Below are 115343 nucleotides of genomic sequence, written 5' to 3'. Positions count from 1 at the left end.
CGCAATTGCTTGATGTGGTGCTCGTTTCTGCTTGAAGTGCGATTCGTCTCCGTTCCATACGGTGAAAACCACTAGAAAAATACTCGTCAATGAGTACACTGAGGAAACCGTGCGCTGAGTCTGCACGGTTTTTCATTTATTTAGATTAAGAAGTCAAAGGAATCATTTCATGAGCAAACCCATTGTATTAAGTGGTGTTCAACCGTCAGGTGAACTAAGTATCGGTAACTACTTGGGTGCTCTACGTCAATGGCAGCAGATGCAAGACGACTATGATTGCCAATATTGTGTGGTAGACCTTCATGCGATTACGGTTCGTCAAGATCCGAAAGCACTGCATGAAGCGACCCTCGACGCATTGGCCATTTGTCTCGCAGTTGGTGTTGATCCGAAGAAGAGCACGCTATTTGTTCAGTCACATGTACCAGAACATGCTCAACTTGGTTGGCTTCTTAACTGTTATACCCAAATGGGTGAATTGAGCCGTATGACTCAGTTCAAAGACAAATCAGCCCGTTACGCGAACGATGTTAACGTTGGTTTGTTTGGTTACCCAGTGTTGATGGCGGCAGACATCCTCCTTTACGGTGCACATCAAGTACCAGTGGGCAGCGATCAGAAGCAGCACCTGGAGTTGGCACGCGATATCGCGACACGTTTCAACAACATCTATTCACCTGAAAACCCAATTTTCACCATTCCTGAGCCGTACATTCCAACGGTGAACGCGCGCGTTATGAGCCTACAGGATGCGACGAAAAAGATGTCGAAATCGGATGATAACCGTAAGAACGTGATCACTCTGCTTGAAGACCCGAAATCGATCATCAAAAAGATCAACAAAGCGCAAACTGATACCGAAACGCCGCCACGCATTGCCCATGATTGGGACAATAAAGCGGGCATTTCCAACCTGATGGGACTGTACTCTGCGGCGACGGGCATGAGCTTTGAAGAGATTGAAGCCAAGTACCAAGGCGTAGAAATGTATGGTCCATTCAAGAAGGATGTCGGTGAAGCATTGGTGGCGATGCTCGCGCCGATTCAAGCGGAATATCACCGTATTCGTGAAGATCGTGGTTACATGAATGAGGTGATGCGCCAAGGGGCAGACAAAGCATCTGCACGCGCAGCGGAAACGCTAAAGAAAGTATACGAAGTGGTTGGTTTTGTTGGTCGCCCTTAATTCGGATATATTTTTTGACTATTTTAAGGTCGCCGTTAGGCGGCCTTTTTTGTTATTGCTAATTTAATAATCACTAATATAAGTAGTGTTTCATATCATGTTTTATCATTTGCAATTGAGTTGTAGCTCTAATTTATTCAATGTTGTTTTGTATTATTTTTTTTGATCCTTTTATTTGTTGAAACTATAAATTACCCCGTATTAATAGTTTTGTAAGTGTGAGTCATTTCGCATTTAACTTGCATCTTGCTTTTCTTTTTTCATCAAATAGAGACATTACTCTAGTTTATTAATGTAATGGTTAAACCCTAACCGTTGTCGCCTTCAGATAAGGTGGCTGGCTTTGTGCGCCCTAAATTTGACCAATATCTATTTCGTTGGCCAATCACTGAAATAACAGAGCCCTGTTTAACCGATACAAACAAATTCCCAAATTGGATATCGAGATACAAGGAAATAGCAATGTTGAAACGAAATGCAGTGGCAATGGCGATCTCCTCGCTATTGTTGGCCTCCGCAGCGCAAGCCGCCACCATTTACGAAAATGAGAATGGAGACTATCTCAAGCTGTATGGTGAAGTGGGTGTGGGTGGCCATATTGGTGCGAACTTTGAGTATGGTGAATTTTACACTGACGAGAAAAGCTACATTGATGACTCGTTCGCAACTATGGGCGTGCGTGGCAAAAATGGTCGAATGCACTACCGCTTAGAGTTGGATTACGAACGTGAAAACTGGCAGTACGGATCGGGTGATCTAGTTCTAAGCATCGATAAATTGTTCCTCGGCTACGACCTGCTGGACAGCAAGGCTTTCAACCAATACCTCGAACTAGGGTTAACCGATACCGCCTTTGACGACTACGACAAATGGGGTGACTTCACGTTTGATACCACGGTAGAAACCGGTGAAGCGGGTGACCAAGATATGACCGTTAAATACGAAGGTCGTTTCTTCTCCGACATCAAAGTGGGCGCCTCTTATACCTACGGTGGTAAATCGTCGTCGGGCTCTGAGCTAGGCGATATCGTCAACGGTTACTTGGGTTACTTTGGTGAGCGTTTCTCTGCAGTGGTTGGCCTAGAAGGGCGTGGTGGCTCCGATGGTAAGTCTAAATATGGTGAGCAAAGACTGCTTGGTGCGGGAGCTCGACTCGCGGTGACTAAAGACTTCCACTTGGGGATCAACTTATTTAAAGAAGAAGAACACATCGGTGCTTGTGCTCAGAAGAAACCAAATGAGTACGGTGTGCCAGAGTGCGTCCTTTACAACGACTATAAGCTTCAAATAAATGAGGGATACTTAGCCTCGGCCAAGTATGTTTTCAATCCTCAGTGGGAACTTACCGCGTCATACAACTACGAAGAATATGAACAATGGGCAATAAACAACGAGGCAAATGGTGCTGAAGCGTCCGATTGGGGTAATGAGCGTATTTGGACGACGCTAGGGGTGAATTACAAACCGACTTCTTCAAGCGTTATTGCATTTGAAGTCAATAGTGGTGAAGCCGCGCAACAAGCTTATGCCTACGCGCGCGTTTATTTCTAATTGGACCGAGAGGATAAAACAATGAACAAAAAAATGACTCTACTTGCTGGTGCAATTAGTACCGTGCTCAGCGGCATCGCGACTGCTGACATTGGAGATATGAGCAAAGTATTTATTACCGAGTATGTTGAAGGTTCTGCACAGAATAAAGCTATTGAAATCAGTAACACTGGTACATCTGCCGTCACCTTTGAAGGTAACAGTGGTGATTTAGCGCTGTACTTTGGTCGTTATAAAAACATGATTCATAATAAGGACAAAGTCAATGTCCTGCAAAATGTCACCATTGCACCAGGGAAAAGTATCGTCGTTATAAATGGTGAGGCTGGGACAGAGATCCGCCAATACATTGAAAGATTGGCTGGAGAAGGTGCGGTTGTGGCCGCTGGCACGTATGACCAAGTAAAATTCAACGCCTTAACGTTTAACGGGGATGATGCGGTCTGGCTAGGGACTTCTTCAGCTCAAAGTGATGTGCACGATATCTTCGGTATCTACAGTGATTCTGATGCTGCTGATGATCCATGGGCAAACATGACCCTGAGACGTAAACCAGGTTCAGGACCTAAAAATACTTATGACGTCAATGATTGGGAAGCGTTCGCTCAGGATGATTTTGGGGGATTAGGCGATCCATCTGCGGTGAACAATGATCCAATTGCTCCACCTGCCAATACGCCATGTACTGACGCAACGGAATTAACAGAGCAAACTATTGGTGCAGTACAAGGCAAAGGTAAGTTCTCTCCGCTTATTACTGAAGGGTACGAGTCAACAGAATCGTATAAAGTGACAGGTATTGTTTCTGCGGTAACTAGCTACCCTGCGAAGGGTTTCTACCTATACGATAACGATGGCAATGACCTAACATCGGACGGCATCTTTGTACCAACCACTCAAGCCACTGAGAGCATGGTGGGTCAAAAAGTGTGTGTGGTCGCTAAAGTGAAAGAAAACTATGGTTTAACCCAACTTGTTGCCGTTGATGATAAGTGGGAAGTGGTTGATGCAACACCAGTTGAAGTCGTACCTGTTGAACTAAAGCGTCATGCTGACGATACAACATTTGAATCTACGCTAGAACGCTACGAAGGTATGTTGGTCAAAACTTCAGCGGATATGGGCAAGACAGCTCAAGAGTTGGCTGCTATTGAAGCTCTTGTGGATAAAGTGACGGTTAAGCGTTCCGATGGTGAAGATGAGGCTATATACCAAGCGCGTTTAGCCGAGGCTAAAGAGGCGCGTCGTGATGAGTTGACCGCAGTAAAATATGATTTACGAGTGTCACGTAGCTTTAGCTTCGATTTTGATGCTTTCCGCAATAACATGGTTCTTGCCTACAAACGTCCTAATCCTCAGCCAAACCAAGATCATGCTGCTGGGTCGATAGCTTCATTAGCGCAAGCTGCTGAAAACGATGATTTCCGTGTGATTCTTGAATCTGACGGGAAAGCGCCAAATGGCGAGATTCCTTATTATCCTGAGTTTAAACAAGATCCTCAGAAAAACTACGTCCGTATTGATGATAGCGTAGTGGGTTTGACCGGTGTGGTTGGTTATTCATATGGTAATTTTAATATCATCGTTCCCAAAGCGCTGGAGTCCTCGCAGAAGATTACATTTATCCACAATACTGATCGTACCGATGCTCCAAAACTCAACGAATCATATGGTGTTCACGGTTTTACTATTAAAGTCGCGACTCAGAACGTACTGAACTACTTTAACTCACCGTATGGTGGTTCCGACAACAACTTCGGTGATAGTCGTGGTGCAGAATCTCAAGAGGAGTTTGAACGCCAACAAGCTAAAATCGTTGAAGCGATTTATGGCTTAGATGCGGACATCTTGGGTGTCATGGAAATTGAGAACAATGGTTTTGGTGACTTTAGCGCAATCAATGAGTTACTTGCTGCCGTTAATGAAAAATACGACGACGAAGATTACGGAGATCGTCATAGAAAGAACTCAATCCATAATCGCTATGTGTTTGTTGGGTTTGATAAGAACGGTGACGCGGTTCTAGATGAGCAAGATACGGTTGGTTCGGACGCGATCACTTCGGGTGTTATCTATCGTCCTTCAAAGGTCTCGATTGTCAGCGGCGAAGTTATTCCGATGCCAGAGCAGCATGCACCGACGATCGTTGATGACAGTGGTGCGCCAATTTTAGATAAAAAAGGTGAAATTCGCGAAAACGGAGACAATTATCAACGTCATACCGTCGTAGCGACTTTTAAAGTGAATCACACTGGCAAGACGTTGTCTGTTGCTGTGAACCACTTTAAGTCTAAAGGCTCAACGTGTTACGAAGATTGGAAAGGTTGGGAAACGTGGAAGAATTTCGACCCTGTTCAGGATGATGTGCGCAATGATGATTTCCAAGGCTCGTGTGAAAACTTCCGTGTCGCAGCTGCGTACCACTTAGGTTCAGAGTTAGAGGACATTGCTGGCGATAAAGTCGTGTTAGGTGACATGAACTCATACGCAAATGAAGATCCGATGCTCGTACTCACAAGCAACCCTACAGGCAAAGCTATCTATGCATCAGAACATACCTACGTAGGGAAAACACCATTTGAAAAAAATGGTCAGCGTATTGAAAAGACGTTTGGCTACTTAAACGCGGTTGATCTAAAAACGGAAAAAGGTAAAACCTCATGGAGCTATTCGTTTAATGATGAAGTCGGCTCGCTGGATCACATGTTGATTTCTCCTTCTCTCAAGCATCGTTTAGTCGATGCGACAGATTGGCACATTAATGCACCAGAATCGTCTTTGTATGACTACAACCACAAATACAAAGGAGGTGATACCAATGAACCTAATCCGTTCTATGCTGCAACACCTTTCCGCTCTTCTGATCATGATTCTGCCATTATCAGCTTAGGCTACAAATATGGTGAAGCTGGTGAAAATCCAGTTTCTATCACCATGAAAAGTGGCCGAACCGATATTGCTTTCCCAGTGTCAGAAAAAGCAATCATGGGTGATACTGCGGAAATCTCAATCTCTCCTCGCCCTACAGGGGTCACTCTGCCAAAAGTGACGCTTAAGGCAAATGGTGCTCAAACGGTGATGTTTGATGTGGCTGGTTTGGAGGCTGGTGAATACACCATGACTATGCGTGTGCTTCGCTCAGCAGCAACTCGCGCTGCGGCAGATGAAACGGTGGTAGAAAGCAAATCGATGACCGTTACTGTGGCGAAGCGTGATTCAAGCAACGTCAAACCGGTTGTCCCTGCCTATGATGGTTCTGGTGGTGCATTCGGCTTCGGTGCGCTGCTATCACTGTTCGGTTTTGGCTTCTTACGCCGTCGCCGTTCGCTATAAGCATAAAGTGTAAACCCTTAAGGCCAGCAATTTGCTGGCCTTATTTTTGTTCTATCGGTCAAAAGGCTTGCCTTTCGCGACTGGTGCTGCAAAATACCGCCCTTATCTGTCCGTTCATCTTTGAGTGAGTTGTTGTTTGCCAATGCTATTGATCATCGATAATTACGATTCGTTTACTTACAACCTTTACCAGTACTTTTGTGAACTGGGCGCACAGGTGCAAGTGGTACGTAATGATGAGATTGATCTGGCGGGTATCGTACAACTAAACCCCACACACCTGGTGATCTCTCCTGGGCCTTGTACGCCAAACGAAGCGGGGATTTCGCTGGCTGCGATAGAGCACTTTGCCGGTAAACTGCCGATATTGGGGGTGTGCTTAGGTCATCAAGCGATCGCGCAAGTATTTGGCGCGAAAGTGGTGCGAGCCAGACAAGTGATGCACGGAAAAACCTCGCCCATTACGCACAATGGCCGAAGCGTCTTCAAAGGGTTAAACAATCCACTGACTGTGACGCGTTACCACTCACTGGTGGTGGAAAATGGCTCGCTACCAGAGTGTTTTGAGCTCACCGCATGGACAACCCATGCCGATGGCAGCATGGACGAAATCATGGGTTATCAGCACAAAACACTGGCGATTGATGCGGTGCAATTCCACCCTGAGTCGATCAAAACTGAGCAAGGGCACCAACTACTGGCGAACTTTTTAGCGCGCTAAGCCTGATCTCGATCACTTTTTTTAACATTTTCTTCATCTTTTTTTGCTTTTGCGATGAGTGAAAAACTATTCGCACCGTTCTGCATTCTGTTTTCATTTTTCTTACTACATCAGTAAGCTTCTGCGCTTTTTAAAAAAGTACTTCAATAATTTACCAACTTGATGCATAAATAGTCATTAATAGTGACTATCAACATTTATACCCCGAACCAAAAAGAATAATTCACTATTGAAATCGTTAATTAATTGTAAATACAATGCCGCATAAGCGTAAAAGCAAGACATTATTTGCCGAACAGTGAAAGTCGGCGTAATTCGCTATCTGCTGCGGTATCGAGAAGGAATGTGTAATGACAGTGGAAATGAAAGTAGAGCGTGGATTGTTCGATGAGGTGATGGTGCCTTGTTACAACCCAATGGAGATGATTCCAGTTAAAGGGCAGGGTTCTCGAATTTGGGACCAAAACGGCAACGAGTATATCGACTTTGCTGGTGGTATTGCGGTGAGCTGTTTAGGCCATTGTCACCCAGTGATGGTGAATGCGCTGACAGAGCAAGCGGGTAAGCTTTGGCATTTGAGCAACGTGATGACCAATGAGCCAGCGTTGCGTTTGGCAAAAAAACTGACCGAAGTGTGCTTTGCTGAACGTGTGTTCTTTGCCAACTCAGGCGCGGAAGCCAATGAAGCGGCACTGAAACTGGCGCGCCGTTATGCTGCAGACGTTTATGGCCCAGAAAAATCAGAAATCATCGCGTTCAAACAGGGTTTCCACGGCCGTACTTTCTTCACCGTGACGGTGGGTGGTCAGGCGGCGTACTCGGATGGTTTTGGTCCGAAACCGGGCGACGTTACTCACCTTCCTTACAACGATATTGAAGCACTGCAAGCACACATTTCAGACCGTACCTGTGCGGTCATGATGGAACCGTTACAAGGCGAAGGCGGCATCATTCCACCAACAGCGGAATTCATTCAAGCCGTGCGTGAACTGTGTGACAAACACAATGCGCTGCTGGTATTTGATGAAGTGCAAACGGGCAATGGCCGTACGGGCGAGTTCTATGCTTACCAAGGTCTGGGTGTCACGCCCGATATTCTCAGCACGGCCAAATCGCTTGGTGGAGGTTTCCCGATCGGGGCTATGCTCACCACGGCGAAACTGGCTGAACACCTAAAAGTGGGTACGCATGGTTCAACCTATGGCGGTAACCCATTGGCTTGTGCCGTGGCAGAGGCTGTGGTCACAGAAGTGTCTAAACCTGAAACGCTACAAGGCGTGAAAGAACGTGAACAGTGGTTCCGTGAAGGATTAGCTAAACTGAATGAGAAGTACCAAATCTTCGCTGAAATCCGTGGTAAGGGATTATTGCTTGGTGCCGCACTGAATGAACAATGGCAAGGCCGTGCTCGTGATGTGTTGGTGGCTGCAGGCAAAGAAGGTTTATTAGTGTTGGTGGCGGGCGCAAACGTGGTGCGTTTTACCCCTTCACTGGTCATTACTAAACAAGAAATCGAAGAAGGTTTCGCGAAGCTAGACAAAGCGATCGCTTCTCTAGTCTAAGCGCTGCTTATGCCGAACATTCACCCATGGAAGCGGGTGAATGTTCGATGCCTTTCCTAGGAGCTAACGCTTAGAACCTAGGGCCTTCTATACTCTTCCTAATTGAAGCTGCAGGCATGTTGGCTGTATTTGTTACTCCCAATCGCACAGTCTATCTATGCTGATGGAGATAAAGTCATTTACTGCCTACCTGCAACGTTAATTCGTTTGGGTTTGTGCATCTGGAGGGAATATTGATGCTAGTTGTTCGCCCTATTGCAATGTCGGACTATGAATCTTTGCACACCTGTGCGGTTGAGTCAGGGCATGGATTTACTTCACTACCGGTTAACGAAGAGTTGTTAACTAATCGAATTACCCATTCTGAATACAGTTTTGCCAAAACCAATGTGACCGAGCCGGGAGACGAAGGCTATCTGATGGTCGGTTTTGACAGTGAAACGGGTGAGGTTGCGGGAACCACAGGTATCGAAGCCTCCATTGGCTGGGATGTGCCGTTTTACTCGTATCACATCAGCAAGATTGTTCACTCATCGCCGAAATTAGGTGTCAACAATGTGGTGAAACTGCTGACCTTTGGCAATAACTACACCGGCTGTAGCGAAATTTGTACCCTATTCTTGCGCGAGAAGTTTCGTGAAGGTTTGAATGGTCGCCTGATGTCTAAGTGCCGTTTTCTGATGATGGCAGAGCATCCACACCGTTTCTCTCAAACCATTTTTGCCGAAATGCGCGGCGTTTCTGACGCGCAAGGCAACTCGCCATTTTGGCAATGGCTGCAAGAGCACTTTTTCTCAATCGATTTCACTATGGCGGATTACCTCACGGGTATCGGTAAGAAAGGTTTTATTGCCGATTTAATGCCAAAGCTGCCGATCTACATCAACCTGCTCAGCCCAGAGGCGCAAGCGGTGATTGGTCAAGTGCATGACAACACAAGACCTGCGTTGAAGTTGTTGGAAAGAGAAGGGTTTACCAACCGCGGTTATGTCGACATTTTCGATGGTGGCCCAACGGTGGAATGCGATCTGCGCAATATTGAATCGGTGCGCCATTCCGTGCGTGCGAAAGTGCGGATCAGTGAACATTCGAGCTCAAAAGCGTTCTTAATTGCCAATACGTCATTTGAGGATTTTCGTGCGACTGCCGCCAAAGCAGCGTATGACCCAGCAACATCAAGCGTGATTTTATCTCCAGCCGTCGCCGAAGCGTTGAACGTTGAAGATGGTCACTACGTACGCATGTTGCCGCAGTAAACAGAAAGGAAGAGATGATGACACAGTGGATTGCAGGTGAATGGGTCGAAGGTTTAGGTGAAGAGTTTACCTCTCTCTCCCCGTATGACAATCAGGTTGTTTGGCGTGGCAAGGGAGCCACGGCGGAACAAGTGGAGATGGCGGTGAAAGCAGCGCGCCAAGCGTTTGTTGGCTGGAAAACATTGTCCGTTGCCGAACGAGAGGCGATGGTGTTGGCCTTTGCTGAGCAAGTGAAAGAGAACAGTGAAGAGATCGCCCAAGTGATCGCCAAAGAAACCGGCAAGCCGCTTTGGGAAACGCGCACTGAAGCGGCGGCCATGGCGGGTAAAATCGCGATTTCGATTCGTGCATACCACGAGCGTACCGGCGAGTCGCAAAAAGAAGCCGCAGGCAACCAGATTGTTTTGCGTCACCGCCCGCTTGGTGTGATGGCGGTCTTTGGCCCGTATAACTTCCCGGGTCATTTACCCAATGGTCACATTGTGCCTGCGATACTAGCCGGTAACACGGTGGTGTTTAAACCTTCTGAGCAAACTCCGTGGACGGGCGAGCTTGCCATGAAGCTGTGGCAAGCGGCTGGCCTGCCTCAAGGAGTGATCAATCTGGTACAAGGTGGCAAGGAAACGGGCATTGCCTTGGCGGAATCGAAAGGCATCGATGGTTTGCTGTTTACGGGAAGTGCCAACACAGGTCATTTATTGCATCGCCAGTTTGCTGGTCAGCCGGGCAAGATGCTGGCACTTGAGATGGGCGGCAACAACCCTATGGTGATCACCGATCACTATGGCGATCTTGATGCCACCGTCTACACCATTATCCAATCGGCTTTTATCAGTGCCGGGCAGCGTTGTACCTGTGCACGTCGTCTCTACATCCCATTGGGTGAGAAAGGCGATGCACTGATCACCCGCTTGGTCGAAGCGACCAAGAAGTTGCGTGTTGATCAGCCATTTGCAGAACCTGCTCCCTTCATGGGACCACAGATTTCGGTGGCTGCTGCAAACTTCATTTTGGCGGCGCAAGCTAACCTGCAATCGCTTGGTGGAGAGAGCTTGATTGAAGCCAAAGCGGGCGAGGCGGCATTTGTCACGCCGGGTATTATCGATGTCACCAACATTGCTGAGTTGCCCGACGAAGAATACTTTGGCCCATTGCTGCAAGTGGTGCGTTATCAAACACTAGAGCAAGCGGTTGAGCTCGCTAATGATACCCGCTTTGGTTTATCGGCGGGTTTGGTGTCAACCGATGATGGTGAGTGGCAATATTTCGTTGACCATATTCGTGCTGGCATCGTCAATCGCAACCGTCAGCTAACGGGCGCGAGTGGTGATGCACCGTTTGGTGGCCCCGGTGCGTCGGGCAACTTGCGCCCAAGTGCGTACTACGCCGCGGATTACTGTGCCTATCCAATGGCTTCGATGGAAGGGGAGGAGACATTACTCCCTGCAACGTTAAGCCCAGGCATCGAACTGTAAAATAATAATAAGGGCGTGTTAGTCGCCCAAGGGTGCAGTGGGATCGAGCCTGAGTCACTGTGGCCCAACTATAAGTGAGGTTTTTTACACCTCGGTCATCGCCGTCACAGGTTGATGGCGATGTCGGTTGCACTCTGGACAGCAACCGCCATCGCCATTTTTCCATTTACGCTATAACCGACAACGTGAATCTACAACAACAAGGAGGCGTTATGACGCCAGCTGTTCTCTTTCAATCGCTATGGAATGACTATATTCAACGTTTGTGTCCTTCCGCTGCAAAAGTTCATCAACTGCTAGAAGAAGATGAGCCATTGATCAACGACCACATCGCTTTGCGCACATTTAATGTTGCTCCGCTGGGCATCGAGACGCTAGCCAAGCCATTTCTAGAGCTAGGCTATGTGGCGTGTGGTGATTACCTGTTTAAGAGCAAAAAGTTGATTGCCAAGCACTTTGAGCATCCCGACCCGACCCAACCTAAAGTGTTTATCAGCGCGCTAAAAGTGGATGAATGCTCGGAGGAGTTACAAGCCATCGTCGAAAAATTGGTGGCGCAAGTCGACGCTTCACGTCTAGAGGACAGCGCATTTTTACACGGTGGTCGTTTATGGGATGTGTCGTTTGCTGATTACCAAACCCTAGCAAAAGAAAGTGAATATGCGTCTTGGCTGGCGGCTCATGGCTATGGTGCCAATCACTTTACCGTCAGTGTCAATCAGCTCAAGGCGTTGGACTCGGTCAAAGGCGTGAATGATCACTTACGCAACGCAGGTTTTGTCATTAACGAAGTGGGTGGTGAAGTCAAAGGCTCACCTGAGGTGTTGCTCGAGCAATCCTCGACCATGGCCGACAAAGTGGCGGTGCACTTTAGCGAGGGCAGTGAGATCGTACCTGGTGGTTTCTACGAATTCGCCAAGCGTTACCCGATGGACAATGGTGAGCTTTACCCAGGGTTTGTGGAAGCGTCTGCCGATAAGATTTTCGAAAGCACCAATGGTTAACAGAATCGAGAACGGGCTGCGCCCTGAAGGTTCGAGAATGCTTTGCTGCGAGAGATTTTAATACTCGGAATCTGAGAGGGTTTAGTCTCGAAGGAGGAAGTTTGCTGCTGAAGCGTAGCGTTCTTGACTTCCAATACCTGTCTCTGTGAAACAAAAAAGCCACTCATGTTGCCATGAGTGGCTTTTGAAATTGTTCATCGTTAATGGAAATTAACGAGTACCGTAAACAACGATAGTCTTGCCGTGTGCAGAAATTAGGTTCTGCTCTTCTAGCATTTTCAGAATACGACCAACTGTCTCACGAGAACAGCCAACGATTTGACCGATTTCTTGACGAGTGATCTTGATCTGCATGCCATCTGGGTGCGTCATCGCATCAGGTTGTTTAGCAAGGTTGAGTAGAGTCTGAGCAATACGACCAGTTACGTCTAGGAATGCTAAGTCACCCACTTTTTGGCTGGTCACTTGCAGACGGCTTGCCATCTGAGCTGACAGACGCATCAGAATATCAGGGTTAACCTGAATGAGCTGACGGAATTTCTTAAATGAGATTTCTGCTACTTCACAAGGAGATTTTGCGCGAACCCAAGCGGTACGCTCTTGGCCTTCTTCGAACAGGCCTAGTTCACCAATAAAGTCACCTTGATTTAGGTAAGAAAGGATCATTTCTTTACCTTCTTCATCCTTAATCAGTACCGCAACAGAACCTTTTACAATGTAGTAAAGTGTTTCTGCTTTTTCGCCCGCATGGATCAGCGTGCTTTTTGATGGGTACTTATGAATATGACAGTGTGAAAGAAACCACTCTAGTGTTGGATCGGTTTGAGGTTTACCTAGAACCATAATATCTCACTTCCTCTGCAGGGTACGCTTGCCGCTATCCATATTTTAGCGAAGCCTTAATATAGGCTTCCTAGAATAAGAGCTGTTAACTAAGGGTGCAAGCTATCTTGTGTTTCGGTTTGAAATAGTATCCTTTTTCGAAAACGATTTCTTGATTTTAATCGTGCCGAGTATCGGATTTTCTACGCAAAAATGTGCACATGATCACGGTATGAAAAGTAATCGTTCTCTTTGTCGAGTTTCTAACCAATTTTTCCCGTTTCAATCAATTGCTGTAGGATGGGTTGAACAATCAACTCCATGGCGAAACTCATTTTTCCTCCCGGTACCACGATGGTGTTGTGGCGCGACATGAACGAGCCATCAATCATCGCCAGTAGATACGGGAAGTCGACATTTTTGATCCCTCTTAGGCGAATCACCACAAAACTTTCATCCAAGCTGGGAATGCCCTTAGCGTTGAGCGGGTTGGAGGTATCGACCGTCGGGACTCGCTGAAAGTTGATGTGCGTACGAGAAAATTGCGGTGTGATGTAATTCAGATAGTCGTCCATTGAGCGTACAATCGAATCCATCACGGCCTCGCGTGAATGGCCGCGATCTCGCGTGTCACGAACGTATTTTTGAATCCACTCTAAGTTGACGATCGGCACCATGCCTATCAAGAAATCGACGTGTTGCGCGACATTCACTTCGCCATCGACCACACCACCGTGCAGTCCTTCATAAAACAGCACATCGGTATTTTCGGGCAGCTTTTGCCATGGGGTAAAAGTGCCGGGCATTTGGTTATAGGGTACCGCTTCATCAAAGGTGTGCAGATAACGGCGTACTTCGCCCGTGCCGGATTTCCCATACTGGCGGAAAAACTCCGCCAGAGCTGGAAAGTCGTTGGCTTGAGGGCCGAAATAGCTGATATGACGACCTTGTTCCTTTGCCTTGCGAATTTCGACGTCCATTTCTGGACGGGTAAAACGGTGGAAACTGTCCCCTTCAACCCATGCCGGCTTAACGCTCATCATATTGAACATTTTGCGGAAGGCTTCGGAAGTGGTGGTGGTGCCGGCTCCTGACGAACCAGTCACGGCAATAATGGGATGTTTTGCTGACATGACAGACCTTGTCGTATTCAAACTTACCTGTTGGGCGGGAATCGGCCTCCCGCGGAGCAATCGTTTGTCCCACTATAGCACGTTCACTTTGCTTGTCATGGGATAGGATTCGGTAAAGTGTGGCGCAGCTAGAATTTTTGTTTTAGCTGAATATCCACGGTTTCGTGTAACTCAGAGAAAACCACCACCGCTTCACCGCATTCCAATTGCTGCTGTACTTGTGTGATTTTTTCTTCGAGTGAGTATTCACTTTCACCGTAATCGGTGCCTTCGCGCAGCACAAACTCGCGAATCAGATTGCTCAGTGCCTCAGGGCTGATTTGTTGCCATGGAACGATCATAAATACCTCTTCATTCTATGCTCGTGAGTGGATTTTTCGGCTGACAGGGGCGCTATTATCCAGAAACCGCCATACTTTCATAGTAGGCGGGCAGCGCTTCTTCTAGCCAAAATCTCGGTTGCAGAGCCGTTCCGCTGAGAAAGCCGACATGACCACCGTGATCAAACAGTCGATAGTCGATGTTGTCTGGGAGCACAAACTTAGGGATCACTGCGTCGGTCATAAAGGGATCGTCTTTCGCGTGAATGATTTGAGTCGGAATGCGAATATCGCGCAGTTTGTTGAGCCCAGAGCACTGCTGATAATAATCGGCGGCATCTTGGAAGCCGTGCAGTGGGGCAGTGATCAAGTCATCAAAGTCGTAAAGTCGTGTTACTCGTTTAATGGCTTGATAGGAAAGATCAAGTTCGCCAGCCAGCAAATGGTGCTTGCGCAGTGCATTGCGTTTGAGTGAAGAGAGTAAGTAGCGGCGATAGATGCGCGAAAACCCTTGTTCAATACGTTGCGAACAAGCGGACAAATCCAGAGGCGCAGAGACGATGGTCGCCGCATCCAGCCGTTCGTCTCCCTGATATTTGGCAAGGTAGTTGGCCAGCATATTGCCCCCTAAGGAGATGCCCACGGCGACTTTGACTGTGTGAGGAAACACGTCGTGCAAATGCGTAAGAAACAGTCTGGCATCCTCTACTTCGCCGGAGTGGTACGCGCGCGCGAGGCGATTGGGCTTACCGCTGCAACCACGAAAATGCATCATCACCGCCAACCAACCAGCGTCAGCAAACGCTTTCATTAGACCATTGGCGTAAGGGCTGTAGAAGCAGCCTTCAAGGCCGTGAAACAACACAAACAAGGGTTTGTTTTTGGCTTGATCATTGTGTGGCGATTCGCTCCAAGCGAGATCCAAAAAATCACCGTCAGGCGTATCCAGTGTTTGCCATACGGGTTCAAACAGTGCTTTTTTGCGAATTAAGCGCGGCAATAAGGTTTGTAGGTGTGGATTTTTTATCCCAGCTGCGGCGGTAAACTGAGTCATGTGTGCTGCTCTTTGAGTTATTTGGATCAGCGAGGCATTTCACTGATCTTTGTATGCGTGATACGAGTTAATTTAGTCCTTCTGCTCAACTTTTCGTCAATCATTGAGGGTGATGTTCTTTGTAAGACTGGCTCAGGATCACACTTCAACCGAGTTTCTGCGACGGTGAGGCAACGGCGAAGGCATTGTAGAGATGCGCGGCACCGAGATGTTGGCAGTAGCGCTTTGTGAGCGGCTGTTGCTGGTTGGGTGACAGCGTTAGGGTGTTGATGCAATCAACGAGATCGGATTGTTGCTGCTTTTCCAATTGCAGTTCAAATTGCAGCGCTTCGCGATAGAGGGTATCCGGCAGATGCTGTTTAAACTGGCGGCGGAGATCGCGGTAGGTATGCAGTAGCGTTTCAGAGCGGCCCAAGCAGGCTTGTACTTGATGCCACTCTTGCTCTTGAAACGTCAGTTGTTGTTCATCGAGCCATTTGAACAGCAACAGTAAGTTGACGTTGCCGTTAAAGTTGTTCTGCAAAGCAAGGCACGCCTCTTTCACTTCTCGAATCGAATAATATTGTAGGCTGAATTGCCACAGCCTTTCGAGGGTAAGTGAAGGTTGGACGTGCTCTGAACTCATTGGCTATTGAACTCCTGTTCCATCTGTTCCAGTACTTCCTGTTCTGCCATCCACTCCATTTCAATCTCTTCGAGAGCGGATTTACTTTGTGCTTGCAGCGCCAGTACTTGAGTAAGTTTAGCTTTATTTTCGGCATCATACAGTGAGTTATCAGACAATTGCTGCTCTGCTTCTGCCAACGCTTCGCCCAACTTATCCATTTTCGCTTCCAACTGTGTCAGTTTTTTGCGAATTGGTGCGGTTAACTTACGAAAATCGGCTTCACGACGCTTTTGCTCTTTTTTCGCTGCGGCACTGTTGCTGCTGTCTTTGGCTGGCATTTCTGCGGCCGCTTCGCGACGCTCTGCTTTTTGCTGTTCAGTGAGCCATTTGTAGTAGTCATTGAGATCCCCATCAAATGGAGCTACTTGGCGATCGTGCACTAGGTAAAGATCATCGGTGGTCGCGCGGATCAAATAGCGATCGTGCGAGACGATCACCATCGCGCCTTCAAAGGTTTGCAGTGCCAGTGTCAGCGCTTGGCGCATATCTAAGTCTAGGTGGTTGGTCGGTTCGTCGAGCAGCAGTAAGTTTGGTTTTTGCCAGACGATCAACGCTAACACCAAGCGCGCTTTTTCTCCGCCTGAAAATGGCGCCACTTTCTCCAGCGCTTTGTCACCGTGAAAACCAAAACTACCCAGATAATTACGCAGTTCTTGTTCGGTTTTATCTGGCGCGATCTGCATCATGTGTTGCAGTGGCGTTTCTTCGGGATGCAAGGTTTCCAATTGGTGCTGAGCAAAGTAACCAATTTTGACGCCTTGCGAGTAAGTCAAATCGCCACCTTGGGCTTTCAACTCTCCGGAGAGGAGCTTGATCAGCGTTGATTTACCAGCACCGTTGCGGCCGAGCAAACCAATGCGGCTGCCTGGCACCAGATTAAGACGAATTTTATCGAGGATGAGGTTGTCACCGTAACCCGCAGAAACGTCATCCATCATCATGATCGGATTTGGTAGCGCGGCAGGTTCACGAAATTCAAAGCTAAATGGGTTATCAAACTGTGCGGGGAGCACTTTTTCTAGTTTCTCCAGCGCTTTGATGCGGCTTTGCGCTTGGCGAGCTTTGGACGCCTTGTAGCGGAAACGATCGATGTAGCTTTGCATGTGCGCCATCTGCTTCTGCTGCTTCTCAAACATCGATTGTTGCAGGATCAGTTTCTGAGCGCGCTGGTTTTCAAATGACGAGTAGTTACCGGTGTACTCATTGAGTTTCTGGTTTTCAATGTGGACGATGCGATTCACGATTGGGTCGAGAAAATCACGGTCGTGCGAGATCAGCATCAAAGTACCTGGGTAGCTTTGTAGCCAACGTTCTAGCCACATGACAGCATCAAGGTCTAAGTGGTTGGTGGGTTCGTCAAGCAGCAACAGATCAGAACGACACAGCAGGGCTTGAGCAAGGTTGAGACGCATACGCCAGCCGCCCGAAAACTGGGTCAGGTTCCAATGCATCTGCTCTTGGCTAAAACCTAAACCATCTAAAAGCTCTGAAGCGCGCGCACGGATACTATAACCGCCAATGGTTTCGATTTTACCATGCAGTTCAGCGATGCGAGTCCCTTGCTCTTGAGTTTCGGCCTCAAGTAACTGACGTTCCAATTCACGATACTCGCGATCACCATCAATGACATATTCAATGGCGCTGCGTTCCAGTGCGGGCGTTTCCTGAGCAACCCAAGCCAGCTCCCAGTGTTGTGGGCAACTGAATGAGCCCGCATCAATCGACAGTTCATTTTTGATGAGGGCGAACAGGGTGGATTTACCACAACCGTTCTTACCGACTAAACCAATTTTGTCGCCTGGGTGGATGGTTGCTGATGCTTGATCAAGCAAAGGAGCGCCGCCGCGAAGCAGCTGAATGTCTGAAAAGGTAATCATGTCGTTCTGCTTAAATGAATGCTGTTTATTCGTGCACTTTCTTGCTGCGCATAGTAGGAGGAAAGAGGATAAATGTCGATCATTATGCAAATATGAGTATGATGAATAACAACTAAGTAACACTTTGTTTTCTTGGCTTGCTGGCCAATAGCTGTGATTCAGTCACAAAAACGAAGAATGGGACGGATGACAGGTGCAATGATGGAAAAAAGTGCAACCCCAAAAAAGCAGCCCAAAGTTTTGGTGATTTATGCCCACCCAGAGCCGCACACCTCTGTGGCCAATCAGGTCATGATAAAAAAAATTACCTCTCTGCCTCATGTCACGATTCGCGACCTCTATGCGATTTACCCCGATTTTTTTATTGATGTCAAAGCCGAGCACCAGTTGTTGCTCGAGCACGATGTGATCGTACTGCATCACCCGATGTTTATGTATTCTTGCCCTGCTTTATTAAAAGAGTGGATAGACCGAGTATTGGGGAAAGGGTTCGCATTTGGAAAGGGTCAAGCGCTAGCGGGGAAGTATTGGCGCAGTGTGATTACTACGGGTGGTAAAAAAGAGGCGTTTAGCACCAAAGGCTACAATAAATACCCACTCGAAGAGATTCTGCAGCCATTTGAATTAACCGCGGCGCTATGTCAAATGCACTGGATTGAACCCTTAGTGCTCTATTGGGCGAGAAACGTCTCTGATGTGGAACGCTATCAACATGCTGAGCGTTATCGTCAGTGGCTCAACGACCCACTAGGAGGCATTGATGGCTCTCACCAGTGATTTTTTGCAAACCAGTGTCGTCTTTCTCTCTGCTGCAGTAGTCGCGGTGCCACTGGCGCAGCGTTCAGGGCTTGGCTCTGTACTCGGCTATTTATTAGCAGGGGTGGCGATTGGTCCATGGGGACTTGGGCTGATTAGTGATGTCGAAGCTATTTTGCATTTCGCTGAGTTGGGCGTGGTGCTGTTGCTATTTCTGATTGGCTTGGAACTGAATCCGAAGAAACTTTGGCAGATGCGCGGTCCCATCCTAGGCTTGGGAGGTGCGCAAGTTGTCATATCAACCTTATTGATTGCATGCGTAGTCACTTGGTTTGGGGTCACTTGGAGCAGTGCCTTGGTGATTGGTATGGGGCTTGCTCTCTCGTCTACCGCCATTGCGTTGAAAGTGCTCGAAGAGCAAGGTTTAGCGCGGACCGAAACCGGTCAGTCGGGGTTTGCCATTTTGCTTTTCCAAGATATTGCCGTGATTCCGATGTTGGCCCTTTTGCCTCTGCTTGCCGGGAGTGGGGTAACTGGTGATGGATTAAGCTCGTTCGTGACGTTTGGCTCAGTTGTGGTGCTGTTGATTGGTGGTCACTTTTTATTGCGGCCATTGCTTCGCTATGTGGTACTCACTGGAGTTAGAGAACTGTTTACTGTGACCGCTTTACTGGTGGTGCTTGGTATTGCGATGCTGATGCAACAGCTCGGACTTTCAATGGCACTCGGAACGTTTTTAGCGGGAGTACTGCTGGCTGAAAGTGAGTATCGACATGAGTTAGAAATTGCGATTGAGCCGTTTAAAGGTTTACTCCTTGGGCTGTTTTTTATCGCGGTCGGTATGGCGGTGAATCTGGGTTTGTTGGTCTTGCATCCTCTAGAGGTGCTCGCTGCGGTCGTGGGTTTGGTGGTGCTTAAAGGCATGGTGTTGTACATGCTTGGCCGAGTCAGCCGACTTCGTGCCAAAGCACGTAGCCGTATGGCGGCCATTCTCAGCCAAGGCGGCGAGTTTGCCTTTGTTATTTTTACTGCGGCGAGCAAAGAAGGGTTACTTAATCAAAGTGAAGTCTCGTTCCTTTTAGTCGTGGTCAGCCTATCGATGGTGACGACCCCCTTGTTACTCAATGGACAAAAATGGTGGTATGCCCGCACGCTGAATCAAGAAAGCGATGCTTTAGCCCCAGATGTGGTGGATACCGAACCTAAGGTGATCATTGCGGGTTTTGGTCGCTTTGGCCAGATTGTCGGCCGCTTACTGTATGCCAACAAGATCAAAGTGACGGTCTTGGAGAGCGACGCTAGCCAAATTAAATTACTACGTAAGTACGGCTATAAGGTGTTTTATGGCGATGCTACACAGCTCGATTTGTTGCGCGCAGCAGGCGCTGAGAAGGCGGAAGCGTTAGTGATTTGTACTGATTCACCGGATCAAGTGATGAACATTGTTGAGTTGTGCCAACAGCACTTCCCTAAATTAAAAGTGCTCGCGCGAGCGCGTAGCCGCGTGGAAGCCTATCAATTGCTCAGCCACGGTGTGAGCACTTATTCACGAGAAACGTTTTTAGGCGCGCTTGATCTCGGGCGTCAAACCTTAGTGGAAATCGGCATGCACCCCTATCAAGCAAAGCGGGCGGAAGCGCATTTTCGCAAACTGGATAATGCTATGCTTAAAGAGCTTCTGCCACAGCACAATCAAGATAAGAAATTGGCACAGCGTGCTAAAGAAGCAAGAAAAGAGTTGGAAGAGATTTTTGCGCGGGAGATGGAAAACGATCATCAATCGCGAAATTTCTGGGATGAAAGGTAGTTGAGTCAGTGAAAAGCAAAAAACGTTTTATTGCCGGGGCAAGTTGCCCCTCCTGCCAACAGCAAGATACTTTGCTTTGGTGGTCGGAAAACAATATTGAGCTGGTGGAGTGTGTCGAGTGTGACTTCAAAGAACAGCGAAAACCGAAATCTGTAGATAAAAATAAACACGCAGATCAGGAAATGATCGGTATTTTTAAGCCGGAATAATTGAGTTTCTCAGATTGATCCCCATAATATCGGCATTGATATTTGGTTCTGGCTGATTTGTATTAGTCAGGCAAATTAACCCTCTCTGGAGTAGTTATGAAAATTGAAAAGAACGTGGTTGTTAGCCTTGCGTATCAGGTAAAACTGGAAGATGGCATTGTGGTTGACTCTTCAACAACCGATGCACCACTGGATTACCTGCACGGTCACAACAACCTAATCACTGGCCTAGAAAACGAGCTTGAAGGCAAAGTGGCGGGTGATAAATTCACAGTGACAGTTGCTCCGGAAGATGCGTACGGCGAGCACAACGATGCATTGGTTCAACGTGTACCAGCGGAAGTATTCCAAGGTGTTGACCAAATCGAAGTGGGCATGCGTTTCCTTGCTGATACAGACCAAGGTCCAATTCCTGTTGAAGTGACAGAAGTTGATGGCGATGAAGTAGTGGTGGATGGTAACCACATGCTGGCTGGCCAAACACTGACATTTGACGTAGAAGTGGTTGCTGTTCGTGAAGCAACAGCGGAAGAGATTGAGCACGGTCACATCCACCAAGGTGGCGGTTGCTGTGGTGGTCACGATCATGACCATGACCACGATCACGACCATGAAGGCGGCTGTTGTGGCGGCGAAGGTCACGGCCACAGCCACGGCGAAAAAGACGGCTGCTGCGGTGGCGGTAGCTGCGGTTCACACTAATTGAACCCATCTCTCGAATAAGTCGGGAAAGTTAAGGTAAACAAGCGCAAGCGGAGAAATCTGCTTGCGCTTTTTTCTATTCTACGCTCAGATATTGGCCAAGGATTCTTAACGAGTAGAGCCACGATGAACAAGCCTTTTTCCATTGCCATTCACGGTGGTGCCGGCACCATTTTACGCAGCCAGATGAGCAATGAGCTCAAAGAGGCCATTTTGTCCGATTTACAACACGCAGTCAGAGCGGGTTATCAGTTACTTGAGCAAGGTGCCGATGCATTGGATGCGGTGGTGGCAGCGGTCAAAGTGTTGGAAGACTCGCCGAATTTCAATGCAGGAAAAGGTTCGGTGCTGACTCACAATGAAATGGTGGAGATGGATGCCTCTGTGATGCATGGACGAGAGCTCAAAGCGGGTGCCGTTGCTGGGGTTCGCCATATCAAAAACCCCATAGAACTGGCGCGTGATGTGATGCAAAACAGTGCTCATGTCCTGCTCATTGGCGAAGGGGCAGAGAAATTTGCTTTTGAGCAAGGCCACCAGTACACCGAACAGGACTATTTCTTTACTGACCGACGCTATGAGCAACTGCTCTCGATGCGTGAAAAAGGCTTGTTTGCGTTGTCGGAAGCCAAATATCCCGATGACAAAAAACATGGCACGGTGGGAGCGGTGGCGCTGGATCAACAAGGCAATCTTGCGGCCGCCACCAGTACGGGCGGAGTGACCAATAAAAAATATGGCCGCGTTGGCGATTCTGCGCTGATTGGCTGTGGCACCGTGGCGGAAAATGGCGTGGTGGCGGTGTCGACCACTGGGGTGGGCGAGTTCTTTATTCGTAAGCGTGTGGCTGAAGATGTTGCGGCGCGAATGCGCTATCTTAACGAAGATGTGCATACGGCGTGCGAGCACATTATTCACGGAGAGCTGAAGAGCATGGGTGGCGAAGGCGGTTTAATTGCGGTTGATGCGCAGGGGGACATTCACTTTGCCATGAACAGCTCCGGTATGTATCGAGCGGCCATCAATACTCAAGGCGAGCTTTGTGTGAAAATCTACGCTGACGAATAAATAACGCAGTAACCCACCATCTACTATCCGTAACAAAATACGAAGCCCAGCAGATGTGCTGGGCTTGGTTGATTTTGAATTTAGCTTTTAAGTTTAGTAATGTGGCGGCGGCGGCTCTTTCGCTGGGTCTACCATGTTTGAGCTATCCATGTTCTTCATTTTGCCGACCACATACTTCATCTGATCTTGCATCTTAGCAATCAGCAGTTGCTGCTGCGTCAGAGCGTCGTTCAATTCTTCAATCGTCTGTTCTTGAAACGCCACCTGACACTCCAAGTCATTGATGCGGTTTTCAAGCAATGCGATGGTTTTTTCTGTCATGCTTAATTCTCCAATGGCCATGCTTGGGCGATGCCCGCAGAGGTTGCCGTAATCACTCGGCGCTGAGCATCAAAAGCGGCATCATACACTACCGCGCGAGGAGGGCGAGCATCTTTTAATGGTTCCACCTCATAACGTTCAATTTGTTTACCATTGGCGGTATTCCAAACCGCAACTCGACCTGAAGGGGTTCCGGTCACCAATAAACGGCCATCATCAGAAAAACGTGCTGTAGAGAAGATTAACTGGCGTGACCAACTTTTTAATCGGCTCATTTGTTGACCCGTTTTCAAATCCCACACAATCGCTTGGTTGCCGCCATCAGAGGTGAAGGCTAATTGGCCGTCACGTTGTAAAGCAACGCGATTGACACGTTCTTCGTGCTCAAAGGTGCGCATGACTAATCCTGTTTCGGTATCCCAAAGGTAGGCTTTGTAGTCATTTCCGCCAGTCAGTGCGAAACGGCCATTAGCGGAGATGGCGACAGAGTTGACTTTTTCTCGGTGAGCGAGGAACTCCATTCGCCGTCCGGTGACTAAGTTGACATAAATGGCTTTGCCATTGGATAGCCCAAGCAGTACCTGTTCACCATTACTGCTGATATCAACATCGCGGATCAATCCGTCTGAGATCGACCAAAGACCTTCAGACTGGCTTAAGCCGAGATCCCACACCGCAAAGTTCATTTGCGTGGCGGTCACCGCGAAGCGGCCGTTATCAGAGATACGAATGTTGGACACAACGTTGGCTTCAGGATCTTGCTCGCCGAGTTGGGCAAGCTCTTTGTTATCGACTAAGTCCCACAGAATCAAGTGGCGCTGGGTCGAGTAGAGTAACGCAAAACGGCCATCACGACTTAAGGCGAAACTGGTGGATCCTTGCGGCTCAATTTCCCAACGTTGCATATCGTGTATGGAAAAAAAACAGCCATTTAACAGAGGAATGACAATTAGCAAGAGTAAGGAATGAAGAATTCTTTGCATCACATCTAATAATCCGGTTTGTGTCCCAAGACATATAGCTAGTATATTGGTATAACAATCGACTTCACCAATCTGTTATGAGATTTGTGGACAATAACCAATGGTTTATCCATTAATTGGAGAGTTTAATGAAATCAGTTTTAAAAGTGTCACTGCTTGCAGCAACTGTAATGCTGGCAGTCGGCTGTCAGAAAGAAGAAGCAAAACCAGCAGCCGCACCCCAAGCAGAGCAAGTACAGGCAGAAACCGGTAAAGCGGTTCACTTTAAATCAGAAGATGACAAAGCAGCTTACGCAATCGGCGTGTCGTTTGCTAACTACTTAAGTGCAAGCCTAGACAAGCCAAGTGAAATTGGTATCAACCTGAACAAAGAGTTGGTGCTGAAAGGTATCGAGCATGTTTTTGCTGGTACCCCTGAGCTGAATGAAGAAGAAACGCGCGCAGCGCTAGAAGCGCTTGACATGCGTGTCGCGGAAAACATGCAGAAGAAAGCGGCAGAAAAAGCAGAAGCAGCGAAGAAAGCGGGTGATGAATACCGTGCTGAGTTTGAAAAACAAGACGGTGTGGTGAAAACTGACACTGGTCTTCTATACCAAGTGATCACGCCAGCTGAAGGTGAGAAACCAAAAGATACCGACACGGTTCAAGTACACTACAAAGGTACATTAACGGATGGCACTCAATTCGATAGCTCTTACGATCGCGGTGAGCCAGCGACTTTCCCACTGAACCGAGTTATCCCAGGTTGGACGGAAGGTGTTCAGCTGATGCCTGTAGGCTCTAAGTTCAAGTTCGTTATTCCACCTGAACTAGCGTACGGTGCGCAAGACACGCCAAGCATTCCAGCCAACTCAACACTGGTGTTCGAAGTGGAACTATTGAAGATCGAAAACGGCGACAACGCGCAGTAATTTGCAATAGTTTAGCAATCAAAAGGGCTTGAATCATTCGAGCCCTTTTTTGTTCTAAGTCACTAGTTCGTCACTTAGCTAGATGTTCTGCTCAAAATTTCTGATAAACTTACAGCAATTTGTTGATTATTCGCTCTAAGGCTATAAAAAGTGACAACGACAGAAACACTAACTGCAGAAATGTTGCTCGAAATGGAGTCCGTTCATGTGAAGCCATTTACTGAGCACGACAAAATCATTCTTCGTTCTTATGAAGCCGTGGTTGACGGGATTGCCAGTCTGATTGGGCCATTTTGTGAGATCGTTTTACACTCGCTGGAAGATTTAAATACCTCTGCGATCAAAATCGCCAACGGTGAGAACACAGGCCGTCAGGTCGGCTCCCCAATTACCGATTTGGCGCTCAAAATGTTGCGTGATATCGAAGGGTCTGAGCGTAACTTCTCACGTTCGTACTTTACTCGCGCCAAGGGCGGGGTATTGATGAAATCGATCACTGTTGCGATCCGTAACGGAGACAATCGTGTCATTGGCTTGTTGTGTATCAACGTCAATTTGGATGCACCATTCTCGCAAGTGTTGCAATCTTTCATGCCTACGCAAGAAGCAAAAGAAGCGGCGTCATCAGTCAACTTCGCGAGCGATGTTGAAGAATTAGTCGATCAGACCGTTGAGCGTACCATTGAAGAAATCAACGCCGATAAATCGGTCTCAAACAACACCAAAAACCGTCAGATCGTGATGGAGTTGTATGACAAAGGTATCTTCGACATCAAAGACGCGATTAACCGCGTGGCTGACCGTCTGAATATTTCCAAACACACGGTTTATCTCTATATTCGTCAACGTAAAACCGAGGATGACGAAAAGTGAGTAGTTTGACTTACACTCTGGTAGTGAATGGTGGTGTCTACGGAACTCAATCGGCGCGTAGTGCTTATCAGTTTGCCACCGCTTTGATAGAGAAAGGACATACCTTAGTGAGTGTCTTTTTCTATCAAGATGGTGTTACCAATGGCACTGAGCTCACCGTGCCTGCTAATGATGAATTTCATTTGACCAAAGCATGGCAACAGTTGGCAAAGCAACATAATGTAAGGCTGGAGACCTGTGTCGCTGCCGCACTGCGTCGCGGTGTTGTGAGCCAATCTGAGGCCGCGCAGCATGGCCTGTTGCAACATAATCTGGCGGAAGGGTTCGAACAAGCAGGTTTGGGCAGTTTGGCAGAAGCGATGTTAACCCAAGATAGAGTGGTGCAATTTTGAGTCAGTTAACGTATCTCTTTCGCACCGCGCCACACAGCAGCTCTTCTGGTAGAGAAGGCGTTGATGCGTTGCTAGCGGCCTCCGCGTATTGCGAAGCGATCAGCGTGGTCTTCATCGGTGATGGTGTCTATCAGTTGCTGGCAGGTCAGCAAACGGCCTCCATTCTGTGTAAAGATTATGCGCCAATGTTCAAGTTATTTGATTTGTACGATATTGAGCACGTGTACGTTTGCCAGCAATCGCTGCAGCAACGTGGCTTAACGAGTGAAGATTTGCTCATTGAGGTCGAGGTGGTTGACACTGCGCGGCTACAAGGTGTGCTTCATAACTCGGTGCAACTGCTTTCATTCTAAGGAATCTCATGCTTCATTTGATTAAGAGCTCTCACGCCTTGGAAGAGGCTCTACTCCTCTGCACTGCATCTGACGCCATCGTCTTATTGGAAGAAGCGGTTTATGCCGCCACATCTGTGCACCCATTGCGGTCACTCTTACCTAAACAGGGCGTTTATGTGCTACACGCTGATGTACTGGCAAGAGGCCTTGAATCGCGACTAAGCACCAATATTCCCATCGTGGACTACCACCAATTGGTTGATTTAACGGTGGAACATTCACCTTCACTAACGTGGTCGTAACCCATTCTTCTGTGTTTGTAGAGGAGAGGAAAACGAGTTGGACAAAAAAGATCCGTATATTTCTTGACACACTTCTCACTGCTGCATAGAATTTTGCGTCCCTAACTCGCTTGCGTGGTTGGGGATTAGATTTTTCACAAAGCTTACTTTAAGTAAATCAGGAGCTAGTTAATGGCAACTATTAACCAGTTGGTACGCAAGCCACGTGCGAAGCAAGTTGTTAAAAGCAACGTGCCAGCACTTGAAGCGTGCCCACAAAAACGTGGTGTATGTACTCGTGTTTACACAACTACACCTAAAAAACCTAACTCAGCACTTCGTAAAGTTTGTCGTGTACGTCTGACAAACGGCTTCGAAGTAACATCGTACATCGGCGGTGAAGGTCACAACCTTCAGGAGCACTCGGTTGTTCTTATCCGTGGTGGCCGTGTTAAAGACCTTCCAGGTGTTCGCTACCACACTGTACGTGGTGCACTTGACTGTGCAGGCGTGAACAACCGTAAACAAGGTCGTTCTAAGTACGGTGTGAAACGTCCTAAGTCTTAATGCCCTTCTTGTTACAAGAGAAGCGTTAAGTAAGGCCAAACACTAAAATTAAATTTTAATTTTGAAGAAACTGAAAAGTTTTGGATAACCTGAAGAATAAGACAACGGAGAATATCCATGCCACGTCGTCGCGTTATTGGTCAGCGTAAGATCCTTCCAGATCCAAAGTTCAAATCTGAACTGCTGGCAAAATTCGTTAACATCCTTATGGTTGACGGTAAAAAATCTGTTGCAGAGAAAATTGTTTACACTGCACTAGACACTATGGCTGAGAAATCTGGTAAAGATCACTTAGCTGTATTTGAAGAAGCTCTTGAAAACGTTCGCCCAGCGGTAGAGGTTAAATCTCGCCGTGTTGGTGGTTCAACTTACCAAGTTCCAGTAGAAGTACGTCCGGTTCGCCGTAACGCACTTGCTATGCGTTGGTTGGTTGAAGCTGCGCGTAAGCGTGGTGAAAAATCTATGGCTGCTCGCCTAGCTGCTGAAATGCTAGACGCGTCAGACAACAAAGGTACTGCTGTTAAGAAACGTGAAGACGTTCACCGTATGGCAGAAGCGAACAAAGCATTCGCTCATTACCGCTGGTAATACCTTCTGTGCTGCGAGGTCCTCTCGCAGCACTTTTCTACACTCTAAGGAATCCCTTAGTAAGAGGATACAATCGTGGCTCGTAAAACTCCTATTGAGCGCTACCGTAACATCGGTATCTGTGCTCACGTAGATGCAGGTAAAACAACCACAACTGAGCGTATTCTGTTCTACACTGGCCTTTCTCACAAAATCGGCGAAGTTCACGATGGTGCTGCAACCATGGACTGGATGGAGCAGGAGCAGGAGCGTGGTATCACAATCACATCTGCTGCGACTACGACCTTCTGGCGTGGTATGGAAGCACAATTCCAAGATCATCGCGTAAACATCATTGATACCCCTGGACACGTTGACTTTACTATCGAAGTAGAGCGTTCTCTTCGTGTACTAGATGGTGCTGTGGTTGTGTTCTGTGGCTCATCTGGTGTTGAACCTCAGTCTGAAACTGTATGGCGTCAAGCAGACAAATACCACGTTCCACGTATGGTATTCGTTAACAAGATGGACCGTGCAGGCGCAGACTTCCTACGCGTTGTGGACCAAATTAAAAATCGTCTTGGTGCAAATCCTGTTCCGATTCAACTGAACGTTGGTGCGGAAGAGGACTTTAAAGGTGTCATCGACCTAATCAAGATGAAAATGATCAACTGGAATGATGCCGACCAAGGCATGACCTTCACCTATGAAGAAATTCCAGCGGACATGCTTGAACTTGCCGAAGAATGGCGCAGCAACCTCGTTGAAGCGGCAGCGGAAGCAAGTGAAGAGTTGATGGATAAGTACCTTGAAGAAGGTGAGCTGACTGAAGCTGAGATCAAGCAAGCATTACGTGCGCGTACACTAAACAACGAAATCGTACTGGCTACTTGTGGTAGTGCGTTTAAAAACAAAGGTGTTCAAGCGGTATTGGATGCGGTGATCGAGTACTTACCATCACCAATCGATGTTCCTGCGATCAAGGGTATCGACGAAAATGAAAACGAAGTAGAGCGTCATGCTGATGACAACGAACCGTTTTCTGCGTTGGCATTTAAGATTGCGACTGACCCATTTGTAGGAACATTAACCTTTATTCGTGTTTATTCTGGTGTGGTAAATACAGGTGATGCTGTTTACAACTCAGTGAAACAAAAGAAAGAGCGTTTTGGACGTATCGTTCAGATGCACGCGAATAAACGTGAAGAAATTAAAGAAATTCGTGCAGGTGACATTGCAGCAGCGATTGGTCTGAAAGACGTTACGACGGGTGATACTCTTTGTAACTTAGACCATAAAGTTATCCTTGAACGAATGGAATTCCCTGAGCCAGTGATCCAAATTGCGGTTGAACCGCGTTCGAAAGCTGACCAGGAGAAAATGGGTATCGCGCTAGGTAAACTAGCGGCAGAAGACCCATCATTCCGTGTCGAAACGGATGCGGAAACTGGTCAGACGCTGATTTCAGGTATGGGTGAACTACACTTAGACATCATCGTTGATCGTATGAAACGTGAATTCAGCGTGGATTGCAATGTAGGTAAACCTCAGGTTGCTTACCGTGAAACCATCCGTGGTAAAGCGGAAGTGGAAGGCAAATTTGTTCGTCAATCAGGTGGCCGTGGTCAATATGGTCATGTGTGGATCAAACTTGAACCTTCAGAACTTGGTGCTGGTTTTGTCTTTGTTGACGAAGTAGTTGGTGGTGTAATTCCTAAGGAATACATCAGCTCGGTAGCGAAAGGTATCGAAGAGCAAATGAATAGTGGTGTGCTAGCAGGGTACCCAGTACTCGATATCAAAGCGACACTATTTGATGGCTCTTACCATGATGTTGACTCGAGCGAGATGGCGTTTAAGATCGCTGGCTCGATGGCATTCAAGAAGGGTGCTCTAGAAGCGCAACCTGTTATTCTTGAGCCTATGATGAAGGTTGAAGTTACGACTCCAGAAGACTGGATGGGTGACGTGGTGGGTGATTTAAACCGTCGCCGCGGCATCATTGAAGGTATGGATGAAGGTGTGGCTGGTCTTAAGATCATCCGTGCTCAAGTGCCACTTTCTGAGATGTTCGGTTACGCAACCGACCTGCGCTCTGCAACTCAAGGACGTGCTTCTTACTCGATGGAATTTTTCGAGTATGCGGAAGTACCTAAGAACATTGCGCAAGCAATTGTTGCAGAACGTGGCTACTAATCGGGAGTATTGATCGCTAAAAAGGTTCTTTTTTGCAGATCAATACGTCCAAATATTGCGCTGACGAGCGTTGGCGCATAAAATAACAATTTCTGGCGCACCATGATCAATCAGATCGTGGTGAATCATAACTAGGAAGGAACACGATCGTGTCTAAAGAAAAATTTGAACGTACGAAACCGCACGTAAACGTTGGTACTATCGGCCACGTTGACCACGGTAAAACAACTCTAACTGCAGCTATCTGTACTACTCTTGCTAAAGTTTACGGCGGTAAAGCTCGTGACTTCGCATCTATCGATAACGCACCAGAAGAGCGTGAGCGTGGTATCACAATCTCTACTTCTCACGTAGAGTACGACACTCCAGCTCGCCACTACGCACACGTAGACTGTCCTGGACACGCGGACTATGTTAAAAACATGATCACTGGTGCTGCACAGATGGACGGTGGTATCCTAGTTGTTGCTGCGACAGATGGTCCAATGCCACAAACTCGTGAGCACATCCTACTAGGCCGTCAGGTTGGTATCCCTTACATCATCGTATTCATGAACAAATGTGACATGGTTGATGATGAAGAGCTTCTAGAGCTAGTTGAAATGGAAGTTCGTGAACTTCTATCTGAGTACGATTTCCCAGGTGATGACCTACCAGTTATCCAAGGTTCTGCACTAGGCGCACTAAACGGCGAAGAGCAGTGGGAAGCGAAAATCGTAGAACTAGCAGAAGCGCTAGACAACTACATCCCAGAGCCAGAGCGTGCAGTAGACATGCCGTTCCTAATGCCAATCGAAGACGTATTCTCAATCCAAGGTCGTGGTACAGTAGTAACTGGCCGTATCGAGCGTGGTATTCTGAAAGTTGGTGATGAAGTAGCAATCGTAGGTATCAAAGATACTACAACTACTACATGTACTGGTGTTGAGATGTTCCGTAAGCTTCTAGACGAAGGTCGTGCGGGTGAGAACGTTGGTGCACTACTACGTGGTACTAAGCGTGATGAAGTTGAACGTGGCCAAGTACTAGCTAAGCCTGGTTCAATCACTCCACACACTAAGTTCGAGTCAGAAGTATACGTACTTTCTAAAGACGAAGGCGGCCGTCATACTCCGTTCTTCAAAGGCTACCGTCCACAGTTCTACTTCCGTACAACTGACGTAACTGGTGATATCTCTCTACCAGAAGGCGTAGAAATGGTAATGCCTGGTGACAACATCCAAATGCAAGTTGAGCTAATCTCTCCAATCGCGATGGACGAAGGTCTACGTTTCGCGATCCGTGAAGGTGGCCGTACTGTAGGTGCTGGTGTTGTTGCTAAAATCTTTGAATAAGATTTGACGAACAGCTAGTAAAAAGGGCATCATTTGATGCCCTTTTTCTACGCTCAATATAATTTTTGCTGCTTTATTGTGCAGGCTTATCTTGAGTGAAGAAGAATTGGTTGAGCAGTGACGCTTGATCAGAATAAATGCGCTGTCGCAAACCGTGTGCAGCGATATGGAGTTTGCCCTGCCACAGCGGGGTTGTTGTCGTCTATATTAAGACTTGTGACAGGTTGGTTTTATGAAAGCAAATAATGCTGAAACTCCTGATGGCTCGAATGCAGCAGATACAATGAAGTGGATAGTTACTTTTGTACTGCTTGCCGCTGCTGTTGTGGGTAATTACCTGTATGGTGATCTGTCTGTGGTGATTCGCGCTGCAGGTGTTGTTGTACTTATTGCTGCTGCGCTTGGTGTGGCTGCAACAACGACCAAAGGTAAAGAAGCGATTGTGTTTGCCAAAGAATCTCGTATGGAAGTACGCAAAGTGGTTTGGCCTACTCGCCAAGAAACGATGCAAACAACGTTGATTGTTTTGGCTGTAAGTATAGTAATGGCTCTGGTTTTGTGGGGCATTGACGGCATCATGGTTCGTCTAATTGCTTTCGCAACTGGGGTATAGAGGGTTGTAATTCATGAGTGAAGCTCCTAAAAAACGCTGGTATGTGGTTCAAGCCTTCTCTGGATTTGAAGGCCGTGTAGCTCAGTCTTTGCGTGAGCATATCAAAATGCACGGTATGGAAGAGTATTTCGGTGAAGTTCTAGTGCCGACTGAAGAAGTCGTAGAAATGCGCGCAGGTCAACGCCGTAAATCTGAGCGCAAGTTCTTCCCAGGTTACGTCCTTGTTCAAATGATTATGAATGATGAATCATGGCACCTCGTTCGCAGTGTGCCGCGTGTCATGGGCTTCATTGGTGGTACTTCTGACCGCCCTGCACCGATTTCTGATAAAGAAGCGGACGCGATTCTTAATCGCCTAGAGAAAGCAAGTGAAGCCCCTCGTCCACGTACTATGTACGAAGTGGGTGAAGTGGTTCGTGTTAACGAAGGTCCATTTGCTGACTTTAACGGTACGGTTGAAGAAGTGGATTATGAGAAGAGCCGCCTAAAAGTGTCTGTATCGATCTTTGGTCGTGCAACACCGGTCGAGCTTGAGTTTGGTCAGGTTGAAAAGCTTGATTAAAAAAGCACCTTAATTGGGCTTGTACTAGGCGCGAATTATGACTATAATTTCGCGCCTTTTTGCTTCTATTGAGCAAAAAGAATTGTTGATAACGGGGAGCTGATCTGAGATTAGCGTTTGAACCCAAGAATTAGGTATTATCATGGCTAAGAAAGTTGAAGCTTATATCAAGCTGCAAGTTGCTGCTGGTATGGCGAACCCAAGTCCACCGGTTGGTCCTGCACTAGGTCAACGTGGTGTTAACATCATGGAATTCTGTAAAGCGTTCAACGCAAAAACAGAATCAATGGAAAAAGGTCTTCCTGTTCCTGTTGTTATCACTGTATACAGCGACCGTTCTTTCACGTTCGTAACTAAGACTTCACCTGCTGCTGTTCTATTGAAGAAAGCTGCTGGTATCAAGTCTGGTTCAGGTCGTCCAAACACTGAAAAAGTGGGTACTGTAACTGACGCTCAAATCCAAGAGATCGCAGAAGCTAAAGCTGCTGATATGACTGGTGCTGACATCGAAGCGATGAAGCGTTCTATCGCAGGTACTGCTCGTTCAATGGGCCTAGTGGTAGAGGGTTAATATCATGGCAAAACTAACTAAGCGCATGCGCGTTATCCGCGAAAAAGTTGATGTAACTCGTGAATACGAAATCAACGAAGCTGTTGCTCTTCTTAAAGAATTAGCGACTGCTAAGTTTGTTGAGTCTGTTGATGTTGCTGTTAACCTAGGCATCGATGCTCGTAAATCTGACCAAAACGTACGTGGTGCAACTGTACTGCCACACGGTACTGGCCGTGACGTTCGCGTTGCAGTATTTGCACAAGGTGCAAACGCTGAAGCAGCGAAAGCAGCTGGCGCAGACATCGTTGGTATGGAAGATCTTGCTGAGCAAGTTAAGAAAGGCGAAATGAACTTTGACGTAGTTGTTGCTTCTCCAGATGCAATGCGCGTTGTAGGTCAACTAGGTACTATCCTAGGTCCTCGCGGTCTAATGCCAAACCCTAAAGTTGGTACTGTAACTCCTAACGTTGCTGAAGCGGTTAAGAACGCGAAAGCTGGTCAGGTTCGTTACCGTAACGACAAAAACGGCATCATCCACACAACTATCGGTAAAGTAGATTTCTCTGCAGAGCAAATCAAAGAGAACCTAGAAGCACTTCTAGTTGCTCTGAAGAAAGCTAAGCCATCTTCAGCTAAGGGTTCTTACCTGAAGAAAGTAAGCATCTCTACTACGATGGGTGCTGGTGTTGCTGTCGATCAGGCTAGCCTGAGCGCTCAAGCATAATCTATTTGCTTAGGCGCAAAAATTATGTATAATTTTGCGCCTAATATTTGTGGTTGGGGCTGAACTTTGGTTCTTTGAGTAACTTGTTGCTCTATGAATTAAGACCCAGTCTCCGTCCAAGACCGTAGGTGCCAGTTTTCGAACTGACTTAATTTTCCTACGTAGATGGTGCCCGAACTGACAGAAAGCTCTATGTAAATAGTTACCTTTCTTCTGGGAAAAGCACCTCAATAGCTCTCACTGTTGTGATAATAGTGAGTGGTGTAACAACAACCAGGAGTTAATCCAAGATGGCTTTAAATCTTCAAGACAAAAAAGCAATTGTTGCTGAAGTCAACGAAGCTGCCGCTGGTGCACTTTCTGCAGTTGTAGCTGATTCTCGTGGCGTATCTGTTGATGCGATGACAACTCTACGTAAGCAAGCTCGTGAAGCGGGCGTTTACATGAAAGTTGTACGTAACACACTAGCACGCCGTGCGGTTGAAGGTACTCAGTACGAGTGTCTAACTGACACTTTCACTGGTCCTTCTCTAATCGCATTCTCTAACGAGCACCCAGGTGCTGCAGCGCGTCTTTTCAAAGACTTCGCTAAAGAGAACAAAAAATTCGAGATCAAAGCTGCTGCATTCGAAGGCGCGCTAACTGACGCTGAAGTACTAGCAACGCTACCAACTTACGACGAAGCAATCGCACGTCTAATGATGTGTCTGAAAGAAGCTTCTGCAGGCAAGCTGGTTCGTACTATCGCTGCTATCCGCGACCAAAAAGAAGCTGCGTAATTCGCATTGCTTTTTACTGGTTGCTTAATAAACTTATTGTTGACTTAAAAGAGAATTGTTATGTCTATTACTAACGAGCAAATCCTAGACGCTATCGCAGAAATGTCTGTAACACAAGTTGTTGAACTGATCTCTGCAATGGAAGAAAAATTCGGTGTTACTGCTGCAGCTGCAGTTGTAGCAGGTGGCCCAGCAGCAGCTGCTGTTGAAGAGCAAACTGAATTCAACGTTATCCTAGCTTCTGCTGGTGCTAACAAAGTTGCTGTAATCAAAGCAGTACGTGGCGCAACTGGTCTTGGCCTGAAAGAAGCTAAAGCTCTAGTTGACGGCGCTCCAGCTGCACTGAAAGAAGGCGTTGAGAAAGCTGAAGCTGAAGCTCTGAAGAAAGAGCTAGAAGAAGCTGGTGCAACTGTTGAGATCAAGTAATTTATTGCTTAATCTCCTAGCCTAACGGCTAATGGCTGGTGGTTTATTGACCACCGGCCTTTTTGCGCTGTAGGGTATAGGCGAATTTTCCTGCTGTTTAAGCGCCTGATATCCATGCAAAAAACATTTCATTCATTCGCAATGAGGTGTCACTACAGTAAACAGTTATATTAGTCTCTGTCCCTTACCCCCCTTAAGTAACTAGGAGTGGGCGGACAGTTTGGGTCACTTATCAGCGAGCTGAGGAACCCCATGGTTTACTCTTATACCGAGAAAAAGCGCATCCGTAAGGACTTTGGTACTCGTCCACAAGTTTTGGACATTCCATACCTGCTATCGATCCAGCTCGATTCGTTCGATAAATTTATCGAACAGGATCCTGAAGGACAGTACGGTCTTGAGGCTGCTTTCCGTTCTGTATTCCCTATTCAGAGCTACAATGGTAATTCTGAGCTGCAATACGTTAGCTACCGTCTTGGTGAGCCAGTTTTTGATGTTAAAGAATGTCAAATCCGTGGTGTAACTTATTCAAAACCACTTCGCGTAAAACTACGCCTAGTTATTTTTGATAAAGACGCGCCTGCAGGCACTGTAAAAGACATTAAAGAACAAGAAGTCTACATGGGTGAGATTCCACTCATGACAGACAATGGTACCTTTGTGATTAATGGTACCGAGAGGGTTATCGTATCTCAGCTGCATCGAAGCCCAGGTGTGTTCTTCGACAGCGACAAAGGTAAGACTCACTCTTCTGGTAAAGTTCTGTACAACGCGCGTATCATTCCTTACCGTGGTTCATGGCTTGATTTTGAGTTTGATCCTAAGGACAACCTGTACGTACGTATCGACCGTCGTCGTAAGCTACCATCAACCATCATTCTTCGTGCACTAGGTAAGAGCACTGAAGAGATCTTGGATACTTTCTTCGAAAAAGTGAATTTCGAAGTGAAAGACCAAACGCTGATGATGGAGTTGGTACCAGATCGTCTACGTGGCGAAACGGCAACGTTTGATATCGAAGCAAATGGTACAGTCTACGTTGAGAAAGGTCGTCGTGTAACGGCACGCCATATCCGCCAACTAGAAAAAGAAGGCGTTGATCAGATCGAAGTACCAGTCGAGTACATCGTAGGCAAAGTGTCGTCTAAAGACTACGTCAACGAAGCGACCGGCGAAATCATCGTTGCTGCGAACCAAGAAATCAGCCTTGAAGCACTGGCTAAGCTTTCTCAAGCAGGTCACAAGCAGCTAGAGGTTCTGTTCACCAACGATCTAGACCATGGCCCATTCATGTCAGAAACACTGCGTATCGACAGCTCTGTTGATCGTATTTCTGCACTGGTAGAAATCTACCGCATGATGCGCCCTGGCGAGCCACCAACAAAAGAAGCCGCTGAAGCTCTATTCGAAAGCTTGTTCTTCTCTGAAGAGCGTTATGACCTATCGACTGTTGGCCGCATGAAGTTCAACAGCTCAATTGGCCGTGAAGATGCTCAAGAGCAAGGCACACTAGATGAAACTGACATCATCGAAGTGATGAAAAAGCTGATCGCTATCCGTAACGGTATTGGTGAAGTGGACGACATCGACCACCTAGGTAACCGTCGTATCCGTTCAGTTGGCGAAATGGCAGAAAACCAGTTCCGTGTTGGTCTAGTACGTGTTGAACGTGCAGTGAAAGAACGTCTAAGCCTAGGCGATCTTGACGCAGTGATGCCACAAGACCTGATCAATGCGAAGCCAATTTCTGCGGCAGTAAAAGAGTTCTTTGGCTCTTCTCAGCTGTCTCAGTTTATGGACCAAAACAACCCGCTGTCAGAAGTTACGCACAAGCGTCGTATTTCTGCATTGGGTCCTGGTGGTCTTACTCGTGAGCGTGCTGGTTTCGAAGTTCGAGACGTACACGTAACTCACTACGGCCGCCTATGTCCGATCGAAACGCCTGAAGGTCCGAACATCGGTCTGATCAACTCTCTATCAGCATTTGCACGTTGTAACGAGTACGGCTTCCTAGAGACGCCATACCGTCGTGTTGTTGATGGTGTTGTGACAGACGAAGTGGATTACCTATCAGCGATCGAAGAAGGTCAATTCGTTATCGCTCAGGCGAACGCGAAGCTGAACGAAGATGGTACTTTTGCCGATGAGCTGATCACTGCTCGTCAAAAAGGCGAATCTGGTCTGCACCCACGCGAACATGTTGATTACATGGACGTTGCAACCAACCAAGTCGTATCGATCGCAGCATCGCTAATCCCGTTCCTAGAACACGACGATGCTAACCGTGCTCTAATGGGTGCGAACATGCAACGTCAAGCGGTTCCAACTCTGAAGTCAGAGAAGCCACTTGTCGGTACAGGTATTGAGCGTAACGTAGCGGTTGACTCTGGTGTAACTGCGGTTGCTAAACGCGGCGGTATTATCCAGTCAGTTGACGCATCTCGTATCGTGGTGAAGGTTAATGAAGAAGAGTTGATCCCTGGTGAAGCGGGTATCGATATCTATAACCTAACCAAGTACACCCGTTCTAACCAAAACACCTGTATCAACCAGCGTCCATGTGTGATGCCTGGTGAGCCAGTATTACGTGGTGATGTGCTTGCTGATGGTCCTTCAACAGACCTAGGTGAACTTGCACTTGGTCAGAACATGCGTATCGCGTTCATGCCTTGGAATGGTTACAACTTCGAAGACTCGATCTTAGTATCTGAGCGCGTAGTTCAAGAAGACCGTTTCACGACTATCCACATTCAAGAACTGACTTGTGTGGCGCGTGATACTAAGTTGGGATCTGAAGAGATCACAGCGGATATTCCAAACGTAGGTGAGTCTGCTCTGTCTAAACTAGACGAGTCAGGTATCGTTTACATCGGTGCTGAAGTGAAGGGTGGTGACATCCTGGTTGGTAAAGTAACACCAAAAGGTGAAACTCAGCTAACGCCTGAAGAGAAGCTACTACGTGCGATCTTCGGTGAAAAAGCATCGGATGTTAAAGATACGTCACTACGTGTACCAAACTCTGTTTCAGGTACCATCATCGACGTTCAAGTTTTCACTCGCGATGGCGTAGAGAAAGACAAGCGTGCGCTTGAAATTGAACAGATGCAGCTGAAAGAAGCGAAGAAAGACCTGACGGAAGAGTTCCAGATTCTGGAAGGTGGTCTTCTAAACCGTGTTAAAGCGGTACTTATCGCTGGTGGTTACGCTGAAGCGAAGCTAGATACAACTGATCGTAAGAAGTGGTTAGAGCTGACTCTTGAAGACGACGCACTGCAAACTCAGCTTGAGCAACTTGCAGAGCAGTACGACGAGCTAAAAGCAGACTTCGATAAGAAGTTTGAAACTAAGCGTCGTAAGATCACTCAAGGTGATGATTTAGCACCTGGTATTCTGAAAATCGTTAAAGTTTACCTAGCGGTGAAACGCCGTATCCAGCCTGGTGACAAGATGGCAGGTCGTCACGGTAACAAGGGTGTTATCTCTAAGATCAACCCTGTTGAAGACATGCCATACGATGAAAAAGGTCAGCCTGTAGACATCGTACTGAACCCACTGGGTGTACCTTCGCGTATGAACATCGGTCAGATCCTAGAAGTACACTTGGGTCTAGCAGCGAAAGGTATTGGTGACAAGATCAACCAGATGGTGAAAGAGCAGCAAGAACTCGCGAAATTCCGCGAATTCCTGCAAAAAGTTTACGATCTAGGCGAAACTCGCCAGAAAGTAGACATCGCTTCTCTGTCTGATGAAGAAGTTCGTACTCTGATTGGCAACCTACGTGGTGGTCTACCGATTGCGACTCCAGTATTTGACGGTGCGTCTGAAGCATCAATCAAAGAGCTACTGAAACTTGGCGGTCTGCCAGAGTCAGGTCAGCTAACTCTGTTTGATGGTCGCACAGGTGATGCGTTTGAGCGTCCTGTAACCGTAGGTTACATGTACATGCTGAAACTGAACCACCTTGTAGATGACAAGATGCACGCACGTTCTACTGGCTCGTACAGTCTGGTAACTCAGCAGCCACTAGGTGGTAAAGCTCAGTTCGGTGGTCAGCGTTTCGGTGAGATGGAAGTATGGGCACTAGAAGCATACGGTGCTGCTTACACGCTACAAGAAATGCTAACGGTTAAGTCGGATGACGTTAACGGCCGTACTAAGATGTACAAAAACATCGTAGATGGTAACCACGCGATGGAACCTGGCATGCCAGAATCGTTCAACGTATTGTTGAAAGAGATCCGCTCGCTAGGTATCAACATCGAGCTAGAAGACGAACAGTAATCCGTCCGGGTTATTTGGTAGAAAGCAGCCAGTTTCACACGGCTGGCTGCTTTTAACTCCTTACAGGAGCTGATTGTGAAAGACTTATTAAACTTTCTGAAAGCACAGCATAAGACCGAAGAATTTGATGCAATCAAAATCGGTCTGTCTTCACCAGACATGATCCGTTCATGGTCTTTTGGTGAAGTTAAAAAACCTGAAACGATCAACTATCGTACGTTCAAACCTGAACGCGATGGTCTATTCTGTGCGCGTATCTTTGGCCCAGTAAAAGACTACGAGTGTCTTTGTGGTAAATACAAGCGCCTGAAGCACCGTGGTGTGATCTGTGAGAAATGTGGTGTAGAAGTTACTCAGACTAAAGTTCGTCGTGACCGTATGGGCCACATCGAACTGGCTTCTCCAGTTGCTCACATCTGGTTCCTAAAATCGCTACCGTCTCGTATCGGTCTACTGATGGATATCCCTCTACGTGATATCGAGCGTGTTCTGTACTTCGAAATGTACGTAGTCACTGAACCAGGTATGACGGATCTAGAAAAATCTCAGATGCTCACTGAAGAAGAGTACCTGGATCGTCTAGAAGAGTGGGGCGATGAGTTTACTGCGAAAATGGGTGCAGAAGCGATCAAGGACCTACTAGGTTCAATGGATCTGCATGCTGAAGTTGAGCAGATGCGCGAAGAGCTAGATACCACTAACTCTGAAACTAAGCGTAAGAAACTGACTAAGCGTTTGAAGCTGGTTGAAGCGTTTATCTCTTCAGGCAACAACCCTGAGTGGATGATCCTAACTGTACTTCCAGTTCTTCCGCCAGATCTACGTCCTCTAGTACCACTAGATGGCGGTCGCTTTGCGACTTCAGATCTGAACGACCTATACCGTCGTGTGATCAACCGTAACAACCGTTTGAAGCGTCTTCTAGAGCTAGCCGCTCCGGACATCATCGTACGTAACGAAAAACGTATGCTGCAAGAGTCTGTTGATGCGCTACTGGATAACGGTCGTCGTGGTCGTGCGATCACAGGTTCGAACAAACGTCCTCTGAAATCTCTTGCTGATATGATCAAGGGTAAACAAGGTCGTTTCCGTCAGAACCTTCTAGGTAAACGTGTAGACTACTCTGGCCGTTCTGTAATCACAGTAGGTCCATACCTTCGTCTGCACCAGTGTGGTCTTCCTAAGAAGATGGCACTTGAGCTGTTCAAACCGTTCATTTACAGCAAGCTTGAAACTCGTGGCCTAGCGACGACAATCAAAGCGGCTAAGAAGATGGTAGAGCGTGAAGAAGCGGTCGTTTGGGATATCCTAGACGAAGTAATCCGTGAACACCCAGTACTGTTGAACCGTGCACCGACACTTCACCGTCTTGGTATCCAGGCGTTCGAACCAGTACTAATCGAAGGTAAAGCGATCCAGCTACACCCACTAGTGTGTGCGGCTTACAACGCGGACTTCGATGGTGACCAAATGGCGGTTCACGTACCTCTAACCCTAGAGGCACAGCTTGAAGCTCGTACTCTGATGATGTCGACAAACAACATTCTGTCGCCAGCGTCAGGTGATCCGATCATCGTACCTTCTCAGGACGTTGTATTGGGTCTGTACTACATGACTCGTGAAATGATCAACGCGAAAGGCGAAGGCATGTACCTAGCAGGTCCTGCTGAAGCTGAAAAAGCATACCGCACTAAAACTGCGGCGCTACACGCTCGCGTAAAAGTTCGTATCACTGAGACAGTGGTCGATGAAGATGGTCACAGCACAACAGAGACCAAGATGGTGGATACCACTATCGGTCGTGCCATGTTGTGGCAAATCGTACCGAAAGGCCTACCGTTCAGCATCGTTAACCAAAAGCTAGGTAAGAAGCAGATTTCTAACTTACTTAACGAGGCATACCGTAAGCTAGGTCTGAAAGACACAGTAATCTTCGCTGACCAAATCATGTACACCGGTTTTGCTTACGCAGCACTTTCTGGTGTGTCTGTTGGTATCGACGATATGGTTGTACCGCCAGCGAAGTACACTGAAATCGCAGAAGCGGAAGAAGAAGTACGTGAAATCCAGGAACAATACCAGTCTGGTCTTGTAACTGCGGGCGAACGTTACAACAAAGTGATCGATATTTGGGCATCAACCAACGATCGCGTAGCGAAAGCGATGATGGAGAACCTTTCTTCTGAAACGGTCATCAACCGTGACGGTGAAGAAGAGCAGCAAGAGTCTTTCAACAGCATCTACATGATGGCGGACTCGGGTGCTCGTGGTTCTGCAGCTCAGATTCGTCAGCTAGCGGGTATGCGTGGTCTGATGGCGCGTCCAGATGGTTCAATCATCGAAACGCCGATCACTGCAAACTTTAAAGAAGGTCTAAACGTACTTCAGTACTTTATCTCAACGCACGGTGCTCGTAAGGGTCTTGCGGATACGGCACTGAAAACAGCGAACTCGGGTTACCTAACTCGTCGTCTAGTAGACGTTGCACAAGACGTGGTTGTAACAGAGCACGACTGTGGCACGCTAGAAGGCGTTGAAATGATGCCTCATATCGAGGGTGGTGACGTTAAAGTAGCATTGACTGAGCTTGCGCTAGGTCGTGTGGTTGCTGAAGACATCGTTAAGCCTGGTACTGAAGAAATTCTTATCCCGCGTAATACGCTATTGGATGAGAAATGGTGTCAGATCATCAATGACAACTCAGTTGACAAGATCACGGTACGTTCTGTTGTAACGTGTGACTCTGACTTTGGTTGTTGTGCGCAGTGTTACGGTCGTGACCTAGCACGTGGTCACCTAGTGAACCAAGGTGAAGCAGTCGGTGTTATCGCTGCTCAGTCTATCGGTGAACCTGGTACACAGCTAACGATGCGTACGTTCCACATCGGTGGTGCGGCATCAACAGCGGCAGCAGAAAACAGCATCCAAGTGAAGAACAACGGTTCTGTTAAGCTGAACAACGCGAAGTTCGTTATCAACAAAGATGGCAAGCTAGTTATCACTTCTCGTGCATCAGAGCTGACTATCATTGATGAATTTGGTCGTACCAAAGAGAAGCACAAACTGCCTTACGGTTCTTCACTGAACAAAGCAGATGGCGATTCAGTAACTGCTGGTGAAACAGTAGCAAACTGGGAAGCGCACACCATGCCAATCATCACTGAAGTGGCAGGTCGTGTTCAATTCGTTGATATGATCGATGGCGTAACGGTTTCTCGTCAGACAGATGATCTAACAGGTCTATCTTCAAGCGAAGTGACGGATGCAGCGGCTCGTCCAGCAGCAGGTAAAGATATGCGTCCGGCTATCAAACTTGTTGATGCAGCAGGTAAGGATGTAATGATCCCTGGTACTGATATGCCAGCGCAATACTTCCTACCAGGTAAAGCGATCGTAAACATCGAAGATGGCGCTGAGATGGGTATCGGTGACACACTTGCTCGTATTCCACAGAAATCGGGCGGTAACCGAGACATCACCGGTGGTCTACCACGCGTAGCTGACTTATTTGAAGCTCGTAAGCCGAAAGAGCCAGCTATCCTTGCAGAATACTCAGGTACTGTAAGCTTCGGTAAAGAGACCAAAGGTAAGCGTCGTCTGATTATCACTCGCGAGGGTGGTGATACATACGAAGAGATGATTCCTAAGCATCGTCAGTTGAACGTGTTCGAAGGTGAACGTGTTGAACGTGGTGACGTCATTGCTGACGGTCCAGAAGCTCCACACGATATCCTGCGTCTACGTGGTATCCACGCAGTAACACAGTACATCGCGAACGAAGTTCAGGAAGTTTACCGTCTCCAAGGCGTTAAGATTAACGATAAGCACATCGAGACTATCGTTCGTCAGATGCTACGTAAGTGTACTATTACTCATGCTGGTGACTCTGAGTTCCTACCAGGCGAGACAGTAGAATACTCACAAGTGAAGATTGCTAACCGTAATCTTGAAGCAGAAGGCAAAGAGCCAGCGCGCTTCGAACGTGAGCTACTAGGTATCACTAAAGCGTCTCTAGCGACTGAATCGTTTATCTCTGCGGCATCGTTCCAGGAAACGACTCGCGTACTAACAGAAGCTGCGGTTTCTGGTAAGCGTGATGATCTACGTGGCCTGAAAGAGAACGTAATCGTTGGTCGTCTGATCCCTGCTGGTACAGGTTTTGCGTACCACCAAGATCGTCAGGCGAAACGTGCTCAGGAGCAAGAAGGTCCATCAGCAGCGCAAGCAACTGATAACCTAGCGGCACTACTGAATGCAGGTTTCTCTTCAGACGAGTAATCGCTGATTGAAGCATAAAAAAGGCACCTTTCGAGGTGCCTTTTGTTTATCTGTATTTTTTACATCGCGTTTATTTACGAATGGCCATTCTAAATGGCTAAGTTGCCACTAAGCGCCAGGGGGAACTGATAAGCTGTCCGCAATCAACTGGATGAGGTGATCTTCTACTTCAAATCGAAGTTCGATAATTTCGCCTACACGTGATAAATCGCGTTCAAAACTTTCCAAAGGGTCCTCTTCATCAACATTGGCGTAGGCGTCTGTGAAACTTAATAAGGGTTCAGTGGTCAGCACAATCTTCGCGTACGTGTCGTTAATTTCGGTGGTTGCCTCAAAGCCGGTTGCTCGCCACTTGTCCATGACCATGTCATAAATCTTAAAGTGGCCTTCAGAAATATAGTCGACGAGATGTTGGCAGAAGTGTTGTAAATCGATGGGTGATGGGAGTTCTAAAACATTTGATTTGGTCGAACATGGCTGCAGCGCAGCAAGCTTACAAAACTCCACAATCAGCGATTGACGAGTTTCCAACCAGTGGTCAATGACATCACTTGAGCCACCCCACTGTTCCTGTGTTTGTTTGAATTTTTTTAGCATGACCATGCCCTCATGAGCTAATCACTGATCCGTGATCGTTTCCTTTGCATAGTAAAGCCAGTACCTTGGCAAAATGGCCAACTGGATACAAACTCTTGTCCTTACAAGAATTTATAGTCTGAAACGACTGAGTCTACAAATTCTGGTATGAAATTAGATTGCCAGTAAAATGAACGAACTGCAAGCGGTGAGGAATAGGAATGTTATCGAATAGTGACAGCAAGCATGACCCCAAAGCATATTGGTGTGTTGTTGCAGGGAGTGAACTTTGGCTGGTGGACGGAGAGCTGCCTTTTGGTCGTGGTAGCGAATGGAATCTCCCGGTGGAGAAAGCGCAATGCATTGGGCAGCATCAAGAGATGCCTGTCATGTGGCTCAATGAATCTGATGTGGAACAACACCTTGAAATGACATCACTCAGAGAGTGTCTCCAGTTTTCTGAAGCGCTTTTTCTGCTGATGAGCAAAGCGGTTCAATATGGCCATATGACGCAAACAATGCGTTTTTGTCCTCAGTGTGGTGGACGCAACCACCTCAATCACAACCAACTCGCGATGCAGTGTGGCGACTGTCGGACCTTGCATTATCCGCGCATTTTCCCATGCATTATTGTCGCGGTGCGTAAGCAGGATAAGATTTTACTGGCCCAGCATCCAAGGCACCGCAATGGTATGTATACCGTCATCGCCGGATTTTTGGAAGTGGGTGAAACCTTAGAGCAGTGCGTGGCGAGAGAGGTAAAAGAAGAAACGGGTATTGATGTGACCAACATTCGTTACTTTGGCAGCCAACCTTGGGCATTTCCTTCCAGTATGATGATGGCCTTTTTGGCCGATTACCATGCGGGGGAGTTGAAACCAGATTACAGCGAGCTGAGCGATGCAGATTGGTTTGGTATCGACAATTTGCCCCCCGTCGCACCAACAGGCACGATAGCTAGAGCATTAATAGAACAAACTTTGAGTGAGATCTTCTATGTAAATAATTGAAAAATAAATAAAAAAAACCCTCCGAGAGGGAGGGGGTAAGTAAGATGTCGTTATGAGATGCTGAACACAGAGTGTTCAGTTTGTAATTATAGTTTTCGCTAGCGAGAAAATTTTTAACACTGTTACATCTTGGTTGCAAATGAAGCATTGATTTAAAAGTTAATAACTTGATCCAGGGCGCAAAGCAGACCGCATTTTGCACGAAATCGGTGTTAGAATGTCGCTCTTATAAAAAGCCTAACAACTGGAATTTCGGAATGACTGAATTAAAAAATGATCGTTATCTGCGTGCTCTTCTTAAACAGCCAGTCGATTGCACACCGGTATGGATGATGCGTCAGGCAGGTCGTTACCTACCAGAATACAAAGCAACGCGTGCTCAAGCGGGCGATTTCATGTCTTTGTGTAAAAATGCAGAGCTTGCGTCTGAAGTGACTCTTCAACCACTTCGCCGCTTTCCGCTGGATGCCGCCATTCTGTTCTCTGATATCCTGACTATCCCAGATGCGATGGGATTGGGTCTGCGCTTCTCAACAGGTGAAGGCCCAATCTTCGATAACCCAATCACATGCAAAGCAGACGTCGAAAAAATCGGCGTGCCGGATCCAGAAGGTGAGCTGCAATATGTTATGAACGCTGTGCGTCAAATCCGCAAAGACTTGAACGGTGACGTACCGCTGATTGGCTTTTCTGGTAGCCCGTGGACACTCGCCACTTACATGGTTGAAGGCGGCAGCTCAAAAGCCTTCACTAAGATCAAGAAAATGATGTACGCAGAACCACACACTCTGCACCTACTTCTTGATAAGCTAGCAGACAGCGTTATCGAATACCTAAACGCACAAATTAAAGCAGGTGCGCAATCAGTGATGGTATTTGATACATGGGGTGGCGTGTTGACGCCGCGAGACTACAACCTCTTCTCATTGCAATACATGCATAAGATTGTGGATGGCCTGATTCGTGAAAACGATGGCCGCCGCGTACCCGTGACGCTCTTTACGAAGAATGGTGGCATGTGGTTAGAGCAGATTGCGGCTACGGGTTGTGATGCCGTAGGTCTTGATTGGACCATCAACATTGCAGACGCAAAAGCGCGTGTCGGTGACAAAGTGGCCCTGCAAGGCAATATGGATCCATCGATGCTCTACGCTTCTCACGATCGCATTCGTGAAGAAGTGGCCTCTATCCTAGAAGGATTTGGCCATGGTGGTACTGGACACGTGTTCAACTTGGGTCACGGTATCCATCTTGACGTTCCACCAGAAAACGCAGGTGTCTTTGTTGAGGCGGTTCACGAGCTTTCTAAGCCATACCACCAATAAAAAGCACTCTCTGTTAGCCATTAAAAACCAGCTTCGGCTGGTTTTTGTTTTTCGCTTCTACCTCAGCGGTGTACAGCGAAAGGTGCTTTTGGGTTGCCATGATCTCAATGCTTTTTAGATCTCAACCTTGCTCGGGGAGAGTAGCTGATGCACTTGTTGGCGAAGGTAGGGCACGGTTTGTTCTTCAAACCAAGGATTCTTTCTCAACCACAGTGTGTTCCTTGGTGAGGGATGAGGAATTGGCAGGTAATCGGGTAGCCAAGCTTGCCAATTTTGTACTGTTTCAGTCAGTGTTTTTGGTTTGTTCGACAGATAACGGTTTTGTGCATATTGACCAATCAACAGTGTCAGTTCGATATTGGGTAAGTGTTTCAGTAAGGCCTCATGCCACAGTGGTGCGCACTCTTTTCGTGGCGGAAGATCGCCAGATTGCCCTCGTCCGGGATAGCAAAATCCCATCGGCATGATGGCGATCTGTTTTGGGTCATAAAAAGTCTGCTTTTCAATGTCTAACCACGCTCTTAAGCGATTGCCACTGGCATCATTCCACGGAATGGAAGTGTGGTGGGCTTTGGTCCCTGGCGCTTGTCCGATGATCAAAATCTTCGCCTCTGAGTGAGCTTGAACCACAGGGTTCGCACCGAGCGGCAAGGCGGAGGCACACACTTGGCAAGCTCGTATTTGAGTTAACAGCGGCTCAAGTGGCATGCCTCAATACCCTTTGGTGAAGCTGACTTGATGGTTGAGCGGGTACCCTTCAAGCCAACGATGGTAATTTTCAGCAAACAGCGCCATCACTTTCTCAGGAAAGCTCAGCGCGGCAATATGCGGCGTGATAGTGATTTGTTTGAGCCCCCAAAATGGATGATCGGTGACGAGGGGTTCTTGTTCAAATACATCTAAGAATGCATGTTCGACCCAGTGATTTTTAATCGCCAAAAGTAGTGCCGCATTGTCAATGACGTCCCCACGTCCAACATTAAATAATAGAGCATGACGACAGTGGCTTAGGCTCGCTTGGTTCAACAAATGGTGAGTATGTTCTGTGCTAGGCAGAGTGTTGACTACGATGTGCGCTCGCTTCAAGGCCGCTGCCAGCTCATTGATGTGATAGGTTTGCTGAAAATGGCTACCGTTTGGCGGAATGCCTGTGCGATTGACGCCAATGGTGTGTAACCCCATCGCTGAGCAGGCATGCGCAAGGTGATTCCCTATGCTCCCAGTACCTAAGATGGTGATCGTTTTGCCCTCTAGGGAAGAGTAGGGATGCGGTTGCCAGAGACGTTGCTGTTGCTGCTCCGCATAGCGGGCCAAGTGGCGATAGTGTTGAATGGCGTAGCCGATGACGTATTCCGCGATCAAGGGGCCAAAAATACCACGGACATTGGTCAGCTTGTAATCCCGTCGTAACTGAGGTTGCATCAGTGCATTCACGCCAGCATAGGTAGACTGTAACCATTCGAGCTGGTGGCATTCTGAGAGCTGTGGTGCGATTTTGGGTGGGGCGGCGAGAATAATATTCGCTTCTTCTCGGTATTGCGTAATGGTCAAATTGGGTAGGGCTTGGTCATTGAGCAACTGCTGATAAGCTGCATTATCCTCGGTATCAATGAAAATCTTGTGATTTGACTGATGCATTAACTTTTTTCCCTGTGGCGAATCAAGTACACTTCCGCTGTCTTTTTCCGCAATGATTGAGTGATTATGCTACAGAATCCCCTGCAGGTTCGTTTAGAGAAACTGGAACCTTGGCAACAAATAACCTTTATGGCCTGCTTATGTGAGCGTATGTACCCAAACTACGCGCTGTTTTGCGAAAATACAGCCTTTGCAGACCCACGCGGTTATCGCAACATTTTAGACAGTGTATGGGAAATTCTCACGGTGAAAAACGCTAAGGTGAATTTTGAGCGTCAACTTGAGAAGTTGGAAGAGCTTTTTCCGAGCGCAGAAGAGTTCGAGCTCTATGCGGTTTACCCGGCGATGGATGCGTGTCAATCTCTCTCCACCTTACTGCACGGTTTGCTTGATCGTGACTACTTGTTTGACTCTATGATTAAAATCAGTCAGCAGTCGGTGCAAACCGTGGTGGATTTAGAGCAAGCTCAAGGCAGTGAAGCGATCACCAATGAAAACCAGAAAGCGAACGAAGCGGTGTGTTCTGAGTGGGATGTGCAGTGGGCAATTTTCCGTCCTTTGCGTGAAGCTCAAGAGCGCGATATCGATTTGATTAAAGACTTGAGACAAGAGCTGAGAGATGACCCAATCAGCAACATTGGCATTACGCTCTAGCGATAGAAACACAAAAGGCTCCGAACGAGCCTTTTGTTGTTTTGACACCTGTCCAATCTACGACTTAGCCTTGTCGTTGCTTACTTGATCCTCATCGTCGTCACGGCTTTCAATCATGCCGTGCTTATTTTTCCAACGCTCCCAGCGTTGGTAAGCGAGTTCTTGCATGTCCTGGCTCTTGTCGGCTTCGTCGATGATCTCTTCACCCAGCAAGTATTCGAAGATATCTTCGAGCGTGACTAAGCCCTGTACGGTGCCATACTCATCCACCACGATAGAAAGCTGCAAGCGTTTTGCCATCATCTGGTCAAAGGCTTTGGGCAAAGCGAGTGTGTTCATGATGACATGAATGGGTCGCATTACCGCCCCTAGCTGTTTTTCACCTTCCCCCGATTGCTGCAGTTTGAACAGCTCTAAGCGGTGGACAAAACCAATGATGTTGTCTTTCTGCTCGCTGTAAACCAGAGGGCGAGAGAATGGTGTCTCTTTGTGCTCAGCGAGAAACTCGTTAATCGTGGTGGTGGCATCCACTCGAAAAACTACAGGGCGAGGTGTCATCACCTGCGTTACCGGTACATCTTGAATGCCTAGTAGATTACTTAGGATCTTCGACTCACCTTCGGCAAACTCACCGCTTTCGCGTGCTAAGATCGCCATCGCTGATAGCTCATCACGCATTTTGGGCAGTTCTTGATTGCGTGCCAAGCGCTTGGTGATTTGCTCTGAGAACCAAACAAAGGGGGTCAAAGCCCACACCATCCAACGCAATGTCGTGGCTGCCGAAGGCGCTAGTTGTCGCCAGTATGTGGCACCAATGGTTTTCGGGACAATCTCCGAGAGCACAAGAATACCGAGCGTTAGGACACCAGAAAATACCCCCAACCATTCGCTGCCGAAAACCACTGCCGCTTGCGCACCCGCTGTCGCAGCACCAATGGTGTGAGCGATGGTGTTTAATGTGAGGATAGAAGCCAGCGGACGATCGATGTCTGCTTTAAGCTTCGTCAGCGGTTCAGCAGCAGGATGACCTTGCTGTCTGAGCTGCGCAATATAGCTTGGGCTGATGCTCAGTAGTACCGCCTCCAGCACAGAACAGATGAAAGAAATACCAATAGCAATCGAAATATAGAAAGTAAGCAGTAGCATAGTTGCCCTTGAAGAAGTCACGAGTTCACGTCTACACTGAGACAAAGTGCATTATCTAATGGTCGTAGACTCCTTGTAAATAGGTGCTTCGGCCGTGAAATCCAAGCTCTTTGTATGGTTATTCGGTAACAATTTGTGAGTTATTACTCAGAAAACGGTTAAAAGTAAGGCACTAAAGCGAAAGATTGACGACAAACCTTTGCCAGACATAGGCTTTATGCTTTAGAGTGAAACGAATTCGATAACCTATGAGAAGGGAAACCTAATGAACAAGACCCAATTAATCGACTTTATCGCAGAGAAAGCAGACCTATCTAAAGCACAAGCAAAAGCTGCTCTTGAAGCAACTCTTAACGGTGTGACTGATGCACTAAAAGAGGGTGACCAGGTTCAACTAATTGGTTTTGGTACATTCAAAGTAAACCACCGTGCAGCGCGTACTGGCCGTAACCCAAAAACGGGTGACGAGATCCAAATCGCTGCAGCAAACGTTCCTGCATTCGTAGCAGGTAAAGCGCTGAAAGAATCAGTAAACTAATTGCTCTGCACCGGAGATTCTCTCCGGTGCCTTTTTTAATTGCCTGACATCATGAAAAAACGACTTCTCTCCCTGACTGCCCTCCTAATCCTTGCTGGTTGTTCTTCAGCACCAAGACCAAATCTTGAACAGTTCACTCATTTCTCTGGTGGCCAGACGATGGGCGATGCGACGAGTTTTTATTGGGTCACGGATAAGCTTACTGGGCCTCACAAGGCGGCCGATTACGTTTTTTCTGGTGATTACGGTTGGTATCAGAGTGATTACCGATGGGATGAAGGCGCGTTGCGAGAGTTGATTCGAGAAGGTGAACAGCTTGATGGTAAGCTTGGTTTGGTGCCTTATCGAATCCACGTTCGTTTTAATGTTGAAGGTGATGCGGTTTATCAACAGTATCGTTTAAATGGCAAAGTGCTACCCATCCAGCAGGAGCAGCTGCAGCGTTACCGCTATGAAGCGGAAGCGTTAGTCAAAGAGACCAAGCTGCAATCTCGAGAAGGTTTGGAGTTGGTGCAAGGTTACTGGGATGGCGAAACGTTTGAAACTTGTGGCGGAGAAGAGTATACCTCACTTGAGTTCAACAAAACGCTCCCGGGTTTTGTGGTTAACCGACTTGCGAGTGTGGATAGTTACGTGGCGTTTTTAGGCAAAAAATCGACTCGTCGTTTAGAAGTCGATACCTTGCTTTTGATGGATGATGACGATAAAGATTGCATTGAGAAGCCAGTACTTATCGAAGAGTAACGTGGTTTACTGACGAAAGAAAAAGGCGCATCATGCGCCTTTTTTTGTGTTAGCCAACTAACGCCGTTGTTATTTCTGCTGCTCGCGAGCGATAGCACGGTAGCCAATATCGTTGCGATAGAACATGCCTTCCCAACGGATCTGTTTTGCTAGTTCGTACGCGCGTTGCTGCGCTTCTGATACGCTATTGCCCAGAGCGGTGGCACACAGAACACGACCACCGTTTGTGACGATATCGCCCTCTTTATTTTCAGTACCAGCGTGGAAGACCTTCTCGCCTTCAATCTCAACTTGAGGTAGGCCAGAGATCACATCACCCTTGTTGTACGCTGCTGGGTAACCACCCGCTGCAAGCACGATACCAATCGATGCGCGAGGGTCCCACTTGGACTCGACTTGATCCAGTTTCTTGTCGATGGCCGCGAGGCACAATTCCACAAGATCCGATTCCATGCGCATCATGATAGGTTGCGTCTCTGGGTCACCAAAGCGGCAGTTGTACTCGATCACTTTTGGTGTGCCATCTTTGTCAATCATCAAGCCGGCATAGAGGAAGCCCGTGTATGGGTTACCTTCGGCGGCCATACCACGCACGGTCGGAAAGATCACTTCTTGCATAACACGGTTATGGATCTCTGGTGTCACCACTGGTGCGGGTGAGTAAGCCCCCATACCGCCGGTGTTTGGACCGGTGTCTTTATCGCCGACACGTTTGTGGTCTTGGCTGGTGGCCATCGGCAATACGTTCTCACCATCCACCATCACGATGAAGCTGGCTTCTTCGCCATCCAGGAACTCTTCGATCACCACGCGGCTGCCTGCCTCGCCAAAGGCGTTGCCTGCGAGCATGTCTTTGATTGCTTCTTCCGCTTCTTCCAGCGTCATCGCGACAATCACGCCTTTACCTGCTGCAAGGCCATCTGCTTTCACCACGATTGGCGCGCCTTGTTCACGCACGTACGCCAGTGCTGGCTCGATGTCCGTAAAGTTTGCGTACGCCGCCGTCGGGATTTGGTGACGAGCAAGGAAGTCTTTGGTAAATGCTTTAGAGCCTTCAAGTTGCGCAGCCGCTTGGGTAGGGCCAAAAATTGGCAGGCCTGCTTCATAAAACGCATCAACGACACCCAGTACGAGTGGTACTTCAGGGCCAACAATGGTCAGCTCAATGGCTTTCTCTTTAGCAAACGCCACTAAACCGGCAATGTCTTCAACGGCGATGTTGACGTTTTCTAGCTTAGGCTCAAGTGCGGTACCAGCGTTACCCGGCGCGACGAAGATTGTCTCTACATTTGGGTTTTGCGCGGCTTTCCAACCTAGTGCGTGTTCACGACCACCGGAACCAATTATCAATACATTCATCTCATCATCCTCAAATCTTGCAAAAAGAGGTGCCTGATAAGGCACCTCTGATAAAAATTAGTGGCGGAAGTGGCGCATGCCCGTAAAAATCATCGCCATACCGTGTTCATCTGCGGCGGCAATCACTTCGTCATCACGCATCGAACCACCAGGCTGAATTACACATTTAATGCCAGCTTCTGCTGCTGCATCAATGCCGTCACGGAATGGGAAGAAGGCATCAGAGGCCATGACGCAACCTTCAACTTGTAGGCCTTCGTCTGCCGCTTTAATGCCAGCAATCTTCGCTGAGTAGACGCGGCTCATTTGGCCAGCGCCCACACCAATAGTCATATCGCCTTTAGAGTAAACAATCGCGTTCGATTTTACGTACTTGGCGACTTTCCAGCAGAATAACGCGTCTTTGAGTTCTTCTTCAGTTGGCTGGCGCTTAGAGACGACTTTAAGGTCATCGAGGCTGACCATGCCTTGGTCGCGATCTTGAACCAGTAGGCCGCCGTTCACGCGTTTCACATCAAAGCCTGTTGTCTTCGTTGTCCACTCGCCACACTCAAGCAGACGAACGTTTTTCTTCGCCGCTACCACTTCCATCGCTTCAGCTGATACAGAAGGGGCAATGATGACTTCAACAAATTGGCGCTCAACGATCGCTGTGGCCGTTTCCGCGTCTAGCTCTTGGTTGAAGGCGATGATGCCACCGAATGCGGATGTCGGATCGGTTTGGTAAGCGCGGTTGTACGCCTCTAGGATGTCTTTACCTAGCGCTACGCCACATGGGTTAGCGTGCTTAACAATGACACAAGCTGGCTCATTAAACTCTTTCACACACTCAAGCGCTGCGTCAGTGTCTGCGATGTTGTTGTAAGAAAGGGCTTTGCCTTGGATTTGGCGTGTGGTAGCAACCGATGCTTCTTGTGGGTTGGCTTCAACATAGAAAGCGGCTGCTTGGTGGCTGTTCTCACCGTAGCGCATGTCTTGTTTTTTGATGAACTGCTGGTTGAAAGTGCGCGGGAATTTGCTCTCTTCATCGCCTTCTTTGTTCTCTCCGTATGAAGGAACCATAGTGCCGAAGTAGTTCGCGATCATGCCGTCGTAAGCAGCGGTGTGTTCAAAGGCTGCGATAGCGAGGTCGAAACGCGTTTCTAGAGTAAGCGATGTGTCGTTGGCGTCCATTTCTGTGATGACGCGATGGTAGTCTGAAGCGTTGACAACGATAGTCACGTCTTTATGGTTTTTCGCCGCAGAACGAACCATAGTTGGGCCACCGATGTCGATGTTTTCAACCGCGTCAGCCAGTGTGCAGCCTTCTTTGGCGACAGTTTCTGCGAATGGGTAGAGGTTAACCACCACCATGTCGATCGGGTTAATGCCGTGTTTTGCCATGACCTCATCGTCTTGGCCACGACGGCCGAGCACACCACCGTGAACTTTCGGGTGAAGCGTTTTAACGCGACCGTCCATCATTTCTGGGAAACCAGTGTAGTCAGAGACTTCAGTGACTGCGATGCCTTGCTCTGCAAGTAAACGAGCAGTACCGCCAGTCGATAAGATATCGACACCGCGCTCAGCAAGAGCTTGCGCAAACTCAACAATACCGGTTTTGTCTGATACGCTGATAAGCGCACGGCGAATAGGACGAGCGTTGTTCATGCTTCCAATTTCCTCAAATTCACGGAGTTAAACTAAAGATATTTGCCAAAAATGAACTTGTTTTTACCTCTTGGGGTAAAATATTGGCCAGTTTTGGAAAAGACCTTTGTCTCGCTTTTCTGGTAAGAAGACAGTCTCCCTCATTTGATGGCGCGTATTCTAACCAATTTATTACATAAAAGCTCGCGCAATCGTTTGGCATCTCAAAAATAATTGCAAAAAACTCGAACTTTAAGAGAAAAAGTAACGAGATAGTTAATAAGGAAAGTTATGTTTCAGATAGGTGAATTGGCGAAACGTTGTGGTGTGAGCGCGGATACGCTGCGCTTTTATGAAAAAAATGCCCTGATCAAGCCAGCTGGTCGCAGTGAATCCGGCTACCGTCTTTACAATTATGAAAACCAGAAGCAGGTGGGGTTCATTCTAAAAGCCAAAGAACTCGGTTTGAGTTTGGAAGAGATCAAAGAGCTGCTGGAGATCAAACTCGAAGCAACAGAACACAGTTGCGCCGAGGTGAAAGCGATCACTTCTGCTAAGTTGGCACTCATCGATGAGAAAATTGCCGAATTAAACAAAATTCGTCGGGCACTGAAAAAAATTAACGACGCGTGCTGTGGCCATGTGGAAGACAATGCCAGTCACTGTTCCATTCTTGCTGCTTTAGAATAACAGGCGGCTTAGGCCATTAATGACCTAAGCCGATCGTAAGCTTGCTCTCTCTGATTGGCGTTACACCTTGAACGCAGCAAAGTTGACTTGCAATTGGTTACCGCTAGCCATCAACTGCTCGCTCGCCGCAGCGACTTGATTGGCTTGTGCTGCCGTCTGCTCACTGTGATCGACAATTTGCAGCAGATTGTGGTTGATGAGCTCAGTGGCGGACGTTTGCTCTCCGCTGGCACGAGCAATGTGCTGGTTGAGCTGCAGAATCACAGCAATTTGCGCATCGATATCACTTAGGGCTTGCTGTGCCAAGCTGGCTTGTTGTTGGGTTTCGGTGGATTGACGCTGTGTTTGCTCCATCGATGAACAGACATCGTTGGCGCGTTGTTGCAACTGCGCGATGATGTGTTGAATTTCATCGGTACTGCTGCTGGTGCGCGTAGCCAATGTGCGTACTTCGTCAGCGACCACCGCAAAGCCACGGCCTTGCTCACCCGCTCGTGCGGCTTCTATTGCAGCGTTGAGCGCAAGTAAATTGGTCTGCTCGGCCACACCCCGGATAACTTCCAACACTGAGCCTACTTTTTGGGTTTCTTTGGCTAGCTCTTGCACATTGAGCTCTGTTTGGGTCACGGTGTGTGACAAGGCATGCATGTAGCCAGAGGCTTTTTCAATGATGGCACTGCCTTCTTTGCCTTTCTCTGAGGCAGTCTGCGCTGCACTGGCTGCCTCTTGAGCCGAATCGGCCACTTGCATATTGCTGTCGTGCAGTTGCTTCATGGCACTGGCAACGGAATCGACCGAGTGCTGCTGGGCGGTGGCTTTTTCGAGTGCATTTCTCGCTACTTGGGTCAGCTCAGAGGCAGAGCCGGTGACATCACGTGTGACAGGGGCAATGCCTTGTACGATGAGGCGGATCTTGCTGGTGAATTGGTTAAACGCACGAGCGATTTGCGCTAACTCATCTTGGCCGTCGGCAGGCAGTTGCTTGGTCAGGTCGCCATCACCTTGTGCAATATCCTCTAAAGCGCGCTGCGTCGCTCGACATGGCTGAGTAATGCTGTTAGCTATCCATCCAGCCAGTAACAACATCACTGCGCCTGTAAGGCTCAACTGGAGAAGGGAGGCGCGAACACGTTGCCACACCAGCGCGTCGACATCATCGATATAAACGCCACTGCCGGTAATCCAGCCCCAAGGCTGGAACATTTGCACATAAGAGACTTTTTCCACATCAACGTCCGAACCCGGTTTTGGCCACATGTAATGGACAAAGCCAGCCCCGGATGTTTTTGCCACCGAAACCATTTCAACAAACAGCGCCTTGCCTGTCGGATCTTTCACTGCGCTTAAACTCTTGCCGTTCAGTTGCGGTTTCATCGGGTGCATGATCATATTGGGCTGATCATCGTTAATCCAAAAGTAATCTTCTTTTTCATAGCGCAGCTGGCTAATGGCCGCCTTGGCTTGCGTTTGCGCCCCTTCGCGAGACAAGCGCCCGGCTTGTTCTTGCTGATAATAGTGCTGCTGCAAACTCACGGCCGCTTCGACCAAATGGCGTGTTTTGACCTGCTTGGCTTCCATCAAATCACTTTGATAGGCGTAGAGCAGAGCGATAAATGGAAGCAGCAATAGTGATGTAATCACGAACGTGAGTACATAAAGTCGCTGTTTGATGTTAATGACGCGCAAGCTAGAACCGACCATACCAATCACTCCTTGAAGGGTTGGGAAACATTTGTTGATTGCTATTGTTTTTTCAATGTAACAAATTGATAACAGCTTCGTATATGCGACGAAAGGCGAGATTTGAAAGTGATTACGGTTTTAAAGCAAAGGTTGGGTAGCGTTACAGGATAAATGTGCTACTGCGTAGAAAAGAGGGCATAAGAACCGATAAAAGAAAACCGCCCGCGGGAAACTCCAGCGGGCGGTTTGAAAGCGATCAAACTAATCAGGGATTAGTTCATGCCGTATTTTTTCAGTTTCTTACGAAGAGTACCGCGGTTGATGCCCATCATGGTTGCTGCGCGAGTTTGGTTACCGCGAGTGTACTGCATGATGGTATCTAGTAGTGGCTGTTCAACTTCAGCTAGAACTAATTCATAAAGTTCAGTCACTTCTTGACCGTTTAGTTGAGCCAAGTAGTTTTTAAGAGACGCTTTAACAGAATCACGTAGTGGCTTTTGCGTGATTTGATCTTGTGATGTTACGGTAGTTACTGTTAAAGCTTCTGAAGTCAGATTTTGTTCGAACATATTCGGTCTAGCTCTTCTCTTAATTATGATGCAACGTTATCAAAATAACCTTCGAGCGCTTCAAGTTGCAGCATCGCTGCGTCGATAGCGTTGAAGGTACGGCGAAACTCACTTGCTTGCTCATGTTCTTTTAGATACCAACCCACGTGCTTACGCGCGATGCGAGGGCCTAAATACTCACCATAAAACTCATGGAGAGCCTGAACATGACCGAGCATAATGCTTTTCACTTCCTCAATCGGAAGTTCAGGCATTGTGGTGCCGTTTTCCAAATAGTGATGGATTTCCTGGAAAATCCAAGGACGACCCTGGGCAGGGCGTCCAATCATTAAAGCGTCTGCGCCGGTGTACTCCAGTACATACTTGGCTTTTTCCGGGCTATCGATATCACCGTTTGCGATAACCGGAATGGAAACTGCCTGTTTAACGGCTTTAATGCTGTCGTATTCGGCCTCACCTTTGTACATACAGGCTTTGGTTCTGCCATGCAGAGCAAGAGCTTGTATGCCGCAGTCTTCGGCTAATTTAGCGATGTGAATACAGTTTTTATTTTCTGTATCCCAGCCTGTGCGGGTTTTCAACGTTACAGGAACGTTCACTGCGTCAACCACCGCTTTCAAAATCTGTTCGATAATGTCCGGGTATTTGAGCAGCGCGGAACCCGCCAGCTTTTTATTCACTTTTTTTGCTGGGCAACCCATGTTGATATCGATGATTTGCGCACCATTTTCAACACTGAATTGCGCGGCATCTGCCATCAGCTGTGGATCGCTGCCCGCGATTTGTACAGAGCGAATGCCCGATTCGCCTTCATGCACCATGCGTTGCTTCGACTTCGACGTTTTCCATAGCTGCGGATTAGAGGACATCATTTCACTGACGGCCATTCCCGCACCATAACGAAGGCACAACTCTCGAAACGGTCTATCCGTTACTCCGGCCATCGGCGCTACGATTAGTTTGTTCTTAAGTTGATAATTTCCGATCTTCAAAACGTCGTCACAGCTTCATACCAGCAAGGGCGCGCATTTTACGCATTTTTTTTCTGCGTGAAAAGACTAATATTTGAGCATTGACAAATTGTTTTTGCAATTTGTATGAATTTCAAACAATTACCCCTGAAAGTCTTGTCTAGCCTTGCTTGCGACCAGAGATGCGACACCATTCACTTTGCTCAACGATTGGATCAATGTGAAGCTCATCACGGTAATAGTTGGCCACATCTTCTGCTTGGGTATCCAACACGCCCGACATCGCTAATTGGCCATTTGGTTTGACAAGACCCTTGATGATCGAAGAAAGCTCACGCAGTGGTGCCGCCAAAATATTCGCGACAACGACGTCAGCAAGCAGACCTTCCGGTTGATCTTGAGGCAGATAAACATCCAGTTGCTCGGCAACGCCATTACGTTGGGCGTTGTCTTTCGAAGCGAGAAGTGCTTGAGGATCAATGTCGATCCCGATGACTTTTTCTGCACCCAGTTTGATCGCTGCGATCGCCAAGATGCCAGAGCCACAACCAAAATCGATAACGGTTTTACCCGAAAGATCAAGACCCTCTAGCCATTCAAGACACAGTGCTGTGGTTGGGTGAGTACCCGTACCAAACGCAAGGCCAGGATCCAGCATCACGTTCACTGCGGTGGGATCGGGAATGTCACGCCAGCTTGGGCAGATCCACAAACGCTGACCAAATTTCATTGGGTGGAAGTTGTCCATCCACTCACGTTCCCAATCTTTGTCTTCTAGCTGCTCAATTTTGTAAGCAAAGCCTTCAGCCAGCATGTTGCTTGCTTTGATTTGCGACATGATGAGCTGAGTGTCCGCCTCTGCGTCGTACAGTGCCAGGACATCCGTATCACCCCAAAGACGCGTTTCACCAGGCAGTGGCTCGAAGACAGGGGTATCGTGCGCATCTAAGAAAGTCACCGATAGCGCGCCAGTCTCTTCCATAAGCATATCGCCGATAAGCTCAGCGTTTTCGTTGGTCGCATTGAGTTTGATTTGAATCCAAGGCATGAGTGCATACTCTTAATGTTTAAATTTGGCGCAGAGTTTAGCAGACTTTCCCTGCAAACGAAAAAATCCGCTCAATGAAAAATGCCCACCGAAGTGGGCATGGTAACCAGTGCGCTGCGCTTAGTGCTGAAGGCCGAGTTTTTTCTCTAGGTAGTGGATGTTGGCACCACCGTGCTGGAAGTTTTCATCGTTCATGATGCTCACTTGCAGCGGAATGTTGGTCTTGATGCCTTCAATGAACATCTCACCTAGGGCATTCTTCATACGTGCAATCGCAACGTCACGGTTTTCACCGTAAGTGATCAGTTTACCGATCATTGAGTCGTAGTGCGGTGGCACTGTGTAGCCGCTGTAGATGTGCGATTCCCAACGAACGCCCATACCACCTGGTGCGTGGAAGCGTTCAATCTTACCTGGAGATGGCAGGAAGCGCTCTGGGTCTTCCGCGTTGATACGACATTCAATCGCATGGCCACGGATCTTAATGTCATTCTGCGTGAATGACAGAGGCTGACCCGCCGCAACGCGCAGCTGTTCTTTGATTAGGTCAACACCAGTCACCATTTCAGTCACTGGGTGCTCAACCTGAATACGGGTGTTCATTTCAATGAAGTAGAACTCACCGTTTTCGTAGAGGAACTCGAATGTACCTGCACCGCGGTAGCCGATTTCCACACAAGCACGAGTACAACGTTCACCGATGTACTTGCGCATCTCTTCAGTGATACCTGGAGCTGGTGCTTCTTCAACAACTTTTTGGTGACGACGCTGCATTGAACAGTCACGCTCACCTAGGTGAATAGCGTTGCCTTGGCCATCTGCAATCACTTGAACTTCAACGTGACGTGGGTTTTCTAGGAATTTCTCCATGTAAACCATGTCGTTGTTGAATGCTGCTTTTGCTTCTGCACGCGTCATGGCAATCGCTTGAACGAGGTCTGCTTCTTTACGAACCACACGCATACCACGACCACCACCGCCACCAGAGGCTTTGATGATCACTGGGTAACCAATACGTTTCGCGTGTGCTCGGTTTTTCACTTCGTCGTTATCAAGTGGACCATCAGAACCAGGTACACATGGAACGCCCGCTTTTTTCATTGCAGTGATAGCCGATACTTTGTCACCCATCATGCGGATGGTGTCCGCTTTTGGACCCACAAAGATGAAACCGCTACGTTCTACTTGTTCAGCAAAGTCTGCGTTTTCAGACAAGAAACCGTAACCTGGGTGGATCGCCACCGCGCCAGTCACTTCTGCTGCTGAAATAATGCGAGGAATGTTCAGATAGCTGTCGATACCACGAGCAGGACCGATACACACAGTTTCATCTGCCAGCAGTACGTGTTTTAGATCGCGATCGGCGGTGGAGTGCACGGCAACGGTTTTGATGCCGAGTTCTTTACACGCGCGAAGGATACGAAGTGCGATTTCACCTCGGTTCGCGATGACTACTTTATCTAGCATAGCGAACTCCGCTTATTCGATAACTACAAGTGGTTGGTCAAACTCAACAGGCTGGCCGTCTTCAACAAGAATTGCTGTTACCACGCCAGATTTGTCTGCTTCGATTTGGTTCATCATCTTCATCGCTTCAACGATGCACAGTGTTTGACCTGCAGTCACAGATTGGCCCACTTCGATGAATGCTTTCGCATCTGGACTTGGAGAGCGGTAGAAAGTACCGACCATTGGAGAAAGAACTTGGTGGCCTGCTGGTACTGCCGCTGCAGCTGGAGCTGCTTCTGCGGTTGCGACAGGTGCTGCTGCAACTGGCGCAGGTTGCGCTACAGGTGCCGCAGCGTAGTGCATTGGAGCAGGCGCTGCCATCATTTGACCGTGACGACTGATGCGTACCGACTCTTCGCCTTCAGAGATTTCTAGCTCAGCAATGCCAGATTCTTCAACTAGTTCGATAAGCTTTTTGATTTTACGAATATCCATCTTTTCTTTCTCTTTTATCTTGTGAGTAAGACAACCCTAAAGGGTTGCAGAGTGTTGGGTTTACTTTGCCTGCAGACGAGCAATGGCTGCCGACAGAGCGAATTCATAGCCTTGCGCCCCTAAGCCACAAATCACGCCGACCGCTTTGTCCGACAAATAAGAGTGATGTCGGAACGGCTCACGAGCGTGTACGTTGGAGAGGTGCACTTCAATAAAAGGGATGGCAACACCCAGTAGCGCATCACGTAGCGCAACACTGGTGTGAGTAAAAGCCGCTGGATTGATGATGATGAAGTCGACGTTGCCGTGTGCGGCATGGATGGCTTCAATCAATTCATACTCACGATTCGATTGCAGGTGTTCGAGCTCGATGCCTGCAGTTTGCGCCTGTTGTGTCAGCGTCTCGACGATTTGCGGCAAAGTGTGGTGACCGTAATGACCCGGCTCACGCAAACCCAGTAGGTTAATATTTGGGCCGTTCAGGACCAGAATTCGTGACTTTGCAGACATGTTGACGCTATCTTCCTTTATCGTGAGTGGAACCAGCATAATCCCAAAAATACGAAAAATCGGCACGAGCTTTTTGTAAAAAAACTGCAAATTTTTCCAAATCGACCAAGATTATAGCCAATTCATTACAATTAGCAGCAATTTACTGGTCTAATCTCCCTGTTTGCCGTGGATTTTCTGTAACCCGCTTAACAAAAACCGACATTAACCTTTCCATCTGTATGGTTAGTGTCGGTTGGAATGAAAAAAGCCACTCTTCAGTAGAGTGGCTTTTGAGCGTTTTGTTTTAAACGATCTATACCAGTTCGGCCTTTTCTGCGATCAGCTTATCAACCACGCTTGGATCGGCCAGTGTCGAGGTGTCACCCAAGTTGCTGGTGTCTCCCGTGGCGATCTTGCGCAAAATGCGGCGCATGATTTTACCTGAACGAGTTTTCGGTAGCGCATCTGTCCAATGCAGTACGTCTGGCGTTGCGATGGGGCCAATCTCTTTACGTACCCAATCTTTCACTTCTTTATGCAGCTCGGCGGTTGGATACTCGCCCGCATTGAGGGTGACGTAGGCGTAAATTGCTTGGCCTTTGATGTCGTGTGGAATGCCAACAATCGCCGCTTCAGCAATTTTCGGGTGTGCCACTAGGGCGGATTCAATTTCCGCTGTACCCATACGGTGGCCAGAAACGTTTAATACGTCATCCACACGGCCTGTGATCCAGTAGTAACCATCTTCATCGCGGCGTGCACCATCTCCGGTAAAGTACATGCCTTTAAAGGTTGAGAAGTAGGTTTGCTCGAAACGCTCGTGGTCACCATAAACCGTGCGCATTTGACCTGGCCAAGAATCGAGGATAACGAGGTTACCTTCTGCGGCTTGGTCTTCGATCACATTACCCATGTTGTCCACCAGTGCAGGCTGAACACCAAAGAATGGGCGCGTTGCAGAACCCGGTTTCAGCGCGGTGGCGCCTGGCAGTGGTGTGATCAAAATGCCGCCAGTTTCGGTTTGCCACCAAGTATCGACAATCGGTGATTTCTCGTTGCCGATGGTTTTGTAGTACCACTCCCACGCTTCTGGGTTAATAGGTTCACCCACAGAACCCATGATGCGTAGGCTGCTACGATCCGTACCTTCGATCGCTTCGTTGCCTTTTGCCATCAGCGCACGAATGGCCGTTGGTGCGGTGTAAAGAATGTTGACTTGGTGCTTATCGACCACTTCACTCATGCGGCTGGTGTTTGGATAGTTTGGCACGCCTTCAAAGAGAATGGTTTTCGCGCCGTTTGCCAGTGGACCGTAAACCAGATACGTGTGGCCAGTGATCCAACCCACGTCGGCTGTACACCAGAAAGTTTCGCCTGGCTGGTAGTCAAACACGTACTTAAAGGTCATGGTCGCGTAAACTAGATAGCCGCCCGTGGTGTGCAGCACGCCTTTCGGTTTACCGGTTGAGCCTGATGTGTAGAGGATGAACAGCGGATCTTCAGCTTTCATCTCTTCTGGTGGGCAAACGTCAGAGACTTTTGCCGTTGCTTCGTGCCACCAAACATCACGATGTTCGTGCCAATCAATGTTGCCGCCAGTGCGCTTGAACACCACCACTTTGCTGATGGTTTTCACTTCAGGGTTAGTTAATGCTTCGTCCACATTCTTTTTCAGTGGTACCGCGCGGCCACCACGAACGCCTTCGTCGGCCGTGATGACGACTTTGGCATCGGAGTCGATGATGCGGCCAGCCAATGCTTCTGGCGAGAAACCACCAAAGACGATGGTGTGCACCGCACCAATACGGGTACAGGCCAACATCGCAACCGCCGCTTCAGGGACCATTGGCATGTAGAGACACACCACGTCGCCTTTGCGTACGCCTTGCTCTTTCAGTGCATTGGAGAAGCGACACACTTCTTGATGAAGTTGGTTGTAAGTCAGTGTTTTGTCGTCCGCTGGGTTGTCGCCTTCCCAAATGATGGCGACATCATCGCCGCGCTCTGCTAGATGGCGGTCAATACAGTTTGCTGAGACGTTGAGCGTGCCATCTTCAAACCAGCGAATATCAACGTGGCCAGTATCAAAAGACGTTTGTTTGACTTTCGTGAAGGGCTTAATCCAGTCAACAATTTTGCCGTGTTCACTCCAGAAACCTTCTGGGTCAGTGACTGACTGCTGGTACATGGCTAGGTAGGTATCATTATCCGCATGGGTATGGGCTTTGATGTTCTCTTTTACCGGATAAATGTTGGCTTCACTCATTGTCTTTCTCCTTGTGCCTTTGTCTTCGCGATGCGGTTTTATGATGTTTTAAACACGCCTCAATCACGAAAGGGGGAATCCGTATGCCTCTAACTGTCAATCAGTTGGAGGCTTTCGACAATTAGACTTTAGGATATAGCGAGGTTAGAGCGTGGTGTGAATTGAGTGAAATTCACGATGATACATAGGGAAACGATAGGCTTGGCAAATCGCCACGAGTGAGTCGTACAAACACCAAAGCGGCGGCAATCGCATCTTGCAGCGCATCGTGTTTGTCTTGGATGGGCAAGTTGAGATGGCGACAAATGGCGTCCAAACTCAAATCGAAATAGGCGTTGGGCAGGTGCTTTTCCAGCTTGTCATGGTAGATCTGGCTGACTTCCACCAGCGGATTGGCCAAGGGAAAACCGAGGTGACGTAAGCAGGCTAAATCGAGGATCTTCTTATCGTAGCGGATGTGGTAGCCCACTAAGGGGCGATTACCGATGAAATCAATCAGTTTGAGCAGTGCTTCTTTCTCGCTCAACCCATCGACCAAGTCTTGGTGGCGGATCTTGTGTATTTTCACTGAACCAGAATCGAGAGACTGTGGCGCACGCAAACGCACCTCGAATGGTTTACTGGTGATGATGCGATTGTCGATGATCTTGGTCGCGGCAATGGTGACTAACTCTGCGCGGTTGGGGTCAAGGCTGGTGGTTTCACAGTCGAGAGAGACATACTCTTTGTTGTTTGGCGCACAAAACAGCGACTGATAGGGCGACCCTTTCAATCGGTAGTACCAGTAGTTGCGCCGAAACCAGTTCATAGAGATTCCTATTTCATTAAGACCTTAGCCGTATAGCCTTTGGTCGTGATTCGATGTTTTGCGTTGGTTAATCTTTGATTTGGTAGTGATAACCCAGCCACTGTTTGAACTTTTTCACCACGTGCAAACTGTGACGCAGTAAATCTCGCTCGGTGCGATCCAGCAGTGTTAAGTTGAGTTTGTTATTACTGTGCTGCTCCGTCAGTTGCTGTGCTAGGCGCAATTTAAAAAACAGCTTGAGTGCTTCGCTTAGGTTTGCGGCCGTGCTTTTTTCCAACACGTTGCGTGCCACTAACCCCTCAATGCGGTCGAAGGTGTTGTTGTCGTGTAAGGCGTATTCCAAGCTCAGGGCTCGAATGCCGTGCACGATAGGGAAGATGCCGCCTTGTTTGATGTCGAGGCCGCTTTTGTCGGCCTTGACGTTGCCAAAAAGGGTGAGGGGAACTGAAAAGTTCAATGCAGGCCGAGTGAACTCGGCCAAAATCAGTTCTTGATCCGCCATCAACTCGGAGAGGTGCTGTTTCACGGGCTCAAGCAATGCCTTATTGCCCGCAACGGCATGCGCATCGGCAAAAATCGCTAAATCCATCACCGTTTCTGGTTTGGCGCTGCGTACCCACGCGGTGAGCGTTTTGCGCCAATCACTCTGACTTTTGACCCACTTAGGGTTATTGACCATCACATTGCCAGGGCAAAGCGGATAGCCAAGTTGCTGCAAAGTGTGTGTCAGTTGTTGCATCACCACACCGCTTTGTTGCCATTCCAAACCATCTTTGATGATCAGTGCGTTGTCTTGGTCGGTTTTGAGGATTTGTTCCCCACGCCCTTCTGAGCCTAAAACGATCAAACAACAGTGATCGTGAAGGGCGGGTGGAACAACCAACTCAAAGGCTTTCTCGATGATCTGTTCATTGACGGCAGAAATCAGTTCCATGATGAAGCGAGTGCGGATGCCGTTTTTCAGCAAACTTTCCACTAACTGACGTTGGCGATTGGACGCTAAGGCCAACTCTTCAACACTGGAGGCGCGCGCGATGCTTAAAGTGAGCACGTGGGAATGGGTGGAGAAGGCGCTGAGAATTTGCGTCATGTCCAACATGCCCACAGCTTGATGACCATCGCACACCATGAGGCGCTTCATACGATTGCGCGTCATGGTGATCATCGCATTAAAGAGAAAATCACCATCATCGACGTGGAAGACGGGGAAGGTGGCAATGTCGCCCACTGGAGTGTCGAGTGGCTTGTCATCGAGCATCACCGAGTGGAGCATATTAGTGCGGGTGACAATCGCATAAGGGTGTGCATTGGGATGGTTGAGTTGCCGCTCATCGTCGTCATGAAGGCGTACCAAGGCGGCATCGATGCCGTTCTCTTTAAGTATGCGCGTGACCTGATTGATCGGCATCTCAGGCGACAAAATCTTCGGTGGATGATAGATGGCTTTATCAACTTTGGTGAGAATGAACTCAGCAAGATTTTGCTGCTGCTGCGCCGCCTCTATCAGCTCTTGGCGCTTGGCGAGGTTGTTATCAAAATAAGCGGCGAATTGGCCGTTTTCATTGTATAGCTCGAGAAAAATGGCCTTGGGCAGTAAATAGCTTAAGGTATCTTCGAGCGCGACATACTGATGACGTACGGTTGGCTCGAACAAGGCGCGCACATCAAACATATCGTCATTGGCATAGTGAGCAAACACTTCTTGCTGGTTGGCAGAACGCTCTTCAACCGCGCCTTTGATTAAGATATGCAGATGCGGTGACGGTTGCCCAGCGGCGAGCACCACATCTTTAGTGCGAAAATAGGCCACATCCAGCGAAGAACGTAAAAGGTGTTGTTGCCCCTCGCTCAAGCGATCAAACGGGGGAGATTGCATATTAAATTTATCAGGCATGGCAGCGTCCAAAACCAGCAAGGCATATGCTCTAAGTCTGACAAAATTCTCCTGACTCTCCAGACGACTTTGGTCTAATTCACTCCAATTAGGCCGATTAGAGGAAACAATCTGTCGCGGAGAATTCCCTTTTTCTCATCTGCAAGGCAAGTCATAATGGCGCCGATTTTTCTCTCGTCAGTTTTTCGGTCAACAGACCCTAGGATCACCATCATGTTCAAACCGTCTCCTTATGGATGGATATCGCAGTATTTTCTCGGTTTCTTTTTTGCCTATGGCGTCTATCTGCCATTTTGGTCGCTGTGGTTTAAAGAACAGGGCGTCTCCTCCACTGACATCGGTTTGCTGGTCGGTATCGGCTTAGCGACACGCTGTGTAGCGAACATGGTGATCACGCCACGTATTCACAAGGCTGAGCACATTATGCCGGCGTTACGTTGGCTCAGTTTTGCGGCGTTGATTTTTGTCGGCTTCCACTTCTTTACCGGCGGCAGTTTTTGGCTGATGGCGTTAGCGACGGTACTGTTTAACTTGTGTTGTGGCCCGGTCGTGCCGTTATCCGATGCGCTTGCCAACTACTACGCAAGATTGAAGATGCTCGATTATGGTCGCACCCGTTTGTGGGGCTCGATCGCCTTTATCGCGGGCTCGACCGTTGTGGGGTATCTGATTTCCCTCTATGGCACCGACATGATTCTGTACACCGCCTTGGTTGGGGTGTTTATTTCCTTACTGCTGAGTATGCGCAGTGCCAATGTGATGCCGGTGACGCGCAGCGAACATCACAGTGAAAGACCGAAACTGACGCAACTGCTGACCGACGGCCCTGTGGTGAAATTTTTGCTACTGGCCGCTCTGATTCAGGGCAGTCACGCCGCCTATTACAGCTTTAGTGCGATTTACTGGCAGCAAGCGGGCCATTCGGAAGAGATCATCGGCTATTTGTGGAGCCTTGGTGTGGTATCGGAAGTGGCGGTGTTTGCGTTGAGTAAGCGCTTGTTTGCGGGCTGGTCGCTGCGTGCGTTGTTTGTCGCGGCATCGATTGGCGTCATGTTGCGCTGGGGGATCACCGCCTCGACCACGTTGTTGTTGGGTTTGGTGTTGGTGCAGTTGCTGCACGGCGTGACATTTGCGATGGCGCACATCGCAGCCATTCAATACATTCAAAATTCAGAAGAGCACAAAATGGTGGCGCTACAAGCACTGTACAATGCGCTGCCACTGGGGGCCTTTATTGCGGCGATGACGGCCTTTAGTGGTTGGGGCTTCGAGCACTGGGGCGCGAATGTATTCTGGGTGATGGCGGCCATGGGGCTGGTGGCACTGTTTATCAAAGTCGCACCTGTCACCAGCCAGGTTCAGGACGTTAGCGTGGTGAAAGCGGAGCCCAATGCACAGAATTAATCCTAAGAGATTGAGATTAAAAACTATCCTTAGTTAAATGAAACCTCTCCCGTATGGAGAGGTTTTTTATTGAGCAAGAGAAAGGATGTCACATGCAAGGATGGTTGGTGATACCCGTATCGTTAGCGTATTTAGGAGTGTTGTTCCTCATCGCTTGGTATGGAGATAGGCAAAAAAATTGGTTGGCACGTTGGCGGCCTTGGATCTATAGCCTATCGATTGCGGTTTACTGTACCTCTTGGACGTTTTACGGCACGGTGGGGCAGGCGAGCAATAATCCTTGGTCTTTCTTGCCGATCTACATTGCACCGATTCTGGTCTTTACTCTTGGTTGGCGCGTCTTGGCGCGGCTCATTCTCGTTGCCAAGCGCGAGCACATTACCTCGATTGCGGACTTCATTGCTGCGCGCTATGGCAAATCGCAAGGGCTTGCGGTGGTGGTGACTTTAATCGCTGTGGTGGGAATTTTGCCCTATATCGCCCTGCAATTGCGTGGCATTACGATGGGGCTTGAGATCATCGCGCCAGATCTCTCAAGCCGTTTTGGCTATCAAGACTCAGGCGTTTCTTGGTTTGTGGTGGGGGCACTGGCGATATTCACCATGCTGTTTGGCACCCGTCATATCGACAACACCGAGCATCACCGCGGCATGATGATGGCGATAGCTTTTGAATCGATCGTTAAGCTGGTGGCGTTTCTCGTGGTGGGGATGTTTATCGTCTGGCTGGCGATGCAGCATCAGGAGGTCGATCTCAGCCGTGTTGCCGCCGCCACTTACCAATCGCCCAATATCGCGACCTTGCTTATCCATACTTTGCTGACCATGCTGGCGATTGTCTGTTTGCCGCGTCAGTTTCACACCATGGTGGTGGAAAATGAACGCGCGCAAGATCTGCATACCGCGCGCTGGCTCTTCCCGCTGTATTTGATTTTGATGGGCATTTTTGTGCTGCCGATTGCGTGGGCGGGGCAAAGTTTGCTCTCTGGCAGCCCTGCCGATACCTATGTGATCAGCTTGCCGATGGCGTTTGGCGCCAATGACATTGCTTTATTGGCCTTCCTTGGTGGCACGTCCGCTGCCAGTGGCATGGTGATTGTGTCCACCATCGCGCTCGCCATCATGGTCTCCAACGATTTGGTGATGCCGTTACTGCTGCGTCGCATGCGGCTATCCAACCGTAATCACCACCATTTTTCAGGTTTACTGCTGCGTATTCGTCGAGCGTTGATTCTGGTGTTGTTAATTGGCGCATGGGGCTTCTATCAAGCGCTGGACGCAATTCATTCGCTCTCAGCAATTGGCTTTCTCTCATTCGCGGCGATCACCCAGTTTGCTCCTGCTTTGATTGGCGGCATGTACTGGCGCCAAGGTAACCGCAAAGGGGTGTATGTCGGTCTGGCGGCGGGCTTTACTTTATGGCTGATTACATTGATGAGCCAAACCGACATGTTGGCCGGGGATGCGCAGAGCAATTTGCTGATTTGGTTGATTACGCCACCAGATGTATTGGGGGAGATGGGCGTGAAGGCCTCTGACTGGGGAATGTTCCTCAGTGTCACCGTCAATGCGCTCTGCTTCCTTGTCGTCTCGATGCTAACACGTCCAAGCCTAAGTGAGCGCTTACAATCGGCGTCGTTTGTTGGTACGCCATTGCCCGAAAATGAAAACATCAGCCTCTATCAAAGCCGTGTCACCGTGGGCGAGTTGGAGATGCTGGCCTCCCGCTTTGTTGGGCGAAATCGGGTGAAAAATGCCTTTGCTCACTATTGGTCGCAGCAAAGAGAAACCTTATTGCCGAACCAACAAGCTCCCTCGACCTTGATTCGTCATACTGAGCGGGTATTGGCGGGGGTGTTTGGTGCTTCGTCGGCGAAGTTAGTCCTTACTTCGGCGCTGCAAGGCAGAAACATGCAACTGGAGGAAGTCGCAACCATCGTGGATGAAGCGTCTGAGTTGTATGATTTTAGCCGTGGCTTATTGCAAGGGGCGATTGAGCATATTGGTCAAGGCATTGCCGTGGTGGACAAACAGCTTCGGCTGGTGGCATGGAATCAACGCTATTTGGAGCTGTTTGAGTTTCCGCCGGGGCTGATACAAGTGGGCAGGCCGATTGCCGATGTGATTCGCCATAATGCTGAGCAGGGTTTATGTGGCCCGGGAGACCCAGAAGATCATGTGCGTCGTAGAGTCTATCATTTGGAACAAGGCTCGCGGCATACCTCGTCACGCATTCGCCCCGATGGACGCGTGATTGAAGTGCAAGGCAACCCCATGCCCGGCGGCGGCTTTGTGATGAGCTTTACCGACATCACCGTGTTCCGTGATGCAGAACAAGCACTGAAAGAAGCCAATGAAACGCTCGAAGAACGTGTTCATTTACGTACAAGAGAGCTTGAGCAGTTGAATAAACAGCTGGTGGTGGCGACACAACGTTCGGATCTGGAATCGCGCTCTAAATCGCGTTTTTTGGCGGCCGTGAGCCACGACTTGATGCAACCACTCAACGCGGCGCGTCTGTTTGCCTCATCACTCTCGGAAGTGACTAAGGACGATGAAAGCCGCAAGCTAGCGCATCACATTGAAAGTGCTCTCGGGGCTGCGGAAGATTTGATTGGTGATTTGTTGGATATCTCGCGACTGGAATCGGGTAAGTTGGATGTACACGTACACGGTTTTGCCATCAATGATGTGTTGTCGAATTTGAATGCGGAATTTAGCGCACTGGCCAAACAACAAGGCATCGAGTTCTGCATGATCCCGTCGTCACTCAATGTCACGTCTGATCCCAAACTGCTGCGCCGTGTGGTGCAGAACTTCCTGACCAATGCGTTTCGATATAGCCCCAATGGCAAGGTAGCGCTTGGGGTGCGCCGAGTCGGTGAACGGGTGCGTATCGACGTATGGGATAACGGGATGGGCATTGAAGAAGATAAGCAACAAGAGATCTTCGAAGAGTTCAATCGAGGCACCCAAGTGCGCGCTGATCAGGGTTTGGGGTTAGGCCTCGCTATTTCCAAAGGCATCGCGCAAGTGTTGGGGCATGAGATTTCGATGCGTTCATGGCATGGCCGCGGTAGTGTGTTCTCCATTACGCTGGATCGTGCTCAGCAAGTGCAAGCCTTGCCGGTGGCAGAACCTGACCAAGCGCAATCTGAGTTAAGTCACTTACGTATTTTGTGTGTCGATAATGAGCCCGATATTTTGGTTGGCATGGAAAATCTGCTGGCGCGTTGGGGGTGTGAAGTGAAAACCGCTACTGACATTGTGCAAAGTTTGAAAGCACTGGACGGTGGTTGGCATCCGGATGTCATTTTCTCCGACTATCGTCTTGATGAAGGTCGCACAGGTTTAGAAGTGCTCCAGCAATGTAAGCTTAGATTGGGCAGCCGTTTTGAAGGGGTGATCATCAGCGCCGATCGCACCGATGACATGATGCAAGGCATCAAAGCCAATGGTTTTAGCTTTATAGCCAAACCCGTTAAACCGCTCAAGTTGAGAGCGGTGTTGAACCGAGTGGCGTGAGGTGCCTTCTCCAAAAAGAGCTGCCATGGTTGGTATTAAAATGGCAGCTCTTTGTGATTGTCTTGGCTAAGAAAAAAGTTGTGTTGATACGCCAATAATGATCACCTGCTTAATTCTCTATATATCCTGACTCTAATGCACCATGAAGGTCGCAGATAGTATGAACTTCATACCCATCATGATCTTTTTTCTTAGCATCAAATATAAAATATTTCTCTTTTGAATTAATGTCGCAAGTGAGATTGGATAAATTTTCTGACATGAAAGTAAATATGCTATATCCAGGTAAATATGAACGCCATAAGTATGAATATTCAATTCCGTTTTTTATAGTTAGTGATGTGCTAACCATTTTTTGGTCAAACATACTTGGTGTTTTCATTGTTGAAATGCTTACAGATTCAAAAAAAAACTCACCATTTTGGTTAGTGTATGCTTTTAGTTCTTTTGTCTCATTCAGAGCACTGATTTCTAAAGTAACTTCAATATTTACAGCAGGGATACCATGATTAAAAATTCTCCCGTGAATTTTTGGTGTTAAGTTAAATATGTTTTGTTTAAATATGTCCATAGCGGAGACCTGACATGAGATGATTAAAAAAACAAGGCCATTATTAAGTTATTAATTTTAAATGATTTTATTTCGATATTTATACCCTCCAATATCACATCTGCTTAGTATCATTGCATCGACCCCATTAGGTACTACAGGATTTTTAAAATAGTACTCATACACTGGTGAGTTTAAGTTGCATTTAAAGTTACCAAGATTATTAGCAATGAATTCATAAGGCTTATCGTAGCTAAGCTGAGAGCGCCAGATGTATATCTTTTTTTCTTCTACAAGCAAGTAAATACCAAAGTAAGAGTAAGCCTGATTTAACGGGGATTTCTTCAGCCATTGAGCATGAATCATAGGCTCAAAATGAAAATAGCCATTCAGATCGGTTTGTGTCTTATCGTTATATCGATGTTCTAAGAAACCACCTTCAAGATAAACATCCTTATTTGCGAATGCTTGTCCGTCTTGAGTTAGGTGTCCAGAAATCTCTGGGCTTAAGACATACTCATTCTTTTTAAAAAATCAAAAATGCTCAACATATTACCTTGGCTTGTTAGTGGGAAAGAAATGAAGAGTAGTGCTGCCATTAACTGAGTGGTGTTCATTATTCTTCCGCCGATAAATGGAGCTTAATATAGCGAATGTTTTTTTGAGGAATATAGCTAGTTGTTCGTTTTTGGACACGTATCTGGGTTGTGGTGTAATTAATAGATCTCATATTTTTAGTTAAAAAAAGCCGATGCAATTGCATCGGCTTTGCATTTCCTCGGAGCTTAATCCCTACAATAAAGCTCTAAAGTGTGGATTAATGGTCGTGCGCTGCGCCAGCTCCTTTCGGGTAGCGGATAGACTCAACCATTTCTTGTACGTCTGCTGGTACTTCAGCGGTAAATTTGTTCACCACAATCGCCACGGCAAAGTTCAGACACATACCTAGTGTACCAATACCCTCTGGGCTGATACCGAACCACCAGTTGTCCGGTGTGCTCGCTGCTGGGTTGATGAACTTGAAGTACACGATGTAAGCCGCAGTGAAAAAGATCCCTGATAGCATACCTGCAATTGCGCCTTCTTTGTTCATCTTCTTATAGAAGATACCCAAGATAATCGCAGGGAAGAAGGACGAGGCTGCCAATCCGAAGGCGAATGCCACAACCTGTGCTACAAAGCCCGGAGGGTTAATACCCAAGTAGCCCGCACCGACGATGGCAATCGCTGATGCAATCCGCGCGGCCATTAACTCCTGTTTATCGGTCATATTGGGCCTAAAGCCTTTCTTCAACAAGTCATGCGAAATGGCGGTTGAGATAACCAATAGTAGGCCTGCTGCGGTAGAGAGTGCTGCTGCCAGACCACCCGCTGCCAATAGTGCGACAACCCAGTTTGGTAGTTTTGCTAGTTCTGGAGAAGCCAGTACGATGATATCACGGTTGATCTTCATCTCGTTGCGCTCATCGCCAGAGTAGAACATCTTGCCATCGCCATTCTTGTCTTCCCAAGCCACTAGGCCAGTGCTTTCCCAGTTTTTGTACCAGCTCGGTGCTTCTGTGCCTGCGACGCCTTGCATGTCTGGACCATTGATGGTGTCGATCATGTTAACGCGTGCAAATGCTGCCACAGCCGGTGCGGTGGTATAAAGAATCGCGATGAACACCAATGCCCAACCAGCAGAGATACGCGCATCAGATACTTTCGGTACAGTGAAGAAGCGAATAATAACGTGTGGAAGACCGGCAGTACCTACCATGAGCGCCGCACAGATGAAGAAGACGTCAACCATGCTCTTCGACCCATCGGTATAGGCGGTGAAGCCGAGCTCCTGCGTTAGACCATCCAGTTTGGTGAGTAGATACTCATCGCTACCTGCCATGGTCGAACCAAAGCCAAGCTGAGGTACAGGGTTACCTGTCATCATCAATGAAGTGAAGATCGCCGGAACCATGAAGGCAAAGATAAGCACACAGTATTGCGCTACCTGCGTATAGGTGATGCCCTTCATGCCGCCCATAACCGCGTAGAAGAATACGATCGCCATACCGATGATAATACCCATGTTGATGTCAACTTCGAGGAAGCGTGCGAATACCACACCCACACCACGCATTTGACCAGCAACGTAAGTAAACGATACGAAAATAGCACAGAATACCGCAACCAAACGCGCCGTTCTTGAGTAGTAACGGTCGCCGATGAAATCTGGCACGGTGAACTTACCAAACTTACGTAGATAAGGTGCTAAACAAAGGGCGAGAAGTACGTAGCCACCGGTCCAACCCATCAGGTATACCGTACCATCGTAGCCGATGAACGAGATAATACCTGCCATAGAGATAAATGATGCCGCAGACATCCAGTCCGCTGCGGTTGCCATGCCGTTGGCGACTGGGTGAACACCACCGCCAGCAACATAGAATTCACTGGTTGATCCCGCACGGGCCCAGATTGCGATGCCGATATACAGAGCAAAAGTGATACCGACAAGAATAAACGTCCAAGTTTGAATATCCATTTCCTAAACCTCTTAGTCTTCCTGCACGTTGTACTTCTTGTCCAGCGCATTCATGCGGACAACGTAGACAAAGATCAGCGCCACAAAGGTGTAGATCGACCCTTGCTGAGCGAACCAAAATCCGAGCTTGAAGCCACCAAACTGAATGGCATTAAGTGCATCGACAAATAAAATTCCAGCGCCGTATGACACTAAAAACCATACTGCTAGCAGTGATCCCATGATCCCCAAGTTTTCCTTCCAGTAGGCTTGAGCATGTTCTGTTGATTCGAACGCCATGGCCTTCTCCTTGTGTTTCTCGTCTGAATAGATAAGTGTTAACGTAATGTTACGTTTCCTAAGATAGCAGTGTTGAGTCAAGGGATCTGTGCAACTTTAGTCGGGGCGATAAAAAGCAAAAACGCCCGAAAAATGGGCGTTTAGTGAGATAGATAGCAGATTTGAGGATGTTAATTTGATGTTAAATTAGCCAAAGGTCTAAAACATCGCACGTGCTACAGGTAAAAATCTTTAATTCCTTGCAGCAAATTGTTAAGTGCGACGGCTGCGAGGATCAAACCCATCACACGGCTGATGATGGCAGCGCCAACATTGCCAATCCATTTTTGAATCGTGTTGGCTCCGAGTAACAGAACCAGTGTGATCAGCAAGACCGCCAACATGACGCCCGCGGTAATCGCTTGATCAGCAAAGGAATAGCGATGGTTGTCTGTCAGCATCACCACCGCCATCATGGCGCCAGGTGACGCGATGGAAGGAATGGCCAGCGGGTAGACGGCCAAATCTGCGAGGGCGGATTTATCCAACTCTTCGCTTAGCTTCTGCTCTTGCTCAGGTTTACTTTCACCGAAAATCATACTCAGTGCGAATAGCAATAAAACCAGCCCACCCGCAGCCTGAAAGGCGGGTAGTGGGATCTGCATCGCTTCAAGCAGCATTTGCCCGGCGATTAAGAAAAACAGCAATACCCCTGCTGAGATACCAACAGCTTTGAGCGCGACGAGACGACGCTGCTTGGCGGTCAGATGTTGGGTTTGCGAAAGATAAACAGGCACTGAACCAACAGGGTCAATCACGGCCCAAAGAACAACAAATTGAGTGATGAGAATACTGAGCAAGGTATGGCCTCCCAGAGTTAATAACAGAGGGATGAAAAAGACAGCCCATTTGGCTGCCGAGGTATTTTACTCAAGGTATTAAAAATTTGCGTCATTAAAATGTGAACTAATATAACGAAAACTTCTGAATACCGAGTTTGGCGTTGAGTTATTGCTCGGGCTCTAGCTGCTGTAACAAGATCACCGCTTGGGTACGATTTTTCACCCCAAGTTTGCGGAAGATAGCCGTCATATGCGCTTTGATGGTGGCTTCAGAAACATTCAGCTCATAAGCAATTTGCTTGTTGAGCAAACCATCGGAAAGCATCCCCAGTACTTTGTATTGCTGTGGTGTTAACGCGGCGATTTTCTCGGCTAAGTCATTACAGGCGGCGTTATTGGTGATCAATCCTTCAGGGAAATAAGGATCGCCATTGAGCACTTGGTTCAGCGCGGAAACCAGTGTGCGCATATCACTCGATTTAGGAATAAAGCCAAAAGCACCGTGGCTTTTTACTTGTGTGACCACCGCGGGTTCTTCACTGGCGGAGACCACAACGATGGGCAGGTCGGGATACTCTGCACGGAGATGGATCAAACCTGACATGCCATTAGCTCCGGGCATTTTGAGGTCAAGCAGCAGTAAATCCGGCTCTTCTTCGCGTATAAGCAGGTTCAGCAACGCATCGAGTGAGTCGGCTTCTAGCAAGTTGGCCCCACTGACCGCCATATGCACAGACTGAAACAGCGCATTACGGAACAGGGGGTGATCATCAGCGATGATGATGGTGTAGGTCGAATCCATGACGTTAAACACTTTTAACTATTTCGTTAATGGAATTATTGCAGCTTTAAGAGTGTGGACAATCTTTATACGCTAAAAGTCTGATGTAAATCGACTTTTATTAGAGAGTTTGCATATACCTCCGTTGTGAAGGTGAGAATGTGGTAAGAAAAAACGCCAGCAAGGTTTGCTGGCGTTTGAATCGGTTAGTTGGAAATTCGTTGAATATGCTCCAAGAAAGGCGCCGCTTGCATAAAGCCAGTGAGTCGAGCGTTTGAAACCGGATTACCTTGCGCATCCCAAAAATCGATCGTCGGTAGGCCGAGCACTTGTTGGGCCTGTAGCAGCTCAATGTCCTGTGCTTGGTTACGTGTCACGTCGGCTTGAAGCAACACAAATTGTTTGAGTTGAGCTGCCACGGCTGGATCGTGGAAAGTGTATTTCTCGAACTCTTTACACGCCACACACCAATCGGCATAAAAATCGAGCATCACAGGTTTTTGGGCTTGCTTGGCTAACGCCAATTGTTGTTGAAGCTCTTCGACGTTGCGGATTTTAATAAAGCTCACTTCGCTGGTTTGAGCCTGTTGAGTGCTGTCGGCAAACCAATAATTGAGGGCAGGCTGAGCGGACGCAAACAGACCCAGCACGGCAATGATGCCCACCGAGCTTTGCTTCCAACCACCAAACTCCAAACTATTTTTTACATGGTAAAGCCAGCCAAACGCCGCGATACCCAAGGCAGACCACAGCGCGGTTGACCACATTTCAGGAAGGATGCGCTCCAATAGGAAGATTGGCGCTGCCAGCAATACAAAACCAAACAGCGTTTTAACGCGATCCATCCAACCGCCCGCTTTGGGGAGCAGTTTATTGCCAAACACCGCGACTAAAATCAAAGGGATACCCATGCCCATGGCTAAGGCATACAGCGCAACGCCCCCCGTTAAGAGATCACCACTTTGTGCCACGTACAGCAGTGCCCCAGAAAGTGGGGCGGTGGTACAAGGCGAGCATACCAAACCGGAAATGGCGCCCATGGCAAAAACACCTGCACTGCTGCCACCTTGCTGCTTATTGCTCAAATTGTTCAGCCAAGTTTGTACGCTGCTAGGCAGTTGTAGGGTGTACACCCCAAACATGGAGAGCGCTAAGGTGACAAAAAGAATACTCAGGCCGATCAACACATAAGGGTGCTGCATGGCGGCTTGGAATTGCAAGCCAGCGGAAGCGACAACCAGACCCAGTAAGGTATAGGTCAGTGCCATGCCTTGAACATAGATCAGAGAGAGCCCAAGCGCGCGTCGCTGACTCAGTTTACCGCTGCCCAATACGATGCTGGTCAGAATCGGGTACATCGGCAATACGCAAGGGGTAAAGGCCAAGCCAACACCCAGTGCCAAAAACAGCAGTGGCGTCCACCAGTTATCGGCTAAGCCTGAAGCCAACTGATCTTGCTGGGTCAGAGGTTGAGGCGTTGATGTGTTCGCTGTTGATGTATCGAGAGGGCTGGCGGTTTGTGCCGGCAGCGTTGCTGGTGCCATGTCTCCATTGGTAAACGAGGTAATGTCGATCACTCGTGTTTCAGGTGGATAGCAAAAGCCCGCTTTGGCACAGCCTTGGTATTGTACGATCAATTTTGCGCCCGGCTGCCAGTCTTGCATTGGGATGTTAACGAACAATGGGTTGGTATAAATATTCACATCGCCAAAAAATTCATCACGGTAGGGCTGACCGTTTTCCATTTGGATGTCACCCAATACAACGTTTTCTGCGCTAAATGAAAGACGCTGTTGATAGAGGTAGTAACCCTCTTTGACTTGCCAGTCTAGGGTGATGCGGTGATCTTGTTGGAAATAGTTAAAAGGAAAAGCCTGATCAACAGGCACAAAATCATTCGAGCCAGAAGCAAAACTGCTGTTTTGGTTATTGCCAAACAGCGCCATGGCGGGTGAGGAAAGCACAAGCAATCCAGCAACAAAGAAAGTCAATAATGCGCGCATAGTGAACAAAATATGGGAGTGAATGGAGTGAGTCTAACCCAATCAGACCCAGAAACGGTGCAGAAAGTTTCAACGATAGGGAGGTTATGTGCAGAAAATTAAAAAAGGGAGCCGAAGCTCCCATGAGTAAGACTCGTTTTACTTAGATAAACAGGCTACCGAAGGCAAAGCCAAGCGCAACTGCAGAAGCGATGGTCACCACACCTGGAATAAAGAATGGGTGGTTGAACACGTACTTACCAATGCGAGTTGAACCCGTATCATCCATCTCTACTGCAGCCAGTAGCGTTGGGTAAGTCGGTAGAACAAACAGTGCACTCACGGCTGCAAAAGAAGCGACTGCAGTGAGTGGCGCAACGCCAATCGCCAGTGCCGCAGGCATAAGCGCAACCGTGGTTGCACCTTGTGAGTACAGCAGCATAGAGGCAAAGAACAACACCAATGCCAGCATCCAAGGGTAGTCAGACAGCAAAGCACCAGCAACATCTTTAATGCCATCGACGTGAGCATTAACGAAAGTAGAACCTAACCAAGCCACGCCCAGTACGCACACACACGCAGTCATACCTGAACGGAACGTCGCTGCCGAAGGGATTTTTGATGCATCGATCTTAGTGAACATCACAATCGCGGCTGCGGCAGCCAGCATCACTGTCATGATCGCTTCGTTGCGGCCAAGCGCTGGGTTTTCAATCAGGCCAACAGAGCTTGAAATTGCCGCTGCGTAGCAAACCACAAACGCAATCGCGCCAAGGAAGATGTAAGTCGCGGTTTTTGCGGTAGGTAGAATTTCACGTTGTTTCTCGGTGCTGAGTTTGATCAGGCCTTTTGCAAGGCGTTCTTGATACTCAGCATCGTCTTTCAGCTCACCACCCATGTAGTTCGCCACCAAAGCACCGATCATACACGCCACAAAAGTGGTTGGAATACAAACCGCAAGCAGCGTTAAGTAGTCCACACCAAATGGCGCCAGCATGGCCGCAAACGCCACCACTGCCGCAGAAATAGGGGACGCGGTAATGGCAATTTGCGATGCGACAACGGCAATCGACAATGGGCGAGAAGGACGCACACCTTGGCCTTTTGCCACTTCGGCAATCACAGGAAGCGTCGAGAACGCGGTATGACCGGTACCTGCCATCAACGTCATTAAGAAAGTGACGATAGGCGCGTAGAAGGTAATACGTTCAGGATGTTTGCGCAGGAAGTTTTCCGCGATTTGAACCAGCCAGTCCATACCGCCAGCCACTTGCATTGCCGCAATGGCCGTGATCACAGACATGATGATCAAAATAACGTCCACAGGAATAAATGCTTGTTTGGTCGGTACACCAAGGACCAGTGACAGGACAATAACGCCTGCACCACCAGCGAAACCAATACCAATGCCACCAATTCGTGCCCCTAAATAGATAAAGAGCAGAACGACTAATAACTCGACCGCTACCATAGATTGTTACCTCATATTTTTGTTGAATCTGATTAGCGAAACGCTTTGTCGAAAGCGCTTGAATAATCAGAACTAAAATAAATACTTGTTATTATTATGGTTATTAATAAAGAACGGCAAAAAGGGCCCACTAAGGAGCCCTTTCTCTTTACGATTACTCGTAACGTTTTGCTTTGTAAGTTGGGTGCATGAAGTTTTGCACAGACAGGATGTCATCCAACTCTTCAGATGTCAGCAAGCCACGCTCAAGCACCACTTCACGGACGCTCTTACCGGTTTCCGCACAAATCTTACCAACGATGTCGCCTTCGTGGTGGCCGATGTATGGGTTTAGATAAGTGACGATACCGATCGAGTTGTAAACGTAGTTTTCACAGACTTCTTTGTTTACTGTGATGCCGTCGATACATTTGTCACGTAGGTTCACACACGCGTTTTGTAGCAGTGAAATCGATTCAAACATCGCTTGACCAATCACAGGCTCCATTACGTTCAGCTGTAGCTGACCGCCTTCGGCTGCGAAAGAAATCGTGTTGTCGTTACCCAGTACTTTGAAACACACTTGGTTAACCACTTCTGGGATAACTGGGTTAACTTTTGCTGGCATGATGGAAGAACCGGCTTGCATTTCTGGCAAGTTAAGTTCGTTCAAACCAGCGCGAGGACCAGAAGAAAGCAGACGCAAGTCGTTACAGATCTTAGACAATTTCACCGCTAGGCGTTTTAGCGCGCCGTGTGCCATTACGTAAGCACCACAGTCTGAAGTTGCTTCGATAAGGTCTTCTGCTGGAACCACTGCTAGGCCAGTCACTTCCGCTAGGTGTTTCACGGCAAGTGCTTGGTAACCAGGAGGTGTGTTCAAGCCAGTACCGATTGCCGTTGCACCTAGGTTCACTTCAAGAAGTAGCTTCGAGGTGTAGTCTAGCGCACGGATCTCTTCGTTTAGCGTCACTGCCCAAGCGTGGAACTCTTGACCTACTGTCATTGGCACGGCGTCTTGCAACTGAGTACGGCCCATTTTTAGGATGCCGTTAAACTCTTGAGATTTCAGCTCAAACGCACCTTTTAGGTATTCAATCGCTTCCATCAATTTATGGATGCTGTTGTAAACCGCGATACGGAAGCCCGTTGGGTAGGCACAGTTGGTAGATTGGCTCTTGTTCACGTGATCATTTGGGTTCACCACGTCGTAATCGCCTTTCTCTTTACCCATTAGTTCGAGAGCAATGTTGGCAAGCACTTCGTTGGTGTTCATGTTCACAGAAGTGCCCGCACCGCCTTGGAATACGTCTGATGGGAACTGATCCATGCATTTGCCGGTTTCCAACATTAGGTCACACGCTTGAATGATGTAATCCGCTACATTCTTAGGAATTGCGCCCAACTCTTTGTTGGCAAGTGCAGCGGCTTTTTTGGTCATGACCATGCCGCGAACAAATTCTGGCACGTCAGAAATCGTTACGTTTGAGATGTTGAAGTTTTCGATGGCGCGCAGCGTGTGGATACCGTAGTAAGCGTCAGCCGGAACGTGACGTTGGCCTAATAGATCTTCTTCAATACGAGTGGCCGGAGTTGATGCTTTTGGAGCTTCAGTTAGGGTAGCCATAACAGGATCCTTAGATAATAATTCTGATATTTAAGTGATTGGTTAGCCATTTTCTGCAATCAGAATCCATTCATCAGAGTATTTGGCTGTAAAATCCGTCCTGACTTATGTGGCACATGATACTGTACCTTGCGCATAAAAATAGTAAGTGGATCACCTTTTTCGCTTTTATTTCGTCAATATTTTGCAAAGTATGAACAGCATATGAATAACTCTAAAGGGGTAGTCAAAAAACACGCATTTTTACAGGATAAATTTGAGTCACTGCACGATTTGCCATTACACTAAAATCAACCAAGGGGGGATCTCGTGTTTCCAATATTATTACTACTGTTTATCTGTGTGCCCATTGTTGAGATCGCTCTCTTCATTCAAGTTGGTGGCTTTATCGGTTTATGGCCGACAATTGGCTTAGTGCTGATTACGGCGTTTGTTGGGGCGTCTTTGGTTCGCAGTCAGGGGTTGCAAACTCTGATGTCGGTGCAACAACGTTTGCAGCAAGGTGAATTACCTGCGCAACAGATTGTCGAAGGTGTGATGCTGGCGGTGTCGGGCGTATTGTTGCTCACTCCAGGCTTTATGACCGATGCCATGGGCATGATGGTGTTGATTCCAGGTCCAAGAGCTGCGATTGCCCGCTACTTGATGAGCAAGGTAGTGGTGAATGGTGCAGGCGGTGGTTTTCACTCTCACTATCATAGCGAAGGCTTCGACCGCAGCCCGTTCGAACAAGACCCGTTTTATCGTCAGCCTTTTAATGATGGTAAGCAAGGCCAGACGTTCGAAGGGGAATATGAAAGCAAAGACAAACAAGACGATGAACAGAATCGTCTGCGTTAATTTGAACAAATTCTCGTTTGATGAAGTTTGATGAAATAGAAAAGCCGGAGCATTCCGGCTTTTTTGATCTTGTTGGCTAGGCGGTGATGTTATTTTGCCCCCTGGAACCCTAGCTGACGCCATGCCTCAAAAGCAATGATCGCGACCGCATTCGATAAGTTTAAGCTGCGTGCGTCAGGCATCATAGGAATACGAATGCGTTGCGACATCGGTAGGCTTTCAATCACCTCCATCGGCAGACCACGCGTTTCTGGGCCAAACAGCAGTACATCACCTTGACAATATTGCGCGTCCACATGATGGCCAGTGGTTTTGGTGGTGCAGGCAAAAATACGATATTCACCACGCTGCTCGAGATAGTCGAGGAACGCTTGGTAGTTCTTATGGCGTGTGACACGAGCAAGATCATGATAATCCAAGCCAGCACGGCGCACCTTCTTCTCTTCAAGATCAAACCCAAGCGGTTCAATTAAGTGCAAATTTGCGCCACAGTTGGCACAAAGGCGGATGATGTTGCCAGTGTTTGGCGCAATTTCTGGTTCGTATAGAGCAATATCAAACATGGTATCGAGCGAATATGGTCAAAAGAGGGGGCCAGTATATACCCAAGTGTGAAGGCTTGGGTATAAAAGTGCCCGATAAGCGACGGCGCTCCGGTGAGCGGTGATGTTTAGCCTATTGCTTGGGCATAATTTTGCTCCACCGCTCGCCAGTCGACCACATTCCACCAAGCATCAATGTATTCTGGGCGGCGATTTTGATAGCGGATGTAGTACGCATGCTCCCAAACATCGAGGGCAAGGATCGGCTCGCCACGTACGCTAGCAATATCCATCAGTGGGTTATCCTGATTGCTGGTGGAGGTGATATGAATATCACCCTCTTTGACCACTAACCATGCAAAGCCAGAACCAAAGGTGTTGACGGCGGCTTGGGAAAAGGCCTCTTGGAACGCCGCAAAAGTGCCAAACTTTTCTTGAATCGCGTGGGCGAGCGCGCCTTGAGGTTCCCCTCCACCATTGGGAGACATGCACTGCCAGTAGAGAATATGGTTGTAGTAGCCACCACCATTATTGCGCACTGCAGGGCTGTGTTGAGAGATGCTTGTGAAGATCTCAGTGAGCGTTTGATGCTCAAGCTCACTGCCTTGAATCGCCGCGAGAAACTTATCGTAATAGGTTTTATGGTGTTTGCTGTAGTGCACTTCCATGGTTTTTGCATCGATGTATGGCTCTAATGCATCGTAGGAATAGGGAAGCTCAGGGAAAATATGTGGCATGGTAAATCCTCCGGTGATGAAGGATTTACCATAATCTTAATGATAACCATTATCAACTGCGATCTTTGTAAGGGTATTAACGCCTTTTCACCAGTGGGAGAGTAATGGTGACTCGCAAACCGCCAAGATCGCTGCGCTCAGCGTTTATGGTGCCGCTGTGCTGACGAATCGCGCTTTCGGTAATGCTTAAGCCGAGCCCGGTTCCTCCAGAATGACGATCCCGAGCGGTAGAGACTCGATAAAACGGACGGAAAATGGCTTCGAGTTCCTCTTCAGGTACCCCTTCACCATTATCATCCACCACGATATGTAGTGTGTCGTCGATGGCTTGAATGGCGATGATCACTTGGTCTTTGCCGTAGTAGATGGCATTGCGAATGATGTTTTCGATCGCGCTCATTAACAGCTTGGGATTACCGGAAATATGTCGCTCGGGTAATGGGGTGTATTGCAATACTTTGCCCATTTGTTCCGCTTCAAATTGCGCATCCTGAATGATCTCTTCCCACAGGCTGGCGACGGGCTGCTCTTCACGATCCAAATGGCTGTTCATCTGCATGCGAGACAGCTCCAGCAGTTCACTGATCATCTGTTCCAAACGTTGCGCTTCAGTATCAATTCGTTGCAGCTCATTACTTTCGCCCTGTTTACGTGTCGCAAGCGCATTGGCCATTCTCAAGCGAGTCAGTGGCGAGCGCAATTCATGGGAAATATCCGACAGCAGCCGTTGCTGACCTGAAATCATTTGATTGACCGCTTCGACCATGCGGTTGAAGCTGGCGCCGGCTTGGCGAAACTCCGAGGTGCCTTTTTCTAAAGAGGGATCCGTGACAAATTCCCCTTTGGCGACACGTTGCGCCGCTTTTTCTAAGCGTCGTGCGGGTTGGCTGAGTGCCCACGCAAGCCACAGCAGTAAAGGGGTGCTGACCAGCATCACAGCCAGTAGTAGCTGAAATGGATGATCAAACATACGTAGTAAAAAAGGCGGTGGTTGGTTCCAGCGCATCCCAACGTAAAGTAAGTACTCTTTGTTCGCTAGCGTCACCGGCAGTGGCCCTGAGAGCATAAAGCGGCCATAAAGCTTTTGTTTCGGTTGATCGGGTTGTTCAATCGAGGTGACGAAGTTTTTCAGCGCTTTGAGCTGAAAATCTCCGTGTTCTAAGGTGGTGAGGACATTGCCATCGTAATCGGTGATGAAAAAGCGCGGCCGTCCATCTCGCCCGTGGCGATCGCCTGGACGCTCCATGCGAAAGAGAATGCGGGCAAGATCAGTTTCGCCACGATATTGCTTCTCAATCTCTTGCTTGGCTTCAATAAAGCGATCGTATTGATCGGCCGGAATATTGCGTGCCTTACGAGGATCAAGATGGGGCAATGCCAAAACGGCCATCAGCACCAAAAACATGGTAAACCAGAAGATCGCAAAAATTCGCCCATACAAACTGGTGATTTTCGGCAAGCGCATCCGTTACTCCACAATCATTAAGTAGCCACGGCCACGTAAGGTTTTAATTCGAGATTTGCCGTCCGCACGTTCAGGGAGTTTTTTCCGCAAGTTCGAGACATGCATATCAATGGCTCGGTCAAAAGCCGCTAGGCGTTTACCGAGCACATCCAAGCTGAGCGTCTCTTTTGTGATGGTGTTGCCTGGGTTTTGCATAAAGTGGCTCAGTAAGGCGAACTCGGTGGCAGTGAGGTCAAGCTGAGTACCCGCACAATAAGCCTCCAATCGGCCCGGATAAATTTTGATATCTTGATACTCAATACAATCGCTGCTTTTCGGGGCTTTTGTCGCACTGGTGCGGCGCAAAATCGCTTTGATACGTGCCAGCAGTTCACGATCACTGAAAGGTTTGGGTAGATAGTCATCTGCTCCCAGCTCCAGACCGATGACACGATCGATCTCTTCCCCTTTGGCTGTCAGCATTAATACTGGCGTGTCCCATTGTTCACGTAACTTCTTCAACGTATCGATGCCGTTGAGTTTGGGCATCATGACATCGAGTAAGATCAAATCAATCTCTGCCGATAAGGCTTGCAAACCCTGCTCACCGTCGTTTGCCTCGGTGACATGAAAGCCTTCGTAGCTTAAGACTTCTGTCAGCAAGCTCGTCAGTTCGGTATCGTCATCAATCAACAGGATGTTTGCCATAGTAGGGCCTTTCTCTCAATCAGTTCTCTTTAACAGTTCTCTTTAATATTACTGTGAAATGACCGCAGGGAAGAGGAGCAAAGTCGCTCTTTACGATACTTTACGCTCTCTATACGTCACTTTACCTTGCAGTTTGTATTCTACACTCAAGCGCTGTGAGAACAGCTCAAATGAACCACCGACATGAGTAAGGAATTGATTATGAAACTTGCAAAAAAAATGGTACTCGCTGCTGTTGTCCTTCCACTAACACTAGGTACTGCCAGCGCTTTTGCTTTTGGCAGCGGTAAAGGTCATCACAAAGGGCCTGATGGCGAATGTGGCATGGGGATGGAGCGCGGCATGATGCGTCAACTTGACCTGACCGATGCACAGAAAGAGCAGTTGGATGCGATGCGTGGCAGCAACCGTGCACAAATGAAAGAGATGCATCAAGGCAACTTCGCAGCAAACCAGGCCGAACGTCAAGCACAGCACGCTAAAGTACAGGCCCTGTTATTGGCGGACAATTTCGACCAAGCGACCGCCAATGAGCTGGCGAAACAGATGGCGGAGAAACAAGCAGAGCGCCGTGTGAAAATGTTGGAAAAACAACATCAAATGTTGAGCATTTTGACTCCAGAGCAAAAAGCAAAGTTCGTTGAACTGCAAAACGAGCGCATGCAGGAGTGTGGCGACAAAATGCAAAAACGCATGGAAAAGCACGCGAAAAACTGATCTGAGCGGTATTCACTGACTTGAGCAAAAAGGCGATCTTCGGATCGCCTTAAATGTATCGTACTCATTCCTGCTTGAGCGCGTTATACTGCGAGCAAGGCTTTTTTCATCGAATGATTATGAAACACCAATATGCACGTTTAGTGACGATGGCTGCTTGGACGGCAACCGCAGTCGCCACCTTACTTCTTCTTGTTAAAGTCATGGCTTGGTGGGTGACCGGCTCTGTGAGCTTACTTGCCTCGCTGATCGATTCATTCCTCGATATTGCGGCGTCTGTCGTCAACTTAATTGTGGTGCGTTATGCGCTGCAACCTGCCGATGAGGAACACACCTTTGGCCATGGCAAAGCGGAATCGCTCGCAGCGTTGGCTCAAGCGATGTTTATCTCAGGCTCTGCGGTGTTTTTGATCCTCAACGGTATTGATCGTTTCTTCCGTCCTCATGAGCTGAACTCTCCAGAATATGGCGTTTATGTCAGTTTGTTTGCCATGGTGGTGACATTCGCCTTGGTGACATTCCAAAAGCACGTAGTAAGAAAGACCGGTAGCCAAGCCATTGCGGCGGACTCTCTGCATTATCAAAGTGACCTGTTCATGAACGCCGCCATTATGGTGGCGTTGGGGCTCAGTTATTACGGGATTGGCCAAGCGGATGCGGTGTTTGCCGTGGGGATCGGGCTGTTTATTTTATACAGCGCATTTAAAATGGTGACGGAAGCGATTCAAACCTTGCTTGACCGCAAATTGCCCGATGAAGAGCTAGAACAAATTCGCTGCGAATGTTTGGCAGTGGAGAATGTTCTGGGGGTGCATCAATTGCGCACCAGAATGTCGGGGCCGACGCGTTTTATTCAGCTTCATCTTGAATTGGATGACAATTTGCCTTTGATCAAAGCGCATCAAATTGCCGACGAAGTAGAAGAAAGATTACTGGCGTGCTTCCCTGAGGCTGATATTTTGATCCATCAAGACCCTTATTCTGTTGTTGTGATCAGCGAGAAAGAGCATATAGAACAACAGTGGTAGCGCTCGAAAAAATGCGTTTGTCTTCAGGACAAATAAGCGGTTGTTGACTATCTTTCCAACAGCCTCTATTAAGATTCGTGATCCTGATGTGAATCAACAAAGAGTAAGTACAAAACTGTAATACTCCTACATAAGTAGAAAAGTTACATAAAATTGTGGGTTTTAATTGGTATTCCTGTAGAGGAAATGTAACATTACGCACAGTTTTTCGGATTATATTGGTAGCTGAATAACAGCTATCCTAAAGATTATTAAATATTGATTTCTAGAGTTCGAGGGTGAGCATGATTAAGAAGATCGGTGTTTTGACAAGTGGTGGTGACGCCCCTGGTATGAACGCAGCAATCCGTGGTGTAGTGCGTACTGCATTGGGTGCGGGTCTTGAAGTGTACGGTATCTATGATGGTTACTTGGGTTTATACGAAGGCCGCATCAAGCCACTTGATCGTTCAAGCGTTTCTGATGTGATCAACCGTGGTGGTACGTTCTTGGGTTCAGCTCGCTTCCCAGAATTTAAAGAAGTTGCGGTACGTGAAAAAGCGATTGAAAACCTGAAAGCACACGGTATTGATGCGCTTGTGGTTATCGGTGGTGACGGTTCGTACATGGGTGCGAAAAAACTGACGGAAATGGGTTACCCATGTATCGGTCTGCCAGGCACCATCGACAACGATATCGCAGGCACGGATTACACCATCGGTTACCTAACCGCGCTGAACACGGTTATAGAATCGATCGACCGTCTACGCGATACTTCCTCTTCTCACCAGCGTATTTCTATCGTAGAAATCATGGGTCGTCACTGTGGTGACCTCACTCTGATGTCTGCGATCGCTGGTGGTTGTGAATACATCATCACTCCGGAAACCGGTTTAGACAAAGAGAAGCTGATTAACAACATCAAAGATGGTATTGCGAAAGGCAAAAAGCACGCGATCATCGCGCTGACTGAACTGATGATGGACGCGAACGAACTGGCAAAAGAGATCGAAGCGGGAACGGGGCGTGAAACTCGTGCCACTGTTCTTGGTCACATCCAACGTGGTGGCCGTCCAACGGCGTTCGACCGTGTTCTTGCGTCTCGTATGGGTAACTACGCCGTTCACCTATTGATGGAAGGCCATGGTGGTCGTTGTGTTGGTATCGTGAAAGAGCAACTTGTTCACCACGACATCATCGATGCAATCGAGAACATGAAGCGTCCAGTTCGCAATGATCTGTTCAAAGTAGCAGAAGAGCTATTCTAAGCAGAATAAACTGACTATCTGAGCAAAGGCTGCGTTATCGCAGCCTTTTTCATATCGGTGGCTTCTATCAGACGCCAAACCTAAGGCACTAATGTGGTCAATTGCTGTTTGCGCTGTTTGAGGGCGTAAAGGTAGCTGCATAACCCCACCAAAATGTTGCCCACCGCAATGCCAATAAACAGCCCTTCAATGTCGTAGAGCCAACTGCCTAGGTATGCCGCTGGCAGGGTAAACACGAATAGCCGAATTACGCTCCAGCGAAAGGCGTTGAGTGGTTGGTGCATGGCATTTAAACCGCTGACCAGCATCATCACAATGCCTAAAAAACCGTAGCTGATCGGTACCACCAGCAGGTAATGCCAAAGCAAATCTCTTACCGCTTGCTCTTGTGAGAATAGAGCGGCGAGCGGAATACTGAGTGGCACCATCATCAAAAACACCAAACCTTGAAACAGCACCGAAAAGCGCATGCTGACGAACAATCCTTGGAACGCTCGTTGTGGGTTTTTCGCGCCAAAGTTCTGCGCCATAAAAGGCGTCAGAGCAGAGGTGAGTGCCATGAGGACCAAAATCAAAATCGATTCAATGCGTTGTGCCGCCCCATAAGCGGCAACAGCAGCGGTGCCGTGGCTGGACAGCATCATCATTAAAATGGCGCCAGAGAGAGGGTTCATTGCGTTGGACAGCGCAGCCGGAGTGCCGACCTTGAGAATCTGCTGCCAATCCTCTTTTAAGCGTTGCCATTGTGGCAGGCCGAGCAGCCGCTCACGCTGAATCAAAACGTAGAAAGATCCAATCAGCGCACCGAGCCAACTCAACGCACTCGCAATCGCTGCGCCTTGAATACCGAGCTCAGGAAATGGGCCGATACCAAAAATCAGCAGCGGGTCGAGCACGCCATTGATAAGCCCTGCGAGCATCATGATTTTGGCTGGGGTCTTAGTATCTCCGGTGGCACGAATGGCACTGTTTCCCGCCATCGGAATCACCAGTAATGGGATGGTGAGGTACCAGACATGCATGTATTGGCCGATGAGGGGAATCAGTTCTTCTTTTGCACCAAGCAAGGTAAATAAAGGGGTGACGGTAAAGAAGCCGAGCGTGGAAGCGAGCGCAACCAGCACAACCGCCAATAGCAAGCCATGGGTAGTAAAACGTGCGGCTTGATGCGCTTCTCCTTGACCTAATAGACGACCGATGCTGGTCGACAGTCCGACGCCAATGCCCATCGTGATGCAGTTAACGGCGAAGGTGACGGGAAAGGTGTAACTGATCGCCGCCAGTGCTTCGGTGCCAAGCAGTGAGATGAAAAAGGTGTCGACCAAGTTAAACATCAGGATTGCCACCATGCCAAATATCATGGGGACGGTCATCTTTCGTAGCGTTTCCGCGATGGGCGCGCTCAGCAAGCCATGTTTATCAAGCATCAATCATCACCAGAAGGCATCACCAGAAGGTGCAAAAGCGCTAGGATACAAGAAATGTGTGCGAGGGGCGAGCGAGCTGTTTTTAAGCAATCCTTTGCCAAAGCCTCGGAACTTTTAACTTAGTCACAAAAAAATCCTCACGCCCCCTTGGGATCGTCATGATCACCCCCTATATAGTTAGCACTAGGCCTAGAAGCCCTGCTTCAGGGTAATTATCAAATAAACATGGAATTTTTCAGGAGAGACGACCGATGAACATTCGTCCATTACATGATCGAGTTATCGTAGAGCGCCAAGAAGTTGAATCTAAATCTGCTGGTGGCATCGTTTTAACTGGTTCTGCCGCGGAAAAATCAACTCGCGGTGTTGTTCTAGCTGTAGGTAAAGGCCGCATTCTAGAAAACGGCACTGTTCAGCCGCTGGACGTTAAAGTTGGTGATACTGTTATCTTTGCAGAGAGCTACGGCACTAAGACTGAAAAGATCGACGGTAAAGAAGTTCTTATCATGTCTGAAAACGACATTATGGCTATTGTCGACTAATAGCAATCGTTGAGTAATTTTTTGCTCTGATTCAAAACGAAATCCAAAACAGAATTTAGAAAGGAAATCAAAGATGGCTGCTAAAGACGTTAAATTTGGTAATGACGCTCGCGTAAAAATGCTAGAAGGTGTCAACATCCTAGCTGACGCAGTAAAAGTAACACTGGGCCCTAAAGGCCGTAACGTGGTACTCGACAAATCTTTCGGTGCACCAACGATTACAAAAGATGGTGTATCGGTCGCGCGTGAAATTGAACTTGAAGACAAGTTCCAAAACATGGGCGCTCAAATGGTGAAGCAAGTGGCTTCACAAGCAAACGACGTCGCGGGTGACGGTACGACAACGGCGACGGTACTCGCGCAAGCTATCGTGAATGAAGGTCTTAAAGCGGTTGCTGCGGGCATGAACCCAATGGATCTAAAACGCGGTATCGACAAAGCAGTGGCGGCTGCGGTTGAAGAACTGAAAGCGATGTCAAAAGATTGCTCAACCAGCACTGAAATCGAGCAAGTAGGCACCATCTCTGCGAACTCGGATTCAAGCGTGGGTAAGATCATTGCGGAAGCGATGGAAAAAGTGGGCCGTGACGGTGTTATCACGGTAGAAGAAGGTCAAGCACTGCACGATGAGCTAGACGTTGTTGAAGGTATGCAGTTTGACCGTGGTTACCTATCACCATACTTCATCAACAATCAAGAGTCTGGCAGCGTTGAACTAGAGAGCCCATTCATCCTATTGGTTGATAAGAAGATCTCGAACATTCGCGAACTTCTACCAGCACTTGAAGCGGTAGCAAAAGCCTCTCGTCCACTGCTGATCATCGCAGAAGATGTGGAAGGTGAAGCGCTCGCTACACTGGTTGTGAACAACATGCGCGGCATCGTGAAAGTGGCGGCGGTGAAAGCGCCTGGCTTTGGTGATCGTCGTAAAGCCATGCTACAGGACATTGCAGTCCTAACTGGAGGTAGCGTGATTTCTGAAGAAGTGGGTCTTGAGCTTGAAAAAGCGACTCTAGAAGATCTAGGTCAAGCGAAGCGTGTTTCTATCACCAAAGAAAATACCACCATCATTGATGGCGTGGGTGAAGAAGCGATGATTCAAGGCCGTGTTGCTCAAATTCGTCAGCAAATCGAAGATGCAACGTCAGATTACGACAAAGAGAAACTGCAAGAGCGTGTGGCTAAACTGGCTGGCGGCGTTGCCGTTATCAAAGTTGGCGCTGCGACTGAAGTTGAGATGAAAGAGAAGAAAGACCGCGTAGAAGATGCACTACACGCAACTCGCGCAGCGGTTGAAGAAGGTATCGTAGCCGGTGGTGGTGTTGCCCTCATTCGTGCGGCTTCTAAGATTGTTGACCTACAAGGCGACAACGAAGAGCAAAACGTCGGCATTCGTGTGGCACTGCGTGCTATGGAAGCGCCGCTTCGTCAAATTACCAAGAATGCGGGCGATGAAGAATCCGTGGTTGCGAACAATGTTCGCGCTGGTGAAGGTTCATACGGCTACAACGCAGCAACGGGTGTATACGGTGATATGCTAGAGATGGGTATCCTAGACCCAACAAAAGTAACGCGCTCTGCGCTGCAGTTTGCGGCATCAGTTGCTGGCCTAATGATCACCACCGAAGCGATGGTGACGGATCGACCACAGAAAGATGCTGCTATGCCAGATATGGGTGGCATGGGCGGTATGGGCGGCATGGGTATGATGTAATCAGCCTACCCGCTGTTAACATTCGAAAAAGCTGAGGAGCGATCCTCAGCTTTTTTTTCATCGGGAATGTGTGCTTTACTCAAGATTAAGAATAAAACTTATTATAGAATGATATGCAATTTCGGTTATATGACATTGTTTCTTATGATTGGTTAAATTATAAGCATTTGAAAAATAAAATATTTCATTTGTTTTTTTAATGAGTTTGTGGGAAAAGTTCAAACATTTAACAAAACAATGACTTTCTGGAATTGAACAGTATACATAATAAGTCGATGGGTGCTGGACTTGGCAGCTTGCCTTCGGTACTTAGCAATCAATAGTCAGTGGAGACTCAACCAATGAAAAAAATCTTAGCAGCAGCAGTGGTAACCGCATTAACTTCAACAGCGGCAATGGCAGCAACCCCTGTTATGTTTTCATCGATCAATAACTTTAATGCACCGGATGACAGCGCCGTGGCGGGTGTTCGTGTGGCCGCGCTCTACGGTAAAGTAGATAACTTGAAAGGTGTTGATCTAGCGGTGATTGGTCTTTCTGAAACCAACACAACAACAGGTGTGAATCTAGGCATCTTTGGTGCATCGAAAGTAAACCAAGAAATGACTGGTGCGTCACTGGGTTTCTTTAACTGGAACACGGGTAAAACAACTGGTGTTAACTTGGGTGCAGTGAACTTAACCAACGATGTAAAAGGCGCAAACCTGAGTTTTGTGAACTACTCAGAAGGCAACACATTGGTTGATCTTGGTGCGGCAAACTTCTCTGATACTTCAACTGTTCAGGTGGGTGTGTTCAACAAAACCGCAAAAATTGAAGGCGTGCAAATTGGCCTACTCAACTGTGCGGACAACGGTTTCTTCCCTTGCTTCCCAATCATTAACTTTGCGAAGTAAGCGCAATCGAGAGTTAAGTTCTCGATAGCATAAAAAAACCCAGCCAATAATGGTCTGGGTTTTTTGTTTTTAGCAGTGAGCAAAGATAGCCATATACTGGTTTATTTAATCAGACGTGAGCTACGGCGCTGTTGAATTTTTTGGTGAACGCCTCGGCGTAGCGCTTGAATGCGGTTTTCGGCTTTGTCGACGCCAAGCAACACGATCAAGGCCAGTATAGTCATGATCACTGACTGTTGTTCAAGCCCCAGACCAATCATCATCCCCATCGACGCCAACACCCAAATGACCGCAGCGGAAGTCACTCCGTGAATTTTTCCATCTTGGGTCATCATCACCCCCGCGCCTAAAAAGCCCACGCCGGTAATGATTTGCCCAAGCACACGGGCTTGGTCAAGGGTATTCGGCGATAGGTAGACCGCCATTGACATAAAAAAGTAGGTGCCAGAAATGATCAAGATAGAAGTGCGAATACCCACTGGTTTGCCACGAGTTTGTCGCTCGGCACCGATGAGTAGTCCATTGATTGCGCAGCACAATAAGGCGACCCAACTAAATGGTTCAATGTTGAGTAGTGAATCTAAGGTAAATGACATATAGGCTTCCTAAAAATAAGTACAGACAAAACGCGATGAGCAAACGAAGCTATTCGAGATAAAGATCCAATGGTGTTTTACTAGGGCGACCACCGATTTCTCGAGTGAGCGTTGGGACAAGGTAACCAGATACACGTGTTATCAAACCACGCATAATCGCTTTGGCCTCTTGGTCGGAAACATAAAAATGTGCCGCGCCTTGAACCTTATCCAATACGTGTAAGTAATAGGGCAAAATGCCAGCATCAAACAGTGCTTCGCTAAGATTCACTTGTGCTTCCACGTTATCGTTTACCCCTTTCAACAGTACACTTTGGTTTAATAGTGTCACACCCACTTGTTTTAGTTGGCTGAGTTGTGTGGTGAATTCGGCGTTGATCTCATTGGCATGATTAATGTGCGTGACCAAAATGACTTGCAAACGCGTTTGCTCTAGCAGCTGGTACAGTTCCGTTGTGATGCGTGCGGGTATCACCACAGGTAAACGCGAGTGAATGCGTAGCCGCTTGATGTGGGGGATGTCAGCAATACGTTCAATCAGCCACTGCAACTCATCATCCTTAGCCATGAGAGGATCTCCTCCGGAAAAGATCACTTCATTGAGGGCTTTATTCTGTGCGATGTAGTCAAGGCTTTGCTGCCAAACCTTTTTACTGCCTTTATTGTCTTGATAAGGAAAATGACGGCGGAAGCAGTAACGACAGTTAATCGCACATCCACCTTTGACAATCAGCAGTGCTCGATTTTGATATTTATGCAGTAAGCCAGGAATGGCATTGTCTTGTTCTTCCAATGGATCGATTGAATAGCCTGGCTGGATTTGGTGCTCTTCACTGAGAGGGAGGACTTGGCGCAAAAGCGGATCGTTAGGATTGCCTTTTTCCATTCTTTCAACAAAACTTTGCGGCACGCGCTGTGCGAATAACTTGCGTGCCGAGAACCCGTCTTGCCACGGCGTTGGATCAATTTCCAACATTTTGAGCAATGTTGCAGGATCTGAGATCCCATTCGCTAACTGTTTGAGCCAGTTTTGCTCAACAGATTCGACTTTTCGGGTTATTATGTGCGGCATTAATTTTTAGCTCTAAGAATGTAAGAGGACAAAATGGCTACAGTTAGCACGAATGAATTTAAAGGCGGCCTAAAACTCATGATTGATAGCGAGCCTTGCGTTATCTTGGAAAATGAGTACGTAAAACCAGGTAAAGGCCAAGCGTTTAACCGCGTTAAAATTCGTAAACTTCTTTCTGGTAAAGTGCTAGAGAAAACATTCAAGTCTGGTGACACTTGTGAAGTGGCAGACGTAATGGATATCGACCTAGATTATCTATATTCAGACGGCGAATTCTACCACTTTATGAACAACCAAACATTTGAACAGATCGCGGCAGATGCAAAAGCGATCGGTGACAACGTGAAGTGGTTAGTTGAAAACAACACCTGTATGTTGACGCTGTGGAACGGCAACCCGATTGCAGTGACTCCACCAAACTTCGTTGAGTTAGAAGTGATTGAAACTGATCCAGGTCTAAAGGGTGATACTCAGGGTACAGGTGGTAAGCCTGCAACACTATCAACAGGTGCTGTTGTTCGTGTTCCGCTGTTTATCCAAATCGGTGAAGTGATCAAAGTGGACACTCGCAGCGCAGAATATGTGGGTCGCGTGAAGTAATATTAGCCCGATAGTTTCTAAAAAAGGTCGCCTTGGCGGCCTTTTTTTATTGTCGATTATCGTTTGTTGTTCGACTGTTGTTAGGAGGATTTGCCTATTGTCTTTTTTGTTGGGAGATCAACAGCATATGCCGTCTTTTTACATTTGCTAACAATGAGGGATGGATTACGCCATTTAGTCTTAAAAGTGATACACCTCCTTTGCTAGTATTCACCACCTTTATGGAACCAATGTCGCATTTATAAGACGGATGACGTTATGACGATGAAACCACTCTCTCTACTCGCCATTATTGCGAGTTCACTCAGCCTTTCAGTACAAGCTCAATCCAATACTGCTGATGCATTTTCAGTAAGTTACAATCAACCCGATAGCGGTTTATGCCAGTTTAGCGAAGATCTTGGAGCGACCACCTTCGATGTGCGCTCAGGCAAGCTTTGGGCTTGTAGTGAAATGGGGTGGGTATATTTTGAATCGGTTAGTCCATTGAAGTGTGATGGTTTGCGCACAGAAGAAGAGTTAGCAAACTACAAAGCATGGAAAAAAGGCAGCTATCGCAGTGGCGCGTTAGTGGCGCACAACGGCCAACTGTACAAAGCAAGAAGTTGGACCAACGGCGAACCGGGCAAGGCAGAAGAGTGGGAATTAGAAGGCATCTATCCCAAGGGGCCTTCACGTTGGAGTTCGGTAGAGCAGTACCATTCAGGTAGCCAAGTGGTTTATATGGGGCATGTTTACCAATCGTCTAGCTGGTCGAAAAACACCAACCCAGCGAAAGAAGCGTACAAATCGGGCTGGAAAAAATGGAAGTACGTTGGTCCATTTGAGTGCCCGAACGCACAATAAAATAACGAGTAGCTCATCAAAGGCTGCGACTCATTAAAAAAAGCTGGCGACAAGCCAGCTTTTTCTTTTTCAGTGCGCCATGCTTACAGCATGAAAATGAACACCACCGCCAATGCTGAAATCAATCCAGCAATCGCGTAACAGGCAATTTTGCCGACCACGCCAGTGTGGAATTTGAGATCATGCATGCCGTGGTGAACACGGTGCATCGCATGCCACATTGGTAAGGCCAGTGTCGCGATGATAAACAATGCGCCGATGATGCTGGTGGCAAAGCTCACCACTCGGTCGTAACTCAGTGCTTCTGCATTGATCACGCCCATTGGCACGAGAATACCCAGCACCAAAACAGTAACTGGTGTGATCATGGCAAACCAAGTACCACCTGCACCAAACAAGCTCCACCAAACTGGCTCATCAGAACGTTTTGGCGCTCTATCTACGTTGTAATTCGGTTTCATCGTTAAAGCTCCTTACACCACGATAAGTACAATCAGTGAGATAAATGCCACCGCCGCCCACTGAGCGAGCACGATGATTTTCTTATCAACAGGTTTGCCCTTCAAACGAATTGGCATGACCTGAGGCATCATACTGAAGAAGGTGTGAGCATGCAGTAGGCTGCCGAGTAAGGCGACGATGTTAATCGCGATCACCACTGGGTTCGCCATAAAGTTCAACCACGTTTGCCAAGCTTCTGGCCCTTTCACCAGAGAACCCAAACCGACAGTCAGGAACAAGGTGAAGAGAATCAATGGCAGCACAGTGGCTTCACGTAGCATGTAGAAGCGGTAGAATGGGTGATCTTTCCACCAAGTGCGTTTTACTTCACGAACGTAAGGTTTACGATTGCTCATTCTTATGCCTCCACTTTTTTTGGTGAACCATCAGGTTTCAGCATTGCAATGACGAAGTCCATTGATGACTCGACTTTGCCTTGGTTAACCGCGGCAGCAGGATCGACATTTTTCGGACAAACTTCAGAACAGTAGCCAACAAACGTACAGCCCCACGCACCGTTTTCACCATTGATAAGCTTCATACGCTCTGCTTTACCATTGTCACGGCTATCTAGGTTGTAGCGGTGTGCCAAAGTCAGTGCTGCTGGACCAATGAACTCTGGGTTCAAACCGAACTGTGGACACGCTGCGTAGCAAAGACCACAGTTAATACAACCCGCGAACTGCTTGTATTTTGCCAGCTGTTCAGGGGTTTGTAGGTTAGTACCATCTTCTGGTTTGCGGTCGTTGCCAATGATGTAAGGTTTGATTGCTTCTAGGCGCTCGATGAACGGCGTCATATCGACAATCAAATCTTTCTCGATTGGGAAGTTTGCTAATGGCTCGATTTTCACGCCGTCTGGGTAGTCGCGCAGGAAGCTCTTACACGCCAGTTTTGGCACGCCGTTGACCATGATGCCGCACGAGCCACAAATCGCCATACGACAAGACCAACGGTAAGAGAGGTTTTTGTCGAGATGATCTTTGACGTAGCCCAGAGCATCAAGTACCGACATGGTTTCATCAAACGGGACTTCGAAAGCCTGAAAACGAGGTTCTGCGTCTGTTGCTGGGTCGTAACGCAGAATGTCTACTTTTTGAATGCGGTTTGCCGACATTATGCTTGCTCCTCTGCGTTTTTCTCTGCGGCCTTAGCGGCTTCTTCAGCGGCAGCTTTCTCTGCTGCTTCACCATACAAACGTGCTTTAGGCTGAGACTTAGTGATGGTCACGTCGCTGTAACTGATGTTTGGTGCTTGATCTTCTTGGAAGAAAGCCAAAGAGTGCTTGAGGAAGTTCACGTCATCACGGTCGGTACAGCCGTCGTCAAGACGTTGGTGAGCACCACGAGATTCTTTACGTAGAATCGCGGAGTGAACCATTGCTTCCGCCACTTCTAGGCCGTAACCCACTTCGATTGCGTAGAGAAGGTCGGTGTTGAACACTTTGCCTTTATCTTTGATGCTGATGCGCTTGTAACGCGCTTTAAGCTCTGTGATCTTATCGATCGTGGCTTGCATCAAATCTTCTTGGCGGTAGATACCACAGCCCGCTTCCATGGTGTGACCCATTTCCGTGCGGATATCTGCCCAGTTTTCATCGCCTTCTTGGTTCATTAGCGCTGCGATACGCTCTTCAACCGCTTTCACTTGTGCAGCGATAGACGCTTCGTTCCAGCCTTTGAATTCGGCCGCGCGTTTCACCGCTTGCTCACCCGCAACGCGGCCAAACACCACAAATTCTGCTAGTGAGTTCGAACCAAGGCGGTTTGCACCGTGCAGGCCAACAGAAGCACATTCACCCACCGCGAACAGGCCTTTAATGCGTGTTTCACACTGTTTGTCCGTTTCAATACCACCCATGGTGTAGTGAACGGTTGGACGAATTGGAATCGGCTCTTTTGCTGGGTCAACGTTGACATACGCTTTGGCGAGTTCACAAATGAACGGTAGACGCTCTTGCAGATACTCTTCGCCTAGGTGGCGCAAGTCTAGGTGTACCACGTCACCGAGTGGGTGCTTGATGGTGTTGCCTTTCTGCTGCTCATGCCAGAATGCTTGAGAAACTTTGTCACGTGGACCAAGTTCCATGTATTTGTTCTTCGGCTGGCCAACCGGTGTTTCTGGGCCCATGCCGTAATCTTGCAGGTAACGATAGCCGTTTTTGTTAACAATGATACCACCTTCACCACGACAACCTTCGGTCATCAGGATACCAGTGCCTGGTAGGCCCGTTGGGTGGTATTGCACGAACTCCATATCACGTAGAGGAACGCCGTGACGGTAAGCCATGGCCATACCATCGCCCGTTACGATACCGCCGTTGGTGTTGCAGTGGTAAACACGACCAGCACCACCTGTGGCAAGCACCACGGATTTTGCTTTGATGGTGACCAACTCACCTTCTGCCATATGGATGGCGATCAGGCCTTGAACTTCACCTTCATCAACAAGCAGATCCACCACAAAGTACTCATCAAAGCGTTTGATGTTTGAGTACTTCATCGAAGTTTGGAATAGGGTGTGTAGCATGTGGAAGCCAGTTTTGTCTGCCGCAAACCACGTACGCTCAACTTTCATACCGCCAAAGCGACGAACGTTGACTTCGCCATTCTCCTTACGGCTCCATGGGCAACCCCATTGCTCCATTTGGATCATTTCGCGCGTCGCGTTTTCAACAAAGTATTCAACAACATCCTGTTCACAAAGCCAGTCACCACCACCAACGGTATCGTTGAAGTGATTGTCTAGGCTATCCTCATCCTTGATAACTGCTGCTGAGCCACCCTCTGCTGCGACCGTATGGGAACGCATTGGGTAAACCTTAGAAATTAAGGCTACTTCCAGATCCGGGTTTGCTTCAGCCGCTGCAATAGCAGTACGAAGACCAGCGCCGCCTGCGCCGATGACTGCGATATCTGTGATGATAGTTTGCACAGTTATCCTCCAGTGTGTGAGTGCGGAAATCCGCTTGTTATTGTGGGATAGGGGCGTAGGCAAGCGCATACTCCCCAAAAGTAGTAGGGATAGTGTAGAAGAGCTTTGTGATAGAAAAATTGATGTATTTAGGTTTTTGCTCCGGAAATGCAAATATGAGCATAGAATTTATAGGTTATGTGATAACTGTCACGGCAGCACGTCTTGAGGATTCAACTGCTTGAGCGGCAAGGTGTTAATTGGATGTTGCCGATGATTTTTATCATCAATAATCGCAACAAATATGTTGTCTTTTTTATGTTGTGAGACGTCTTTTTTGTGCTTAATCTGACGTCATAAGTTACTTGCAAAGGTTGAAGAAGGTGGTAAGTTCCACCGCAGAGTTATTGAGAAGAGACACAAAAATGCAAGCCGATTGGAAACCGACCGCATCGATTGAGCAACTACGCCAGCGTGCGGCTTTGATTGCGCAGATCCGACAATTTTTCGCGCAGAGAAACGTGTTGGAAGTGGATACGCCAGCGATGAGTCATGCCACGGTCACCGATATCCATCTGCATACGTTCCAAACCGAGTTTGTGGGGCCTGGCTATGCTCAAGGTCGCCACCTTCACTTGATGACCAGTCCAGAATTCCATATGAAACGTTTATTGGCGGCTGGAAGTGGCTGTATCTACCAAATGGCCAAGGCATTTCGTAATGAAGAGAATGGCCGTTACCACAATCCTGAATTCACTATGCTGGAGTGGTATCGCGTTGGCTTTGATCATCACCAACTGATGGATGAAATGGATGATTTACTGCAACTGACACTCAAGTGTGGCGCTGCTGAACGCATGACGTATCAGCAAGCGTTTCTCACTGTGCTGGGTGTTTGTCCGCTAGAAGGCTCCATGGCGGAGCTGAAAATCGTCGCAGCAAGGTTAGGCTTGAGTGATATCGCAGAACCAGAAGAGGATCGCGATACCTTGCTACAACTGCTCTTTAGCATCGGTGTGGAAGCAAAAATTGGTCAGCAGGTGCCAGCATTTGTTTACGATTTTCCTGCCTCTCAAGCGGCATTGGCGAAGATTAACCCGAATGATCCTCGTGTTGCAGATCGTTTTGAGGTGTACTTTAAAGGCCTCGAGCTAGCCAATGGTTTCCACGAGCTCGACAACCCACAAGAGCAGCTGAGACGATTTGAGCAAGACAACGCGAAGCGTGTTGAAATGGAGCTTACTCCACAACCGATTGATTATCATCTGATTGCGGCATTGGAATCGGGCTTACCGGCTTGCGCGGGAGTGGCATTAGGGGTTGATCGCTTGATTATGTTGGCGCTTGGCTGTACTCACATCGATGAGATCACTGCTTTTCCTTTTCCTATTGCGTGAGAGTCGCTATGAAAAAACGGTATTTGTTGCTTATATATGCGGCCTTAATCGCATTTTTGTCATTGCGTTCTTCGAGTGGATTACAAAATTGGGGCGATATACCGCACTTAGATAAGCTGCAGCATTTTATGGCGTACAGCTGTTTCTCGCTGCTCGCAGCTGTCAGTGTAAGGCATTGGTGGCAACGTGGTGTGGCTGCTTTAGCCATTTTGCTCTTCAGCGGAGCGATTGAGTTGGCACAAGCTTACGTCGGCAGGGAAAGCTCGTGGTTTGATCTGTTAGCGAACTTATCTGGGATTATACTAGGCTTACTAACGTATAAGCTCTATTGCGTTTATCGATCTCGAAATGTGAAATCGATATACTCCAATAACTAGGTCGTTTTTCTTCTTTTCCTAATATACGCTTTCCAAACGAAAGATCACCGATTGGGAAGGAAAGATAGATGCGCCAAGAGAGCAAGTTTTATCTTTCTAAGAAAGGGATTACACCACAATAATGAAAACACGTGAGAAGATCGTGCATGCTGCCCTTGAGCTGTTTAATCAGCATGGCGAGCGCAGCATCACCACTAACCATATTGCTGATCATATTGATATTAGCCCAGGTAACCTTTACTACCACTTTCGCAACAAACAAGAGATTGTGCGCGAAATTTTTGCGTTGTATGCGCAAGAACTGATTGAGCGCTTTACTCCAGTTCAAGAAAACCAAGAAAGTTTGGTGTTGTTGAAGCGCTATCTTGATTCGATTTTTACCTTGATGTGGAAGTACCGTTTTTTCTACGCCAATTTGCCAGAAATCCTCTCTCGTGATGAAGAGTTACATCAACAATACATTGAAGTTCAAGATAAGTTACAAGCTAACCTAGTGGCGATCATGCGCGAGTTTGTTGCCCTTCAGCTGCTCAAGTTAAATGAAGATGAACTTAAATCCTTAGTGCGAACTTTACACCTGATTGCTTGCAGTTGGTTGGCGTATCAGTCGGCGATGTCGCCGAAAGTGTCGATCACAGAACAGATGGTGCAACAAGGCATGTTGCAAATGATTGCGGTGGTGAAGCCGATTGCCACAGAGCAAGGTATGGAGCAGTTACTGCTGCTTGAAGATGGTGTGCGCGCGTTGCACGGTTGATCACTTCACTTCACTTCACTTCACTTCACTTCACTTCACTTCACTTGTAATAGCGCTGTATTTGATATGACCATAAAGCATGACTCATCACTTTATGGTCGTTGACTTCTTTGCCTCACATCGGAAAATACTCCACGTATAATCAATCAGATATGGACATCTTTCCCGATGAATTACGACATTTTCAATGGTGATGCCGATGGCATTATCGCGTTATTGCAACTTAGGCTGGCACAACCTAGGCAGGCAGCTTTAGTCACGGGGGTAAAACGCGATATCAAGCTGGTGGAAAAAGTCGCTGCACAAGCGGGCGATCATTTGACGATCCTCGATATTTCAATGGAGAAAAACATCGCTGGAGTGCAAGCCGCCTTAGCGGCTGGGGCGCAGCTCTTTTACGCCGATCATCACAAAGCGGGAGAGATTCCAACTCACCCCCATCTAGATGCACATATCGATTTGGATGCCAACATTTGCACGGCGTTGATTGTGGATAAGCTGTTGGACGGACGTTTTCATCACTGGGCGATCACTGCCGCGTATGGCGACAACTTGATCGCGCGTGCTGATGAGCTCGCCATCAAAGCGGGTTTGAATGAACAACAGAGAGCACAATTGTGCGAGTTGGGCACGTTAATCAATTACAACGGTTATGGCGAGAAGTTGGCAGATTTGCATTTTGACCCCGCAGAGCTGTTTTTGAGCTTGCTCGCTTACTCATCGCCTTTTGATGTGATTGCCGATGCCAGTTCGCCTTACCATCGATTAAAACAAGCCTATGAGCAAGATTTACACGCAGCGCAAGCTGTGTTACCAAAGTATCAAAGTGACAAGTTGGCTTTGATAGAGCTGCCAGATACACCAGCGTCGCGCCGAATCAGCGGAGTGTTTGGCAATTTGTTGGCGAATCAGACGCCAGTGCGAGCTCATGCGGTTCTGACGCGCAATCAAGATGACTCTTACACTGTCTCTCTACGTGCTCCGTTAACCAATAAACAAGGGGCGGGTGATATTTGCAGCTCGTTTGCCACGGGTGGGGGGCGAGCAGCAGCAGCAGGCATTAATGCCTTAACCGCAGAAGAGTTGCCCCGTTTTATCGAGTTGGTGGAAAGCTATTACTAGGTCGTTGCTTATTGAAGGGGTAGGGAAAAAGCATCCATCGCTAAACAGCCAGTTAGCGAGTCAGCCAATTTCTTGGGTTTTGTGCTTCACTGTTGCGGCGAATTTCGAAATAGAGTGACGCTCGATCTTGCCCGCCCGTGTCGCCAGCAAGGGCGATCACTTCGCCAGCCGTCACTTTATCGCCTTCTTTTTTCAACAACGCCTGGTTGTAACCATACAAGGTCATGTCACCTTTGCCGTGGTCTATCAGTACGACAAGACCATAGCCACGCAAATACTCGGCAAACACAACGGTGCCAGAATAGACGGATTTCACTTGCTGACCATAGCGCGCTGAGATCACCATACCTTTCCAATTGACTTGTCCTGTCTGCTTGGTGCCAAAGTGATGAAGAACAGAGCCTTGTAACGGCCAAGGGAGTTTACCCGCTTGCTTGGCTAAGCCATCCATTGGTATAGCATTGCGTTTGGCTGCTTTGGCAATCTCGGCTTTGAGTCGAGTTTCATTACGCTGAAGCTCGGCAAGATAGTTCTTATCACTAGAAATGCTTTGTTTGATGGTATTCAGTGTTTTCTTACGTTGGCTCTGTGTTTTCGCCAACTGCTCGCGCTTTGCCGATTGCTCCTTGAGCATTGCTTCTATTTGGTTCTGTTCGTTAAGTCGTTGCTGTTTACTCTGTTCTAACTGTTGTTTAGTCTCTTCCAGTTCTTGGATGGTCTCAGCTCTCGCTTTCGCGAGGTGTTGGAAATATTGGCTGATGCGATCTTCTTCAACACCTTGCTGCAATAACGACGCGGAAGCGGTGGCTCTTTGCGTCACATAATAGGTCTGAATGAGGGTTTCTAGACGTTTTGTTTGCGCTTTTTGCTGCCCTTCTAGCTCCATCACTTTTCGTTCAAGTTGGCTGACGTTTGCTTTAGCGGTAGCGAGAGATTGTCTGGTCTGTTGGATCTCTTTTTCGAGCTGCGCAATAGTGGTTTCTTGGCTACGCAAGGATTTTTGTAAATCGTCAAGTTGTTTTTCTTGGCTTGAGAGAGACTTCTGCTGGCGGGAGATTTCGTTCTTCACACCTTGAAGCTCATTGGGATTCGTGGCTAAGACTGAAAAACTAAGTGAAGTCAAAAGAACGCAGATGGAAAGGAAAAAAAAGCCTGATCTGTTGGTTTTCTGTTTTGCCACGTACGTTCTTTCCTGAGCTATCAATGAAATCAGCATTGCGCTTGTTATGGCGCGCTGTTAGATGCCGTCACCGTCAATGAAGTTAGGGTATTTCCCGTTAAAGCCTTGATCCATATCGAGGGAAGGTTTATCGGATTGTGGTCTGCCTACAACTCGTGCGGGTACACCTGCGACGGTAGTATGCGGTGGAACCGGTTGAAGTACAACGGAGCAGGAGCCAATTTTTGCGCCTTCTCCAACTTCGATATTGCCAAGGATTTTTGCCCCAGCACCGATCATCACCCCCTCGCGGATTTTAGGATGTCGGTCGCCGCACTCTTTACCAGTACCACCTAACGTCACGTCTTGCAGGATGGATACATCATTTTCTACAACAGCGGTTTCCCCGATCACGATCCCTGTTGCGTGATCCAGCATGATGCCTTTGCCGATACGAGCGGCAGGGTGAATATCCACTTGGCATGCTACAGAAATTTGATTTTGCAGATAGGTCGCCAGCGCGTAGCGGCCTTGTTTCCACAACCAGTTTGCAACGCGATAGCCTTGCAAGGCATGGTAACCCTTTAGGTAAAGCAGTGGGATAGAATACATAGAAACAGCCGGGTCACGATTCACCGTCGCACAGATATCGCAGGCGGCAGAATCGGTGATGTTGGGATCGGCGGCAAAAGCTTCTTCCACCACTTCACGCACTGCCATCGCGGGCATGGAGGCCGTGTTCAGCTTATTGGCTAAAATATAGCTCAATGCAGCACACAAGCTTTCATGCTTGATGATGGTGGCGTGATAAAAACTGGCAAGCATCGGCTCTTGCTCCGATAGCTCACGGGCTTCTTTGACAATGCTCTGCCAGACTTTTTGTTTTTCACAGTGTTTCATGGCGTATTCTCACTACTTTGGAATGGGGCCAAAGTGTCCTTATTTTCCTTCGGATTTCTTATCGCGAGCCAGCAGATCTTGCGCTGCCAGGCGCGCATCCTTTCCTTGATATAATACTTGATAGATTTGGTCAACAATAGGCATCTCAACGCTCATACGTTGTGCCAGCATCCACACCTCTTTGGTGTTGCGGTAGCCTTCGACCACTTGGCCAATATCCGCTTGCGCCGTATCGACGTCTTTTCCTTGCCCAAGTGCAAGACCAAAGCGGCGGTTACGTGATTGGTTGTCGGTACAGGTCAGCACCAGATCGCCCAAACCTGCCATGCCCATAAAGGTTTCTGGTTGTGCTCCAAGCGCGGCGCCCAAACGACACATTTCCGCCAAACCACGCGTGATTAATGCGGTACGAGCATTGGCACCGAAGCCAATTCCGTCAGACATCCCTGCACCAATGGCGATGACGTTTTTCACTGCGCCGCCGAGTTGCATGCCAGTAAAATCGCTATTGGCATAAACACGGAAGGTTTTACTGCAATGGATTTTTTCTTGTAGATCTGCGACAAACTGCGCGTCAGGTGAGGCAACCGAAATGGCGGTTGGCATGCCTGCAGCCAGCTCTTTGGCAAAGGTTGGGCCTGACAACACTGCCAACGAGTAGTGTTCACCCAGTACATCAAACGCGACGTCTTTTAGAAGGCGACCGGTTTCAGGTTCGAGGCCTTTGGTGGCCCAGCAGATACGAGAATCATCACGCAGATAGGGTTTTAAGCTATTGAGCACAATACCAAACACATGGCTTGGTACGACAACCAACAGATCTCGGCTCGCTTGCACGGCTTTTGCTAAATCGGATTCAACAATCAGGCTGGGTGGAAACTCAATACCTGGCAAAAATTCGTGGTTGGCGCGATCCGCTTCGAGCTTAGCCATATGCTCTGGTTCATGCCCCCAAAGGACAACGTTGGCACCGTTACGTGAAAGCGAGATAGCTAATGATGTGCCGTACGAACCTGCGCCGATCACTGTCATTGAAATCTCTTTGCCGTAGGCGTTATTAACCAGTGTTTGAGTCATGCGTTTACCTGATGGTTAGTTTCATGATGATTGGGCAGAGTATACCCTCATTAAAGCGCGCTTGGGTAATGCTTCGCTCTGCTCGATCCAATAAAAAATGCACATAACATCGTGTTTTCGGATGCATGTGCATTTCTTTTAATGCCTTTCACTGTGGCCAGTGAAAGCTTAATTCCATTCGGAATTAAGCTTGTTCTGCACCTTGTTGTGCAGCTTGCTGTTGTAGGTAGTTCATGAACAGTGCGTCAAAGTTCACTGGCGCTAGGTTCAGTTGAGGGAACGTACCTTTCACCACTAGGCTTGAAATAGTTTCACGCGCATATGGGAATAGGATGTTTGGACAGAATGCACCTAAACAATGAGCCAATTGACCTGCTTCCATTTTCTCTGCTGTGAAGATACCACCTTGTTGGACTTCACATAGGAATGCCGTTTCTTCTGCGTTTTTCACGGTGACCGTCAAGCGTAGAATGACTTCGTAAACCCCTTCACCTAGCTCACGGCTTTGCGTATCCAGATCCAGTTTCACATCTGGGTTCCACTCTTTTTGGAACATAACTGGTGAGTTTGGTGCTTCAAATGACACGTCTTTTAGGAAGATGCGTTGGATAGCAAAGTGTTGTTGGGTATCTTGTGGTGCTGCTTCAGCCATTTTTAAATCCTTCAATATTCGTTAAATCAGACCTGATGTTTCAAGCCTTGAATGTGTCTGCCCTGAGACTAACCGAGCCATTCATCAATGACCAGATCAACCCGTCATTCCGTGCCAAGTGTCACACCTTGTTGGTTCAACTGCTTTGATAATAACCACATTGATGACGGGATGGTGGGATTAACGCTTGCTACGTACCAGAGGTAAGTTTGCTTCGCTCCACGAAATCAGGCCGTTTTTCAATACGCTGACGTTTTCAAAACCCGCTTTCGCCAACAGGTTAGCGCTTTCTTGCGCGGTTTGGCCTGTTTTGCATACTACGATGATTGGGTCTGATTTACGGTTTTCAAGACCACCGAAACTGCCAGCTTTGATATCCGATGGCAAAATGTGAACTGCGTCGGTGATATGGCCTTTTTTGAATTCGTCTTTAGCACGGATATCGATGACTTGGCCGTTCTCACGGTTTACCAATGCGGTAAGTTCGTTGACAGTAATGATCTTGTACGCGGCGGTGGCCGATTTCACGAAGCTCATTATCACGGCGATCACTAGGCCAACCCAAGCCAAAAACATGATCATATTTTGCTGAATAAAGTCGGTGTACTCTTGCATCTTAGTTGCTCTCGAACCATAAGCGGAAAAATAAAGTGGCAAGGAGTATAGCGAGGTTATTGGCGAGAGGCGAGTGCGTTAAAACTTTCTAACCAATAAATGGGATCTTATCTTGCTCGTGTTCGATTGAACTATCAGAGTGATTGGTGATATCAACTTTATAAAAAGGTGTGAGTGGTGGATTATCATGGCAATGAAATCTTTCTGCCCAAGCGAAACTATAATTGGTGGTTGGTTAAGCGCTTTTTTCTTTATTGCCTGTAAGAATACAACGGGGGTTCGCCAACATAATTTGATCTTACCCTACAGTTTTGCTTAAAAAGTGTAGTAAAATTACGCTAGTTTTGTTTCAAGGCAAACAGGGAATGAGCCCTAAGCGCCGAAAGTTACTGAAATTTGACGAGGTCATCACTATGTCTGCTAAGAAGCCTTTGGCTCTAGTTATCCTTGACGGTTACGGTTACCGTGAAGACACAGCAAGCAACGCAATTGCAAACGCAAAAAAACCAGTTATGGATGCGTTGATTGCAAATCACCCAAATACACTTATCTCTGCCTCTGGCATGGATGTCGGTCTGCCTGACGGCCAAATGGGTAACTCGGAAGTGGGCCACACCAACATTGGTGCAGGTCGCGTGGTTTACCAAGATCTTACTCGTATCACTAAGTCGATCATGGATGGCGAGTTTCAGCAAACGGCAGCGCTTGTTGAAGCGATTGACACTGCAGTGAAAGCGGAAAAAGCGGTTCACATCATGGGGCTGATGTCTCCTGGTGGTGTTCACTCACACGAAGACCACATTCTTGCTGCGGTGGAAATGGCAGCAGAGCGTGGCGCTGAGAAGATTTACCTACACTGCTTCCTTGATGGTCGTGATACGCCACCACGCAGTGCTGAGAACTCACTACAACGTTTCCAAGATCTATTCGCTAAGCTAGGTAAAGGCCGCGTGGCATCTTTGGTGGGGCGTTACTACGCCATGGACCGTGATAACAACTGGGATCGCGTTCAAGTGGCTTACGATCTTCTTACTCAAGCGAAGGCAGACTTCACTTATGACTCAGCAGTAGCAGGTCTTGCTGCCGCGTATGAGCGTGGTGAAAACGATGAGTTCGTTAAAGCGACAGAAATCAAAGCGGAAGGCCAAGAAAGTGCAGCAATGCAAGATGGCGATGCGGTGATCTTCATGAACTACCGTGCAGACCGTGCACGTCAAATCACCCGTACCTTCGTGGCTGATTTCGCTGGCTTTGAACGTGCAGCATTCCCAGCAGTGAACTTTGTGATGCTGACTCAATACGCAGCAGACATTCCTCTTGCTATCGCATTCCCACCTGCATCGCTAGAAAACACCTACGGTGAGTGGTTGTCTAAGCAGGGTCAAACGCAGCTACGTATTTCTGAAACTGAGAAATACGCACACGTGACCTTCTTCTTCAACGGTGGTGTGGAAACGGAATTTGCAGGTGAAGAGCGTCAGCTTGTCGCTTCTCCTAAAGTGGCGACTTACGACCTTCAACCAGAAATGAGTTCAACTGAGCTGACTGAGAAAATGGTTGCGGCGATTAAGTCTGGTAAGTACGACACCATTATCTGTAACTACCCGAATGCGGACATGGTTGGTCACACTGGTGTTTATGAAGCTGCAGAAAAAGCGATTGAAGCGCTGGATGCAAGCGTTGGCCAAGTGGTTGAAGCGATCAAAGAAGTGGGTGGTCAGCTATTGATCACAGCAGACCACGGTAACGCAGAAATGATGGTTGACCCAGAAACCGGCGGTATCCACACAGCTCACACTAGCCTACCAGTACCACTTATCTACGTCGGTGACAAAGCGGTTGAGTTCAAGGAAGGCGGTAAACTGTCTGACTTAGCACCAACCATGCTGTCTCTAGCGGGTCTAGAGATTCCAGCAGAGATGACTGGCCAAGTATTGGTTAAGTAAGCCTAAACGGCTAAATGAAAGCCCGAGCATGACTCGGGCTTTTTTGTCTCTGTGCGTCACTGAACTAAGATGGCTGTCCCCGCCACCGCGACGAAGGCACCAAGCCACGCGTAACGATTGGGGCGTTGTTTGGTGTAGAACCACAGTATCGGCAACAGCATGATTGGGGTTGTCGAGGAGAGTAAGGCGACCATCCCGACATTCCCATCGCGCAAAGCGTACAGGATCAACGTCATACCCACCGCCATGGCGAGAAAGCCGTTAATCGCGGTAATGGTAAAGATGCGCCCATTCATTTTTTGTGTTGCCCGAGAAATTTTTGCGCCAGTGGCTCGTAGGAGGCAATGTGCCACAAAGGCGCTGATCATACGGATAGCGGATGCTGCGACAGGATCGATGTCAGTCTGCATCACTGGTTTGGCAATAATTCCCCCTAGCGCTTGGCACAAAGCCGCCAGTAACCCCAAGGCGATGCCGATCCAAGCGGCACCTTTGACGGTTTCCAATGCATTCTGACTTTGTCCACGTCGGCCAAAAAAGATCGCCAGAACGACGCCGGAAAATACCAGCAGCGATCCGAGTAGCTCCATTGACGTCATGCTTTCGCTAAATAGGAAGTAACCGAGAATGGCGGAAAAGACGGCATGGCAAGAGAAGAGCAAGCCCGCTTGGCGAGGCCCCATGCGATTTAAGCAAGCAAACAGCGCGGTATCGCCAATAAAGATGCCAATTAAGCCTGAAAACATCATGGGCGTGATGTGTTCTGCCATGACACTCGACCAGCCTCCGGTAAACAGAGCCATACTGGAGAGCATGACCGCCGTGCATCCCATTCGCCAACGACTGTAAGCAAACGACCCCAAATGCTGAGCCGGCGTGACCGAAAGTAAACTGGCGATCGCCCACAGTAGTGCTGCGGCAAGTGCAAGCCATTCAAATCCCATTGATTGTGTGATCCCTAATTGAAGAGACCGACAATATGCCTCAAGTTATCATCTTGGCAAAGCACAGACGTGACTTTCTCCGCTTTGTCGTCGTGCTTTCTCATTAACCGAGAATCAAAACGGCCCCGTAGACGATGGCTAAACCAATCACACCGATCAGCAAGCCCACTTTTGCCATGTCTTTGCTCTCGATTAAGCCGGTAGAGTAGGCGAGCGAGTTGGGAGGCGTTGATACAGGAAGAATCATCCCGAGCGAGGCTGAGAATGCCACTACCACCAGCAAGCCTTGTAAGCCTCCGACGGCTTCTAAACTGCTCATTGAGGTACCGATGGCGGCCGCGATTGGCATCAACAAGTTGGCGGTCGCGGTATTGGACATAAAGTTCGCCATGAGCCAGCAGACTAAGGAGAGCGATACGATGATGGCAAAAGGCGATAAGGCTTCATAATTGATCGCATGCGCTAAGGCTTTCGCCAGCCCTGTTTTTTCCAGCCCGATACCAATGGCAATCCCCCCCGCGACCAGCCAAAGCACATCCCAGTTGATCAGCTTGAGTTCTTCTTTGCCCATAATGCCCGTCAATGTAAACACTGCCAGCGGAATGATGGCCACCACATAGGTATTCATGCCGTGTAATTGCGTGGTCATCCATAGCAAAATCGTGGCGGCAAACGTGACATACACCACCACGGCACGCCAGCTTTTCTTGAACTTGCCGTCTAACTTCAGCGTCATTTTTGCTTCGCTAGAAGGGAAAAGTTTCTGCAATAAAAACCAAGCAATGGTCAACTGGACCAGAACAAAGGGTAAACCCATTGCCATCCAACTGAGAAAGTCGATGCTGTTTTCTCCAGTTAAATATTGCAATGCAATGGCGTTGGGCGGGGTACCAATTGGAGTCGCGATGCCGCCGGTGTTTGCTGCAATTGGGATGCACAACACCAGTGCTTTTATGCCCAAGTCGCCTTTTGGCGCGGAGGCCACAATTGGCCCTAATAACGCCAGCATCATGACCGTAGTTGCGGTATTGGACATAAACATCGAAAACACCGCGGTAATCAGCATCAAACCCAACATAATAAATTTGGGTTGCTGGCCAAAAGGCTTGAGCAGTACCCGAGCGAGGTTGTTATCTAACTCGTATTTTGATGCAGCAATGGCGAGTGCAAATCCGCCCATGAAAAGGATGATGATGGGTGAGGAAAACGCAGAAAAAATGTCGGTATAACTAATCAACTCACCGAGATCGTGTCCGGTGGGCGGGGTACGGAACAGGTGTAATCCTTTATCGGAAATCATGATCAGCTCGAGGGCGATGATCAGAATTGAAGTGGCAAACACTGGCACGGGCTCTAAAACCCAAAGTAAGGCTGCAAGTAGAAAGATGGCCAGTAGGCGATGTTGAATGAGCGTCAAATCATCGATAGGAATCGCATCGATGGGCATTAACAAAATGCCGATAGGGAGCGCAAAACAAACCAGCAGCTTCCATACCACAGTCATGTTCAATTTCTGCATTCATCACACCTCAAGATTTCACGTGAAAACTTAGGTTAATTCATTGTGCAAAGAACATCTTAGAGGCGGGTTGAAGTTTCTGAATTCCGTTGATTTTTTATGAAGAGTTTTGTTTTTCGTCAAGAAAAAGCCCCAACGCTTGTTGGGGCTAAAAATAAACTTATTGCTGGTGGGCGTATGGGGTTCCCATCACCGTTGGTTGGCCATTGGCCATCGACTCATCAAAACGAATCGCGTCTTTGGCAAAAAGGTTAATGACGGTTGAACCGAGTTTGAAGCGACCCATTTCTTCGCCCTTCTTCAAGATAACCGCATGGTTGCCAGAGGCTGGGTAATCCCATTTGTATACCGTATTACCACGAGGTGGAGTAATGGTACCTGCCCATACTTGTTCAATACTGCCAACAATGGTCGCACCAACAAGCACTTGAGCCATAGGACCAAACTCAGTATCAAAGATACACACCACGCGCTCATTGCGAGCAAATAGGTTGGGTACATTCTCTGCTGTCAGCGGATTCACCGAGAACAGATCACCAGGAACGTAAATCATTTGGCGCAGAGTACCATCGCATGGCATGTGTACACGGTGGTAATCACGAGGTGATAGATACAAAGTCGCGAAGCTACCGTCTTTAAATTCTTCAGCAAGAGCAGCGTCACCGCCTAACAGCTCTTGAGCGGAGAAGTCATGCCCTTTCGCTTGAATCAATTGGCCGTTGGTAATAGGGCCAAACTGGCTGACACAAGCATCCGCTGGATGGGTAATGATTGCATCGCCTTCAGCAATTGGACGTGCGCCTTCTTTTAGCTCACGTACAAAGAACTCATTGAACGTCTTGTAATGTTTGGGATCGGCGTGTTTCGCTTCGTCCATATTGACGTTGTACTGTTTGATAAACCAGCGAATGATCGCTGTGGTCAGGCCGCCAGCTTTGGCAGAAGCCAATTTACCCACTAGGCGAGTTAAGCCATGTTGTGGGATCCAGTACTGCAGTCCAACTTTAATCTTATCCATTGTAAATACCGATGATGTCTGATTGATTCTTGTTTCGGGCGCGTGATGTTACTGAAATTTATTCTGTTTGTCAGTAATCAGTGACGAAAACTTACACAACAATATGCGTTATAAGTCCGCTTTCTTATTGCGCGAATATTGGCGATTGGCTTTGTTCTCCGCCATGCTTTCAATAATGCGATGGTAATTATCGTAGCGTACTTCGCTGATCTCACCATTTTCTACAGCCTCACGAATGATACAGCCTGGATCATCCGCGTGCTTGCAATCTCGGAACTTGCAGCCGCCCAAGTAAGGACGAAACTCAAGATAGGCTTTGGTGATTTCTTCTGGCTCCAAGTGCCAGAGTCCAAACTCTCGAACTCCTGGAGAATCGATCAAGTTACCACCTGACGGAATGTGATAGAGGCGTGCTGCTGTTGTCGTATGTTGGCCCAAACCGGATAGCTCGGAGATTTCCCCTTCTTCAATATCCAGTTCAGGAATGAGCGCATTCACCAAGCTAGACTTACCCACGCCTGATTGTCCGACGAAGATATTGATACGATCTTGCAATTGCGCTTCGAGCTCGGCAATGCCAGCGCCAGAGCGTTTGCTCACATAAAGGATTTTGTAGCCAATTTTCTCATAGTCGGCCAACCACTCACGATACGTGGCGAGATCAGCTTCTTGCAACAAATCGATTTTGTTTAATACCAACAGCGGCTCGATACCAAGGGTCTCTGCCGCAATCAAGTAGCGATCAATGATATTGAGTGACAACTCTGGCAGCACCGATGAGACAATGACCATTTGATCAATATTGGCCGCAACGGGTTTTAAACCATCGTAATAGTCAGGTCGAGTTAACACTGAAGTCCGCGGTTCTACAGCTTCAACCACGCCTGAAATTCCGGCCATTGACTCTAAGCCTTTGCGCCAAATGACCTTGTCGCCAGACACCAGTGATTCGATACCACGGCGAAGGTTGCAACGTTCAATAAGCCCTGTCTCCGAATCTTCAATATCGGCATGTTGACCGAAACGTGTGATCACTAGCCCTCTACGGCTATCACCCAACATTGCTTCATCCCATTGAATGGTGTCGGCTTGTTTTTTCAAACGTTTTTGTTGGTTGTCGCGCACTCGACGCACTTGACCTTGAGTTAACTTCTTCTTTTTTGCCACGATATCTACTTAATCTGTTCGCTGATAACGAGCTAAGTATGACGACTTTCGCTACATTATCGAAGTATCTTGTTATCACTATTTTGAGGTATAGTACCTCTTTTAGCAGCAAACAAATAGGCAACTCATCTATGTCCTTTAGCGATCAGAACTTAATTTGGATCGATCTTGAGATGACAGGCTTGGATCCTGACGTTCATAAAATTATTGAAATAGCGTCTATCGTCACCGATAGCGAGCTAAACATTTTAGCCGAAGGACCGGTACTTGCGATTCATCAGTCAGAAGAGGAACTCGCAAAAATGGATGAGTGGTGTACCAATACACACACAGGTAGTGGTCTCGTAGAACGAGTGCGTAGTAGTCAAATTACTGAGCAAGAGGCGGTTGAACAAACCATCGCTTTCTTAGAAAAGTGGGTACCTAAAGGAGTATCGCCAATCTGTGGTAACAGCATTGGGCAAGATCGTCGTTTTTTGTACCGTCATATGCCTGAGCTTGAGGGCTACTTTCACTACCGTTATATCGACGTCAGTACTTTGAAAGAGTTGGCCAGAAGATGGAATCCAGAAGTATTGAAAGGTTTTTCTAAGCAGGGAACTCACCTCGCACTCGACGATATTCGTGAATCTATTGCAGAACTCAAGTTCTATCGCCAAACCATTTTTAAGATTTAGCTTTGATTTCATGCGTCAGGGCGATGAATTTTTGGCTGCTTTGTGCGCTTTTTCATCGAACGAGAAAAATTTAAAGATTTTTTCAACGAAGGACTTGCATCACAAAAAAATGCTCTTATAATTCGCAGCCCTGAACGACGTAAAACGTTGTTGATTGCGACACTAGCTCAGTTGGTAGAGCGCAACCTTGCCAAGGTTGAGGTCACGAGTTCGAACCTCGTGTGTCGCTCCAGATTTAGAAGTG

Annotated in this window: 107 protein-coding genes and 1 tRNA gene (1 of these 108 running past the window's edge); 55 read left to right on the top strand and 53 right to left on the bottom strand. The window is 48.0% G+C overall.

Features of this window, described 5'->3' with window-relative positions; translation table 11 throughout:
- From FC652_RS09255 to FC652_RS09215, 9 genes are all read left to right on the top strand, one after another.
- On the top strand, window positions 1–35 hold the 3' end of the coding sequence (locus FC652_RS09255; RefSeq protein ID WP_043877341.1) for a phosphoglycolate phosphatase. The gene continues 652 nt to the left of window position 1, outside the view; the window shows 35 of its 687 coding nt (coding positions 653–687); its start codon lies off the left edge, out of view; it ends in the stop codon at window positions 33–35.
- Window positions 36–169: 134 nt separating this feature from the next.
- Complete coding sequence (trpS, locus tag FC652_RS09250) at window positions 170–1186, top strand: tryptophan--tRNA ligase (RefSeq protein WP_176298344.1); 1017 nt, start codon at window positions 170–172, stop codon at window positions 1184–1186.
- Window positions 1187–1648: 462 nt separating this feature from the next.
- Window positions 1649–2737, top strand: coding sequence for a porin (locus FC652_RS09245; protein ID WP_176298343.1), 1089 nt, complete (start codon window positions 1649–1651; stop codon window positions 2735–2737).
- A gap of 21 nt (window positions 2738–2758) precedes the next feature.
- Complete coding sequence (locus FC652_RS09240; protein WP_176298342.1) at window positions 2759–6070, top strand: ExeM/NucH family extracellular endonuclease; 3312 nt, start codon at window positions 2759–2761, stop codon at window positions 6068–6070.
- A 142-nt stretch (window positions 6071–6212) separates the two neighbouring features.
- On the top strand, window positions 6213–6791 hold the full coding sequence (locus FC652_RS09235; protein WP_176298393.1) for an aminodeoxychorismate/anthranilate synthase component II: 579 nt from the start codon (window positions 6213–6215) through the stop codon (window positions 6789–6791).
- Between the two features lie 350 nt (window positions 6792–7141).
- Window positions 7142–8353: an aspartate aminotransferase family protein gene (locus tag FC652_RS09230; protein WP_176298341.1), complete on the top strand. Its 1212-nt coding sequence runs from the start codon at window positions 7142–7144 to the stop codon at window positions 8351–8353.
- Between the two features lie 236 nt (window positions 8354–8589).
- Window positions 8590–9609: an arginine N-succinyltransferase gene (gene astA / locus FC652_RS09225; protein ID WP_176298340.1), complete on the top strand. Its 1020-nt coding sequence runs from the start codon at window positions 8590–8592 to the stop codon at window positions 9607–9609.
- Between the two features lie 17 nt (window positions 9610–9626).
- Window positions 9627–11084 carry a succinylglutamate-semialdehyde dehydrogenase gene (astD, locus tag FC652_RS09220; protein WP_176298339.1) on the top strand — a complete coding sequence of 486 codons (1458 nt, stop codon included), beginning with the start codon at window positions 9627–9629 and terminating at the stop codon, window positions 11082–11084.
- A gap of 212 nt (window positions 11085–11296) precedes the next feature.
- Window positions 11297–12088, top strand: coding sequence for a DUF1338 domain-containing protein (locus FC652_RS09215; protein ID WP_176298338.1), 792 nt, complete (start codon window positions 11297–11299; stop codon window positions 12086–12088).
- A 210-nt stretch (window positions 12089–12298) separates the two neighbouring features.
- On the opposite strand, the gene crp is transcribed toward FC652_RS09215, so the two are convergent.
- The 6 genes from crp to FC652_RS09185 form a co-directional block, all read right to left on the bottom strand.
- A complete protein-coding gene (gene crp, locus FC652_RS09210) occupies window positions 12299–12931 on the bottom strand; it encodes a cAMP-activated global transcriptional regulator CRP (protein ID WP_011079297.1) in 633 nt (210 codons plus the stop codon).
- A 242-nt stretch (window positions 12932–13173) separates the two neighbouring features.
- Window positions 13174–14043 (bottom strand): phosphoribulokinase, encoded by an 870-nt coding sequence (locus FC652_RS09205; protein ID WP_176298337.1) that lies wholly within the window; start codon window positions 14041–14043, stop codon window positions 13174–13176.
- Window positions 14044–14171: 128 nt separating this feature from the next.
- Window positions 14172–14384, bottom strand: a complete 213-nt coding sequence (locus tag FC652_RS09200) for a YheU family protein (RefSeq protein ID WP_176298336.1) — start codon at window positions 14382–14384, stop codon at window positions 14172–14174.
- Between the two features lie 55 nt (window positions 14385–14439).
- The gene (locus FC652_RS09195; RefSeq protein WP_176298335.1) at window positions 14440–15417 is read right to left on the bottom strand and encodes a hydrolase; all 978 of its coding nucleotides are present in this window, start codon (window positions 15415–15417) and stop codon (window positions 14440–14442) included.
- A 145-nt stretch (window positions 15418–15562) separates the two neighbouring features.
- Entirely contained in the window at window positions 15563–16042 is a 480-nt protein-coding gene (locus FC652_RS09190) for a TIGR02444 family protein (protein ID WP_176298334.1), read from the bottom strand.
- Window positions 16039–17961, bottom strand: a complete 1923-nt coding sequence (locus tag FC652_RS09185; RefSeq protein WP_176298333.1) for an ABC transporter ATP-binding protein — start codon at window positions 17959–17961, stop codon at window positions 16039–16041. The genes FC652_RS09190 and FC652_RS09185 overlap by 4 nt, the downstream gene beginning before the upstream one ends.
- Before the next feature lie 201 nt (window positions 17962–18162).
- Between FC652_RS09185 and kefG the strand changes: the two genes are divergently transcribed.
- From kefG to FC652_RS09160, 5 genes are all read left to right on the top strand, one after another.
- Window positions 18163–18738, top strand: a complete 576-nt coding sequence (kefG, locus tag FC652_RS09180; protein ID WP_176298392.1) for a glutathione-regulated potassium-efflux system ancillary protein KefG — start codon at window positions 18163–18165, stop codon at window positions 18736–18738.
- Window positions 18722–20524: a glutathione-regulated potassium-efflux system protein KefB gene (gene kefB / locus FC652_RS09175; RefSeq protein WP_176298332.1), complete on the top strand. Its 1803-nt coding sequence runs from the start codon at window positions 18722–18724 to the stop codon at window positions 20522–20524. The genes kefG and kefB overlap by 17 nt, the downstream gene beginning before the upstream one ends.
- Before the next feature lie 8 nt (window positions 20525–20532).
- Window positions 20533–20733 carry a YheV family putative zinc ribbon protein gene (locus FC652_RS09170; RefSeq protein WP_086016862.1) on the top strand — a complete coding sequence of 67 codons (201 nt, stop codon included), beginning with the start codon at window positions 20533–20535 and terminating at the stop codon, window positions 20731–20733.
- A gap of 96 nt (window positions 20734–20829) precedes the next feature.
- Window positions 20830–21435 carry a peptidylprolyl isomerase gene (gene slyD, locus FC652_RS09165; RefSeq protein WP_045614038.1) on the top strand — a complete coding sequence of 202 codons (606 nt, stop codon included), beginning with the start codon at window positions 20830–20832 and terminating at the stop codon, window positions 21433–21435.
- A 126-nt stretch (window positions 21436–21561) separates the two neighbouring features.
- A complete protein-coding gene (locus tag FC652_RS09160) occupies window positions 21562–22503 on the top strand; it encodes an isoaspartyl peptidase/L-asparaginase family protein (RefSeq protein WP_080538783.1) in 942 nt (313 codons plus the stop codon).
- A 93-nt stretch (window positions 22504–22596) separates the two neighbouring features.
- Here the strand turns inward: FC652_RS09160 and FC652_RS09155 are convergent, their stop codons facing one another.
- Entirely contained in the window at window positions 22597–22824 is a 228-nt protein-coding gene (locus tag FC652_RS09155; RefSeq protein WP_011079308.1) for a SlyX family protein, read from the bottom strand.
- 2 nt (window positions 22825–22826) lie between these two features.
- Entirely contained in the window at window positions 22827–23807 is a 981-nt protein-coding gene (locus FC652_RS09150) for a WD40 repeat domain-containing protein (protein ID WP_176298331.1), read from the bottom strand.
- A 128-nt stretch (window positions 23808–23935) separates the two neighbouring features.
- Here FC652_RS09150 and fkpA point away from each other — a divergent pair, with 128 nt between their 5' ends.
- From fkpA to rpoC, 17 genes are all read left to right on the top strand, one after another.
- Complete coding sequence (gene fkpA / locus FC652_RS09145) at window positions 23936–24718, top strand: FKBP-type peptidyl-prolyl cis-trans isomerase (RefSeq protein ID WP_176298330.1); 783 nt, start codon at window positions 23936–23938, stop codon at window positions 24716–24718.
- 150 nt (window positions 24719–24868) lie between these two features.
- Entirely contained in the window at window positions 24869–25591 is a 723-nt protein-coding gene (locus FC652_RS09140) for a transcriptional regulator (RefSeq protein ID WP_176298329.1), read from the top strand.
- Window positions 25588–25983, top strand: a complete 396-nt coding sequence (gene tusD, locus FC652_RS09135; RefSeq protein ID WP_176298328.1) for a sulfurtransferase complex subunit TusD — start codon at window positions 25588–25590, stop codon at window positions 25981–25983. The genes FC652_RS09140 and tusD overlap by 4 nt, the downstream gene beginning before the upstream one ends.
- The gene (gene tusC / locus FC652_RS09130) at window positions 25980–26336 is read left to right on the top strand and encodes a sulfurtransferase complex subunit TusC (protein ID WP_080533397.1); all 357 of its coding nucleotides are present in this window, start codon (window positions 25980–25982) and stop codon (window positions 26334–26336) included. Before tusD ends, tusC begins: the two co-directional genes overlap by 4 nt.
- An 8-nt stretch (window positions 26337–26344) precedes the next feature.
- Entirely contained in the window at window positions 26345–26620 is a 276-nt protein-coding gene (gene tusB, locus FC652_RS09125) for a sulfurtransferase complex subunit TusB (protein WP_039450006.1), read from the top strand.
- A 171-nt stretch (window positions 26621–26791) separates the two neighbouring features.
- Window positions 26792–27166: a 30S ribosomal protein S12 gene (rpsL, locus tag FC652_RS09120; RefSeq protein WP_011079315.1), complete on the top strand. Its 375-nt coding sequence runs from the start codon at window positions 26792–26794 to the stop codon at window positions 27164–27166.
- Between the two features lie 117 nt (window positions 27167–27283).
- On the top strand, window positions 27284–27754 hold the full coding sequence (gene rpsG, locus FC652_RS09115; protein ID WP_011079316.1) for a 30S ribosomal protein S7: 471 nt from the start codon (window positions 27284–27286) through the stop codon (window positions 27752–27754).
- 75 nt (window positions 27755–27829) lie between these two features.
- Window positions 27830–29929, top strand: coding sequence for an elongation factor G (fusA, locus tag FC652_RS09110; protein ID WP_176298327.1), 2100 nt, complete (start codon window positions 27830–27832; stop codon window positions 29927–29929).
- A 149-nt stretch (window positions 29930–30078) separates the two neighbouring features.
- Entirely contained in the window at window positions 30079–31263 is a 1185-nt protein-coding gene (gene tuf / locus FC652_RS09105; RefSeq protein WP_176298326.1) for an elongation factor Tu, read from the top strand.
- Between the two features lie 232 nt (window positions 31264–31495).
- On the top strand, window positions 31496–31876 hold the full coding sequence (gene secE, locus FC652_RS09100) for a preprotein translocase subunit SecE (protein ID WP_176298325.1): 381 nt from the start codon (window positions 31496–31498) through the stop codon (window positions 31874–31876).
- Between the two features lie 13 nt (window positions 31877–31889).
- Complete coding sequence (nusG, locus tag FC652_RS09095; protein WP_011079196.1) at window positions 31890–32438, top strand: transcription termination/antitermination protein NusG; 549 nt, start codon at window positions 31890–31892, stop codon at window positions 32436–32438.
- Between the two features lie 142 nt (window positions 32439–32580).
- Window positions 32581–33009, top strand: a complete 429-nt coding sequence (gene rplK / locus FC652_RS09090) for a 50S ribosomal protein L11 (protein ID WP_011079197.1) — start codon at window positions 32581–32583, stop codon at window positions 33007–33009.
- Window positions 33010–33013: 4 nt separating this feature from the next.
- Window positions 33014–33715, top strand: a complete 702-nt coding sequence (gene rplA, locus FC652_RS09085; protein ID WP_176298324.1) for a 50S ribosomal protein L1 — start codon at window positions 33014–33016, stop codon at window positions 33713–33715.
- A gap of 290 nt (window positions 33716–34005) precedes the next feature.
- Window positions 34006–34494 carry a 50S ribosomal protein L10 gene (gene rplJ, locus FC652_RS09080; protein WP_011079199.1) on the top strand — a complete coding sequence of 163 codons (489 nt, stop codon included), beginning with the start codon at window positions 34006–34008 and terminating at the stop codon, window positions 34492–34494.
- A 60-nt stretch (window positions 34495–34554) separates the two neighbouring features.
- A complete protein-coding gene (rplL, locus tag FC652_RS09075) occupies window positions 34555–34920 on the top strand; it encodes a 50S ribosomal protein L7/L12 (protein ID WP_039431518.1) in 366 nt (121 codons plus the stop codon).
- A gap of 252 nt (window positions 34921–35172) precedes the next feature.
- Window positions 35173–39201, top strand: a complete 4029-nt coding sequence (gene rpoB / locus FC652_RS09070; protein ID WP_176298323.1) for a DNA-directed RNA polymerase subunit beta — start codon at window positions 35173–35175, stop codon at window positions 39199–39201.
- A 75-nt stretch (window positions 39202–39276) separates the two neighbouring features.
- Window positions 39277–43479, top strand: coding sequence for a DNA-directed RNA polymerase subunit beta' (gene rpoC, locus FC652_RS09065; RefSeq protein ID WP_176298322.1), 4203 nt, complete (start codon window positions 39277–39279; stop codon window positions 43477–43479).
- Window positions 43480–43587: 108 nt separating this feature from the next.
- Here rpoC and rsd read toward each other — a convergent pair whose 3' ends face one another.
- A complete protein-coding gene (rsd, locus tag FC652_RS09060; RefSeq protein ID WP_176298321.1) occupies window positions 43588–44082 on the bottom strand; it encodes a sigma D regulator in 495 nt (164 codons plus the stop codon).
- A 194-nt stretch (window positions 44083–44276) separates the two neighbouring features.
- Here rsd and nudC point away from each other — a divergent pair, with 194 nt between their 5' ends.
- Complete coding sequence (nudC, locus tag FC652_RS09055) at window positions 44277–45065, top strand: NAD(+) diphosphatase (RefSeq protein ID WP_176298320.1); 789 nt, start codon at window positions 44277–44279, stop codon at window positions 45063–45065.
- Window positions 45066–45322: 257 nt separating this feature from the next.
- A complete protein-coding gene (hemE, locus tag FC652_RS09050; RefSeq protein ID WP_176298319.1) occupies window positions 45323–46390 on the top strand; it encodes a uroporphyrinogen decarboxylase in 1068 nt (355 codons plus the stop codon).
- A gap of 114 nt (window positions 46391–46504) precedes the next feature.
- On the opposite strand, the gene FC652_RS09045 is transcribed toward hemE, so the two are convergent.
- Both FC652_RS09045 and FC652_RS09040 read right to left on the bottom strand, forming a co-directional pair.
- Window positions 46505–47098 (bottom strand): uracil-DNA glycosylase family protein, encoded by a 594-nt coding sequence (locus tag FC652_RS09045; RefSeq protein ID WP_176298318.1) that lies wholly within the window; start codon window positions 47096–47098, stop codon window positions 46505–46507.
- 3 nt (window positions 47099–47101) lie between these two features.
- Window positions 47102–48028 carry a D-2-hydroxyacid dehydrogenase gene (locus FC652_RS09040; protein ID WP_176298317.1) on the bottom strand — a complete coding sequence of 309 codons (927 nt, stop codon included), beginning with the start codon at window positions 48026–48028 and terminating at the stop codon, window positions 47102–47104.
- 66 nt (window positions 48029–48094) lie between these two features.
- Between FC652_RS09040 and FC652_RS09035 the strand changes: the two genes are divergently transcribed.
- Entirely contained in the window at window positions 48095–48682 is a 588-nt protein-coding gene (locus FC652_RS09035) for a YjaG family protein (RefSeq protein WP_176298316.1), read from the top strand.
- A gap of 57 nt (window positions 48683–48739) precedes the next feature.
- On the opposite strand, the gene FC652_RS09030 is transcribed toward FC652_RS09035, so the two are convergent.
- Window positions 48740–49828, bottom strand: coding sequence for a CNNM domain-containing protein (locus FC652_RS09030; protein WP_176298315.1), 1089 nt, complete (start codon window positions 49826–49828; stop codon window positions 48740–48742).
- 265 nt (window positions 49829–50093) lie between these two features.
- On the opposite strand from FC652_RS09030, the gene hupA reads away from it, so the two are divergent.
- Window positions 50094–50366 carry a nucleoid-associated protein HU-alpha gene (hupA, locus tag FC652_RS09025; RefSeq protein ID WP_011079212.1) on the top strand — a complete coding sequence of 91 codons (273 nt, stop codon included), beginning with the start codon at window positions 50094–50096 and terminating at the stop codon, window positions 50364–50366.
- Window positions 50367–50417: 51 nt separating this feature from the next.
- Window positions 50418–51110 (top strand): DUF1481 domain-containing protein, encoded by a 693-nt coding sequence (locus FC652_RS09020; protein ID WP_176298314.1) that lies wholly within the window; start codon window positions 50418–50420, stop codon window positions 51108–51110.
- A 69-nt stretch (window positions 51111–51179) separates the two neighbouring features.
- Here FC652_RS09020 and purD read toward each other — a convergent pair whose 3' ends face one another.
- Together purD and purH are read right to left on the bottom strand one after the other, a co-directional pair.
- Window positions 51180–52469, bottom strand: coding sequence for a phosphoribosylamine--glycine ligase (purD, locus tag FC652_RS09015; protein WP_176298313.1), 1290 nt, complete (start codon window positions 52467–52469; stop codon window positions 51180–51182).
- A 57-nt stretch (window positions 52470–52526) separates the two neighbouring features.
- Entirely contained in the window at window positions 52527–54119 is a 1593-nt protein-coding gene (gene purH / locus FC652_RS09010; RefSeq protein ID WP_176298312.1) for a bifunctional phosphoribosylaminoimidazolecarboxamide formyltransferase/IMP cyclohydrolase, read from the bottom strand.
- A 270-nt stretch (window positions 54120–54389) separates the two neighbouring features.
- Here purH and zntR point away from each other — a divergent pair, with 270 nt between their 5' ends.
- On the top strand, window positions 54390–54788 hold the full coding sequence (zntR, locus tag FC652_RS09005; protein ID WP_011079216.1) for a Zn(2+)-responsive transcriptional regulator: 399 nt from the start codon (window positions 54390–54392) through the stop codon (window positions 54786–54788).
- Window positions 54789–54848: 60 nt separating this feature from the next.
- Here the strand turns inward: zntR and FC652_RS09000 are convergent, their stop codons facing one another.
- From FC652_RS09000 to FC652_RS08955, 10 genes are all read right to left on the bottom strand, one after another.
- Complete coding sequence (locus FC652_RS09000) at window positions 54849–56489, bottom strand: methyl-accepting chemotaxis protein (RefSeq protein ID WP_176298311.1); 1641 nt, start codon at window positions 56487–56489, stop codon at window positions 54849–54851.
- Between the two features lie 254 nt (window positions 56490–56743).
- Complete coding sequence (gene fis, locus FC652_RS08995) at window positions 56744–57040, bottom strand: DNA-binding transcriptional regulator Fis (RefSeq protein ID WP_000462885.1); 297 nt, start codon at window positions 57038–57040, stop codon at window positions 56744–56746.
- Window positions 57041–57063: 23 nt separating this feature from the next.
- On the bottom strand, window positions 57064–58032 hold the full coding sequence (gene dusB, locus FC652_RS08990; protein WP_176298310.1) for a tRNA dihydrouridine synthase DusB: 969 nt from the start codon (window positions 58030–58032) through the stop codon (window positions 57064–57066).
- A gap of 139 nt (window positions 58033–58171) precedes the next feature.
- Window positions 58172–59059: a 50S ribosomal protein L11 methyltransferase gene (gene prmA, locus FC652_RS08985; protein WP_103154621.1), complete on the bottom strand. Its 888-nt coding sequence runs from the start codon at window positions 59057–59059 to the stop codon at window positions 58172–58174.
- Between the two features lie 120 nt (window positions 59060–59179).
- The gene (gene accC, locus FC652_RS08980) at window positions 59180–60526 is read right to left on the bottom strand and encodes an acetyl-CoA carboxylase biotin carboxylase subunit (RefSeq protein WP_080609396.1); all 1347 of its coding nucleotides are present in this window, start codon (window positions 60524–60526) and stop codon (window positions 59180–59182) included.
- Window positions 60527–60538: 12 nt separating this feature from the next.
- A complete protein-coding gene (gene accB, locus FC652_RS08975) occupies window positions 60539–61003 on the bottom strand; it encodes an acetyl-CoA carboxylase biotin carboxyl carrier protein (RefSeq protein WP_011079221.1) in 465 nt (154 codons plus the stop codon).
- Window positions 61004–61063: 60 nt separating this feature from the next.
- On the bottom strand, window positions 61064–61513 hold the full coding sequence (gene aroQ / locus FC652_RS08970; protein ID WP_176298309.1) for a type II 3-dehydroquinate dehydratase: 450 nt from the start codon (window positions 61511–61513) through the stop codon (window positions 61064–61066).
- Window positions 61514–61808: 295 nt separating this feature from the next.
- Entirely contained in the window at window positions 61809–63761 is a 1953-nt protein-coding gene (gene acs / locus FC652_RS08965) for an acetate--CoA ligase (RefSeq protein WP_176298308.1), read from the bottom strand.
- 172 nt (window positions 63762–63933) lie between these two features.
- The gene (locus tag FC652_RS08960; protein WP_176298307.1) at window positions 63934–64569 is read right to left on the bottom strand and encodes a 3'-5' exonuclease; all 636 of its coding nucleotides are present in this window, start codon (window positions 64567–64569) and stop codon (window positions 63934–63936) included.
- 67 nt (window positions 64570–64636) lie between these two features.
- Window positions 64637–66463, bottom strand: coding sequence for a DUF294 nucleotidyltransferase-like domain-containing protein (locus FC652_RS08955; RefSeq protein ID WP_176298306.1), 1827 nt, complete (start codon window positions 66461–66463; stop codon window positions 64637–64639).
- Window positions 66464–66676: 213 nt separating this feature from the next.
- Here FC652_RS08955 and FC652_RS08950 point away from each other — a divergent pair, with 213 nt between their 5' ends.
- Both FC652_RS08950 and FC652_RS08945 read left to right on the top strand, forming a co-directional pair.
- Window positions 66677–67867, top strand: coding sequence for a 3-phenylpropionate MFS transporter (locus FC652_RS08950; RefSeq protein WP_013570973.1), 1191 nt, complete (start codon window positions 66677–66679; stop codon window positions 67865–67867).
- Between the two features lie 92 nt (window positions 67868–67959).
- Entirely contained in the window at window positions 67960–71391 is a 3432-nt protein-coding gene (locus FC652_RS08945; RefSeq protein WP_176298305.1) for a NahK/ErcS family hybrid sensor histidine kinase/response regulator, read from the top strand.
- Window positions 71392–71500: 109 nt separating this feature from the next.
- Here FC652_RS08945 and FC652_RS08940 read toward each other — a convergent pair whose 3' ends face one another.
- The 9 genes from FC652_RS08940 to aspA form a co-directional block, all read right to left on the bottom strand.
- The gene (locus tag FC652_RS08940; protein WP_176298304.1) at window positions 71501–71962 is read right to left on the bottom strand and encodes a DUF6795 domain-containing protein; all 462 of its coding nucleotides are present in this window, start codon (window positions 71960–71962) and stop codon (window positions 71501–71503) included.
- Window positions 71963–72019: 57 nt separating this feature from the next.
- Window positions 72020–72439 (bottom strand): DUF6795 domain-containing protein, encoded by a 420-nt coding sequence (locus FC652_RS20835; protein ID WP_369597883.1) that lies wholly within the window; start codon window positions 72437–72439, stop codon window positions 72020–72022.
- A 319-nt stretch (window positions 72440–72758) separates the two neighbouring features.
- Window positions 72759–74462, bottom strand: a complete 1704-nt coding sequence (locus FC652_RS08935) for a sodium:solute symporter family protein (RefSeq protein ID WP_176298303.1) — start codon at window positions 74460–74462, stop codon at window positions 72759–72761.
- 12 nt (window positions 74463–74474) lie between these two features.
- On the bottom strand, window positions 74475–74741 hold the full coding sequence (locus tag FC652_RS08930; RefSeq protein WP_011079229.1) for a DUF4212 domain-containing protein: 267 nt from the start codon (window positions 74739–74741) through the stop codon (window positions 74475–74477).
- 215 nt (window positions 74742–74956) lie between these two features.
- Window positions 74957–75580, bottom strand: a complete 624-nt coding sequence (locus FC652_RS08925; RefSeq protein WP_011079230.1) for a MarC family protein — start codon at window positions 75578–75580, stop codon at window positions 74957–74959.
- Window positions 75581–75728: 148 nt separating this feature from the next.
- Entirely contained in the window at window positions 75729–76364 is a 636-nt protein-coding gene (locus tag FC652_RS08920) for a response regulator transcription factor (RefSeq protein WP_011079231.1), read from the bottom strand.
- A gap of 185 nt (window positions 76365–76549) precedes the next feature.
- Complete coding sequence (locus tag FC652_RS08915; RefSeq protein ID WP_176298302.1) at window positions 76550–78346, bottom strand: protein-disulfide reductase DsbD; 1797 nt, start codon at window positions 78344–78346, stop codon at window positions 76550–76552.
- 142 nt (window positions 78347–78488) lie between these two features.
- Window positions 78489–79796 carry an anaerobic C4-dicarboxylate transporter gene (locus tag FC652_RS08910; RefSeq protein WP_176298301.1) on the bottom strand — a complete coding sequence of 436 codons (1308 nt, stop codon included), beginning with the start codon at window positions 79794–79796 and terminating at the stop codon, window positions 78489–78491.
- A 154-nt stretch (window positions 79797–79950) separates the two neighbouring features.
- Window positions 79951–81402 carry an aspartate ammonia-lyase gene (aspA, locus tag FC652_RS08905; protein WP_176298300.1) on the bottom strand — a complete coding sequence of 484 codons (1452 nt, stop codon included), beginning with the start codon at window positions 81400–81402 and terminating at the stop codon, window positions 79951–79953.
- Window positions 81403–81711: 309 nt separating this feature from the next.
- On the opposite strand from aspA, the gene FC652_RS08900 reads away from it, so the two are divergent.
- Entirely contained in the window at window positions 81712–82242 is a 531-nt protein-coding gene (locus FC652_RS08900; protein ID WP_176298299.1) for an FxsA family protein, read from the top strand.
- An 89-nt stretch (window positions 82243–82331) separates the two neighbouring features.
- On the opposite strand, the gene trmL is transcribed toward FC652_RS08900, so the two are convergent.
- The 4 genes from trmL to FC652_RS08880 all read right to left on the bottom strand — a co-directional run bounded on the left by trmL (window position 82332) and on the right by FC652_RS08880 (window position 85673).
- Window positions 82332–82805, bottom strand: a complete 474-nt coding sequence (gene trmL / locus FC652_RS08895; protein WP_176298298.1) for a tRNA (uridine(34)/cytosine(34)/5-carboxymethylaminomethyluridine(34)-2'-O)-methyltransferase TrmL — start codon at window positions 82803–82805, stop codon at window positions 82332–82334.
- A gap of 107 nt (window positions 82806–82912) precedes the next feature.
- Complete coding sequence (locus FC652_RS08890; RefSeq protein ID WP_176298297.1) at window positions 82913–83521, bottom strand: superoxide dismutase; 609 nt, start codon at window positions 83519–83521, stop codon at window positions 82913–82915.
- A gap of 76 nt (window positions 83522–83597) precedes the next feature.
- Complete coding sequence (cpxA, locus tag FC652_RS08885; protein WP_176298296.1) at window positions 83598–84986, bottom strand: envelope stress sensor histidine kinase CpxA; 1389 nt, start codon at window positions 84984–84986, stop codon at window positions 83598–83600.
- Between the two features lie 3 nt (window positions 84987–84989).
- Window positions 84990–85673, bottom strand: a complete 684-nt coding sequence (locus FC652_RS08880; protein ID WP_176298295.1) for a response regulator — start codon at window positions 85671–85673, stop codon at window positions 84990–84992.
- Window positions 85674–85874: 201 nt separating this feature from the next.
- On the opposite strand from FC652_RS08880, the gene FC652_RS08875 reads away from it, so the two are divergent.
- From FC652_RS08875 to pfkA, 3 genes are all read left to right on the top strand, one after another.
- Window positions 85875–86390: a CpxP family protein gene (locus FC652_RS08875; protein ID WP_176298294.1), complete on the top strand. Its 516-nt coding sequence runs from the start codon at window positions 85875–85877 to the stop codon at window positions 86388–86390.
- Between the two features lie 119 nt (window positions 86391–86509).
- Window positions 86510–87418, top strand: coding sequence for a CDF family cation-efflux transporter FieF (gene fieF / locus FC652_RS08870; protein WP_176298293.1), 909 nt, complete (start codon window positions 86510–86512; stop codon window positions 87416–87418).
- 284 nt (window positions 87419–87702) lie between these two features.
- Entirely contained in the window at window positions 87703–88665 is a 963-nt protein-coding gene (gene pfkA, locus FC652_RS08865; protein ID WP_176298292.1) for a 6-phosphofructokinase, read from the top strand.
- Between the two features lie 80 nt (window positions 88666–88745).
- Here pfkA and FC652_RS08860 read toward each other — a convergent pair whose 3' ends face one another.
- Window positions 88746–90092 (bottom strand): MATE family efflux transporter, encoded by a 1347-nt coding sequence (locus FC652_RS08860; RefSeq protein ID WP_176298291.1) that lies wholly within the window; start codon window positions 90090–90092, stop codon window positions 88746–88748.
- Window positions 90093–90343: 251 nt separating this feature from the next.
- Between FC652_RS08860 and FC652_RS08855 the strand changes: the two genes are divergently transcribed.
- The 3 genes from FC652_RS08855 to FC652_RS08845 all read left to right on the top strand — a co-directional run bounded on the left by FC652_RS08855 (window position 90344) and on the right by FC652_RS08845 (window position 93244).
- Entirely contained in the window at window positions 90344–90634 is a 291-nt protein-coding gene (locus FC652_RS08855) for a co-chaperone GroES (RefSeq protein WP_011079244.1), read from the top strand.
- Between the two features lie 73 nt (window positions 90635–90707).
- Window positions 90708–92348 carry a chaperonin GroEL gene (gene groL / locus FC652_RS08850; protein ID WP_176298290.1) on the top strand — a complete coding sequence of 547 codons (1641 nt, stop codon included), beginning with the start codon at window positions 90708–90710 and terminating at the stop codon, window positions 92346–92348.
- Between the two features lie 341 nt (window positions 92349–92689).
- Complete coding sequence (locus tag FC652_RS08845) at window positions 92690–93244, top strand: phaC PHA synthase (protein WP_176298289.1); 555 nt, start codon at window positions 92690–92692, stop codon at window positions 93242–93244.
- Window positions 93245–93345: 101 nt separating this feature from the next.
- On the opposite strand, the gene FC652_RS08840 is transcribed toward FC652_RS08845, so the two are convergent.
- Window positions 93346–93840, bottom strand: coding sequence for an MgtC/SapB family protein (locus FC652_RS08840; RefSeq protein ID WP_176298288.1), 495 nt, complete (start codon window positions 93838–93840; stop codon window positions 93346–93348).
- A 49-nt stretch (window positions 93841–93889) separates the two neighbouring features.
- Window positions 93890–94912: an EF-P beta-lysylation protein EpmB gene (gene epmB / locus FC652_RS08835; protein ID WP_176298287.1), complete on the bottom strand. Its 1023-nt coding sequence runs from the start codon at window positions 94910–94912 to the stop codon at window positions 93890–93892.
- A gap of 33 nt (window positions 94913–94945) precedes the next feature.
- Between epmB and efp the strand changes: the two genes are divergently transcribed.
- Together efp and FC652_RS08825 are read left to right on the top strand one after the other, a co-directional pair.
- Complete coding sequence (gene efp, locus FC652_RS08830) at window positions 94946–95512, top strand: elongation factor P (protein ID WP_176298286.1); 567 nt, start codon at window positions 94946–94948, stop codon at window positions 95510–95512.
- A 258-nt stretch (window positions 95513–95770) separates the two neighbouring features.
- Window positions 95771–96358, top strand: coding sequence for a hypothetical protein (locus tag FC652_RS08825; RefSeq protein WP_176298285.1), 588 nt, complete (start codon window positions 95771–95773; stop codon window positions 96356–96358).
- 83 nt (window positions 96359–96441) lie between these two features.
- Here FC652_RS08825 and frdD read toward each other — a convergent pair whose 3' ends face one another.
- Genes frdD through frdA form a run of 4 tightly spaced genes read right to left on the bottom strand, consistent with a single transcriptional unit; the run spans window position 96442 to window position 99793 of the window.
- Window positions 96442–96819: a fumarate reductase subunit FrdD gene (gene frdD, locus FC652_RS08820; RefSeq protein ID WP_011151344.1), complete on the bottom strand. Its 378-nt coding sequence runs from the start codon at window positions 96817–96819 to the stop codon at window positions 96442–96444.
- Between the two features lie 12 nt (window positions 96820–96831).
- On the bottom strand, window positions 96832–97215 hold the full coding sequence (gene frdC, locus FC652_RS08815; protein ID WP_011079252.1) for a fumarate reductase subunit FrdC: 384 nt from the start codon (window positions 97213–97215) through the stop codon (window positions 96832–96834).
- A 2-nt stretch (window positions 97216–97217) separates the two neighbouring features.
- A complete protein-coding gene (locus FC652_RS08810; RefSeq protein ID WP_011079253.1) occupies window positions 97218–97976 on the bottom strand; it encodes a succinate dehydrogenase/fumarate reductase iron-sulfur subunit in 759 nt (252 codons plus the stop codon).
- On the bottom strand, window positions 97976–99793 hold the full coding sequence (frdA, locus tag FC652_RS08805; protein WP_011151343.1) for a fumarate reductase (quinol) flavoprotein subunit: 1818 nt from the start codon (window positions 99791–99793) through the stop codon (window positions 97976–97978). The genes FC652_RS08810 and frdA overlap by 1 nt, the downstream gene beginning before the upstream one ends.
- A 404-nt stretch (window positions 99794–100197) precedes the next feature.
- Between frdA and epmA the strand changes: the two genes are divergently transcribed.
- The 4 genes from epmA (at window position 100198) to FC652_RS08785 (ending at window position 103425) form a co-directional block, all read left to right on the top strand.
- The gene (gene epmA / locus FC652_RS08800; protein WP_176298284.1) at window positions 100198–101169 is read left to right on the top strand and encodes an elongation factor P--(R)-beta-lysine ligase; all 972 of its coding nucleotides are present in this window, start codon (window positions 100198–100200) and stop codon (window positions 101167–101169) included.
- Between the two features lie 8 nt (window positions 101170–101177).
- On the top strand, window positions 101178–101546 hold the full coding sequence (locus tag FC652_RS08795) for a VanZ family protein (protein WP_176298283.1): 369 nt from the start codon (window positions 101178–101180) through the stop codon (window positions 101544–101546).
- A gap of 121 nt (window positions 101547–101667) precedes the next feature.
- Complete coding sequence (locus FC652_RS08790; protein ID WP_176298282.1) at window positions 101668–102303, top strand: TetR/AcrR family transcriptional regulator; 636 nt, start codon at window positions 101668–101670, stop codon at window positions 102301–102303.
- A gap of 168 nt (window positions 102304–102471) precedes the next feature.
- Window positions 102472–103425 (top strand): DHH family phosphoesterase, encoded by a 954-nt coding sequence (locus FC652_RS08785; protein ID WP_176298281.1) that lies wholly within the window; start codon window positions 102472–102474, stop codon window positions 103423–103425.
- A gap of 52 nt (window positions 103426–103477) precedes the next feature.
- Here FC652_RS08785 and FC652_RS08780 read toward each other — a convergent pair whose 3' ends face one another.
- The 5 genes from FC652_RS08780 to FC652_RS08760 all read right to left on the bottom strand — a co-directional run bounded on the left by FC652_RS08780 (window position 103478) and on the right by FC652_RS08760 (window position 107828).
- Window positions 103478–104641, bottom strand: a complete 1164-nt coding sequence (locus FC652_RS08780) for a murein hydrolase activator EnvC (RefSeq protein WP_176298280.1) — start codon at window positions 104639–104641, stop codon at window positions 103478–103480.
- 21 nt (window positions 104642–104662) lie between these two features.
- Complete coding sequence (gene cysE, locus FC652_RS08775; protein WP_130394372.1) at window positions 104663–105484, bottom strand: serine O-acetyltransferase; 822 nt, start codon at window positions 105482–105484, stop codon at window positions 104663–104665.
- A 39-nt stretch (window positions 105485–105523) separates the two neighbouring features.
- Complete coding sequence (gene gpsA, locus FC652_RS08770) at window positions 105524–106561, bottom strand: NAD(P)H-dependent glycerol-3-phosphate dehydrogenase (protein ID WP_176298279.1); 1038 nt, start codon at window positions 106559–106561, stop codon at window positions 105524–105526.
- A 184-nt stretch (window positions 106562–106745) separates the two neighbouring features.
- Window positions 106746–107213 carry a protein-export chaperone SecB gene (gene secB / locus FC652_RS08765; protein ID WP_011079263.1) on the bottom strand — a complete coding sequence of 156 codons (468 nt, stop codon included), beginning with the start codon at window positions 107211–107213 and terminating at the stop codon, window positions 106746–106748.
- Window positions 107214–107393: 180 nt separating this feature from the next.
- Window positions 107394–107828 carry a rhodanese-like domain-containing protein gene (locus FC652_RS08760; RefSeq protein ID WP_176298278.1) on the bottom strand — a complete coding sequence of 145 codons (435 nt, stop codon included), beginning with the start codon at window positions 107826–107828 and terminating at the stop codon, window positions 107394–107396.
- 413 nt (window positions 107829–108241) lie between these two features.
- On the opposite strand from FC652_RS08760, the gene gpmM reads away from it, so the two are divergent.
- The gene (gpmM, locus tag FC652_RS08755) at window positions 108242–109774 is read left to right on the top strand and encodes a 2,3-bisphosphoglycerate-independent phosphoglycerate mutase (protein WP_176298277.1); all 1533 of its coding nucleotides are present in this window, start codon (window positions 108242–108244) and stop codon (window positions 109772–109774) included.
- A 56-nt stretch (window positions 109775–109830) separates the two neighbouring features.
- On the opposite strand, the gene FC652_RS08750 is transcribed toward gpmM, so the two are convergent.
- The 4 genes from FC652_RS08750 to rsgA all read right to left on the bottom strand — a co-directional run bounded on the left by FC652_RS08750 (window position 109831) and on the right by rsgA (window position 114422).
- Window positions 109831–110718 carry a DMT family transporter gene (locus tag FC652_RS08750; protein ID WP_103199867.1) on the bottom strand — a complete coding sequence of 296 codons (888 nt, stop codon included), beginning with the start codon at window positions 110716–110718 and terminating at the stop codon, window positions 109831–109833.
- A 103-nt stretch (window positions 110719–110821) separates the two neighbouring features.
- Entirely contained in the window at window positions 110822–112237 is a 1416-nt protein-coding gene (locus FC652_RS08745) for a DASS family sodium-coupled anion symporter (RefSeq protein WP_176298276.1), read from the bottom strand.
- 160 nt (window positions 112238–112397) lie between these two features.
- Entirely contained in the window at window positions 112398–113255 is an 858-nt protein-coding gene (gene asd / locus FC652_RS08740; RefSeq protein ID WP_176298275.1) for an archaetidylserine decarboxylase, read from the bottom strand.
- 108 nt (window positions 113256–113363) lie between these two features.
- Window positions 113364–114422, bottom strand: coding sequence for a small ribosomal subunit biogenesis GTPase RsgA (gene rsgA / locus FC652_RS08735; protein ID WP_176298274.1), 1059 nt, complete (start codon window positions 114420–114422; stop codon window positions 113364–113366).
- A gap of 131 nt (window positions 114423–114553) precedes the next feature.
- Between rsgA and orn the strand changes: the two genes are divergently transcribed.
- On the top strand, window positions 114554–115099 hold the full coding sequence (gene orn, locus FC652_RS08730) for an oligoribonuclease (protein WP_176298273.1): 546 nt from the start codon (window positions 114554–114556) through the stop codon (window positions 115097–115099).
- A 156-nt stretch (window positions 115100–115255) separates the two neighbouring features.
- Window positions 115256–115331, top strand: a tRNA-Gly gene (locus FC652_RS08725).
- Window positions 115332–115343: the final 12 nt, after the last annotated feature.

Origin of the sequence: Vibrio sp. 05-20-BW147, assembly GCF_013369385.1 — a bacterium.
GTDB classification, from domain to species: Bacteria; Pseudomonadota; Gammaproteobacteria; order Enterobacterales; family Vibrionaceae; genus Vibrio; species Vibrio floridensis.
Note: the sequence above shows the minus strand (reverse complement) of the source record. Positions and strands in the feature narration are given on the sequence as shown.

Excerpts from the sequence above, each read along its gene's own strand:
- trpS (WP_176298344.1), top strand. The coding sequence starts at position 170 with ATGAGCAAACCCATTGTATTAAGTGGTGTTCAACCGTCAGGTGAACTA.
- FC652_RS09245 (WP_176298343.1), top strand. The coding sequence starts at position 1,649 with ATGTTGAAACGAAATGCAGTGGCAATGGCGATCTCCTCGCTATTGTTG.
- FC652_RS09240 (WP_176298342.1), top strand. The coding sequence starts at position 2,759 with ATGAACAAAAAAATGACTCTACTTGCTGGTGCAATTAGTACCGTGCTC.
- FC652_RS09235 (WP_176298393.1), top strand. The coding sequence starts at position 6,213 with ATGCTATTGATCATCGATAATTACGATTCGTTTACTTACAACCTTTAC.
- FC652_RS09230 (WP_176298341.1), top strand. The coding sequence starts at position 7,142 with ATGACAGTGGAAATGAAAGTAGAGCGTGGATTGTTCGATGAGGTGATG.
- astA (WP_176298340.1), top strand. The coding sequence starts at position 8,590 with ATGCTAGTTGTTCGCCCTATTGCAATGTCGGACTATGAATCTTTGCAC.
- astD (WP_176298339.1), top strand. The coding sequence starts at position 9,627 with ATGACACAGTGGATTGCAGGTGAATGGGTCGAAGGTTTAGGTGAAGAG.
- FC652_RS09215 (WP_176298338.1), top strand. The coding sequence starts at position 11,297 with ATGACGCCAGCTGTTCTCTTTCAATCGCTATGGAATGACTATATTCAA.
- crp (WP_011079297.1), bottom strand. The coding sequence starts at position 12,931 with ATGGTTCTAGGTAAACCTCAAACCGATCCAACACTAGAGTGGTTTCTT.
- FC652_RS09205 (WP_176298337.1), bottom strand. The coding sequence starts at position 14,043 with ATGTCAGCAAAACATCCCATTATTGCCGTGACTGGTTCGTCAGGAGCC.
- FC652_RS09200 (WP_176298336.1), bottom strand. The coding sequence starts at position 14,384 with ATGATCGTTCCATGGCAACAAATCAGCCCTGAGGCACTGAGCAATCTG.
- FC652_RS09195 (WP_176298335.1), bottom strand. The coding sequence starts at position 15,417 with ATGACTCAGTTTACCGCCGCAGCTGGGATAAAAAATCCACACCTACAA.
- FC652_RS09190 (WP_176298334.1), bottom strand. The coding sequence starts at position 16,042 with ATGAGTTCAGAGCACGTCCAACCTTCACTTACCCTCGAAAGGCTGTGG.
- FC652_RS09185 (WP_176298333.1), bottom strand. The coding sequence starts at position 17,961 with ATGATTACCTTTTCAGACATTCAGCTGCTTCGCGGCGGCGCTCCTTTG.
- kefG (WP_176298392.1), top strand. The coding sequence starts at position 18,163 with ATGGAAAAAAGTGCAACCCCAAAAAAGCAGCCCAAAGTTTTGGTGATT.
- kefB (WP_176298332.1), top strand. The coding sequence starts at position 18,722 with ATGGCTCTCACCAGTGATTTTTTGCAAACCAGTGTCGTCTTTCTCTCT.
- slyD (WP_045614038.1), top strand. The coding sequence starts at position 20,830 with ATGAAAATTGAAAAGAACGTGGTTGTTAGCCTTGCGTATCAGGTAAAA.
- FC652_RS09160 (WP_080538783.1), top strand. The coding sequence starts at position 21,562 with ATGAACAAGCCTTTTTCCATTGCCATTCACGGTGGTGCCGGCACCATT.
- FC652_RS09155 (WP_011079308.1), bottom strand. The coding sequence starts at position 22,824 with ATGACAGAAAAAACCATCGCATTGCTTGAAAACCGCATCAATGACTTG.
- FC652_RS09150 (WP_176298331.1), bottom strand. The coding sequence starts at position 23,807 with ATGCAAAGAATTCTTCATTCCTTACTCTTGCTAATTGTCATTCCTCTG.
- fkpA (WP_176298330.1), top strand. The coding sequence starts at position 23,936 with ATGAAATCAGTTTTAAAAGTGTCACTGCTTGCAGCAACTGTAATGCTG.
- tusB (WP_039450006.1), top strand. The coding sequence starts at position 26,345 with ATGCTTCATTTGATTAAGAGCTCTCACGCCTTGGAAGAGGCTCTACTC.
- rpsL (WP_011079315.1), top strand. The coding sequence starts at position 26,792 with ATGGCAACTATTAACCAGTTGGTACGCAAGCCACGTGCGAAGCAAGTT.
- rpsG (WP_011079316.1), top strand. The coding sequence starts at position 27,284 with ATGCCACGTCGTCGCGTTATTGGTCAGCGTAAGATCCTTCCAGATCCA.
- secE (WP_176298325.1), top strand. The coding sequence starts at position 31,496 with ATGAAAGCAAATAATGCTGAAACTCCTGATGGCTCGAATGCAGCAGAT.
- nusG (WP_011079196.1), top strand. The coding sequence starts at position 31,890 with ATGAGTGAAGCTCCTAAAAAACGCTGGTATGTGGTTCAAGCCTTCTCT.
- rplK (WP_011079197.1), top strand. The coding sequence starts at position 32,581 with ATGGCTAAGAAAGTTGAAGCTTATATCAAGCTGCAAGTTGCTGCTGGT.
- rplA (WP_176298324.1), top strand. The coding sequence starts at position 33,014 with ATGGCAAAACTAACTAAGCGCATGCGCGTTATCCGCGAAAAAGTTGAT.
- rplJ (WP_011079199.1), top strand. The coding sequence starts at position 34,006 with ATGGCTTTAAATCTTCAAGACAAAAAAGCAATTGTTGCTGAAGTCAAC.
- rplL (WP_039431518.1), top strand. The coding sequence starts at position 34,555 with ATGTCTATTACTAACGAGCAAATCCTAGACGCTATCGCAGAAATGTCT.
- rpoB (WP_176298323.1), top strand. The coding sequence starts at position 35,173 with ATGGTTTACTCTTATACCGAGAAAAAGCGCATCCGTAAGGACTTTGGT.
- rsd (WP_176298321.1), bottom strand. The coding sequence starts at position 44,082 with ATGGTCATGCTAAAAAAATTCAAACAAACACAGGAACAGTGGGGTGGC.
- nudC (WP_176298320.1), top strand. The coding sequence starts at position 44,277 with ATGTTATCGAATAGTGACAGCAAGCATGACCCCAAAGCATATTGGTGT.
- hemE (WP_176298319.1), top strand. The coding sequence starts at position 45,323 with ATGACTGAATTAAAAAATGATCGTTATCTGCGTGCTCTTCTTAAACAG.
- FC652_RS09045 (WP_176298318.1), bottom strand. The coding sequence starts at position 47,098 with ATGCCACTTGAGCCGCTGTTAACTCAAATACGAGCTTGCCAAGTGTGT.
- FC652_RS09040 (WP_176298317.1), bottom strand. The coding sequence starts at position 48,028 with ATGCATCAGTCAAATCACAAGATTTTCATTGATACCGAGGATAATGCA.
- FC652_RS09035 (WP_176298316.1), top strand. The coding sequence starts at position 48,095 with ATGCTACAGAATCCCCTGCAGGTTCGTTTAGAGAAACTGGAACCTTGG.
- FC652_RS09030 (WP_176298315.1), bottom strand. The coding sequence starts at position 49,828 with ATGCTACTGCTTACTTTCTATATTTCGATTGCTATTGGTATTTCTTTC.
- hupA (WP_011079212.1), top strand. The coding sequence starts at position 50,094 with ATGAACAAGACCCAATTAATCGACTTTATCGCAGAGAAAGCAGACCTA.
- FC652_RS09020 (WP_176298314.1), top strand. The coding sequence starts at position 50,418 with ATGAAAAAACGACTTCTCTCCCTGACTGCCCTCCTAATCCTTGCTGGT.
- purD (WP_176298313.1), bottom strand. The coding sequence starts at position 52,469 with ATGAATGTATTGATAATTGGTTCCGGTGGTCGTGAACACGCACTAGGT.
- purH (WP_176298312.1), bottom strand. The coding sequence starts at position 54,119 with ATGAACAACGCTCGTCCTATTCGCCGTGCGCTTATCAGCGTATCAGAC.
- zntR (WP_011079216.1), top strand. The coding sequence starts at position 54,390 with ATGTTTCAGATAGGTGAATTGGCGAAACGTTGTGGTGTGAGCGCGGAT.
- FC652_RS09000 (WP_176298311.1), bottom strand. The coding sequence starts at position 56,489 with ATGGTCGGTTCTAGCTTGCGCGTCATTAACATCAAACAGCGACTTTAT.
- fis (WP_000462885.1), bottom strand. The coding sequence starts at position 57,040 with ATGTTCGAACAAAATCTGACTTCAGAAGCTTTAACAGTAACTACCGTA.
- prmA (WP_103154621.1), bottom strand. The coding sequence starts at position 59,059 with ATGCCTTGGATTCAAATCAAACTCAATGCGACCAACGAAAACGCTGAG.
- accC (WP_080609396.1), bottom strand. The coding sequence starts at position 60,526 with ATGCTAGATAAAGTAGTCATCGCGAACCGAGGTGAAATCGCACTTCGT.
- accB (WP_011079221.1), bottom strand. The coding sequence starts at position 61,003 with ATGGATATTCGTAAAATCAAAAAGCTTATCGAACTAGTTGAAGAATCT.
- aroQ (WP_176298309.1), bottom strand. The coding sequence starts at position 61,513 with ATGTCTGCAAAGTCACGAATTCTGGTCCTGAACGGCCCAAATATTAAC.
- acs (WP_176298308.1), bottom strand. The coding sequence starts at position 63,761 with ATGAGTGAAGCCAACATTTATCCGGTAAAAGAGAACATCAAAGCCCAT.
- FC652_RS08960 (WP_176298307.1), bottom strand. The coding sequence starts at position 64,569 with ATGAACTGGTTTCGGCGCAACTACTGGTACTACCGATTGAAAGGGTCG.
- FC652_RS08955 (WP_176298306.1), bottom strand. The coding sequence starts at position 66,463 with ATGCCTGATAAATTTAATATGCAATCTCCCCCGTTTGATCGCTTGAGC.
- FC652_RS08950 (WP_013570973.1), top strand. The coding sequence starts at position 66,677 with ATGTTCAAACCGTCTCCTTATGGATGGATATCGCAGTATTTTCTCGGT.
- FC652_RS08945 (WP_176298305.1), top strand. The coding sequence starts at position 67,960 with ATGCAAGGATGGTTGGTGATACCCGTATCGTTAGCGTATTTAGGAGTG.
- FC652_RS08940 (WP_176298304.1), bottom strand. The coding sequence starts at position 71,962 with ATGGACATATTTAAACAAAACATATTTAACTTAACACCAAAAATTCAC.
- FC652_RS08935 (WP_176298303.1), bottom strand. The coding sequence starts at position 74,462 with ATGGATATTCAAACTTGGACGTTTATTCTTGTCGGTATCACTTTTGCT.
- FC652_RS08930 (WP_011079229.1), bottom strand. The coding sequence starts at position 74,741 with ATGGCGTTCGAATCAACAGAACATGCTCAAGCCTACTGGAAGGAAAAC.
- FC652_RS08920 (WP_011079231.1), bottom strand. The coding sequence starts at position 76,364 with ATGGATTCGACCTACACCATCATCATCGCTGATGATCACCCCCTGTTC.
- FC652_RS08915 (WP_176298302.1), bottom strand. The coding sequence starts at position 78,346 with ATGCGCGCATTATTGACTTTCTTTGTTGCTGGATTGCTTGTGCTTTCC.
- FC652_RS08910 (WP_176298301.1), bottom strand. The coding sequence starts at position 79,796 with ATGGTAGCGGTCGAGTTATTAGTCGTTCTGCTCTTTATCTATTTAGGG.
- aspA (WP_176298300.1), bottom strand. The coding sequence starts at position 81,402 with ATGGCTACCCTAACTGAAGCTCCAAAAGCATCAACTCCGGCCACTCGT.
- trmL (WP_176298298.1), bottom strand. The coding sequence starts at position 82,805 with ATGTTTGATATTGCTCTATACGAACCAGAAATTGCGCCAAACACTGGC.
- FC652_RS08890 (WP_176298297.1), bottom strand. The coding sequence starts at position 83,521 with ATGCCACATATTTTCCCTGAGCTTCCCTATTCCTACGATGCATTAGAG.
- cpxA (WP_176298296.1), bottom strand. The coding sequence starts at position 84,986 with ATGCGCTTGCCGAAAATCACCAGTTTGTATGGGCGAATTTTTGCGATC.
- FC652_RS08880 (WP_176298295.1), bottom strand. The coding sequence starts at position 85,673 with ATGGCAAACATCCTGTTGATTGATGACGATACCGAACTGACGAGCTTG.
- FC652_RS08875 (WP_176298294.1), top strand. The coding sequence starts at position 85,875 with ATGAAACTTGCAAAAAAAATGGTACTCGCTGCTGTTGTCCTTCCACTA.
- fieF (WP_176298293.1), top strand. The coding sequence starts at position 86,510 with ATGAAACACCAATATGCACGTTTAGTGACGATGGCTGCTTGGACGGCA.
- pfkA (WP_176298292.1), top strand. The coding sequence starts at position 87,703 with ATGATTAAGAAGATCGGTGTTTTGACAAGTGGTGGTGACGCCCCTGGT.
- FC652_RS08860 (WP_176298291.1), bottom strand. The coding sequence starts at position 90,092 with ATGCTTGATAAACATGGCTTGCTGAGCGCGCCCATCGCGGAAACGCTA.
- FC652_RS08855 (WP_011079244.1), top strand. The coding sequence starts at position 90,344 with ATGAACATTCGTCCATTACATGATCGAGTTATCGTAGAGCGCCAAGAA.
- groL (WP_176298290.1), top strand. The coding sequence starts at position 90,708 with ATGGCTGCTAAAGACGTTAAATTTGGTAATGACGCTCGCGTAAAAATG.
- FC652_RS08845 (WP_176298289.1), top strand. The coding sequence starts at position 92,690 with ATGAAAAAAATCTTAGCAGCAGCAGTGGTAACCGCATTAACTTCAACA.
- FC652_RS08840 (WP_176298288.1), bottom strand. The coding sequence starts at position 93,840 with ATGTCATTTACCTTAGATTCACTACTCAACATTGAACCATTTAGTTGG.
- epmB (WP_176298287.1), bottom strand. The coding sequence starts at position 94,912 with ATGCCGCACATAATAACCCGAAAAGTCGAATCTGTTGAGCAAAACTGG.
- efp (WP_176298286.1), top strand. The coding sequence starts at position 94,946 with ATGGCTACAGTTAGCACGAATGAATTTAAAGGCGGCCTAAAACTCATG.
- FC652_RS08825 (WP_176298285.1), top strand. The coding sequence starts at position 95,771 with ATGACGATGAAACCACTCTCTCTACTCGCCATTATTGCGAGTTCACTC.
- frdD (WP_011151344.1), bottom strand. The coding sequence starts at position 96,819 with ATGAAACCGAATTACAACGTAGATAGAGCGCCAAAACGTTCTGATGAG.
- frdC (WP_011079252.1), bottom strand. The coding sequence starts at position 97,215 with ATGAGCAATCGTAAACCTTACGTTCGTGAAGTAAAACGCACTTGGTGG.
- FC652_RS08810 (WP_011079253.1), bottom strand. The coding sequence starts at position 97,976 with ATGTCGGCAAACCGCATTCAAAAAGTAGACATTCTGCGTTACGACCCA.
- epmA (WP_176298284.1), top strand. The coding sequence starts at position 100,198 with ATGCAAGCCGATTGGAAACCGACCGCATCGATTGAGCAACTACGCCAG.
- FC652_RS08795 (WP_176298283.1), top strand. The coding sequence starts at position 101,178 with ATGAAAAAACGGTATTTGTTGCTTATATATGCGGCCTTAATCGCATTT.
- FC652_RS08790 (WP_176298282.1), top strand. The coding sequence starts at position 101,668 with ATGAAAACACGTGAGAAGATCGTGCATGCTGCCCTTGAGCTGTTTAAT.
- FC652_RS08785 (WP_176298281.1), top strand. The coding sequence starts at position 102,472 with ATGAATTACGACATTTTCAATGGTGATGCCGATGGCATTATCGCGTTA.
- FC652_RS08780 (WP_176298280.1), bottom strand. The coding sequence starts at position 104,641 with ATGCTGATTTCATTGATAGCTCAGGAAAGAACGTACGTGGCAAAACAG.
- cysE (WP_130394372.1), bottom strand. The coding sequence starts at position 105,484 with ATGAAACACTGTGAAAAACAAAAAGTCTGGCAGAGCATTGTCAAAGAA.
- gpsA (WP_176298279.1), bottom strand. The coding sequence starts at position 106,561 with ATGACTCAAACACTGGTTAATAACGCCTACGGCAAAGAGATTTCAATG.
- secB (WP_011079263.1), bottom strand. The coding sequence starts at position 107,213 with ATGGCTGAAGCAGCACCACAAGATACCCAACAACACTTTGCTATCCAA.
- FC652_RS08760 (WP_176298278.1), bottom strand. The coding sequence starts at position 107,828 with ATGCAAGAGTACACCGACTTTATTCAGCAAAATATGATCATGTTTTTG.
- gpmM (WP_176298277.1), top strand. The coding sequence starts at position 108,242 with ATGTCTGCTAAGAAGCCTTTGGCTCTAGTTATCCTTGACGGTTACGGT.
- FC652_RS08750 (WP_103199867.1), bottom strand. The coding sequence starts at position 110,718 with ATGGGATTTGAATGGCTTGCACTTGCCGCAGCACTACTGTGGGCGATC.
- FC652_RS08745 (WP_176298276.1), bottom strand. The coding sequence starts at position 112,237 with ATGCAGAAATTGAACATGACTGTGGTATGGAAGCTGCTGGTTTGTTTT.
- asd (WP_176298275.1), bottom strand. The coding sequence starts at position 113,255 with ATGGATAAGATTAAAGTTGGACTGCAGTACTGGATCCCACAACATGGC.
- orn (WP_176298273.1), top strand. The coding sequence starts at position 114,554 with ATGTCCTTTAGCGATCAGAACTTAATTTGGATCGATCTTGAGATGACA.